The organism is Pseudomonas sp. HTZ2 (assembly GCF_033173945.1).
GTDB classification, from domain to species: domain Bacteria; phylum Pseudomonadota; class Gammaproteobacteria; order Pseudomonadales; family Pseudomonadaceae; genus Aquipseudomonas; species Aquipseudomonas guariconensis.
Map to the genome: position 1 here is coordinate 451385 of NZ_CP137332.1, position 112238 is coordinate 563622.

Annotated in this window: 112 protein-coding genes (2 of these 112 running past the window's edge); 56 read left to right on the forward strand and 56 right to left on the reverse strand. The window is 62.1% G+C overall.

Annotated elements, in window-relative coordinates:
- The 15 genes from atpA to rpmH form a co-directional block, all read right to left on the reverse strand.
- A protein-coding gene (gene atpA / locus R6G97_RS02090) for a F0F1 ATP synthase subunit alpha (RefSeq protein ID WP_043214188.1) crosses the window boundary here: on the reverse strand, positions 1–1446 show its 5' portion. It extends 99 nt beyond the left edge of the window; 1446 of the gene's 1545 nt are visible here — the first part of the coding sequence; its start codon is at positions 1444–1446; the stop codon falls past the left edge of the window.
- A 21-nt stretch (positions 1447–1467) separates the two neighbouring features.
- The gene (locus R6G97_RS02095) at positions 1468–2004 is read right to left on the reverse strand and encodes a F0F1 ATP synthase subunit delta (protein WP_043214190.1); all 537 of its coding nucleotides are present in this window, start codon (positions 2002–2004) and stop codon (positions 1468–1470) included.
- A gap of 12 nt (positions 2005–2016) precedes the next feature.
- Positions 2017–2487, reverse strand: coding sequence for a F0F1 ATP synthase subunit B (locus R6G97_RS02100; protein ID WP_023383136.1), 471 nt, complete (start codon positions 2485–2487; stop codon positions 2017–2019).
- A gap of 57 nt (positions 2488–2544) precedes the next feature.
- Positions 2545–2802: a F0F1 ATP synthase subunit C gene (gene atpE, locus R6G97_RS02105; protein WP_003097235.1), complete on the reverse strand. Its 258-nt coding sequence runs from the start codon at positions 2800–2802 to the stop codon at positions 2545–2547.
- A gap of 145 nt (positions 2803–2947) precedes the next feature.
- A complete protein-coding gene (gene atpB / locus R6G97_RS02110; RefSeq protein WP_023383137.1) occupies positions 2948–3817 on the reverse strand; it encodes a F0F1 ATP synthase subunit A in 870 nt (289 codons plus the stop codon).
- 16 nt (positions 3818–3833) lie between these two features.
- Positions 3834–4241 carry a F0F1 ATP synthase subunit I gene (locus R6G97_RS02115; RefSeq protein ID WP_043214193.1) on the reverse strand — a complete coding sequence of 136 codons (408 nt, stop codon included), beginning with the start codon at positions 4239–4241 and terminating at the stop codon, positions 3834–3836.
- Between the two features lie 149 nt (positions 4242–4390).
- Complete coding sequence (locus R6G97_RS02120; protein ID WP_043214196.1) at positions 4391–5263, reverse strand: ParB/RepB/Spo0J family partition protein; 873 nt, start codon at positions 5261–5263, stop codon at positions 4391–4393.
- A gap of 9 nt (positions 5264–5272) precedes the next feature.
- A complete protein-coding gene (locus tag R6G97_RS02125) occupies positions 5273–6064 on the reverse strand; it encodes a ParA family protein (RefSeq protein ID WP_043214197.1) in 792 nt (263 codons plus the stop codon).
- Between the two features lie 18 nt (positions 6065–6082).
- Positions 6083–6733: a 16S rRNA (guanine(527)-N(7))-methyltransferase RsmG gene (gene rsmG, locus R6G97_RS02130; RefSeq protein ID WP_043214199.1), complete on the reverse strand. Its 651-nt coding sequence runs from the start codon at positions 6731–6733 to the stop codon at positions 6083–6085.
- Entirely contained in the window at positions 6730–8622 is a 1893-nt protein-coding gene (gene mnmG, locus R6G97_RS02135) for a tRNA uridine-5-carboxymethylaminomethyl(34) synthesis enzyme MnmG (RefSeq protein WP_043214202.1), read from the reverse strand. The genes rsmG and mnmG overlap by 4 nt, the downstream gene beginning before the upstream one ends.
- A 504-nt stretch (positions 8623–9126) precedes the next feature.
- The gene (mnmE, locus tag R6G97_RS02140) at positions 9127–10497 is read right to left on the reverse strand and encodes a tRNA uridine-5-carboxymethylaminomethyl(34) synthesis GTPase MnmE (protein ID WP_070574402.1); all 1371 of its coding nucleotides are present in this window, start codon (positions 10495–10497) and stop codon (positions 9127–9129) included.
- A gap of 83 nt (positions 10498–10580) precedes the next feature.
- On the reverse strand, positions 10581–12263 hold the full coding sequence (gene yidC, locus R6G97_RS02145) for a membrane protein insertase YidC (protein ID WP_102081171.1): 1683 nt from the start codon (positions 12261–12263) through the stop codon (positions 10581–10583).
- Positions 12264–12265: 2 nt separating this feature from the next.
- Positions 12266–12511, reverse strand: coding sequence for a membrane protein insertion efficiency factor YidD (gene yidD / locus R6G97_RS02150; protein WP_011536514.1), 246 nt, complete (start codon positions 12509–12511; stop codon positions 12266–12268).
- Positions 12504–12908, reverse strand: coding sequence for a ribonuclease P protein component (rnpA, locus tag R6G97_RS02155; protein ID WP_070574400.1), 405 nt, complete (start codon positions 12906–12908; stop codon positions 12504–12506). Before rnpA ends, yidD begins: the two co-directional genes overlap by 8 nt.
- Before the next feature lie 13 nt (positions 12909–12921).
- A complete protein-coding gene (gene rpmH, locus R6G97_RS02160; RefSeq protein ID WP_003253163.1) occupies positions 12922–13056 on the reverse strand; it encodes a 50S ribosomal protein L34 in 135 nt (44 codons plus the stop codon).
- Positions 13057–13639: 583 nt separating this feature from the next.
- Between rpmH and dnaA the strand changes: the two genes are divergently transcribed.
- Genes dnaA through gyrB form a run of 4 tightly spaced genes read left to right on the forward strand, consistent with a single transcriptional unit; the run spans position 13640 to position 19863 of the window.
- Positions 13640–15175, forward strand: coding sequence for a chromosomal replication initiator protein DnaA (dnaA, locus tag R6G97_RS02165; RefSeq protein WP_043214207.1), 1536 nt, complete (start codon positions 13640–13642; stop codon positions 15173–15175).
- Between the two features lie 40 nt (positions 15176–15215).
- The gene (dnaN, locus tag R6G97_RS02170) at positions 15216–16319 is read left to right on the forward strand and encodes a DNA polymerase III subunit beta (protein ID WP_317847741.1); all 1104 of its coding nucleotides are present in this window, start codon (positions 15216–15218) and stop codon (positions 16317–16319) included.
- A gap of 15 nt (positions 16320–16334) precedes the next feature.
- Positions 16335–17438 carry a DNA replication/repair protein RecF gene (recF, locus tag R6G97_RS02175; RefSeq protein ID WP_043214211.1) on the forward strand — a complete coding sequence of 368 codons (1104 nt, stop codon included), beginning with the start codon at positions 16335–16337 and terminating at the stop codon, positions 17436–17438.
- Between the two features lie 4 nt (positions 17439–17442).
- Positions 17443–19863 (forward strand): DNA topoisomerase (ATP-hydrolyzing) subunit B, encoded by a 2421-nt coding sequence (gene gyrB, locus R6G97_RS02180; RefSeq protein WP_043214213.1) that lies wholly within the window; start codon positions 17443–17445, stop codon positions 19861–19863.
- 67 nt (positions 19864–19930) lie between these two features.
- On the opposite strand, the gene R6G97_RS02185 is transcribed toward gyrB, so the two are convergent.
- The gene (locus tag R6G97_RS02185) at positions 19931–21235 is read right to left on the reverse strand and encodes a sigma-54 interaction domain-containing protein (RefSeq protein WP_232092061.1); all 1305 of its coding nucleotides are present in this window, start codon (positions 21233–21235) and stop codon (positions 19931–19933) included.
- A 317-nt stretch (positions 21236–21552) separates the two neighbouring features.
- Here R6G97_RS02185 and R6G97_RS02190 point away from each other — a divergent pair, with 317 nt between their 5' ends.
- Genes R6G97_RS02190 through R6G97_RS02200 form a run of 3 tightly spaced genes read left to right on the forward strand, consistent with a single transcriptional unit; the run spans position 21553 to position 24565 of the window.
- Positions 21553–22437, forward strand: a complete 885-nt coding sequence (locus R6G97_RS02190; protein ID WP_090344134.1) for an MBL fold metallo-hydrolase — start codon at positions 21553–21555, stop codon at positions 22435–22437.
- A gap of 32 nt (positions 22438–22469) precedes the next feature.
- Positions 22470–23750: an NAD(P)/FAD-dependent oxidoreductase gene (locus R6G97_RS02195; protein ID WP_317847742.1), complete on the forward strand. Its 1281-nt coding sequence runs from the start codon at positions 22470–22472 to the stop codon at positions 23748–23750.
- Positions 23747–24565: a sulfite exporter TauE/SafE family protein gene (locus R6G97_RS02200; protein WP_102082094.1), complete on the forward strand. Its 819-nt coding sequence runs from the start codon at positions 23747–23749 to the stop codon at positions 24563–24565. Before R6G97_RS02195 ends, R6G97_RS02200 begins: the two co-directional genes overlap by 4 nt.
- On the opposite strand, the gene R6G97_RS02205 is transcribed toward R6G97_RS02200, so the two are convergent.
- Positions 24554–25441, reverse strand: a complete 888-nt coding sequence (locus R6G97_RS02205; protein WP_070575617.1) for a LysR family transcriptional regulator — start codon at positions 25439–25441, stop codon at positions 24554–24556. The two genes, R6G97_RS02200 and R6G97_RS02205, sit on opposite strands and share 12 nt — an antisense overlap.
- A 238-nt stretch (positions 25442–25679) precedes the next feature.
- On the opposite strand from R6G97_RS02205, the gene R6G97_RS02210 reads away from it, so the two are divergent.
- Positions 25680–27326, forward strand: a complete 1647-nt coding sequence (locus R6G97_RS02210; RefSeq protein ID WP_317847743.1) for a GMC family oxidoreductase — start codon at positions 25680–25682, stop codon at positions 27324–27326.
- 96 nt (positions 27327–27422) lie between these two features.
- The gene (locus R6G97_RS02215) at positions 27423–29045 is read left to right on the forward strand and encodes an MFS transporter (RefSeq protein WP_043207576.1); all 1623 of its coding nucleotides are present in this window, start codon (positions 27423–27425) and stop codon (positions 29043–29045) included.
- A gap of 249 nt (positions 29046–29294) precedes the next feature.
- Here R6G97_RS02215 and R6G97_RS02220 read toward each other — a convergent pair whose 3' ends face one another.
- The 4 genes from R6G97_RS02220 to glyQ all read right to left on the reverse strand — a co-directional run bounded on the left by R6G97_RS02220 (position 29295) and on the right by glyQ (position 33659).
- Complete coding sequence (locus tag R6G97_RS02220; protein WP_317847744.1) at positions 29295–30065, reverse strand: lysophospholipid acyltransferase family protein; 771 nt, start codon at positions 30063–30065, stop codon at positions 29295–29297.
- Positions 30066–30129: 64 nt separating this feature from the next.
- Complete coding sequence (gene gmhB / locus R6G97_RS02225; protein ID WP_043207580.1) at positions 30130–30657, reverse strand: D-glycero-beta-D-manno-heptose 1,7-bisphosphate 7-phosphatase; 528 nt, start codon at positions 30655–30657, stop codon at positions 30130–30132.
- A 3-nt stretch (positions 30658–30660) separates the two neighbouring features.
- Positions 30661–32715 (reverse strand): glycine--tRNA ligase subunit beta, encoded by a 2055-nt coding sequence (glyS, locus tag R6G97_RS02230; protein ID WP_043207582.1) that lies wholly within the window; start codon positions 32713–32715, stop codon positions 30661–30663.
- Positions 32712–33659, reverse strand: a complete 948-nt coding sequence (gene glyQ / locus R6G97_RS02235; RefSeq protein ID WP_043207584.1) for a glycine--tRNA ligase subunit alpha — start codon at positions 33657–33659, stop codon at positions 32712–32714. The genes glyS and glyQ overlap by 4 nt, the downstream gene beginning before the upstream one ends.
- Positions 33660–33746: 87 nt before the next feature.
- On the opposite strand from glyQ, the gene R6G97_RS02240 reads away from it, so the two are divergent.
- Complete coding sequence (locus R6G97_RS02240) at positions 33747–34298, forward strand: DNA-3-methyladenine glycosylase I (protein WP_043207586.1); 552 nt, start codon at positions 33747–33749, stop codon at positions 34296–34298.
- A 41-nt stretch (positions 34299–34339) separates the two neighbouring features.
- Positions 34340–35227 (forward strand): lysophospholipid acyltransferase, encoded by an 888-nt coding sequence (locus R6G97_RS02245; RefSeq protein WP_043207587.1) that lies wholly within the window; start codon positions 34340–34342, stop codon positions 35225–35227.
- Between the two features lie 95 nt (positions 35228–35322).
- Here the strand turns inward: R6G97_RS02245 and R6G97_RS02250 are convergent, their stop codons facing one another.
- Genes R6G97_RS02250 through def form a run of 5 tightly spaced genes read right to left on the reverse strand, consistent with a single transcriptional unit; the run spans position 35323 to position 39852 of the window.
- Positions 35323–35637: a tetratricopeptide repeat protein gene (locus R6G97_RS02250; RefSeq protein WP_043207591.1), complete on the reverse strand. Its 315-nt coding sequence runs from the start codon at positions 35635–35637 to the stop codon at positions 35323–35325.
- A 12-nt stretch (positions 35638–35649) separates the two neighbouring features.
- The gene (gene trkA / locus R6G97_RS02255; protein WP_043207594.1) at positions 35650–37023 is read right to left on the reverse strand and encodes a Trk system potassium transporter TrkA; all 1374 of its coding nucleotides are present in this window, start codon (positions 37021–37023) and stop codon (positions 35650–35652) included.
- Positions 37024–37045: 22 nt separating this feature from the next.
- Complete coding sequence (gene rsmB, locus R6G97_RS02260) at positions 37046–38356, reverse strand: 16S rRNA (cytosine(967)-C(5))-methyltransferase RsmB (protein WP_317847745.1); 1311 nt, start codon at positions 38354–38356, stop codon at positions 37046–37048.
- The gene (fmt, locus tag R6G97_RS02265; protein WP_317847746.1) at positions 38353–39285 is read right to left on the reverse strand and encodes a methionyl-tRNA formyltransferase; all 933 of its coding nucleotides are present in this window, start codon (positions 39283–39285) and stop codon (positions 38353–38355) included. Before fmt ends, rsmB begins: the two co-directional genes overlap by 4 nt.
- 60 nt (positions 39286–39345) lie before the next feature.
- A complete protein-coding gene (gene def, locus R6G97_RS02270; protein WP_016394290.1) occupies positions 39346–39852 on the reverse strand; it encodes a peptide deformylase in 507 nt (168 codons plus the stop codon).
- Positions 39853–40060: 208 nt separating this feature from the next.
- On the opposite strand from def, the gene dprA reads away from it, so the two are divergent.
- From dprA to R6G97_RS02285, 3 genes are all read left to right on the forward strand, one after another.
- Positions 40061–41158 carry a DNA-processing protein DprA gene (gene dprA / locus R6G97_RS02275; protein WP_435602022.1) on the forward strand — a complete coding sequence of 366 codons (1098 nt, stop codon included), beginning with the start codon at positions 40061–40063 and terminating at the stop codon, positions 41156–41158.
- A gap of 41 nt (positions 41159–41199) precedes the next feature.
- On the forward strand, positions 41200–41757 hold the full coding sequence (locus R6G97_RS02280) for an L-threonylcarbamoyladenylate synthase (RefSeq protein ID WP_043207599.1): 558 nt from the start codon (positions 41200–41202) through the stop codon (positions 41755–41757).
- Between the two features lie 356 nt (positions 41758–42113).
- Complete coding sequence (locus R6G97_RS02285) at positions 42114–42422, forward strand: hypothetical protein (RefSeq protein WP_043207602.1); 309 nt, start codon at positions 42114–42116, stop codon at positions 42420–42422.
- A gap of 80 nt (positions 42423–42502) precedes the next feature.
- On the opposite strand, the gene R6G97_RS02290 is transcribed toward R6G97_RS02285, so the two are convergent.
- Entirely contained in the window at positions 42503–43480 is a 978-nt protein-coding gene (locus R6G97_RS02290) for an NADPH:quinone reductase (protein WP_317847747.1), read from the reverse strand.
- Positions 43481–43612: 132 nt separating this feature from the next.
- Here R6G97_RS02290 and hemF point away from each other — a divergent pair, with 132 nt between their 5' ends.
- Positions 43613–44524, forward strand: a complete 912-nt coding sequence (gene hemF, locus R6G97_RS02295) for an oxygen-dependent coproporphyrinogen oxidase (RefSeq protein WP_043207607.1) — start codon at positions 43613–43615, stop codon at positions 44522–44524.
- Between the two features lie 24 nt (positions 44525–44548).
- Entirely contained in the window at positions 44549–45373 is an 825-nt protein-coding gene (aroE, locus tag R6G97_RS02300) for a shikimate dehydrogenase (RefSeq protein WP_070575653.1), read from the forward strand.
- 27 nt (positions 45374–45400) lie between these two features.
- Here aroE and R6G97_RS02305 read toward each other — a convergent pair whose 3' ends face one another.
- The 3 genes from R6G97_RS02305 to betC form a co-directional block, all read right to left on the reverse strand.
- Positions 45401–46966, reverse strand: a complete 1566-nt coding sequence (locus R6G97_RS02305) for a SulP family inorganic anion transporter (RefSeq protein ID WP_317847748.1) — start codon at positions 46964–46966, stop codon at positions 45401–45403.
- A gap of 87 nt (positions 46967–47053) precedes the next feature.
- Complete coding sequence (gene choX / locus R6G97_RS02310) at positions 47054–47980, reverse strand: choline ABC transporter substrate-binding protein (RefSeq protein WP_090344101.1); 927 nt, start codon at positions 47978–47980, stop codon at positions 47054–47056.
- Between the two features lie 14 nt (positions 47981–47994).
- Positions 47995–49512 (reverse strand): choline-sulfatase, encoded by a 1518-nt coding sequence (gene betC, locus R6G97_RS02315; RefSeq protein ID WP_090344099.1) that lies wholly within the window; start codon positions 49510–49512, stop codon positions 47995–47997.
- Between the two features lie 109 nt (positions 49513–49621).
- Between betC and R6G97_RS02320 the strand changes: the two genes are divergently transcribed.
- Positions 49622–50521, forward strand: a complete 900-nt coding sequence (locus tag R6G97_RS02320; RefSeq protein WP_090344097.1) for a choline sulfate utilization transcriptional regulator — start codon at positions 49622–49624, stop codon at positions 50519–50521.
- A gap of 45 nt (positions 50522–50566) precedes the next feature.
- On the opposite strand, the gene R6G97_RS02325 is transcribed toward R6G97_RS02320, so the two are convergent.
- Positions 50567–51184 carry an NAD(P)-dependent oxidoreductase gene (locus R6G97_RS02325; protein WP_090344094.1) on the reverse strand — a complete coding sequence of 206 codons (618 nt, stop codon included), beginning with the start codon at positions 51182–51184 and terminating at the stop codon, positions 50567–50569.
- A gap of 54 nt (positions 51185–51238) precedes the next feature.
- Between R6G97_RS02325 and R6G97_RS02330 the strand changes: the two genes are divergently transcribed.
- Positions 51239–51568, forward strand: a complete 330-nt coding sequence (locus R6G97_RS02330) for a DOPA 4,5-dioxygenase family protein (RefSeq protein WP_043207625.1) — start codon at positions 51239–51241, stop codon at positions 51566–51568.
- An 84-nt stretch (positions 51569–51652) separates the two neighbouring features.
- Here R6G97_RS02330 and trpA read toward each other — a convergent pair whose 3' ends face one another.
- Together trpA and trpB are read right to left on the reverse strand one after the other, a co-directional pair.
- Positions 51653–52462 carry a tryptophan synthase subunit alpha gene (trpA, locus tag R6G97_RS02335; RefSeq protein WP_043207627.1) on the reverse strand — a complete coding sequence of 270 codons (810 nt, stop codon included), beginning with the start codon at positions 52460–52462 and terminating at the stop codon, positions 51653–51655.
- Positions 52459–53676, reverse strand: coding sequence for a tryptophan synthase subunit beta (gene trpB / locus R6G97_RS02340; protein ID WP_317847749.1), 1218 nt, complete (start codon positions 53674–53676; stop codon positions 52459–52461). Before trpB ends, trpA begins: the two co-directional genes overlap by 4 nt.
- 161 nt (positions 53677–53837) lie before the next feature.
- Between trpB and R6G97_RS02345 the strand changes: the two genes are divergently transcribed.
- Complete coding sequence (locus tag R6G97_RS02345; RefSeq protein WP_317847750.1) at positions 53838–54734, forward strand: LysR family transcriptional regulator; 897 nt, start codon at positions 53838–53840, stop codon at positions 54732–54734.
- Here the strand turns inward: R6G97_RS02345 and R6G97_RS02350 are convergent.
- The gene (locus R6G97_RS02350) at positions 54731–55054 is read right to left on the reverse strand and encodes a DUF883 family protein (RefSeq protein ID WP_043207633.1); all 324 of its coding nucleotides are present in this window, start codon (positions 55052–55054) and stop codon (positions 54731–54733) included. The two genes, R6G97_RS02345 and R6G97_RS02350, sit on opposite strands and share 4 nt — an antisense overlap.
- 153 nt (positions 55055–55207) lie before the next feature.
- Between R6G97_RS02350 and R6G97_RS02355 the strand changes: the two genes are divergently transcribed.
- The gene (locus R6G97_RS02355) at positions 55208–55423 is read left to right on the forward strand and encodes a dodecin (protein ID WP_043207635.1); all 216 of its coding nucleotides are present in this window, start codon (positions 55208–55210) and stop codon (positions 55421–55423) included.
- A 106-nt stretch (positions 55424–55529) separates the two neighbouring features.
- Complete coding sequence (locus R6G97_RS02360; RefSeq protein WP_043207638.1) at positions 55530–55751, forward strand: DUF1161 domain-containing protein; 222 nt, start codon at positions 55530–55532, stop codon at positions 55749–55751.
- A gap of 82 nt (positions 55752–55833) precedes the next feature.
- On the opposite strand, the gene R6G97_RS02365 is transcribed toward R6G97_RS02360, so the two are convergent.
- Positions 55834–56838 (reverse strand): LLM class flavin-dependent oxidoreductase, encoded by a 1005-nt coding sequence (locus R6G97_RS02365; protein WP_070575681.1) that lies wholly within the window; start codon positions 56836–56838, stop codon positions 55834–55836.
- Between the two features lie 151 nt (positions 56839–56989).
- On the opposite strand from R6G97_RS02365, the gene R6G97_RS02370 reads away from it, so the two are divergent.
- Positions 56990–57415, forward strand: a complete 426-nt coding sequence (locus R6G97_RS02370; RefSeq protein WP_043207643.1) for an OsmC family protein — start codon at positions 56990–56992, stop codon at positions 57413–57415.
- 70 nt (positions 57416–57485) lie between these two features.
- Positions 57486–57719: a DUF1161 domain-containing protein gene (locus R6G97_RS02375; RefSeq protein ID WP_043207645.1), complete on the forward strand. Its 234-nt coding sequence runs from the start codon at positions 57486–57488 to the stop codon at positions 57717–57719.
- A 20-nt stretch (positions 57720–57739) separates the two neighbouring features.
- On the opposite strand, the gene R6G97_RS02380 is transcribed toward R6G97_RS02375, so the two are convergent.
- Positions 57740–58153, reverse strand: a complete 414-nt coding sequence (locus R6G97_RS02380) for a PA0061/PA0062 family lipoprotein (RefSeq protein WP_043207647.1) — start codon at positions 58151–58153, stop codon at positions 57740–57742.
- Positions 58154–58231: 78 nt separating this feature from the next.
- Positions 58232–58648 (reverse strand): PA0061/PA0062 family lipoprotein, encoded by a 417-nt coding sequence (locus R6G97_RS02385; RefSeq protein WP_043207649.1) that lies wholly within the window; start codon positions 58646–58648, stop codon positions 58232–58234.
- 66 nt (positions 58649–58714) lie between these two features.
- Here R6G97_RS02385 and R6G97_RS02390 point away from each other — a divergent pair, with 66 nt between their 5' ends.
- Positions 58715–59806: an aminopeptidase gene (locus R6G97_RS02390; RefSeq protein ID WP_102082102.1), complete on the forward strand. Its 1092-nt coding sequence runs from the start codon at positions 58715–58717 to the stop codon at positions 59804–59806.
- A 96-nt stretch (positions 59807–59902) separates the two neighbouring features.
- On the opposite strand, the gene R6G97_RS02395 is transcribed toward R6G97_RS02390, so the two are convergent.
- A complete protein-coding gene (locus R6G97_RS02395; protein WP_317847751.1) occupies positions 59903–60553 on the reverse strand; it encodes an HAD family hydrolase in 651 nt (216 codons plus the stop codon).
- A gap of 103 nt (positions 60554–60656) precedes the next feature.
- Positions 60657–61205, reverse strand: coding sequence for a gamma carbonic anhydrase family protein (locus R6G97_RS02400; RefSeq protein WP_043207659.1), 549 nt, complete (start codon positions 61203–61205; stop codon positions 60657–60659).
- Between the two features lie 103 nt (positions 61206–61308).
- Between R6G97_RS02400 and prlC the strand changes: the two genes are divergently transcribed.
- From prlC to R6G97_RS02430, 6 genes are all read left to right on the forward strand, one after another.
- The gene (gene prlC, locus R6G97_RS02405) at positions 61309–63360 is read left to right on the forward strand and encodes an oligopeptidase A (protein ID WP_043207661.1); all 2052 of its coding nucleotides are present in this window, start codon (positions 61309–61311) and stop codon (positions 63358–63360) included.
- Positions 63357–63638, forward strand: a complete 282-nt coding sequence (locus tag R6G97_RS02410) for a YheV family putative zinc ribbon protein (protein WP_043207663.1) — start codon at positions 63357–63359, stop codon at positions 63636–63638. Before prlC ends, R6G97_RS02410 begins: the two co-directional genes overlap by 4 nt.
- 128 nt (positions 63639–63766) lie before the next feature.
- Positions 63767–65767, forward strand: a complete 2001-nt coding sequence (locus R6G97_RS02415; protein WP_317847752.1) for a M3 family metallopeptidase — start codon at positions 63767–63769, stop codon at positions 65765–65767.
- A gap of 81 nt (positions 65768–65848) precedes the next feature.
- Positions 65849–66907, forward strand: coding sequence for a PA0069 family radical SAM protein (locus tag R6G97_RS02420; protein ID WP_043207668.1), 1059 nt, complete (start codon positions 65849–65851; stop codon positions 66905–66907).
- Positions 66908–67190: 283 nt separating this feature from the next.
- Complete coding sequence (locus R6G97_RS02425; RefSeq protein ID WP_043207671.1) at positions 67191–67910, forward strand: carbonic anhydrase; 720 nt, start codon at positions 67191–67193, stop codon at positions 67908–67910.
- Between the two features lie 186 nt (positions 67911–68096).
- On the forward strand, positions 68097–69632 hold the full coding sequence (locus tag R6G97_RS02430; RefSeq protein WP_178113798.1) for a SulP family inorganic anion transporter: 1536 nt from the start codon (positions 68097–68099) through the stop codon (positions 69630–69632).
- Between the two features lie 59 nt (positions 69633–69691).
- Here R6G97_RS02430 and R6G97_RS02435 read toward each other — a convergent pair whose 3' ends face one another.
- Complete coding sequence (locus tag R6G97_RS02435; protein ID WP_043207674.1) at positions 69692–70333, reverse strand: hypothetical protein; 642 nt, start codon at positions 70331–70333, stop codon at positions 69692–69694.
- Positions 70334–70709: 376 nt separating this feature from the next.
- On the opposite strand from R6G97_RS02435, the gene coxB reads away from it, so the two are divergent.
- From coxB to R6G97_RS02455, 4 genes are read left to right on the forward strand one after another with little or no spacing between them, the layout of a single operon-like run.
- On the forward strand, positions 70710–71837 hold the full coding sequence (coxB, locus tag R6G97_RS02440; RefSeq protein ID WP_043207676.1) for a cytochrome c oxidase subunit II: 1128 nt from the start codon (positions 70710–70712) through the stop codon (positions 71835–71837).
- A gap of 43 nt (positions 71838–71880) precedes the next feature.
- Entirely contained in the window at positions 71881–73470 is a 1590-nt protein-coding gene (gene ctaD, locus R6G97_RS02445) for a cytochrome c oxidase subunit I (RefSeq protein WP_043207679.1), read from the forward strand.
- A gap of 10 nt (positions 73471–73480) precedes the next feature.
- The gene (locus R6G97_RS02450) at positions 73481–74047 is read left to right on the forward strand and encodes a cytochrome c oxidase assembly protein (RefSeq protein WP_070575720.1); all 567 of its coding nucleotides are present in this window, start codon (positions 73481–73483) and stop codon (positions 74045–74047) included.
- Between the two features lie 16 nt (positions 74048–74063).
- A complete protein-coding gene (locus R6G97_RS02455) occupies positions 74064–74951 on the forward strand; it encodes a cytochrome c oxidase subunit 3 (RefSeq protein ID WP_043207681.1) in 888 nt (295 codons plus the stop codon).
- A gap of 57 nt (positions 74952–75008) precedes the next feature.
- On the opposite strand, the gene R6G97_RS02460 is transcribed toward R6G97_RS02455, so the two are convergent.
- On the reverse strand, positions 75009–75212 hold the full coding sequence (locus R6G97_RS02460) for a twin transmembrane helix small protein (protein WP_043207682.1): 204 nt from the start codon (positions 75210–75212) through the stop codon (positions 75009–75011).
- Between the two features lie 63 nt (positions 75213–75275).
- Between R6G97_RS02460 and R6G97_RS02465 the strand changes: the two genes are divergently transcribed.
- From R6G97_RS02465 to R6G97_RS02485, 5 genes are read left to right on the forward strand one after another with little or no spacing between them, the layout of a single operon-like run.
- Positions 75276–76016, forward strand: a complete 741-nt coding sequence (locus R6G97_RS02465; RefSeq protein WP_043207683.1) for an SURF1 family protein — start codon at positions 75276–75278, stop codon at positions 76014–76016.
- On the forward strand, positions 75982–76566 hold the full coding sequence (locus R6G97_RS02470) for a hypothetical protein (protein ID WP_102082105.1): 585 nt from the start codon (positions 75982–75984) through the stop codon (positions 76564–76566). The genes R6G97_RS02465 and R6G97_RS02470 overlap by 35 nt, the downstream gene beginning before the upstream one ends.
- Before the next feature lie 9 nt (positions 76567–76575).
- The gene (locus R6G97_RS02475) at positions 76576–77649 is read left to right on the forward strand and encodes a COX15/CtaA family protein (RefSeq protein ID WP_090344084.1); all 1074 of its coding nucleotides are present in this window, start codon (positions 76576–76578) and stop codon (positions 77647–77649) included.
- Positions 77634–78533: a heme o synthase gene (gene cyoE / locus R6G97_RS02480; RefSeq protein ID WP_317847753.1), complete on the forward strand. Its 900-nt coding sequence runs from the start codon at positions 77634–77636 to the stop codon at positions 78531–78533. Before R6G97_RS02475 ends, cyoE begins: the two co-directional genes overlap by 16 nt.
- On the forward strand, positions 78530–79162 hold the full coding sequence (locus R6G97_RS02485) for an SCO family protein (protein ID WP_070575736.1): 633 nt from the start codon (positions 78530–78532) through the stop codon (positions 79160–79162). Before cyoE ends, R6G97_RS02485 begins: the two co-directional genes overlap by 4 nt.
- Before the next feature lie 118 nt (positions 79163–79280).
- Here R6G97_RS02485 and R6G97_RS02490 read toward each other — a convergent pair whose 3' ends face one another.
- The 3 genes from R6G97_RS02490 to R6G97_RS02500 form a co-directional block, all read right to left on the reverse strand.
- The gene (locus R6G97_RS02490) at positions 79281–80051 is read right to left on the reverse strand and encodes a MetQ/NlpA family ABC transporter substrate-binding protein (RefSeq protein ID WP_043207694.1); all 771 of its coding nucleotides are present in this window, start codon (positions 80049–80051) and stop codon (positions 79281–79283) included.
- 64 nt (positions 80052–80115) lie between these two features.
- Positions 80116–80787 carry a methionine ABC transporter permease gene (locus tag R6G97_RS02495; protein WP_043207697.1) on the reverse strand — a complete coding sequence of 224 codons (672 nt, stop codon included), beginning with the start codon at positions 80785–80787 and terminating at the stop codon, positions 80116–80118.
- Complete coding sequence (locus R6G97_RS02500; protein ID WP_043207700.1) at positions 80787–81794, reverse strand: methionine ABC transporter ATP-binding protein; 1008 nt, start codon at positions 81792–81794, stop codon at positions 80787–80789. Before R6G97_RS02500 ends, R6G97_RS02495 begins: the two co-directional genes overlap by 1 nt.
- A 206-nt stretch (positions 81795–82000) precedes the next feature.
- Here R6G97_RS02500 and katE point away from each other — a divergent pair, with 206 nt between their 5' ends.
- Complete coding sequence (gene katE / locus R6G97_RS02505; protein WP_090344080.1) at positions 82001–84160, forward strand: catalase HPII; 2160 nt, start codon at positions 82001–82003, stop codon at positions 84158–84160.
- 81 nt (positions 84161–84241) lie between these two features.
- On the opposite strand, the gene R6G97_RS02510 is transcribed toward katE, so the two are convergent.
- The 4 genes from R6G97_RS02510 to zur all read right to left on the reverse strand — a co-directional run bounded on the left by R6G97_RS02510 (position 84242) and on the right by zur (position 87109).
- Positions 84242–84949 (reverse strand): PA5502 family lipoprotein, encoded by a 708-nt coding sequence (locus tag R6G97_RS02510; protein ID WP_043207705.1) that lies wholly within the window; start codon positions 84947–84949, stop codon positions 84242–84244.
- Positions 84950–85078: 129 nt separating this feature from the next.
- Positions 85079–85861: a zinc ABC transporter permease subunit ZnuB gene (znuB, locus tag R6G97_RS02515; RefSeq protein WP_317847754.1), complete on the reverse strand. Its 783-nt coding sequence runs from the start codon at positions 85859–85861 to the stop codon at positions 85079–85081.
- Positions 85854–86627, reverse strand: a complete 774-nt coding sequence (gene znuC, locus R6G97_RS02520) for a zinc ABC transporter ATP-binding protein ZnuC (RefSeq protein ID WP_043207710.1) — start codon at positions 86625–86627, stop codon at positions 85854–85856. The genes znuB and znuC overlap by 8 nt, the downstream gene beginning before the upstream one ends.
- Positions 86624–87109: a zinc uptake transcriptional repressor Zur gene (gene zur / locus R6G97_RS02525; RefSeq protein WP_043207713.1), complete on the reverse strand. Its 486-nt coding sequence runs from the start codon at positions 87107–87109 to the stop codon at positions 86624–86626. Before zur ends, znuC begins: the two co-directional genes overlap by 4 nt.
- A 66-nt stretch (positions 87110–87175) precedes the next feature.
- Here zur and R6G97_RS02530 point away from each other — a divergent pair, with 66 nt between their 5' ends.
- Positions 87176–88081 (forward strand): zinc ABC transporter substrate-binding protein, encoded by a 906-nt coding sequence (locus tag R6G97_RS02530; protein WP_317847755.1) that lies wholly within the window; start codon positions 87176–87178, stop codon positions 88079–88081.
- A gap of 113 nt (positions 88082–88194) precedes the next feature.
- Here the strand turns inward: R6G97_RS02530 and R6G97_RS02535 are convergent, their stop codons facing one another.
- Both R6G97_RS02535 and R6G97_RS02540 read right to left on the reverse strand, forming a co-directional pair.
- On the reverse strand, positions 88195–89145 hold the full coding sequence (locus tag R6G97_RS02535) for a homoserine kinase (RefSeq protein ID WP_043207718.1): 951 nt from the start codon (positions 89143–89145) through the stop codon (positions 88195–88197).
- Between the two features lie 69 nt (positions 89146–89214).
- Positions 89215–89502 carry a DUF2782 domain-containing protein gene (locus R6G97_RS02540; RefSeq protein ID WP_043207720.1) on the reverse strand — a complete coding sequence of 96 codons (288 nt, stop codon included), beginning with the start codon at positions 89500–89502 and terminating at the stop codon, positions 89215–89217.
- Between the two features lie 75 nt (positions 89503–89577).
- Between R6G97_RS02540 and polA the strand changes: the two genes are divergently transcribed.
- Positions 89578–92343: a DNA polymerase I gene (gene polA, locus R6G97_RS02545; protein WP_043207722.1), complete on the forward strand. Its 2766-nt coding sequence runs from the start codon at positions 89578–89580 to the stop codon at positions 92341–92343.
- Positions 92344–92721: 378 nt separating this feature from the next.
- On the opposite strand, the gene yihA is transcribed toward polA, so the two are convergent.
- Complete coding sequence (gene yihA / locus R6G97_RS02550; RefSeq protein WP_070575832.1) at positions 92722–93351, reverse strand: ribosome biogenesis GTP-binding protein YihA/YsxC; 630 nt, start codon at positions 93349–93351, stop codon at positions 92722–92724.
- Between the two features lie 208 nt (positions 93352–93559).
- Here yihA and R6G97_RS02555 point away from each other — a divergent pair, with 208 nt between their 5' ends.
- The 8 genes from R6G97_RS02555 (at position 93560) to R6G97_RS02590 (ending at position 101249) form a co-directional block, all read left to right on the forward strand.
- On the forward strand, positions 93560–93862 hold the full coding sequence (locus R6G97_RS02555; RefSeq protein WP_043207724.1) for a c-type cytochrome: 303 nt from the start codon (positions 93560–93562) through the stop codon (positions 93860–93862).
- A 31-nt stretch (positions 93863–93893) separates the two neighbouring features.
- On the forward strand, positions 93894–94511 hold the full coding sequence (locus tag R6G97_RS02560) for a c-type cytochrome (protein ID WP_043207726.1): 618 nt from the start codon (positions 93894–93896) through the stop codon (positions 94509–94511).
- Positions 94512–94697: 186 nt separating this feature from the next.
- Positions 94698–95330: a thiol:disulfide interchange protein DsbA gene (gene dsbA, locus R6G97_RS02565; RefSeq protein ID WP_043207728.1), complete on the forward strand. Its 633-nt coding sequence runs from the start codon at positions 94698–94700 to the stop codon at positions 95328–95330.
- A 12-nt stretch (positions 95331–95342) separates the two neighbouring features.
- The gene (locus R6G97_RS02570) at positions 95343–96197 is read left to right on the forward strand and encodes an endonuclease/exonuclease/phosphatase family protein (protein ID WP_043207730.1); all 855 of its coding nucleotides are present in this window, start codon (positions 95343–95345) and stop codon (positions 96195–96197) included.
- 28 nt (positions 96198–96225) lie between these two features.
- The gene (locus tag R6G97_RS02575) at positions 96226–98196 is read left to right on the forward strand and encodes a GGDEF domain-containing protein (RefSeq protein ID WP_317847756.1); all 1971 of its coding nucleotides are present in this window, start codon (positions 96226–96228) and stop codon (positions 98194–98196) included.
- Positions 98197–98292: 96 nt separating this feature from the next.
- Positions 98293–98688, forward strand: a complete 396-nt coding sequence (locus R6G97_RS02580; RefSeq protein WP_052352394.1) for a hypothetical protein — start codon at positions 98293–98295, stop codon at positions 98686–98688.
- An 81-nt stretch (positions 98689–98769) separates the two neighbouring features.
- Complete coding sequence (locus R6G97_RS02585; protein WP_102082110.1) at positions 98770–99546, forward strand: N-acetylmuramoyl-L-alanine amidase; 777 nt, start codon at positions 98770–98772, stop codon at positions 99544–99546.
- Positions 99547–99647: 101 nt separating this feature from the next.
- On the forward strand, positions 99648–101249 hold the full coding sequence (locus R6G97_RS02590; RefSeq protein ID WP_043207735.1) for an EAL domain-containing protein: 1602 nt from the start codon (positions 99648–99650) through the stop codon (positions 101247–101249).
- 116 nt (positions 101250–101365) lie between these two features.
- Here the strand turns inward: R6G97_RS02590 and R6G97_RS02595 are convergent, their stop codons facing one another.
- Both R6G97_RS02595 and algB read right to left on the reverse strand, forming a co-directional pair.
- On the reverse strand, positions 101366–103144 hold the full coding sequence (locus tag R6G97_RS02595; RefSeq protein WP_182942108.1) for a KinB sensor domain-containing domain: 1779 nt from the start codon (positions 103142–103144) through the stop codon (positions 101366–101368).
- Entirely contained in the window at positions 103141–104487 is a 1347-nt protein-coding gene (gene algB / locus R6G97_RS02600; protein WP_043207739.1) for a sigma-54-dependent response regulator transcription factor AlgB, read from the reverse strand. The genes R6G97_RS02595 and algB overlap by 4 nt, the downstream gene beginning before the upstream one ends.
- Before the next feature lie 213 nt (positions 104488–104700).
- On the opposite strand from algB, the gene R6G97_RS02605 reads away from it, so the two are divergent.
- The 6 genes from R6G97_RS02605 (at position 104701) to R6G97_RS02630 (ending at position 110143) form a co-directional block, all read left to right on the forward strand.
- Positions 104701–105522 carry a BON domain-containing protein gene (locus R6G97_RS02605; protein ID WP_043207740.1) on the forward strand — a complete coding sequence of 274 codons (822 nt, stop codon included), beginning with the start codon at positions 104701–104703 and terminating at the stop codon, positions 105520–105522.
- A gap of 173 nt (positions 105523–105695) precedes the next feature.
- The gene (locus R6G97_RS02610; RefSeq protein WP_317847757.1) at positions 105696–105980 is read left to right on the forward strand and encodes a hypothetical protein; all 285 of its coding nucleotides are present in this window, start codon (positions 105696–105698) and stop codon (positions 105978–105980) included.
- Positions 105981–106021: 41 nt separating this feature from the next.
- On the forward strand, positions 106022–106183 hold the full coding sequence (locus tag R6G97_RS02615) for a DUF1328 domain-containing protein (protein ID WP_003252966.1): 162 nt from the start codon (positions 106022–106024) through the stop codon (positions 106181–106183).
- A gap of 2 nt (positions 106184–106185) precedes the next feature.
- Positions 106186–106656 carry an inhibitor of vertebrate lysozyme family protein gene (locus R6G97_RS02620; RefSeq protein WP_043207743.1) on the forward strand — a complete coding sequence of 157 codons (471 nt, stop codon included), beginning with the start codon at positions 106186–106188 and terminating at the stop codon, positions 106654–106656.
- Between the two features lie 731 nt (positions 106657–107387).
- Complete coding sequence (gene gltP, locus R6G97_RS02625) at positions 107388–108740, forward strand: glutamate/aspartate:proton symporter GltP (RefSeq protein ID WP_043207745.1); 1353 nt, start codon at positions 107388–107390, stop codon at positions 108738–108740.
- 173 nt (positions 108741–108913) lie between these two features.
- The gene (locus R6G97_RS02630; RefSeq protein ID WP_043207747.1) at positions 108914–110143 is read left to right on the forward strand and encodes a nucleoside recognition domain-containing protein; all 1230 of its coding nucleotides are present in this window, start codon (positions 108914–108916) and stop codon (positions 110141–110143) included.
- Here the strand turns inward: R6G97_RS02630 and R6G97_RS02635 are convergent.
- The 3 genes in view from R6G97_RS02635 to R6G97_RS02645 are tightly spaced (at most 3 nt apart) and all read right to left on the reverse strand, a layout consistent with a single transcriptional unit that may run on beyond the window.
- Positions 110125–110748 carry an ABC-type transport auxiliary lipoprotein family protein gene (locus tag R6G97_RS02635; protein ID WP_043207750.1) on the reverse strand — a complete coding sequence of 208 codons (624 nt, stop codon included), beginning with the start codon at positions 110746–110748 and terminating at the stop codon, positions 110125–110127. The genes R6G97_RS02630 and R6G97_RS02635 overlap by 19 nt on opposite strands.
- Complete coding sequence (locus R6G97_RS02640) at positions 110745–111683, reverse strand: MlaD family protein (RefSeq protein ID WP_182942110.1); 939 nt, start codon at positions 111681–111683, stop codon at positions 110745–110747. The genes R6G97_RS02635 and R6G97_RS02640 overlap by 4 nt, the downstream gene beginning before the upstream one ends.
- Positions 111684–111686: 3 nt before the next feature.
- Positions 111687–112238, reverse strand: partial view of an ABC transporter ATP-binding protein gene (locus R6G97_RS02645; protein ID WP_043207753.1) — the 3' portion only. The gene runs 243 nt beyond the window's last position; 552 of the gene's 795 nt are visible here — the last part of the coding sequence; its start codon lies off the right edge, out of view; it ends in the stop codon at positions 111687–111689.

Here is a 112238-nt window from a genome sequence, read left to right on the forward strand (position 1 = left end):
TTCGGCGTGATCACGGTTGAAGTAGGCGATCAGTGCTTGCTCGAAGCTACCGACCTTGGAGACTTCTACGTCGGTCAGGAAGCCACGCTCAGCGGCGTACAGCGACAGCGCCATGTCCGCGATGGACATCGGAGCGTACTGCTTCTGCTTCATCAGCTCGGTAACGCGCTGACCATGCTCCAGCTGCTTGCGGGTAGCCTCGTCCAGGTCAGAAGCGAACTGGGCGAATGCAGCCAGTTCACGGTACTGAGCCAGAGCGGTACGGATACCACCGGACAGCTTCTTGATGATCTTGGTCTGGGCGGCACCACCAACACGGGATACCGAAACACCGGCGTTAACTGCAGGGCGGATGCCCGAGTTGAACATGGCCGATTCCAGGAAGATCTGACCGTCGGTGATCGAGATCACGTTGGTCGGAACGAACGCGGAAACGTCGCCAGCCTGGGTTTCGATGATCGGCAGAGCGGTCAGGGAACCGGTCTTGCCAGTCACGGCACCGTTGGTGAACTTCTCGACGTACTCTTCGGAAACGCGAGATGCACGCTCCAGCAGACGGGAGTGGAGATAGAACACGTCGCCTGGGTACGCTTCACGTCCTGGCGGACGGCGCAGCAGCAGGGAGATCTGACGGTAGGCAACGGCCTGCTTGGACAGGTCATCGTAAACGATCAGTGCGTCTTCACCGCGGTCACGGAAGTATTCGCCCATGGTGCAGCCGGCGTACGGGGCCAGGAACTGCAGTGCGGCGGATTCCGAGGCGCTGGCGGCAACAACGATGGTGTTGGCCAGGGCGCCGGCTTCTTCCAGCTTGCGAACGACGTTGGCGATGGTCGACTGCTTCTGGCCGACGGCCACGTAAACGCAGAAGATACCGCTGTTTTTCTGGTTGATGATCGCATCGACCGCCATAGCGGTCTTACCGATCTGACGGTCACCAATGATCAGCTCGCGCTGGCCACGGCCAACCGGGATCATGGCGTCGACCGATTTGTAGCCAGTCTGTACAGGCTGGTCTACCGATTTACGCCAGATAACGCCCGGAGCGACCTTCTCGACCGCGTCGGTTTCGGTGGTGGTCAGAGGACCTTTACCATCGATAGGGTTGCCCAGCGCGTCAACGACGCGGCCCAGCAGGCCCTTGCCGACCGGCACTTCGAGGATGCGACCGGTGCACTTGGCGCTCATGCCCTCGGCGAGGGAGGTGTACGCACCCAGTACCACCGCACCTACGGAGTCTTGCTCCAGGTTCAGTGCCATACCGTATACGCCGCCCGGGAACTCGATCATTTCGCCGTACATAACGTCGGCCAGACCGTGGATCCGCACGATACCGTCGGAAACGCTTACGACGGTACCTTCGTTACGGGCTTGGGAGCCGACATCGAGCTTCTCGATGCGACCCTTGATGATTTCACTAATTTCGGAAGGATTGAGTTGCTGCATTGCTCTGCTGCCCCTTCAAACTCAAGATTTCAATGCTTCGGCCAGTTTCGCGATCTTGCCGCGAACCGAGCCATCGATTACCAGGTCGCCGGCGCGGATGACGACGCCGCCGATCAGGCTGGCATCCTCCGACGCGTGCAGGCGCACTTCCCGGCTGAGCCGTGCACTGAGAACCTTGGCGAGTTTGTCTTGCTGTTCTTGGTTCAACGCAAAAGCACTGGTGACTTCCACGTCCACGGATTTCTCTTGCTCGGCCTTGTACAGGTCGAAAAGAGCGGCAATCTCCGGCAGGAGCAGGAGACGGTCGTTTTCCGCGGCAACATGAATGAAATTCTGTGCCTGTGCATCGAACTTGTCACCGCACACTTCAATGAATGCGGCGGCCTTTTCTGCGCTTGTCAGTCGCGGGGCCTTGAGCAGGCGCTGCATGGTGTCGTCTTCCGACACCGCAGCAGCCAGGCCGAGCATGGCTGACCAATTGGCCAGTTGCTGATGGGCCTGGGCGTGCTCAAAGGCAGCCTTAGCGTAAGGTCGGGCCAACGTGGTCAGTTCTGCCATGATCGCCCTCGCTTAAATTTCAGCGGCCAGTTTGTTAACCAGCTCCGCATGCGCGTTTTGATCGATTGTGGCGCCAAGGATCTTTTCAGCACCGCCAACGGCCAGGGCACCCACTTGGGCACGCAGGGCGTCTTTGACGCTGTTGAGTTCCTGTTCGATCTCGGCTTGAGCCTGAGCCTTCACACGGTCAGCTTCGACGCGAGCCTGTTCACGGGCTTCCTCGACAAGCTGAGCAGCGCGTTTCTTGCTTTGCTCAATGATTTCGGCTGCCTGTGCCTTTGCTTCACGCAGTTGCTGACCCGCTTTCTCTTGGGCCAGCTCCAGGTCGCGAGCTGCGCGGTTGGCAGCGTCCAAGCCGTCGGCAATCTTCTTCTGGCGCTCTTGCAGAGCAGTGATGACCGGAGGCCATACGTACTTCATGCAGAAGAGCACAAAAATCAGGAAAGCAACGGATTGGCCAATCAGGGTTGCATTAATGTTCACGCCAACACCTCGCTCGGTCTTTGTCCATCACACCAATCAACTCGTAGAAACGAGTGATTAGCCGGCGATCTGACCAACGAAGGGGTTCGCGAAGGTGAAGAACAGAGCGATACCAACACCGATCATGGTTACGGCGTCGAGCAGACCGGCAACGATGAACATTTTGACCTGCAGCATCGGAACCATCTCAGGCTGACGAGCAGCGCCTTCCAGGAATTTGCCGCCCAGCAGGCCGAAACCAATGGCGGTACCCAGAGCACCCAGGCCGATCAGCAGAGCAACAGCGATAGCGGTCAGACCAACTACAGTTTCCATCTTTCCTCCCGACTTTTACGTCGTATTGGTTAGGTTTTTAGTTTGAAGCGGTAAAACAAATCGTTTGGTACAGCGGTGCCCTTGCGGACGTTTTCAGCCTTCCCCCCAAACAGGCAGGGAAGGCTATCAGACACGCCAGGCGGTCTTAATGGTTATCTTCGTGAGCCATCGACAGGTAGACGATGGTGAGCATCATGAAGATGAAGGCTTGCAGGGTGATGATCAGGATGTGGAACACAGCCCACGCCCACTGCAGCACCACACCCAGGCCGCTGAGCCAGAGGATGCCGGCGCCGAACATCACGGCGATCAGGATGAACACCAGTTCGCCGGCGTACATGTTGCCGAACAGACGCAGTGCCAGCGAGATCGGTTTGGCGATCAAGGTGACGAATTCCAGCAGGAAGTTCACAGGGATCAGCAGGATCTGAACGAAGATGTTCTTGCTGCCGAACGGGTGCAGGGTCAGCTCACCGATGAAGCCGCCCAGGCCCTTGACCTTGATGCTGTAGAAAATGATGAGGGCGAACACGCAGAAGGCCATGGCCAGGGTCGCGTTCGGGTCGGTGGTCGACACGGCACGGAACGGAATGTGCGGGTCGCCAGAGATCAGGATGGCCAGCTGCGGAATCCAGTCGACCGGTACCAGGTCGATGGCGTTCATCAGGAACACCCAGACGAAGATGGTCAGCGCCAGTGGGGCGATCACCGGGCTACGGCCATGGAAGGAATCCTTCACGCTGCCGTTGACGAAGTCCACCAGCACTTCGACGAAGTTCTGCAGACCGCCAGGCTGGCCGGAAGTCGCCTTCTTGGCTGCCATGCGGAAGATGAACAGGAAGATCAGACCCAGCGCGACGGACCAACCCAGGGTGTCCAGGTGGAACGCCCAGAAGCCCATTGCCTTGGCTTCTGCAGCCGAATGGGCGAAGCCCCAGCTGCCGTCTGGTAGTTGACCGTAGGTCAGGTTCTGCAAGTGGTGCTGGATATAGCCCGAAGCGGTTTCTGCTGCCATGGTTGCCTCAAACGCCCTAAGGTCTCGAAAGTCTTTTATTCATCAGCAGGGGCGCGAACCAGCTGACCAGTAGGGTCAGCAGGAAGACGCCGAATACTGCTAACGGCGCCAATGGCTTCACTCCTGCGAAGGTCAGTGCAAAAAGCACTGCCGTCAAAATCAATTTGCCTGCCTCGCCTGCGTAAAACGACTTGACGATGGCCTGCGCTGCCCTGGCCCCGCTATAGCGAAAAGCCTTCCAGGCGAAATACACATTGGGCAGCCAGCCAATCAGCCCTCCGCAGAGACCTGAATAACCGCTGACCGCTCCTTGCCACTGCCACAACACCAGAGTTGCCAGCAGAAACACGATACATTGAGCCAGCAGTACCGGAAAAACCGCCCAGCGATGGAAAGGCAAGCGGTTTGGCGTGCGGATTTCCATCACAACTGCTCCTCGAAAGTCGACCGTCAAGTCAGCAATGACTTGGCATAATTTGTGCCGACAAAATGCGCGCAGAGTATAGGGGTGGTTTAACCCCTATTCAACTATTCGGTAGTGATTTCCGACTGCGCGCTACAACAGGAAGTGTTTCAGCGAATGTGAGCCAGTACGCCTTGCAACTCATCAAGAGAGTTGTAACGAATTACAAGTTGGCCTTTGCCCTTGTTGCCATGACGTATCTGAACCGCCGAGCCCAGGCGCTCTGCCAGACGCTGTTCAAGGCGCGCGATATCCGGATCAGGTTTGCTCGGCTCGACCGGATCAGATTTGCCATTGAGCCATTGACGCACCAATGCCTCGGTCTGGCGCACGGTAAGGCCACGTGCGACAACATGCCGCGCCCCCTCTTCCTGGCGATTTTCTTCCAGCCCAAGCAATGCACGGGCATGGCCCATCTCCAAGTCGCCGTGGGCCAGCATGGTCTTGATCGCTTCGGGCAGTGAGATCAGGCGCAGCAGGTTGGCCACGGTAACCCGTGACTTGCCCACGGCATCAGCGACCTGTTGCTGGGTCAGCTCAAATTCCTGCTGCAGACGCTGAAGCGCCAGGGCTTCTTCCAGCGGATTGAGATCCTCACGCTGGATGTTCTCGATCAGGGCCATCGCGATGGCGGCGTCGTCCGGCACTTCGCGGACCATGGCCGGAATGGTGTCCAGGCCAGCCTGCTGGGTGGCGCGCCAGCGGCGCTCACCGGCGATGATTTCGTAGCGGTTCTCACCGATCGGGCGGACCACGATCGGTTGCATCACGCCCTGGTTGCGAATCGAGTGCGCCAGTTCTTCGAGCGCTTCGGGGTCCATGTCGCGGCGTGGCTGATACTTGCCACGCTGGATCAGTTCGACCGGCAGGTGTTGCAGTTCCTTCTGGTCCACCTTCACAGCCTGCTCTTCGAGCGCGCCGACGGAAGGACCACTGAGCAGTGCATCCAACCCACGTCCGAGACCCCGTTTCTTAACGGCCATGCGGATTCCTTAAGTTGTCTGTGCAGTGCGTGATTGACGGCGTTGACGGCGCACCAGTTCCCCGGCCAGTGCCAGGTAGGCCAGTGCGCCACGCGATTGCTTGTCGTAGGCCAGGGCCGGCATGCCGAAACTCGGCGCCTCGGCCAGGCGAATGTTGCGAGGAATGACCGTGTCGTACAACTGGTCTCCGAAGTGCTCCTTGAGCTGGGCCGACACATCGTTGTTCAGGCTCAGGCGCGGGTCATACATGGTCCGCAGCAGACCTTCGATCTTCAGCTCCGGGTTCAGGCGGGCGGCGATGCGCTTGATGTTATCCACAAGGTCGCTGAGACCTTCGAGCGCGTAGTACTCGCACTGCATCGGAATGATCACGCCATCGGAGGCGACTAGGGCATTGAGGGTCAGCATCGACAGTGAGGGTGGGCAGTCGATGAGGATGAAATCGTAATTCTCGCGGATCGGCGCCAACGCGTTGCGCAGGCGGCTCTCCTTCATCTGCATTTCCAGCAGCACCACTTCAGCGGCCGTGAGGTCGCGGTTGGCCGGCAGCAGCTGGAAGCCGCCATGCTCGGAGTAGTGCATGGCCTGGGCCAAGTCGCATTCCCCGATCAGCAGGTCATAGACCGAATGCTCCAGGACGTGCTTGTCCACACCACTACCCATGGTGGCGTTGCCCTGTGGATCGAGGTCGATCAGCAGCACGCGACGTTTGGTCGCGGCCAGCGATGCGGCGAGATTGATACAGGTGGTGGTCTTGCCCACACCACCTTTCTGGTTCGCGATTGCGAATACCTTAGCCATTGTTGCGTGTGTTCCCAGTCATGCCTTGCGGCGCAGTATCAGCAGATGGCGCTGGCCCTGGCAACCCGGAACGGTCAGGGCCTGCTCGCTTTCCACTGTGAAGTCTGCGGGCAATGCTACCAGTTCATCGGCCGGATGCAGCCCCTTCATTGCAAGCCATTGCGTCCGGGCGTCGCCCAAGTGGCGTGTCCAGTTGGTGAAGTTCTCCATGCTGCTGAACGCACGAGAGATGATCCCGCAGAACGGCTGCGCCGGTTGGAACTCTTCCACACGGCTGTGGATAACCTGCAGGTTGTCCAGCTTGAGCTCCATCTTCACTTGGGTAAGGAAGCGTGTCTTCTTGCCATTGCTGTCGAGAAGCGTCACTTGCTTGTGCGGATGCAGAATGGCCAACGGAATCCCCGGCATACCGCCGCCACTGCCGACATCCAGCCAACGCTGGGTGTCTTTGTGGATAAACGACATGACGCTCAGGCTGTCGAGCAAATGGCGCGACACCATCTCGTCTGGGTCGCGCACTGCGGTCAGGTTGTACGCTTTGTTCCACTTGATCAACAGGGCCAGGTAACCCAGCAGTTTTTCCTGCTGTTGCGGGCTCAGCTCGACACCGAGCTGGCGCGCGCCTGTGGACAACTCTTCTGCATGTTGCGGGGTGACCAGGGAACTCAAGCGCTTTGCTCCAATTCGCGGCCTGCGCCGCGTTTTTTCAGATGAATCAGCAACAGGGAAATTGCGGCGGGCGTCACGCCCGGAATACGCGAAGCCTGCCCGAGGGTCTCTGGACGCGTCTGGCCGAGCTTGCTCTGGATTTCCTTAGACAGCCCGGAAATCGTGGTGTAGTCGATATCCACAGGCAGACGGGTATCTTCGCTGGCACGCAGGCGGGCGATTTCTTCCTGCTGACGGTCGATATAGCCGGCGTATTTCGTCTTGATCTCGACCTGTTCGGCCACCTGTGGATCGATTTGTTCCCCACCGGTCGCTTCGATCAATCCGGCATAGTCGATTTCAGGACGCGCCAGCAAGTTCAGCAAGTTGTACTCATGGCTCAGCGGTGTGCCGAACTTATCCACAACCGCCTGGCCTTCGGGCGTTCCCGGACGGATCCATGTGGATTTCAGCCGCTGTTCCTCCCGCTCGATGCCTTCACGCTTGGCGCAGAACGCCGCCCAGCGGGCGTCGTCGATCAGCCCGAGCTCGCGGCCCTTCTCTGTCAAGCGCAGATCGGCATTGTCCTCGCGCAGGATCAGCCGGTATTCGGCACGCGAAGTGAACATGCGGTATGGCTCTTGGGTACCGAGGGTAATCAGGTCGTCGACCAGTACACCGATGTAGGCCTCGTCGCGGCGCGGACACCAGCTGTCACGGCCCTGGGCGCGAAGCGCGGCGTTGGTGCCGGCCAGCAGACCTTGGGCCCCGGCCTCTTCGTAGCCGGTGGTGCCATTGATCTGCCCGGCGAAGAACAGCCCGCCAATGACCTTGGTCTCCAGGCTGTACTTGAGGTCGCGCGGGTCGAAATAGTCGTACTCGATGGCGTAGCCCGGGCGAACGATGTGGGCATTTTCCATGCCACGGATCGAGCGGACGATGTCCAGTTGCACATCGAACGGCAGCGAAGTGGAGATGCCGTTGGGGTATAGCTCGTGGGTGGTCAGGCCTTCCGGCTCGATGAACACCTGGTGGCTTTCCTTGTCGGCGAAGCGATGGATCTTGTCTTCGATCGATGGGCAGTACCGCGGTCCTACGCCTTCGATGACGCCCGAGTACATCGGTGAACGGTCGAGGTTCGAGGCGATGATCTCGTGGGTACGGGCATTGGTATGGGTGATCCAGCAACTCACCTGGCGTGGGTGCATGTCGGCATTGCCCATGAACGACATGACTGGAATCGGTGTGTCACCGGGTTGCTCGGTCATCACCGAGAAGTCAACCGAACGCCCGTCGATACGAGGTGGGGTACCGGTTTTCAGACGACCGACGCGCAGCGGCAGTTCACGCAGGCGGTGGGCCAAGGCGATCGCGGGCGGATCGCCTGCACGACCGCCGGAATAGTTCTGCAGACCGATGTGGATAAGTCCACCGAGGAAGGTACCAGTAGTCAGAACCACCGAGTCGGCGAAAAAGCGCAGACCCATCTGGGTAATGACGCCTTTGACCTGGTCCTGCTCGACGATCAGGTCATCACAGGACTGCTGGAATATCCACAGGTTCGGCTGGTTTTCCAGGATCTCGCGGACCACGGCCTTGTAGATAGCGCGGTCAGCCTGGGCACGGGTCGCACGGACGGCGGGGCCTTTGCGGTTGTTCAGGATACGAAACTGGATGCCGCTTTTGTCGGTGGCCAGCGCCATGGCGCCGCCGAGCGCATCGATTTCCTTGACCAGGTGACTCTTGCCAATGCCACCGATAGCCGGGTTGCAGCTCATGTGACCGAGGGTTTCCACGTTATGGGTCAGCAGCAGGGTTTTCACACCCATGCGTGCGGACGCAAGCGCAGCCTCGGTACCGGCATGGCCGCCGCCGATGACGATCACTTCAAAACGGGAAGGGAAATCCACCACGCACCTCGTGCCTGTTTTTGCGAATAGAGAAGGTAAGCGGACAAGTATAGGGACTTCACCCCCTTCAAAGGAACCTTCTGAGCAAAATTTGACCAGGCTGTGGATGAATGGCAGGTAAAAGAAAACAAAGAGGAAAAATTTAAAAAAGCTTTGTTTTTATGTTTATTCTTATGCACCCAGCCCCCTGTGGATAAACTTATGCAGCCCAGTATCCATGCACTCTTGGTGGATTCAAAACCCTGTGTTTGAAGAGGCATGAGGGTTCTGGATAACAGCGTTTAACCTGTGGATTAAAGTGCCAATTACCCACAGGGCGGTTTGTCCTCAACAAAAATAGCTGGTTATCAATGGTGCTGAAGGCGACTTTTCCACAGAGCTTATCCGCTCTGCTTCGCATCTGTTGATGATTTTTTCCGCGATCGGGCTGCCCGCCGGGTCTTTCCACAGGCAAAAAAAAGCCGCTCCCGGTGGAGCGGCTCTGTGTAAAACCTCGGCCCGACGCTATTTGCCGATACAGAAGCTCGAGAAGATACGTCCCAGCAGGTCGTCGGAACTGAAGGCCCCGGTGATCTCGCCCAGTGCTTGCTGTGCCTGTCGCAGGTCTTCGGCCAGTAATTCTCCGGCGCCGGCCAAGGTCAGTTGAGCGCGACCATGCTCCAGATGCGACTCGGCTTGGCGCAGGGCTTCCAGATGACGCCGTCGGGCGCTGAAACTGCTTTCGGCAGTCTGCTCGTAGCCCATGCAAGCCTTGAGATGATCGCGTAACAACTCCAGCCCACCGTCTTCACCCTTGGCGCTGAGGGTGATGGTCACGTGGCCATCTTCACACTGCTCCATGCCGACTGACTCACCACTGAGGTCGGCCTTGTTTCGTATCAGTGTGACCTTGGCTGGGTCTGGCCGCTTGTCGAGAAATTCTGGCCACAGGGCGAACGGATCGCTTGCTTCCGGCGCTGTGGAATCCACTACCAAGAGCACCCGATCCGCTTCATTGATGGCCTTCAGGGCACGTTCGACGCCGATCTTTTCCACATGATCGTCGGTGTCGCGCAGGCCAGCGGTGTCCACTACGTGCAGCGGCATGCCATCGATGTGGATATGTTCACGCAGGATATCCCGCGTGGTCCCGGCGATGTCCGTGACGATAGCGGCTTCCCGACCAGCCAGGCGATTGAGCAGGCTGGACTTTCCGGCATTCGGACGACCAGCGATGACGACGGTCATGCCGTCGCGCAGCAAAGCGCCCTGCCCGGCTTCACGCTGGACTGTGGACAACTCGCTGCGCACGTTATCGAGCATCGACAGTACATGGCCATCGGCTAGAAAATCGATCTCCTCTTCAGGGAAGTCGATCGCCGCCTCGACGTAGATGCGCAATGCGATCAACGCTTCGGTCAGATCGTGCACCCGCTTGGAGAAAGCGCCCTGCAGTGAGCGAAGGGCGTTTCGCGCTGCCTGGGTGGAGCTCGCCTCGATCAGGTCGGCGATCGCTTCAGCCTGGGCGAGGTCGAGTTTGTCGTTGAGAAACGCCCGTTCGCTGAATTCACCTGGGCGTGCAAGGCGGCAGCCCAACTGCAGACAACGCTGCAGGAGCATGTCCATCACCACCGGACCACCATGACCTTGCAGCTCCAGGACATCTTCGCCGGTAAATGAGTTCGGCCCCGGGAAGAACAAGGCGATGCCTTCATCCAACACCAGGCCATCGTTGTCACGGAACGGGCCATAGTGGGCATGGCGTGGCGTCAGGATTCGGCCGGTGATGGCCTGCCCTGCCTGGCTGGCCAGTGGACCGGACAACCTGACGATGCCAACGCCTCCGCGCCCCTGGGCGGTTGCAATGGCGGCGATGGTTTCACGCACAGTGTTCATGCTCGAAAACCTCTACGGAAAATACACAGATAGCAAAAACGCCCCACGAGGGGGCGTTTTTATTCACAGCCGTCAGCCGTTGGTCAAGCAGCAGCTTTTTTGGTTGCGGCTTCGATGCTACGGGTGATGTACCACTGCTGTGCGATGGACAGGCAGTTGTTCACAACCCAGTACAGCACCAGACCGGCTGGGAACCACAGGAAGAAGAAGGTGAAGATGATCGGCATCAGCTTCATGACCTTCGCTTGCATCGGATCCGGCGGAGTCGGGTTCAGACGCTGCTGGATGAACATGGTGGCGCCCATGATGATCGGCAGGATGAAGAACGGATCCTTGATCGACAGGTCGGTAATCCACAGCATCCATGGGGCCTGGCGCATCTCGACACTTTCCAGCAGTACCCAATACAGCGCCAGGAACACCGGCATCTGGACCAGGATCGGCAAGCAGCCACCCAGTGGGTTGATCTTCTCTTTCTTGTACAGCTCCATCATCGCCTGGGACATCTTCTGGCGATCATCACCGAAGCGTTCCTTGAGCTGGGCCAGTTTCGGCGCAACGGCGCGCATACGCGCCATCGAGCGATAGCTGGCGGCGGAAAGTGGGAAGAACAGACCTTTGATGAGCATGGTCAGGACGATGATCGACCAGCCCCAGTTACCCAGCAGGCTGTGGATATGTTGCAGCAGCCAGAAGATCGGCTGGGCAATGAACCACAGGAAGCCATAGTCGACCGTCAGTTCCAGCCCTGGGGACAGTTCCTTGAGCTTGGACTGGATCTTGGGACCGGCATACAGCATGGCGCTGGTTTCAGCCTTGGCGCCAGCTGGGATGTTCAGAGCGGGACCGGTGTAACCGATGATGTAGTTGCCCTGGCTGTCCTTGCGGGTCTGGACGACGTTGTTGTCCGATTTATTCGGGATCCAGGCGGTCACGAAGTAGTGCTGCAGCCAGGCAACCCAGCCACCGGACACATTTTCTTTCAAACTGCCCTTGTCGATGTCCTTCATCGACACTTTCTTGTACGGCTCCGAAGCTGTCCACAGGGCTGCGCCCAGATAGGTGGCGGTGCCGGTAGCAGTGCTCGACGACGGATCGGAACTGGCGTCACGCTTGAGTTGGGCAAACAGGTTGCCGTTCCAGGCTTGGCCGCTCTGGTTATCGATCAGGTAGCTGACGGTCAGGTCGTACTCACCGCGCTTGAAGCTGAAGCGCTTGATGTAGTTGACGCCGTTTTCGCTGAACTTCAGGTCCACCACCAGTTGGTCCTGGCCATCAGCCAGCTGGTAGCTCTTGCTGTCGGAAGCGTACAGCGGGCGGCCGGTGGAACGGGCGTCCGGACCGTTGCTGCCCGTCAGGCCACTCTGGGCCAGGTAGACGCGCTCGCCACCGTTGTCGAACAGCTGGAACGGAATGTCCGGATGATCCTGGCGACGCGGGTACTTCGGCAGAGTCAACTGGACGATATCACCGCCGACCGGGTCGATAGCCAGGTCCAGGACATCAGTCTTGATCCGGATCAGGTCCTTGCTGACAGCGACAGGTGCCAGCTCCGCTGGGGTCGCTTCAGCATTGGTGCTCGGCACATCGGCGCTGGCGCCGTTATTGCCGGCCGGAACGGTGTCCGGCAGCGCCGGGGCAACATTGCTGGCAGCAGTATTCTGAGTCGGCAAGGCAGCCTGACCGTAGTCTTGGTTCCATTTCAGGACCATGACGTAGGACACGATTGCCAGGGCGACGATCAGGATCGTGCGTTTAATATCCATGATTACTCGGCTATCGAAGAAGTTCGGGAGGAAGGAGCGGGCGGAACGGGATCGAAACCACCGTCGTTCCACGGATGACAACGCCCCAGGCGACGAACGGCCAGCCACCCACCACGCAAGAGGCCATGGTTTTCAATGGCTTCATAAGCGTAACAGGAGCAACTGGGGTAGAAACGACAGTGACTGGCCATCAGTGGACTAATGGCATAACGGTAAAACTGGATCGGAACGAGTGCCAGTTTACGCATCGTGACTGTCTACCCCTGCGGAATCGGCATTAGCCGCTGGAGAGGGCCGACTGCGAACCAGTCGCTTCCAGAGCTTGCCAAAGTGTTGGTGCAATTCTGGGTTTTCAATCTCGCCCAATCCCTTGCGCGCGACGATCACGATGTCCAACCCGGCGAGCAGCTGCTGGTTCAGACGGAACGAATCGCGCATCAAGCGCTTGAGACGATTGCGTTGAACGGCGAGCTTGACGCTCTTCTTGCCGATCACCAAGCCGAGGCGTGGATGATCGAGGCCGTTCTCGCGAGCAAGGATCAGCAGGTTTTTCCCTGGAACCTTGCCGGTTGGGGAGTCGAAGACCGCTTTGAAGTGCCGGGGTGTAAGCAGTCGCTTATCCCGACTGAAGTCCTGACTCACCACCTGTGCCGAAAAATCAAATTGCCAGACGCTTACGGCCTTTGGCACGACGACGCGACAGAACAGCGCGGCCGTTCTTGGTAGCCATACGGGCACGGAAGCCGTGGGTGCGCGCGCGCTTGATGGTGCTTGGTTGGAAAGTACGTTTCATGGCGTGTTACCTGGGTTTGTCGACAACGGGCCGGAATGGCCCCCTTTTTAAGAGACCGGCGATTCTAGAGAAAGCAAGCCCATAGGTCAATTTCCAACCAGCTTTTGCCTATAGAAGGTACGGAGGGGTCGAAGGCCGTCAGGTGGCTTGATCCGGACGTGGGCGAGAGGACAACATGAAAAAAAAGAAGGACATATAAAAAGCTTTTCTGAAGAACTTATAGATCTTTAGTGGATAACGATCTGTGGATAACCTACCCCAGGCCTTTATCCGCGTGCGTTTCAGGAAATCATAACCTTGTCGGTAAGCGGTGCCTTCGCTGTGCTGATGACACGCACAACCTGTGGAGCGAACAGCTTGTTATCCACAGCTGAGTTATCAACAGGTCTGAGGGTGGGGTTGTGCATAGTGCTCAGGGCTGGTTATCCACAGAGCTTATTCACAGCGCAGGTAAGGCGTTTAGGAAGTTTTTTGGCCGATTTGTCCCTGTGCAAGTCGGTGTCACATGTGGATAACTGGTCTACCTCCCGGTACAATGGCGGTTTGTTTTTGCCTCATCCGGCTTTCAACTCAGGGGATATCCGTGTCAGTGGAACTTTGGCAGCAGTGCGTGGAGCTTCTGCGCGATGAACTGCCTGCCCAGCAATTCAACACCTGGATCCGTCCGCTACAGGTCGAAGCCGAAGGCGACGAGTTGCGCGTCTATGCGCCCAACCGTTTCGTTCTCGATTGGGTCAACGAAAAGTACCTGGGCCGTCTGCTCGAGCTGTTGGGCGAGCGTGGCAATGGCATTGCGCCTGCCCTTTCCTTATTAATAGGTAGCCGTCGCAGTTCCGCTCCGCGTGCTGCACCCAATGCGCCTGTCAGTGCCGCGGTCGCTGCGTCAATGGCCCAGCAGACCCAAGTCCAGCAAGCCGCACAGGTCGTGCAGCCGAGCGAGCCGGTCGTTGAACCTGCACTTGAGCTGGCACCTGCGCTCGAGATCGAAGAGCCGTCTTCGCGCGACAGTTTCGACGTGATGGGCGAGCCTGCTTCTGCGCCGGCCACCAGCACACGCACCGAGCAACGCACGGTCCAGGTCGAAGGCGCGCTCAAGCACACCAGCTACCTCAACCGTACCTTCACCTTCGAAACCTTCGTCGAGGGTAAGTCCAACCAATTGGCTCGCGCTGCGGCCTGGCAGGTGGCCGACAACCCTAAGCATGGTTACAACCCGCTGTTCCTTTATGGTGGTGTGGGCCTGGGTAAAACCCACCTCATGCACGCTGTGGGTAACCATCTGCTGAAAAAGAACCCGAATGCCAAGGTGGTGTACCTGCATTCCGAGCGTTTCGTCGCCGACATGGTCAAGGCGCTGCAGCTCAATGCGATCAACGAGTTCAAGCGCTTCTATCGCTCAGTCGACGCATTGCTGATCGACGATATCCAGTTCTTCGCCCGTAAGGAGCGTTCCCAGGAAGAGTTTTTCCACACCTTCAACGCCTTGCTCGAGGGCGGTCAGCAGGTGATTCTCACCAGTGACCGTTACCCGAAGGAAATCGAAGGCCTGGAGGAGCGCCTCAAATCGCGGTTCGGTTGGGGCCTGACGGTCGCCGTGGAGCCGCCGGAGCTCGAAACCCGCGTGGCGATTCTTATGAAGAAGGCCGACCAGGCGAAGGTCGAGCTGCCCCACGATGCAGCGTTCTTCATCGCCCAGCGCATACGCTCCAACGTGCGTGAGCTGGAAGGTGCTTTGAAACGGGTGATCGCCCACTCCCACTTCATGGGCCGGGATATCACCATCGAGCTGATTCGCGAGTCGCTCAAGGATCTGCTGGCTCTGCAAGACAAGCTTGTGAGTGTGGATAACATCCAGCGCACCGTGGCCGAGTACTACAAGATCAAGATCGCCGATCTGTTGTCCAAACGACGTTCGCGTTCGGTTGCACGCCCGCGTCAGGTTGCCATGGCGTTGTCCAAAGAACTGACCAACCACAGTTTGCCGGAGATCGGCGACATGTTTGGCGGTCGGGACCACACCACCGTGCTGCACGCCTGCCGCAAGATCAACGAACTGAAAGAATCCGATGCGGATATCCGCGAGGACTACAAGAACCTGCTGCGTACGCTGACGACCTGATGAACGTCGGTGCAGCTAATTGAAGGCAAGGGACTAGACCATGCATTTCACCATTCAACGCGAAGCCCTGTTGAAACCCCTGCAACTGGTCGCAGGCGTCGTCGAGCGCCGCCAGACCTTGCCGGTCCTGTCCAATGTGCTGTTGGTCGTGCAAGGCCAGCAACTGTCGTTGACCGGTACCGACCTGGAAGTCGAGCTGGTTGGCCGTGTGCAACTGGAAGAGCCGGCCGAGCCGGGCGAGATCACTGTCCCAGCGCGCAAGCTGATGGATATCTGCAAGAGCTTGCCGAGCGACGCTCTGATCGATATCAAGGTCGACGAGCAGAAGTTGCTGGTCAAGGCCGGGCGCAGCCGTTTTACCCTCTCGACGCTGCCGGCCAATGACTTCCCGACCGTCGAGGAAGGTCCTGGCTCGCTGACTTGCAACCTGGAACAGAGCAAGCTGCGTCGCTTGATCGAGCGCACCAGCTTCGCCATGGCTCAGCAGGACGTGCGTTACTACCTCAACGGCATGCTGTTGGAAGTGTCGACCGATACCCTCCGAGCGGTTGCCACTGACGGTCACCGTCTGGCGCTGTGCTCCATGCAAGCCGCCATTGGCCAGGCCGAACGCCACCAAGTCATCGTGCCACGCAAGGGTATTCTCGAGCTGTCGCGTCTGCTCACCGATCCGGAAGGCATGGTCAGCATCGTTCTAGGTCAGCACCATATTCGTGCGACCACCGGTGAGTTCACCTTTACTTCCAAGCTGGTAGACGGCAAGTTCCCGGACTATGAGCGTGTGCTGCCAAAAGGTGGTGACAAGCTGGTGATCGGCGATCGCCAGGCCCTGCGAGAAGCCTTCAGCCGTACTGCCATCCTTTCCAACGAGAAATACCGTGGCATTCGTCTGCAACTGGCTTCGGGCCAATTGAAGATCCAGGCGAATAACCCGGAGCAGGAAGAGGCTGAGGAAGAAATCAGCGTCGATTACAACGGCAGCTCGCTTGAGATCGGGTTCAACGTCAGCTATCTGCTCGACGTGTTGGGCGTGATGACCACGGAGCAGGTTCGCCTGATTCTGTCCGACTCCAATAGCAGCGCCCTGCTTCAGGAAGCCGGCAACGATGACTCTTCTTACGTCGTCATGCCGATGCGTCTGTAACCTGTAGCAGGCCAAATGTCACTTCGACGTATCATGGTCACCGCGGTGCGCAACTTGCACCCGGTGACCCTCTCTCCCTCCCCCCGCATCAACATCCTTTACGGCGCCAACGGCAGCGGCAAGACCAGCGTGCTCGAAGCTGTGCATCTGTTGGGGCTCGCCCGTTCCTTTCGCAGTACACGTCTGAACCCGGTCATTCAATACGAGCAGCCTACCTGCACCGTATTTGGAGAGGTTCAGCTTGTCGAAGGCGGAACGAGCAATCTGGGAATATCGCGGGATCGTCAGGGCGATTTCACTATCCGTATCGATGGGCAGAATGCGCGTAGTACAGCTCAACTCGCTGAACTACTGCCGTTGCAGCTCATCAACCCGGACAGCTTCCGCCTGCTCGAGGGTGCCCCGAAAGTGCGTCGGCAGTTTCTGGATTGGGGAGTGTTCCACGTGGAACCTCGATTCATGACTGCCTGGCAGCGCCTGCAGAAGGCGCTGCGGCAGCGGAACTCATGGTTGCGTCATGGTACACTTGACGCTGCTTCGCAAGCCGCCTGGGACCGGGAGTTATGCCTGGCCAGTGCGGAGATAGATGAATACCGTCGCAATTACATCAAGGCCTTGAAGCCTGTCTTCGAGCGAACCCTGAGTGAACTGGTTGAGCTGGACGGGTTAACCCTGAGCTACTACCGAGGCTGGGACAAGGACCGGGAACTCAACGAAGTACTCGCCTCCTCTCTTCTTCGCGATCAGCAAATCGGGCACACCCAGGCGGGGCCGCAGCGTGCTGATTTGCGTCTGCGATTGGGCGCAAACAATGCCGCCGACATTTTGTCCCGAGGTCAGCAGAAACTGGTGGTCTGCGCCTTGCGGATTGCCCAGGGCCACCTCGTCAGCCAAGCACGCCGCGGTCATTGTATTTATCTCGTGGATGACTTGCCGTCCGAACTGGATGAGCAGCATCGTCTCGCGCTATGTCGCTTGCTTGAAGAATTACACTGCCAGGTTTTTATCACCTGTGTAGATCACGAATTACTGAGGGAAGGCTGGCAGACGGAAACGCCAGTTGCTTTGTTCCACGTGGAACAAGGCCGTATCACCCAGACCCACGACCATCGGGAGTGAAGGCATGAGCGAAAATCAAACGTACGACTCCTCCAGCATCAAGGTGCTGAAAGGACTGGATGCCGTGCGCAAACGCCCCGGCATGTACATTGGCGACACCGATGATGGCAGCGGCCTGCACCACATGGTCTTCGAGGTGGTCGACAACTCGATCGACGAAGCCCTCGCGGGTCATTGCGACGACATCACTGTCATCATTCACCCGGACGAATCCATTAGTGTTCGCGACAACGGTCGCGGCATTCCTGTCGACGTGCACAAAGAAGAAGGTGTCTCGGCAGCTGAGGTCATCATGACCGTCCTCCATGCGGGCGGTAAGTTCGACGACAACTCCTATAAGGTTTCGGGCGGCCTGCACGGTGTAGGTGTTTCCGTTGTGAACGCCCTGTCCGAGAAGCTGGTACTGACCGTTCGCCGTAGTGGCAAGATCTGGGAACAGACGTACGTTCACGGTGTTCCACAGGCCCCGATGGCAGTGGTCGGTGAGAGTGAAACTACCGGTACACATATTCACTTCAAGCCTTCGGCCGAAACCTTCAAGAACATCCACTTCAGCTGGGACATCCTTGCCAAGCGTATTCGCGAACTGTCGTTCCTGAACTCGGGCGTCGGCATCCTGCTCAAGGATGAACGTACCGGCAAGGAAGAGTTCTTCAAGTATGAAGGTGGCCTGCGCGCGTTCGTCGAATACCTGAACACCAACAAGACCCCGGTCAACTCCCAGGTGTTCCACTTCAATGTTCAACGTGACGACGGTGTGGGTGTCGAAGTCGCCCTTCAGTGGAACGACAGCTTCAACGAAAACCTGCTGTGCTTCACCAACAACATTCCGCAGCGCGACGGTGGTACCCACCTGGTCGGTTTCCGCTCCTCGCTCACCCGTAGCTTGAACAACTACATCGAACAGGAAGGTCTGGCCAAGAAGAACAAGGTCGCGACTACTGGCGACGATGCCCGTGAAGGTCTGACCGCGATCATCTCGGTCAAGGTGCCGGATCCGAAGTTCAGCTCGCAGACCAAGGACAAGCTGGTTTCCTCGGAGGTGAAGACCGCCGTGGAACAGGAGATGAACAAGTACTTTGCCGATTTCCTGTTGGAAAACCCCAACGAAGCCAAGGCGGTGGTCGGCAAGATGATCGATGCTGCCCGCGCCCGTGAAGCAGCGCGCAAGGCACGTGAGATGACCCGCCGCAAAGGTGCATTGGACATCGCAGGCCTGCCAGGCAAACTCGCTGATTGCCAGGAAAAGGACCCTGCCCTTTCCGAACTGTACCTGGTGGAGGGTGACTCCGCGGGTGGCTCGGCCAAGCAAGGTCGTAACCGTCGCACCCAGGCGATCCTGCCGCTCAAGGGTAAGATCCTCAACGTCGAGAAAGCGCGTTTCGACAAGATGATCTCCTCCCAGGAAGTGGGCACCTTGATCACTGCCCTGGGCTGCGGTATTGGCCGTGAAGAGTACAACATCGACAAGCTGCGTTATCACAACATCATCATCATGACCGATGCTGACGTGGACGGTTCGCACATCCGTACCCTGCTGCTGACCTTCTTCTTCCGCCAACTGCCAGAGCTGGTCGAGCGCGGCTACATCTATATCGCCCAGCCACCGCTGTACAAGGTGAAGAAAGGCAAGCAAGAGCAGTACATCAAGGACGACGACGCCATGGAGGAGTACATGACGCAGTCGGCCCTGGAAGATGCCAGCCTGCACCTGGACGAATCGGCGCCAGCGGTTTCCGGCGTTCAGCTTGAAAGCCTGGTGAACGAATTCCGTTCCGTGATGAAAACGCTCAAGCGTCTTTCGCGTCTGTATCCTGAAGAGCTTACCGAGCACTTCATCTACCTGCCGGAAGTCACCCTGGAGCAACTGGCCAACCAAGCTGTTATGCAGACCTGGCTGGCGCAGTTCCAGGAGCGTCTGAGCAACAGCCAGAAGTCCGGCCTCACCTACCAGGCCAGCCTGCGCGAAGACAAGGAACGCAACCTCTGGCTGCCGGAAGTGGAAATCACCTCCCACGGGTTGGCCAGCTACGTCACCTTCAATCGTGACTTCTTCGGCAGCAACGACTACCGGACTGTAGTCGCCATTGGCGCCAAGCTCAGCACCCTCCTCGGCGAAGGTGCCTACGTGCAGCGGGGCGAGCGTCGCAAGGCGGTCACTGAGTTCAAGGAAGCCCTGGATTGGCTGATGAACGAAACCGCCAAGCGTCACACCATCCAGCGATACAAAGGTCTGGGTGAGATGAACCCGGATCAGCTGTGGGAGACCACTATGGACCCAACCGTACGCCGGATGCTGAAGGTAACCATCGAAGACGCGATCGCTGCCGACCAGCTGTTCAACACCTTGATGGGTGATGCAGTCGAGCCGCGCCGTGACTTCATCGAAAGCAACGCCTTGTCGGTATCGAACCTGGACTTCTGATCAGGTCCACCGCATAAACAAAAAGCCCCGGCATTGCCGGGGCTTTTTGTTTATGGGCTCGTAGAACCTACAGCCCCAATTCACGCAAGCGTCGATACAACGTCCGCTCACTCATGCCCAAATGACGGGCCAGTTCACTGCGTGACCCGCGAAAGTTTTCCAAGGCCTGGGCCAAGTCGCCCAGCTCATTGCGACTGCGACGACGTAAACCCTGAGCTGCCGTCGGGCCGATGTCCTCCGGTAGGTGCTCAGGTCGAATCAGGCCTTCATCGGCAAACAGGCGTGCCCGCTCGAGGATGTTGCGTAATTCGCGGATGTTCCCCGGGAATGGGTGCATGCTCAGCCGTTGGAGGGCTTCGGGTAGCAACTTCGGTGATTGCTTACCCATGCGCTGCAGCAGGCTCTCGGCCAGTAATGGCAGGTCTTCCACGCGCTCTCTCAGGGCGGGCAAACGGATGGGGAAGCCGCTGATGCGATAGTAAAGGTCTTCGCGGAAGGTACCGGCGGCGGCCATTTCCTTTAGAGGCTTGTGGGTCGCCGAGACCAGGCGAAAATCGGAGTGGACCGTACGGGTGCTGCCCACGGGCCGGAAGCTGCCGGACTCGATCAGGCGCAGCAGCTTCACCTGCATTGCCAGGGGGACTTCGCCAATCTCATCGAGAAACAGGGTGCCACCATGGGCTGCTTCGGCCAGGCCGATCTTGCGTTGGGTGGCACCGGTGAAGGCGCCCTTCTCGTACCCGAACAACTCGCTTTCGAACAGCGATTCGGTGAGGCCCGTACAATCGACCACTACCAAGGGGCCATTGGCCCGAGGGCTGCCCAGATGCAAGGCACGGGCGAACAGCTCCTTGCCAGTACCGGACTCGCCTTGCAGCAACACCGGGATCTGCGCTGGCGCTGCCCGCTGCAGGCTCGCCAGGGCTGTCTTGAATGCTGCTGATCGACCTACCAGCCCTTGCTCCTGAGGTTGCGCCGAGGCAAGCGTCACGCTGGTGAGCCGTTCGACGAAGGCCACCACCCCGCCCTGTTCATCCAGGATCGGTCGAAGTTCTACGTCCACATGCTCAGGCCCGCGAGGCGTGTGATGGATGTGCAAAACCCGCTCCGGCACCTTGCTGTCCCACGCCTTGCGCAAGGGGCAATGCTCGCCCGCCTGGTCACATGGCACCGCATAGTGGTGGGAAACCCGGTGGCATTTCTCTCCCACGGGGGCGTGATCATCCTTGCCGAACTGACGGCGATAGGCCGCATTGGCCGCGAGGATGTTGTAGTCGGTGTCCAGAATGATGCTGGGCAGCACATCGTGTTCCAGGTAAGACACCAGGGCGAGGATGGCGGGATGCTGGGCTGACACACTAAACGCGGACATGACGGTGACCGGTGGCAAGTACCCGGCGAGGTTAACAGGGACTGCCAAACACTGCCATTGGCTGACAGTCGACTGCCAAGGGGGCTGACAGGCATGGCAGATCCTGGTGGTTCAGAGGGAACCCTGGCTCGCGTCATCCGTGCTCCGGATGCAATGGGTTCACCGTGAATTCCCTGTTTTTACTGGCCTTCCCGACACCACCGCGTCTGCGTAACAGCCAGCGCTGCCCACTGCGCCTGACTGGCATGCATCTTGATAAACCTCCAAATACTGCCTACGCCTCTAGAAGGCGCGGTGGATAAATCTGGAGACGTGCAATGATCATCGGTAGCAACCTTCATGTGGAAGCCTTGTACGACAAGGTGACCTCTACCATCAGTTACCTCGTTCTGGACCGAAGCTCCGGCCAGTGCGCGCTGATCGACAGCGTATTGGATTACGATCCCAAATCGGGCCGTACCAGCACCGAATCGGCCGATGCCTTGATCGCCCGGGTACAGGCGTTGGGTGCCCAGGTCCAATGGATCTTGGAAACCCATGTCCACGCCGACCACCTCTCCGCAGCGGCCTATCTGAAGGAAAAGCTGGGCGGACATGTAGCGATCGGCGCCCTCATCACCCAAGTGCAAAAGACCTTCGGCGAACTGTTCAATGAAGCGCCAGGCTTTGCCCGGGATGGCAGCCAGTTCGATGTACTGCTCGAAGACGAGGAGATCTTCCTGATCGGCAACCTGCGTGCCCGTGCCCTGCATACGCCAGGGCATACACCGGCGTGCATGAGCTACGTGGTGGAGGACAGTGGCGAGATGGCGGTGTTTGTAGGGGACACGCTGTTCATGCCGGACTACGGCACCGCGCGCTGTGATTTCCCCGGCGCCGATGCGCGCACGCTGTATCGCTCGATCCGCCGCCTGCTGGCCTTCCCTGACACGACTCAGCTGTTCATGTGCCACGACTACCTGCCAGGTGGTCGGGAGATGCGCTTCGTCACGACCGTTGCCGAACAGCGCGCCAGCAACATCCACATCCACCAAGGTATCAGCGAGGACGACTTCGTGGCCATGCGCGAAGCCCGTGACGCCACCCTCGAGATGCCCGTGCTGATCCTGCCCTCGGTGCAGGTCAACATGCGCAGCGGCCAGTTCCCCGAGCCTGAGGACAATGGCGTGAGCTATCTGAAGATTCCGCTGAACGTGCTCTGAACACATAACGACTATTCCAAGGAAACACCGCCATGCCTGCCTTGCAGTCCCCTGCCGACTCTTCATGCGCTGACCATCACAAGGTGGTCATTGTCGGAGCCGGCGCCGCCGGTATCGCTACCGCCTCCAGCCTGATCAGCCGCGACCCATCCCTGGACATCGCCGTGATCGATCCGGCCGATGTGCATTACTACCAGCCTGGCTGGACCATGGTCGGCGCGGGCGTGTTCGATGCCCCGAGCACAGCCCGGACCATGGCCTCGACCATTCCGCGTGGCGTACGCTGGATCAAGGCGCGGGTCGAGCGCTTCGATCCCCAGGCGCAACTGGTCATGCTCGAGGACGGTCGCGCCGTCAGCTACGAGCAATTGGTGGTTTGCCCGGGCCTCAAGCTCGACTGGAACGCCATCGAAGGTCTAAGCGACACCTTGGGCCGCAACGGCGTCACCTCCAACTACCGCTATGACCTGGCACCCTACACCTGGCAGTTGGTGCAGAACCTGAAAAAAGGCAGTGCCCTCTTCACCCAGCCGCCAATGCCAATCAAGTGCGCCGGTGCGCCCCAGAAAGCGTTGTACCTGTCCTGTGACCATTGGTTGCGCCAAGGCCACCTGGGCGCGATCAAGGTCCGTTTCTTCAATGCCGGCGCGGTGCTGTTCGGCGTGCCTGACTATGTTCCGGCCCTGATGGCTTACATCGACAAGTACGCTGTGGACCTCAACTACAGCCATCGCCTGGTGGCGGTGGATGGCCCGAACAAGCGTGCGACTTTCGTGCGCACATTGCCCGATGGCAGCAGCGAGACCCGCGTCGAGGGCTTCGAGATGCTGCATGTAGTGCCTCCACAAGTTGCGCCGGACTTCATTCGCCAGAGCCCGCTGGTCGATGCTGCCGGCTGGGTCGATGTGGACCCTGCCACGCTGCGTCACCGCCAGTTCGCCAACATCCATGCGCTGGGAGATGTCACCAACACCAGCAATGCCAAGACCGCCGCTGCGGCGCGCAAGCAAGCGCCGGTGGTGGCTAACAATGTGCTAGTTGCGCTGGGGCGCCTGCCCACCCTCGCCCAATACGATGGGTATGGTTCTTGCCCGCTTACCGTCGAGCGCGGGAAGATCGTGCTTGCCGAGTTCACCTACGGCGGCAAGGTGGCGCCGAGCTTTCCGCGTTGGTTGCTCGATGGTCGCCAGCCCACTCGCCTGGCCTGGCTGCTCAAGGCGCAGATACTCCCGCCGTTGTACTGGAAAGGCATGCTCAAAGGTCGTGAATGGTTGGCGCGACCTCAACCGCTGGTGGCTGAGGTCGGGCAGTGATCGAACATCAACTGATCGGAGCTGGGCTCGGCGCGATCATTGGGGCCGTGCTGGCACTCACTGGTGCCGGTGGGGGCATCCTTGCCGTACCCCTGTTGGTGTTCGGTCTCGGTTTGTCGATGGTCGAAGCGGCGCCCATCGGCTTGCTCGCCGTGGGGTTGGCAGCCGGGGTCGGCGCCGTGCTGGGTTTGCGCAAGGGGGTGGTGCGCTACCGTGCGGCGTTGTTCATCGCGGCCCTCGGGGTCATCGCGGCACCGCTCGGCCTGATGCTGGCGCACCGTCTGCCCAATACGCCATTGGCGTTGGTGTTCGCTGGCGTGTTGGTCTATGCCTGCCAGCGCATTTGGCGCAAAGCCGGCCGTGAACTGCGCGGCGAACCGGCCTGCGGTGAGCGCCAGATCATGCCTTGCGTGCTCAACCCGTTGCAGGGGCGCTTACGCTGGACCCTGCCTTGTGCTCGCGCGCTGGCGTTTACCGGTGTGCTGTCTGGGCTGCTGTCCGGCCTGCTGGGCGTCGGTGGCGGCTTCGTCATCATTCCGGCCCTGAACCGCTACACCAACCTGGACATGAAGAGCATCGTAGCCACTTCCCTGGCGGTGATCGCCCTGGTATCCACAGGCAGCGTGGTCAGCGCCAGCCTGGCCGGTGTCATGCACTGGGCAGTGGGCGCGCCGTTTGCTGTCGGGGCTGTGTTGGGTCTGCTGCTGGCCCGGCCCCTGGCGAGTAAGCTGGCCGGGCCACGCCTGCAGCAGTTATTTGCCGTGACGGGGATCGGCGCTGCATTGCTGTTGGCGGGCAAGGCGCTACTCGGCTAGCAGTTCGTCCTGCTCCGCGTTGCACAAGGCCAGCAGGTAGTCCCAGACCACCCGCAGGCGCACCGACTTGTGTAGCTCCCGTCGGGTGCAGATCCAGTAGCTGCGCTGGATGGTTTCACTGGGCAGCACCCGCACCAGCGAGGGGTCATGGCGGGCCATGTAATTGGGCAGCACGGCAATGCCCAGCCCGGCGCGTGCGGCATGCTGCTGGGCGATCACGCTGGTGCTTCGGAACACCACGTTGGGCGCCCGGCAGAAACTGTTGAGAAACAGCAGCTCTTGGCTGAACAGCAGATCGTCGACATAGCCGATCCAGCTATGCCGGGCCAGGTCCTCACGGTTGCGCAGCGGCGGCGCCCGATCCAGGTACGCCTGGCTGGCGTACAGCGCCAGGCGGTAGTCGGTGAGTTTGCGAGTGATCAGCAGGTCTGCGCTGGGTCGCTCCAGGTGGATGCTGATCTCTGCTTCCCGGTTGAGGATGCTGACGAACCGCGGCACCGCCACCAGTTCCACTTCCAGCCCCGGGTAGCGCTCGAACAGGGCGTTCATACGTGGGGTGAAGAACATGATGCCGATGCCCTCGGTGACCCCCAGTCGGATCTTGCCCAATGGCGTGATGGCCTGGGTGATCTCTTCCTGAGCGAGCAAGGCCACATTCTCCATGGCTTCGGCATGCTTGAGCAGAGCCTGTCCGGACGGCGTGAGTTCATAACCCTGAGCGTGCTGGACGAACAGCGCAGTACCCAGGCTCTGCTCGATGCTCTCGATATGCCGAGCCACGGTGCTGTGGGTGGTGTTGAGGCGTTTGGCGGCGCTGAGCAAACGGCCGCTGCGCTGCAACTCGAGGAAAAACCGCAGATCGTTCCAGTCGAACATGCTGATCCTTTTGGCTGTTCGCGCTGGCCCTTTCGCGGGTAAACCCGCTCCGACAGGTTCTCCGCCGATCCTGAGTTCGGCGATAACCTATGGGAGCGGGTTTACCCGCGAAGGGGCCGGCTCAGGTATAGCGCTGTGCTAAAACGCACAGCGGCTGCGCGAAATCTCGTGTTTCGTCCTCGAAATTAATCAATAAGATGGTCAGGGACAAGAATAAAAATCAGGCGCGAGGTTTCACATGCCATCAGCCGATTCAGTCTTCGACTATGTGGTCGTCGGTGCCGGTCCAGCCGGTTGCTTGCTGGCCAACCGCTTGTCCGCCGACCCGTCCTGCCGCGTGCTGCTGCTCGAAGCGGGTGGCCGCGACAACTACCCCTGGATTCACATTCCCGTCGGTTACCTCTACTGCATCGGCAACCCACGCACCGACTGGTGCTTCAAGACCGAGGCGCAGCCAGGCTTGGGTGGACGCAGCCTGGGGTATCCCCGGGGCAAGGTGTTGGGTGGGTGCTCCTCGATCAACGGCATGATCTACATGCGCGGCCAGGCAGCCGACTACGACCGCTGGGCCGAACAAGGCAATGACGGCTGGGCGTGGAAGGATGTGTTGCCGTTGTTCAAGGCCAGCGAGTGTCACTTCGCCGGTGCCAGCGACAGCCATGGCGCCGAGGGCGAATGGCGTGTCGAACAGCAGCGCTACAGCTGGCCGATCCTCGATGCCTTCCGCGATGCGGCCGAGCAGAGCGGCATCGCCAAGGTGGCGGATTTCAATACCGGCGACAACGCAGGTTGTGGATACTTTCAGGTCAATCAACGCAGCGGTGTGCGTTGGAACGCCTCCAAGGCCTTCCTCCGGCCGGTGCAAGGGCGTCCGAACCTCACGGTGCTCACCGGTGTTCAGGTCGACCAGATCATCCTCGAAAATGCTCGGGCCTCAGCGGTCAAGGCCCGCTGGCAAGGGACCTGGCAGGCATTCAAGGCGCGCCGGGAGATCATTCTGTGCGCCGGTTCGGTCGGCTCGCCTGGCATCCTGCAGCGCTCTGGCATCGGGCCGCGCAAGTTGCTCGAGGGGTTGGGCATCGGGGTTCGTCATGAGCTGCCGGGTGTGGGCGGCAACCTGCAGGACCACCTGCAACTGCGCCTGATCTACCAGATCCGCAACACCCGCACGCTCAATCAGATGGCCAACAGTCTATGGGGCAAGATGGGCATGGGCCTGCGCTACCTCTATGACCGCAGTGGCCCGTTGGCCATGGCGCCAAGCCAGCTGGGTGCCTTCGTGCGTTCGGGCCCTGAGCAGGCCACCGCCAACCTGCAATACCACGTACAACCCTTGTCGCTGGAGCGCTTCGGCGAGCCGCTGCACCGCTTCCCGGCGTTCACCGCCTCGGTGTGCAACCTGCGCCCGGTCAGCCGTGGGCGCATCGATATCCGCAGCGCGGACATGCTTGCTGCGCCATTGATCGATCCCAATTACCTGAGTGATCCGCAAGACCTCAAAGTCGCCGCCGATGCCATTCGCATCACTCGGCGCATCGTTCAGGCCCCTGCCCTGGCAGCATTCGATCCGCGTGAGTACCTGCCAGGCCCGGCACTGCAGACTGAACAACAATTGCACGAGGCTGCCGGCAAGATCGGCACCACTATCTTCCATCCCGTGGGCACCTGCCGCATGGGCAGCGGCCCACTGGACGTTGTGGATAACCAGCTGCGCGTTCATGGCGTGCCGGGCCTTCGGGTAGCCGATGCCTCGATCATGCCGCAGATCGTTTCGGGCAATACCTGCTCACCCACGTTGATGATCGCCGAGAAGGCGGCGCAACTGATCCTCAAGGGGGCTCTCACTCAGACCAACCTCAGCGACACCGCGATACCGACGCCCTGACCCGGGTGCGTGCAACACCGGCGGCTTGCGGTCAGAGGCCGCCGACAGTGGAAAACAACAATAATCACTGTGGCCTGCGGGCCGAGGACAGCAACGATGTCGGATTACATCCAAGAGCAAGGTACGGCTGCCAGCACGGTCAGCCGACGTGAGGAACGTAAGATCATTTTCGCGTCATCCCTCGGGACGGTGTTCGAGTGGTATGACTTTTTTCTCTATGGCGCATTGGCGGCGGTGATCAGCAAGCAGTTTTTTGCAGGGGTCAACGACACCACGGCGTTCATCTTCGCGCTTATGGCCTTTGCAGCCGGCTTTCTGGTCCGCCCGTTCGGCGCGCTGGTCTTCGGCCGCCTGGGTGACATGATCGGGCGCAAGTACACCTTCCTGGTGACCATCGTGCTGATGGGCCTGTCGACCTTCGCCGTTGGTCTATTGCCCACCTATGCCAGCATCGGCATCGCCGCACCCATCATCTTGGTGGTGCTGCGCATGCTTCAGGGCCTGGCTCTGGGCGGTGAGTATGGCGGCGCAGCAACCTACGTCGCCGAGCACGCACCGCCTGGCAAGCGTGGTTTTCATACCGGGTTCATCCAGTCCACCGCAACGCTTGGTTTGCTGCTTTCGCTGGTCGTCGTGCTGGGCAGCCGCTACATCAGTGGTGACCAATTCGAGGCTTGGGGCTGGCGGTTGCCATTCCTGTTGTCGATCTTCCTGCTGGCGATCTCCACGTGGATCCGCATGAGCATGGAAGAGTCGCCCGCCTTCGTGAAGATGAAGGCCCAAGGCAAGGTCAGCAAATCGCCGATCCGCGAATCTTTCACCTCCTGGCCGAACCTCAAGGTCGTGTTGACCGCTCTGTTCAGTATCAACGCCGGCCAGGCCGTGACCTTCTACACGGCGCAGTTCTATGTGCTGTTCTTCCTGACCCAGATGCTCAAGATGGACCCGGCCCAGGCCAATACCCTGCTGATCATCAGCGTGGTGATTGGTGCGCCGTTCTTCGTGTTCTTCGGCTGGTTGTCCGACCGAGTGGGGCGTAAGCCGATCCTGATGATCGGCCTGCTACTGGCCACGGTGCTGTACTTCCCGATGTTCAAGGCCCTGAGCCACTACGCCAACCCACAGATCGACGCGGCCAGCCGGCAGGCGCCGATCGTCGTCACGGCCGATCCACAAGGCTGCACATTCCAGTTCGACCCGGTGGGCAAGGCTCGTTTCGACAGCCCTTGCGACAAGGTCAAGACGTTCCTGGTCAAGCAAGGCCTGCCGTACAGCTCGGTGGATGCGCCAGCGGGATCTGCGGTGCAGGTCTCCATCGGCGAGCAGCGCATCGATGGGTTTGACGAGGCGGCCATGCGCTCGGCCATCGAGCAGGCTGGCTACCCGGCCAAGGCGGATCCCGCGAGCGTCAACCAGGTGATGGTGGTGGTGCTGATCGTCGCCATGATCCTGATTGCCACCATGACCTATGGGCCTCTGGCGGCAGTAATGGTCGAGCTGTTCCCGACCCGCATCCGCTACACCTCCATGTCCCTGCCGTATCACATTGGCAATGGCTGGTTCGGTGGCTTCCTGCCGACCGTGTCGTTCGCCTTGGTGGTGTACACCGGGGATATCTTCTATGGGCTGTGGTACCCGGTGCTGATTACCGGGGTGAGTCTGGTGGTGGGGTTGTTCTGCCTGAAAGAGACCAAGGATGTGGATATCGACAAGGTCTAGTGCCTGGCCTTGGTCGCGCGCAGGGTAGTTTGTGGGAGCGGGTTTATCCGCTCCCGCAAGTCTTCACGCTATCAGCGGTGCTGCGGACACAAAAAAACCGGCGTAAAAGCCGGTTTTTTTATGCTGCGAAAAAACTTATGCACGATTTCCAAGAAAAGGTCATACAAAGAAATAAGCTTTTAAATCAATCACTTAAGTAGTATTTCGAGGTAATGATCCAAAACTTGCTCACAAGTTATCCACAGATCGTCAAACATTGTGTTCCGCCTGGCTTTCCGCCACCGGCGGCAGCGATCCCATGGCCCGCTGTGCCGCCTCGTTCCAGGCCTGGGCGCGGTCGTTGAGCTCTGCGATCGCCCGCGGGCCAGTGCCCACCGGGTACATCGGCTCGCCGATCACCACTTCGATGGTCCCCGGGCGCTTGCTCCAACCTTCACGTGGCCAGAACTTGCCTGCATTGTGCGCGATCGGCAGCACCGGCAGCCCGGCATTCACCGCCAGGGCGGTGCCGCCTCGGGAAAACTTTCCGATCTGTCCGTGGGGGACCCGGGTGCCCTCGGGGAAGATCAGTACCCACACGCCCTGCTTGAGCAGCTCGTCGCCCTTGCTGGCGACTTGGCGCAGGGCCTCCTTTGGGTTTTTCCGGTCGATGGCGATCGGGCGAAGCATCGCCATTGCCCACCCAAAGAACGGCACGTACAGCAGCTCACGCTTGAGCACCTGGCTCAGCGGCGAAAAATAGGCGGACAGGAAGAACGTCTCCCAGGTGCTCTGGTGGTTGGACAGAATCACGCAGGGCTCCTTGGGCACATTCTCGGCGCCGGTGACCTTGTAGCGAATGCCCAAGATCACCCGTGCCAGGAATACGGCGCAGCGGCACCAGTAAACATTGATGAACCGGTAGCGCTTGTGGAACGGCAGAAACGGTGCGACGAAGAAACTCAGCGAGCACCACAGCAGCGAACTGGTGCCCAACAGCAGGTAAAAAAGAAAGATTCTGATCGCCTGCAGGATCGACATAGTGGCATGTACCGTTGCGGGGCCTGCCCGCCTAAGGAAAAGTGCGCCACAGCGGGCGCACTACTTAAATTAGTTCTCTGGCGATGGCTGCCAGATCGTCGAAAATCAAAGTGTTTTGCGGAACGCCTTTTTCCAGCGTCCTTTGTCCTTTGCCGGTCTTCACCAGCACAGGTTGTGCATCGACGGCCAGGGCGGCCTCCAGGTCACCTTTGCTGTCGCCGACAAACCAGACGCCAGCCAGATCGACCTGATAATGCTCGGCAATCGCCCGCAGCATGCCAGGCTTGGGTTTGCGGCAATCGCAACCGTCGTCCGGGCCGTGCGGGCAATGCACGATGTAACCCACCTCTCCCCCTTGTTCGGCCACTAGCGCGCGCAGGCGTGCATGCATGGCCTCCAGGGTCGCCAGCGGATAATAGCCGCGGGCGATGCCGGACTGGTTGGTGGCCACGGCCACCGTCCAGCCCGCCTTGCTCAACTGCGCGATGGCCTCGATCGAGCCCGGAATGGGAATCCATTCATCCAGCGACTTGATGTAGGCGTCGGAGTCGTGGTTGATCACTCCGTCTCGATCAAGAATCAGCAGTTTCAAGGCTTACCCCAGCAGCGAGATGTCGGCCACGCCCAGGAACAGGCCGCGCAGGCGGCTGAGCAGGGCATAACGGTTGGCGCGGACCTTGGCATCTTCGGCGTTGACCATCACCGCCTCGAAGAAGGCGTCGACCGGATCACGCAGGGCGGCCAGGCGGGCCAGCGACTCGCTGTACTGACGCGCGGCAGCCATCGGTTGCACGGCTTGGTCGGCCTGCTGGATGGCCGAATACAGGGAGAACTCGTTGGCATTGTCGAAGTACTTGGGCTCGACGTGCTCGGCGATGGCGCCTTCGGCTTTGCTCAGCAGGTTCGACACGCGCTTGTTCACCGCGGCCAGGGCTTCGGCTTCAGGCAGCTTGCGGAAGGCCTGCACGGCCTGCACGCGCTGATCGAAGTCCAGGGCAGAGCCCGGCTTGAGGGCTCGCACCGAGAGGTAGGTGGCGACGTCGATGCCTTCGTCTTCGTAGCGCGCGCGCAGGCGGTCGAAGATGAACTCCAGCACCTGCTCGGACAGGCCGGCGGCCTTGACCTTGGCACCGTACTGCTTGACGGCGAACTCGACCGCGGTGGTCAAATCCAGGTCCAGCTGCTTCTCGATCAGGATGCGCAGCACGCCCAGGGCGGCACGGCGCAGCGCGTAGGGGTCCTTGCTGCCGGTCGGCAGCATGCCGATGCCGAAGATGCCGACCAAGGTGTCGAGCTTGTCGGCGATGGCCACGGCGGCACCGGTCAGGGTCTGCGGCAGCTCGGCGCCAGCACCGCGCGGCATGTACTGCTCGTTCAGCGCCAGGGCCACGTCTTCCGGCTCGCCATCGTTCTGGGCGTAGTAGTAGCCGGCAACGCCTTGCATCTCAGGGAATTCGCCGACCATCTCGGTGGCCAGGTCGCACTTGGACAGCAGGCCTGCGCGGCCTGCGCGCTGGGCATTGCCGCCAATCAGCGGAGCGATGAACGCAGCTAGCTTGGAAACGCGCTCGGCCTTGTCGTAGACAGTGCCCAGCTGAGCCTGGAAGACCACGTTCTTCAGGCGCTCGTTGAAGGTTTCCAGCGGCTGTTTCTTGTCCTGCTTGAAGAAGAACTCGGCGTCGGTCAGGCGCGGACGCACGACCTTCTCGTTGCCCAGCACGATCTGCTTCGGATCACGGCTCTCGACGTTGGCCACGGTGATGAAGCGCGGCAGCAGCTTGCCTTCGCTGTCCAACAGGCAGAAGTACTTCTGGTTGTCCTGCATGGTGGTGATCAAGGCTTCCTGCGGCACCTCCAGGAAACGCTCCTCGAAGGAGCACACCAGCGGCACAGGCCATTCGACCAGAGCGGTCACTTCGTCCAGCAGCGCCGGCGGCACGACAGCGGTGCCTTCCTGCTGCATCGCCAGCTCCGCGGTGCGCTTGGCGATGAGCTCGCGACGCTCGGCGAAGTCGGCCAGCACGTAGGCCTTGCGCAGGTCTTCGACGTAGTTGGCCGGGGTGGTGATGACCACGTTTTCCGGGTGGTGGAAGCGGTGGCCACGGGATTCGCGACCGGCTTTCTGGGCCAGGAGGGTGCATTCGACGACCTGGTCACCGAGCAGCATTACCAACCACTGGGTCGGACGCACGAACTCTTCACGGCTGGCGCCCCAGTGCATGCGCTTGGGGATCGGCAGATCGTTGAGCGAGTCTTCGACAATGGTTGGCAGCAGGCTGGCGGTGGCCTTGCCTGGAATGTGCTGCGAGAAGCGCAGCTTGGCACCGCTCTGGTCGATCTCAGCCAGGTCGACGCCGCATTTCTTGGCGAAGCCCAGGGCGGCCTGGGTCGGGTTGCCCTCGGCGTCGAAGGCGGCCTGGCGGGGCGGGCCGTCGATGTTGATGCTGCGGTCAGGCTGCTGCACGTCCAGCTGGCGGATCAGCACGGCCAGACGGCGCGGGGCAGCATAGACCTGCTTGCCGGTGTAGTTCAGGCCGGCGGCCTGCAGGCCTTTCTCGATGCCGGCCAGGAAGGCGTCGCCGAGGCTGGCGAGGGCCTTCGGTGGCAGCTCTTCGGTGCCCAGTTCGACCAGAAAATCTTGAGCACTCATTGTGCAGCCTCCAGCTTAGCCAACACTTCGTCACGCAGTTCAGGGGTCGCCATCGGGAAGCCCAGGCGTGCGCGGGCTTGCAGATAGCTTTGCGCCACGTCCCGGGCCAGGGTACGCACGCGCAGGATGTAGCGCTGACGCTCGGTCACCGAGATGGCGCGGCGGGCGTCGAGCAGGTTGAAGGTGTGGGACGCCTTCAGGACCATTTCGTAGGTCGGCAGCGGCAGGTCCAGCTTGATCAGGCGGTTGGCTTCGCTTTCGTAGAAGTCGAACAGCTCGAACAGTTTCTCGACGTTGGCGTGCTCGAAGTTGTAAGTCGACTGCTCCACTTCGTTCTGGTGGAACACGTCGCCATAGGTGACCTTGCCGAACGGGCCGTCGGCCCAGACCAGGTCATAGACCGAGTCCACGCCCTGGATGTACATGGCCAGACGCTCCAGGCCATAGGTGATTTCACCGGTAACGGGGAAGCACTCGATGCCACCGACCTGCTGGAAGTAGGTGAACTGGGTCACTTCCATGCCGTTGAGCCAGATTTCCCAACCCAGGCCCCAGGCGCCGAGGGTCGGCGATTCCCAGTTGTCTTCGACGAAACGGATGTCGTGGACCAGCGGGTCCAGGCCGATCGCCTTCAGCGAGCCGAGGTACAGCTCCTGGAAGTTGGCCGGGTTCGGCTTGAGCACCACCTGGAACTGGTAGTAATGCTGCAGGCGGTTGGGGTTTTCGCCATACCGTCCGTCGGTTGGGCGACGGCTAGGCTGCACATAGGCGGCGTTCCAGGTTTCCGGGCCGACGGCGCGCAGGAAAGTGGCGGTATGGAAAGTGCCGGCGCCTACTTCCATATCGTAGGGCTGAAGCACCACACAACCTTGCTCCGCCCAGTATTGCTGCAGGGCGAGGATGAGGTCTTGGAAGGTACGCACGGCTGGCGTAGGCTGGCTCACGAAATTCACCTGTATCTGGGGATGCGGATGTAAAGAGCGGGAGTATAACCCGATTCGCCTCGCCCTCTACCCATGGAATGGAGCCTTATGCCACGCTGCTTCTGGTGTACCGACGATCCGTTGTACCAGGCCTATCACGACCAGGAGTGGGGAACGCCTCAGCGTGACCCGGCGTTGCTCTTCGAGATGCTTTTACTCGAAGGGTTCCAGGCCGGGCTTTCGTGGATCACGGTATTGAAGAAACGCGAGCGCTACCGCGAGGTACTGCATGGCTTCGACCCGGTGAAGCTGTCACAGATGAGCGACGAGCGGATCGAAGAGCTGATGCTCGACGCGGGGATCATCCGCAATCGCCTCAAGCTCAAGGCCGCGCGGCGCAATGCCCAGGCCTGGCTGGCTGTGGATAACCCGGCCGAGTGGTTGTGGTCGTTCGTCGGTGGCGCGCCCAGGATCAACCACTTCAAGACGCGCGGCGAGGTGCCAGCGGTTACCGACGAGGCCCGGGCCATGAGCAAGGCCCTGCAGAAGGCCGGCTTCACGTTCGTCGGGCCGACCATCTGCTACGCCTTCATGCAGGCCACCGGCATGGTCATGGACCACACCACCGACTGTGATCGCTACGCCGCGTTGCTGCGCTGAAGCGTTACAATGCCCGCCTTGCAGAAATAAGGAATCCGGCTGTGGAAAAATTCAAAGGCGCCCTGATGGTCGGGGTGCTGCGACTGTTCGCCAAGCTGCCCTGGGGCGCAGTGCAGCGGGTCGGCGCGGGTATCGGCTGGCTCATGTGGAAGATCCCCAACGGTTCGCGCAATGTGGTGCGCATCAACCTGGCCAAGTGCTTCCCGGAAATGAACCCGGCCGAGCGCGAGCAACTCGTGGGCCGTGCACTGAAGGACATCGGCAAGTCCTTCGTCGAAAGCGCCTGCGCCTGGATCTGGCCTCCCCAGCGCTCGCTGGAGCTGATCAAGGAAGTCCATGGCCTGGAGGTGCTGGAGCAGGCCCTGGCCTCGGGCAAGGGCGTTGTGGGCATCACCAGTCACTTGGGCAATTGGGAGGTGTTGAACCACTTCTATTGCAGCCAGTGCAAACCGATCATCTTCTACCGCCCACCCAAGCTCAAAGCTGTGGATGATCTGCTGCGCGAGCAGCGGGTGCAGATGGGTAACCGCGTGGCGCCTTCGACCAAGGAAGGCATCCTCAGCGTGATCAAGGAAGTGCGTCGGGGCGGTCAGGTGGGAATTCCGGCCGACCCGGAGCCGGCCGAGTCCGCTGGAGTGTTCGTGCCATTTCTCGGCACCCAGGCGTTGACCAGCAAGTTCGTGCCCAACATGCTGGCGGGCGGCAAGGCGGTAGGCGTGTTCCTGCATGCGCTGCGTCTGCCGGATGGCTCTGGCTTCAAGGTGTTCCTGGAAGCTGCGCCCGAGGAGATGTACAGCGAGGATGTGACCGTGGCGGCCGCCGCCATGAGCAAGGTCGTCGAGCGTTACGTACGCGAGTATCCAAGCCAGTACATGTGGAGCATGAAGCGCTTCAAGAAGCGTCCGGCGGGCGAAGCGCGCTGGTATTGAGTTATCCACCGCCGCTGGAACAGGCTCCATACAACTCTGCCTGTTTCAGCAGGGCCCCTGTGGGAGCGGGTTTACCCGCCCCCATAGGGACCGCGTCAACCTGCTGCCTTGTCGAGTTTCTTCAGGAACACCGCCATCTCCTTCTCGGCCTGCTTGTCCCCGTGGGCCTGCGCCGCCGCGATCCCCTCTTCCCAGGCCTTGCGCGCCGCCGCCAGGTCGCCCTGTAGCTGGTAGGCCTTGCCCAGCAGCTTCCAGGCCGCCGAGTACTTCGGATCGTGCTCCACGCAGCGCGCCAAGTGCACCGCCGCCTCGGCACCGTTGCCTTCATCGAGCCACGCCTTGCCCAGGCCAAAGCGTAGCAGGGCGTTATCCACACCCTTGGCCAACATCTTTTCCAGCGATTCGCGCATGCCGTTTTCTCCCTAGAAGAAACTCAGGCCGACGTGGAACAGCTTTTCCACGTCACGGATGTGCTTTTTATCCACAACGAACAGGATCACATGATCACCCGCTTCGATCACTGTGTCGTCGTGGGCGATCAGCACTTGCTCGTCGCGGATGATCGCGCCGATGGTCGTGCCTGGCGGTAGGGCGATGTCTTCGATGGCCTTGCCGATCACTTTGCTCGACTTGGCATCGCCATGCGCGACCGCCTCGATGGCCTCCGCCGCGCCCCTGCGCAGCGAGTGCACGCTGACGATGTCGCCGCGGCGCACGTGGGCCAACAGCGTACCGATGGTAGCCAGCTGCGGGCTGATGGCGATGTCGATATCGCCGCCCTGGACCAGGTCGACATAGGCCGGGTTGTTGATGATGGTCATCACCTTGCGTGCACCCAGGCGCTTGGCCAGCAACGAGGACATGATATTGGCCTCATCGTCGTTGGTCAGGGCCAGGAAGATGTCGGCGTCGGCGATGTTCTCCTCGAGCATCAGGTCCTTGTCCGAGGCGCTGCCTTGCAGCACCACGGTGCTTTCCAGGGTGTCGGAGAGATGGCGGCAGCGGGTCGGGCTCATCTCGATGATCTTCACCTGGTAACGGCTCTCGATGGCCTCGGCCAAGCGTTCGCCGATCTGCCCGCCCCCGGCGATGACCACGCGCTTGTTGCTTTCATCGATGCGGCGCAGCTCGCCCATCACCGCGCGGATGTCCTTGCGCGCGGCAATGAAGAAGACTTCGTCATCGGCTTCGATCACCGTATCGCCTCGCGGCGTGATGGGGCGGTCGCGACGGAAGATGGCCGCCACACGGGTATCGACGTTGGGCATGTGGGCGCGGATCTGGCGCAGCTGCTGGCCCACCAGTGGGCCGCCGTAGTAGGCCTTGACCGCCACCAGTTGCGCCTTGCCGTCGGCGAAGTCGATCACCTGCAGGGAGCCGGGGTGCTCGATCAGGCGTTTGATGTAGTTGGTCACCACCTGTTCCGGGCTGATCAGCACATCCACCGGGATGTGGTCGTTGTCGAACAGCTCTTCACGAGTCAGGTAGGCCGACTCGCGCACCCGGGCGATCTTGGTCGGGGTGTGGAACAGCGAATAGGCCACCTGGCAGGCGACCATGTTGGTCTCGTCGCTGTTGGTTACCGCCACCAGCATGTCGGCGTCGTCGGCACCGGCCTGGCGCAGCACCGTAGGCAGCGAGCCGCGGCCTTGCACGGTGCGGATGTCCAGGCGGTCGCCCAGGTCGCGCAGGCGGTCGCCGTCGGTGTCGACCACGGTGATGTCGTTGGCTTCGCTGGCCAGGTGCTCTGCCAGCGTGCCGCCCACCTGCCCTGCGCCGAGGATGATGATCTTCATCCGCTACTCCTAGTCCTTGTGCTTATCCGCGCGAGGCGGCGATCTTGATCAGCTTGGCATAGTAGAAGCCGTCGTGGCCGCCCTCCTGGGCCAGCAGCTGGCGGCCGTGGGGCTGGCGCAGGCCGGCCTCGAGTGCCAGGTCCAGCTCGCGGGCACCGGGGGTGCGGGCGAGGAAGGCCTCGATCACTTCGGTGTTTTCGGTCGGCAGGCTCGAACAGGTGGCGTAGACCAGCATGCCGCCGACTTCGAGGGTCGGCCACAGGGCATCGAGCAGCTCGCCTTGCAGCGCGGCCAGGGCCGGGATGTCGTCAGCCTGGCGGGTCAGCTTGATGTCCGGGTGGCGACGGATGACGCCGGTGGCCGAGCAGGGCGCGTCGAGCAGGATGCGCTGGAACGGCTTGCCGTCCCACCAACTGGCGGTGTCGCGGGCATCGCAGGCGATCAGCTGGGCGTCCAGCTGCAGGCGGTCGAGGTTCTCGCGCACCCGCGCCAGGCGCTTGGCTTCCAGGTCGATGGCGACCACTTCGGCCAACCCGGCTTCGGCTTCGAGCAGGTGGCAGGTCTTGCCGCCCGGGGCGCAGCAGGCGTCCAGCACACGCTGGCCGGGCGCCAGTTCCATGAGGTCGGCGGCCAGTTGCGCGGCCTCGTCCTGCACGCTGACCCAGCCCTCGGCAAAGCCTGGCAGGCCGCGCACGTCACAGGCTTCGGCCAGCAGGATGCCATCGCGACTGTATTGGCAAGGGCTGGCGCTGATGCCGGCCTCGGTCAATAGCGCCAGGTAGGCGTCACGGCTGTGGTGGCGGCGGTTGACCCGCAGGATCATCGGCGGATGGGCGTTGTTGGCAGCGCAAATCGCTTCCCACTGCTGCGGCCAGAATGCCTTGAGCGCCTTTTGCAGCCATCGTGGGTGAGCGGTGCGCACCACCGGGTCGCGCTCCATGTCGGCGAGCAGTGCCTCGCCTTCACGCTGGGCGCGGCGCAGCACGGCATTGAGCAAGCCTTTGGCCCACGGCTTCTTGAGCTTGTCGGCGCAACCGACGGTTTCGCCAATGGCGGCGTGGGCCGGAATGCGGGTGTAGAACAGCTGGTACAGGCCGACCAGCAGCAAGGCCTGAACATCGGCATCGGCGGCCTTGAAGGGCTTTTGCAGCAGCTGGGCGGCCAACAGATCCAGGCGCGGCTGCCAGCGGGCGGTACCGAAGGCCAGGTCCTGGACCAGGCCGCGATCACGCTCCTCGACCTTGTCCAGTTGCGCGGGCAACGAGCTGTTGAGCGAGGCCTTGCCGCTGAGCACGGCGGCCAAGGCACGGGCGGCGGCCAGGCGAGGATTCATTGGCCGAATACCTTACCGCTAGCGAACTTCTCGCGGCGGCTGTTGAACAGGTCGCTGAAGGCCAGCGGCTTGCCGCCCGGCAGTTGCAGGCGGGTCAGGCTCAGGGCGCCTTCGCCGCAGGCGACCACCAGGCCATCCTTGCTGGCGGAAAGGATCTCGCCAGGGTTGCCCTTGCCTGTGGACAACTGCGCAGCCAGGACCTTGACGCTCTCGCCGTCCAGGGTGCTGTGGCACACCGGCCACGGGTTGAAAGCGCGGATCAGACGCTCCAGCTCGATGGCTGGGCGTTTCCAGTCGATGCGTGCTTCGTCTTTGTTCAGCTTGTGGGCGTAGGTGGCCAGAGCGTCATCCTGAACCTCACCTTGCAAGCTGCCGTCTGCCAGGCCTGCAATGGCCTGCACCACGGCGCCTGGGCCCATCTGGGCGAGGCGGTCGTGCAGGGTGCCGCCGGTGTCCTCGGCGCTGATCGGGGTCACGACCTTGAGCAGCATGGGGCCGGTGTCCAGGCCGGCCTCCATGCGCATCACGGTCACGCCGCTTTCGGCATCGCCGGCTTCGACTGCCCGCTGGATAGGCGCGGCGCCGCGCCAGCGCGGCAGCAGAGAGGCGTGGCTGTTGATGCAGCCCAGGCGCGGGATATCCAGCACCACCTGAGGCAGGATCAAGCCGTAGGCGACTACCACCATCAGGTCTGGCTTGAGCGCGGCAAGCTCCGCCTGGGCCTCGGCGTTGCGCAGGCTCTGCGGTTGGTACACCGGGATGGCGTTTTCAACGGCCAGCTGCTTGACCGCCGAGGGCATGAGTTTCTGGCCACGGCCAGCCGGACGGTCGGGCTGGGTGTAGACGGCCACCACTTCGTAGGGGCTGTCGAGCAGGGCTTTGAGGTGTTCGGCGGCAAACTCTGGGGTGCCTGCGAAGACGATGCGCATGGAGTTCTCGCTTTGAAAAAGAAAAAGGCTTGCCGAAGCAAGCCTTCTGGAAGGTGGGGATCAGGCTTGCTGGCGGTGCTGCTTTTCCAGCTTCTTCTTGATCCGGTCGCGTTTGAGCTGTGACAGGTAGTCGACGAACAGCTTGCCGTTGAGGTGATCGAACTCGTGTTGCACGCACACTGCCAGCAGGCCTTCGCATTCCAGCTCGAACGGCTTGCCGTCGCGGTCCTGGGCCTTGACCCGTACACGCAGGGGACGGTCGACGTTCTCGTAGAAGCCCGGCACCGACAGGCAGCCTTCCTGGTACTGGCCCATGTCGTGGGTCAGCTCTTCGACGCTGGGGTTGATGAAGACGCGCGGCTCGCTGCGGTCTTCGCTGAGGTCCATGACCACGACCTGCTTGTGCACATTGACCTGGGTGGCGGCCAGGCCGATGCCAGGGGCTTCGTACATGGTTTCAAACATGTCGTCGATCAGCTGACGCAGGGCGTCGTCGAACTCCGTCACCGGTTTGGCGATGGTGCGCAGGCGCGGGTCCGGGAATTCGAGAATGTTCAAGATGGCCATAAGGTCAGGCAGTCACTGTGCGTTCGGTTGAAAACTGAGCACACATAATAAAGGGAATCGGGGCATTCGGCACCTGGCAAAGCTCGGCTAGGGTGTGAAAGGACTGCATCAGGTCCATTCCATGGACAGCTTGTCAAAGTATTATCAACAAAGTTATCCACAGGTTGTGCCACGTGGATGACCCCTTGCCGATCAAGGATGATCCGCCATGAACATGCCTGTTGTGCCCGCCTGTCCACCTGCCGAACTCGAGGCGCGTCTGCGTTTGCATCAGCTGCCCGAGGTGGGCCCGCGACGTTTCCACGCCCTGATCGATGCCTTCGGCGATGCCGCTTCGGCCCTCACAGCTCCCGCCAGCGCTTGGCGTGCGCTGGGCTTGCCGGCGGCCTGTGCCGAGGCCCGTCGCAGCGCCGAAGTTCGTGACGGCGCTGCCGCCGCAATGGCCTGGCTAGAGCGTCCGGGCCAGCATTTGCTGATGTGGGACGCCCCTTCGTATCCCGCGCTGCTTGCTGAGACGGACACAGCCCCGCCGCTGCTCTTCGTGGCCGGCGACCCTACATTGCTCGAGCGGCCGCAGCTGGCCGTCGTCGGCAGTCGCCGCGCAACGCCGCCTGCGCTGGACACCGCCAAGGCATTTTCCCGGTGTCTTGCCCAGGCCGGTTTCACCATCACCAGCGGGTTGGCTCTGGGGGTCGATGGTGCCGCTCATCGGGCGGCATTGCAGGCCGGTGGGCACACCATCGGCGTGCTCGGCACGGGTCTGCAAAAACTTTATCCACAGCGCCATCGCGAGCTGGCCCGGGACATGATCGAAGCTGGCAGTGCGCTGGTGTCGGAGTTTCCCTTGGATGCCAATCCGCATGCCGCGAATTTTCCCCGACGCAACCGGATCATCAGCGGTCTGTCGCTAGGAGTGCTAGTGGTCGAGGCGAGTCTGGCCAGTGGTTCGCTGATCACCGCGCGACTGGCGGCCGAGCAAGGCCGGGAGGTGTACGCCATTCCCGGTTCGATCCACCACCCCGGCTCCAAGGGCTGCCATCAGCTGATCCGCGACGGTGCGTTGCTGGTTGAAAGCGTTGAGCAGATCCTCGACAGCCTCAAAGGCTGGCAAAACCTGCCTCCAGCACCTGTGGAACACTCGGACCACCCATTGCTCGCCCTGCTGCATGCCGCGCCCCAGACCAGCGAAGCCCTGGCCCACAGCAGCGGGCAGCCCCTGGCCCAGGTGCTGGCCAGCCTCACGGAACTGGAGCTGGGTGGGCGGGTGAGCAACGAAGCTGGGCGTTGGTTTGCCCGAAACAGCTAACTAAGTACACTGCGCATCAGGCTTAAATGCGGAGAGACAAAATGGTGAGCAGTTGGCGTGTGCAACAAGCCGCACGTGAGATTCGGGCAGGTGCGGTCATCGCCTATCCGACAGAAGCGGTCTGGGGCTTGGGCTGCGACCCATGGAACGAGGACGCGGTGTATCGCCTGCTGGCGCTCAAGTCGCGGCCTGTGGATAAAGGGCTGATTCTGGTCGCTGACAACATTCGACAGTTCGATTTCCTGTTCGAGGATTTTCCACAGGACTGGATCGACCGCATGGGCAGTACTTGGCCTGGGCCGAACACCTGGCTGGTACCGCACCAGGACCTGTTGCCTGAATGGGTGACCGGGATGCACGACACCGTAGCCCTGCGGGTCAGCGATCACCCCTTGGTGCGCGAGCTGTGCGCGCTGGTCGGGCCGCTGATTTCCACCTCGTGCAACCCAGGCGGGCGCCCGGCGGCCAAGAGCCGGTTGCGGGTGGAGCAGTATTTCCATGGCCAATTGGACCTGGTGCTCGGCGGAGCGCTGGGTGGGCGAAAGAATCCGAGCGTGATTCGCGACCTGGTGACAGGCGAGGTCGTTCGGGCCGGCTGACCCAGGGAGGGCCCGGCGATGGATCGCCACGCGGCCCTTAGGTATTGCAGGACTTTTCTGATTTCCTCCGCCCGGCTGTCCAGCTGGAATTTAGGGAAATACCCTACCTATCCGTCAGCTGCCGTCACCTTCCGGCAGGGAACCCATGCCTCTAGGCTCCAGACCGTCGCCAAATAACTTGGTGATCGGGTGTGGTAACCCGGCAGTCTAGGTTCTCCGTGGCAGTCCATGGCGGCTGTGCGCGGGAGGCTTTCGAGCCTGCCGGATTGGGAACCGCCGGTTTACCACCCTGCGTACAGCTGCCACCTAATTCGTGTGGTAACGGATTGAGTGCTGGCGCCAACAGGTAGGTTCCCATGAAAAAGCTTGTCCCTGATCCACCTCTACCCAACACCACATCTCGCCCTTTCGGCCGCTGCGACGCCGGTCATCCTCCCCTCTTCTCCACAAACCGTGACATCTCTGCCCACGACGCCCTCGTCCACGTAGCGCTTTACCTGCGCTGCGCCTACGAGACTGGCCTGCAGGCACTCGAACACCTGCACGAGTCAGGCCGCGGCATGTACTGGTCGAACCTGCACGCGATTGAAATGGCAGAGGGCTTGGTGGAGGCGATGCTCGATGGCATCGAGTCGGCGCCGGCAACCATCAGGACCGCCGGCTAAGCGGTGGGCGCTGTGGGAGCGGGTAAAACCGCTCCCCACCGGTGGCGTTCTGAATCAACCCACCGCGTAACGGCCTCGGATCAGGGCAGCAGCACAGTCGAGCCAACGGTTCTGCGTGCCGACAGCTCCGTCTGGGCCTTGGCCGCTTCGCTCAGCGGATACCGCTGCTGGATATCCACAACCAACTTGCCGCTGCTGATCATGCCGAACAAGTCGTCGGCCATGGCCTGGGTGTTCTCGGCATTGTTGGCGTAGCTACCCAAGGTCGGGCGGGTCACGTACAGCGAGCCCTTCTGCGAGAGGATCCCAAGGTTCACCCCGGTCACTGCGCCCGACGCGTTGCCGAAACTCACCATCAAGCCGCGTGGACGCAGGCAGTCCAGCGAAGTGAGCCAGGTGTCGGCGCCCACACCGTCATAGACCACCGCGCACTTCTGGCCGTCGGTCAGCTCCAGCACGTGCTTGGCCACGTCCTCATGGCTGTAATCGATGGTCGCCCAGGCGCCCAGAGCCTTGGCGCGTTCGGCTTTTTCGGCGGAACTGACCGTGCCGATCAGCTTGGCACCCAGGGCTTTCGCCCACTGGCAGGCCAATGAGCCCACGCCACCGGCAGCAGCATGGAACAGGATGAAATCGCCCGGTTGCACGGCGTAGGTCTGCTTGAGCAGGTATTGGGTGGTCAGGCCCTTGAGCATCACTGCGGCGGCTTGTTCGAAGCTGATGGCCTCCGGCAACATGACCACGTTGGCCTCTGGCAGGGTGTGCACCTCGCTATAGGCGCCCAGCGGCCCGCCGGCATAAGCCACGCGATCGCCCACTTTCAGCCGGCTGACGCCTTCGCCGACCGCGTCGATCACGCCGGCAGCTTCGGTGCCCAGGCCTGAGGGCAGCGCGGGCGGCGCGTACAGGCCGCTGCGAAAATAGGTGTCGATGAAGTTCAGCCCGATCGCGTGGTTGCGCACGCGGACCTGTTGCGGGCCCGGAGGAGCGGGTTCGAACTCGACCAGCTGCAGGACTTCCGGGCCGCCGTGCTGGTTGAACTGGATACGCTTGGCCATCTCACACTCCGTTGTCTGGGAATCGGGAAGACCTTCTATCGGACGCCTTTGCTTGATCGCCGTCAACTGCGGCGTAGCTTGCGCCGATGGTATGCTAGCCGGCACATTTTTCCGCTCCTTCCAGGTGACCCGATGACCAGCCGCACCGAGGCCGTGAAAGCCTACCTGCTCGACCTGCAAGACCGCATCTGCTCTGCCCTCGAAAACGAAGACGGCGGCGCCCGCTTCGTCGAGGATGCCTGGGTGCGCGAAGCCGGGGGCGGTGGCCGCACGCGGGTGATCGGTGAAGGCAAGGTGATCGAAAAGGGTGGTGTTAACTTCTCCCACGTGTTCGGTGCCGGCCTGCCGCCATCGGCCAGTGCGCATCGCCCGGAACTGGCGGGCCGTGGCTTCGAGGCGTTGGGCGTGTCGCTGGTGATCCACCCGCACAACCCACATGTGCCTACCTCCCACGCCAACGTTCGGTTCTTCATCGCCGAGAAGGAAGGCGAGGAGCCGGTGTGGTGGTTCGGCGGTGGTTTCGACCTGACGCCTTACTACGGCAACGAAGAAGACTGCATCCACTGGCACCGGGTCGCCGAGCAGGCCTGCGCGCCGTTCGGCGCCGATGTGTACCCGCGCTACAAGGCCTGGTGCGACCGGTACTTCCACCTCAAGCACCGGGGCGAGCCACGGGGCATTGGCGGGCTGTTCTTCGATGACCTGAACGAGTGGGACTTCGACACCTGCTTCGCCTTCCTGCGCGCCATCGGCGATGCCTACATCGAGGCCTACCTGCCGATCGTCCAGCGCCGCAAGGCCACGCCGTACACCCCCGCACAGCGCGAGTTCCAAGAGTTCCGCCGGGGGCGTTATGTGGAATTCAACCTGGTCTACGACCGCGGCACCTTGTTCGGCCTGCAATCGGGCGGTCGCACCGAGTCGATTCTCATGTCGCTGCCGCCGCAGGTCCGCTGGGGCTATGACTGGAAACCCGAGCCGGGCAGCGAGGAAGCGCGCCTGACCGAGTACTTCCTGCAGGACCGTGACTGGCTCAATCAGTAAGCCTGTGGATAACGAGGAGTTCCCATGGACCAATACGTCGTTTTCGGTAACCCCATCGGCCACAGCAAGTCGCCGTTGATCCACCGCCTGTTCGCCGACCAGACCGGCCAGGACTTGGAATACAGCACACTGCTGGCCCCGCTGGATGATTTCAGCGATTGCGCCCGCGGCTTCTTCAAGCAAGGCGCGGGGGCCAACGTCACCGTGCCGTTCAAGGAAGAAGCCTTCCGCCTGTGCGACAGCCTCACGCCAAGGGCCCAGCGTGCAGGTGCCGTGAACACCTTGAGCAAACTGGCCGACGGCACGCTGCAGGGCGACAACACCGATGGCGCCGGCCTGGTGCGGGACCTGACGGTCAATGCCGGCGTGGAGCTTGCCGGCAAGCGCATCCTGATTCTTGGTGCCGGTGGTGCGGTGCGCGGCGTGTTGCAGCCAATTTTGGCGCATCACCCGCAGTCGCTGGTGATCGCCAACCGCACGGTGGAAAAAGCCGAGCAACTGGCCCGGGAGTTCGATGACCTGGGGCCGGTGGTGGCCAGTGGTTTTGCCTGGTTGCAGGAGCCGGTGGACCTGATCATCAATGCCACCTCGGCGAGCCTGGCGGGTGAGTTGCCGCCGATTGCCGACAGCTTGGTCGAGCCGGGGCGCACGGTCTGCTACGACATGATGTATGGCAAGGAGCCGACGCCGTTCTGCCAGTGGGCCACCCGGTTGGGCGCGGCCAAGGTGCTCGATGGGCTGGGGATGCTGGCCGAGCAGGCGGCCGAGGCGTTCTTCACCTGGCGTGGGGTGCGGCCGGATACGGCACCTGTGCTGGATGAGCTCCGGCGGCAGTTGGCGCGAGGCTGACAGAGTTGGGCCGCACAGCGGCCCTCATCACTCTTCGAAGCGGATCGGGCACAGCGCGGCGCCTTCAAGCTTTTGCAATTCTTCGATCACCTGCGGCCTGGCACGATGCAAGGTGAGGCTCCCGCCATTACGCTTCAGTCGCCGTGCTTCGCGGTGCAGCATGTCCACCCCTGAGTAGTCGATGAAATTGATCTGCCGAGCGTCGATCACGACCTGCGGCCCTTGGCAGCGTTGCAGGCGTACCTGAAGATAATGAGCGGCGCCGAAGAAGATCGACCCCCCTACCCGCAGCACATCGATCCCCCCTTCCCGGCTCTGTTGCACCCGTGGCCGCGAGGTGCGCTTGAGATAGAAGAACAGCGATGCCAGCACGCCCGCATAGATCGCGGTCTGCAATTCCAGCAGCAAAGTGGCGGCGGCAGTCAACGCCATGACGAGAAACTCCGAGCGGCTGACCCGAAACAGCGAGCGGATGGCCCGGTGATCCACCAACCCCCAACAGATCAGCAGAATGCTGCCGGCCATGGCTGGAATCGGCAGGTGTGCGATCAGCCCGGCGCCGGTGACGGCGAACAGGGCCACCCACAATGCCGAGAACACCCCGGCCAATGGCGAACGGGCGCCTGCGTCGTAGCTCAAGCCTGAGCGGGTGAACGAGCCCGATGACAGATAACCGGAAAACAGCGCGCCGACCATGTTCGACAGGCCCTGGGCACGGATCTCCTGATTGGCGTCGATCAACTGCTCGGAGCGCGCCGACAACGACCGGGCAATCGACAGGCTGGTCACCAGCCCGAGCATGCCCACCGCCACGGCGCTGGGCAGCAGGCGCAGGATCAGTTCCAAATCCAGCCGCGGCAACGGGCTCAAGGGCGGCAACTGGCCAACGAAGGCAGGCACCCTGGGCACGTGACCAAAGACGCTCGGCAGCAGCCAGGCAATGACGCTGACCACCACCAGGCTGATCAACAGGCTGGGCCAGCGTGGGCGCCAGAGCTTGAGCACTACACCGATCAGCAGGGTCGCCAGGCCCAGGGCCAGCGACGGCAGGTCGACCTCGCCGGCATGGTTGAGCAAGTCCTGCAATGTGCGCAGCGCCGTGGCCTGGCTGGGTAGGTCCATGCCCATGAGGTTGGGCAACTGACCGAGGGCGATCACCACCGCAGCGCCCAAGGTGAACCCGAGCACCACGGAGTGGGAGACGAAATTGACCAGCGCGCCGAAACGCAGCATCCCCAGCAATAGCTGGAACACGCCGCCTAGGAAGGTCAGCAGCAGCACCAAGGTGATGTAATCGTCGCTACCAGCCACGGCAAGCGGGCTGATGCTGGCGTAAAGCACGATGGAGATGGCTGCGGTCGGGCCGCAGATCAGGTGCCAGGACGAGCCCCACAGGCAGGCCACCAGCACCGGCACGATGGCGGCGTACAGGCCATATTCGGCGGGCAGGCCGGCGATCAGGGCGTAGGCGATCGATTGCGGCAGCGCGAGGATCGCGCCGCTGAGGCCCACCAGCAGGTCCTGGCGCAGGCTGCGGCCCGATTGACGGGGGAGCCAAGTGAGGAAGGGCAGCAGGTGGCTCAGGTGGGGCATGGGGAGTACAGATTCCTGGAGATTTTTCACCAGCCCTGTGGGCGCGGGTATACCCGTGTCCACAGGGGTTATGTGTCGCTCAGCGGATCAAAGTCTAGCTTTTACAGCCTCTTGGGCATCCCCACCTTCTTTGGTGGTCACCCCGGCCAGCCAAGTGTTCAACGATTCTGGATGCGCCTTCACCCAGGCCTTGGCCGCTTCATCGAAACTCACCTTCTTGTCCACAACCTCGGCCATGATGCTGTTTTCCATCTCCAGACTGAAGCGCAGGTTGCCCAGCAGTTTCGCTGCATTTGGGCAGGCCTGTGGATAACCCTTGCGCACCAGGGTGTACACCTCCCCCTTATCGCCGAACCACTGCTCGCCGCCGGTCAAATAATGCATCTTGAGCTTCACGTTCATCGGGTGCGGTGTCCAGCCGAGGAAGGTGATGAACTGTTTTTTCTGCACCGCACGCTGGACCTGAGCCAGCATCGCCTGTTCGCTGGATTCGACGAGCTTCCACTGCCCCAGGCCGAAGGCGTTCTTGCCGATGATTTCTTTGAGCGACAGGTTGGCCGGTGCCCCGGAGCCGATGCCGTAGAGCTTGTTGCCGAACGCGTCGGCATGTTTTTGCAGGTCAGCGAAGTCTTTCACGCCGGCCTCCCAGACGTAATCCGGCACCGCGAGGGTGAATTGCGTACCTTCAAGGTTGCGCGCCAGACGCTGCACGTCGCCGTTGGCGACGAACTTGTCGTGAAAGCCCTGCTGCGCGGGCATCCAGTTGCCTAGGAAGGCATCCACCTGGCCGTCCTTGAGGCCGCCGAAGATGATCGGTACGGCCAGGTTGTCGATCTTCACCTGGTAGCCGAGGCTCTCCAGGAGCAGGCGGGCCACGGCATTGGTGGAGGCGATGTCGCTCCAGCCGGGGTCGGCCATTTTGACGGTGGTGCATTGGCTATCGCTGTCGGCGTGGGCGGGGATGGCGGTCAGGCCCAGGGCCAGGGCGATCAGGGCGGTGGAGAACTTCTTCATGGCGGTCTCTCTGCTCAATCCAGGGGTGCGGGCTGTGGATAACGTGCCTTGCGCTCGAGGTCGTCGAGATCGATGTGGTTGCGCATGTACTGTTGGCTGGCGTCCACCCAGGGTTGGTGGTCCCAGCTTTTGAGCTTGCCGATGGAAAGCGCCTCTGCCACCAGACGACGACGGCGCTGGCTGGCCAGCACTTGCTGGCGCAGGACGGGAATGTCCCAGCGTTGGCGGGCTTGATCGACAAATGCCTGCAGCAGCGCCTGATGATCCGGGCTGCCGGTGAGGTTCTCCCGCTCGTGCGGGTCGCGGCTCAGGTCATAGAGTAGACATGGGTCGTCCTCGCTGTACACGAACTTGTATGGGCCTCGGCGGATCATCATCAGCGGGCCGACGGTGCCCTCGGCCATGTATTCGCCGATCACCTCGTCATGCCCACCCTGCCCTTGCAGGTGCCCGACCAGGGAGCGGCCATCCAAGTGCAGGGCTGGTTCGACTGCGCCACCAGCCAGCTCCACCAGGGTTGGTAACAGGTCACAGGTGGAGACGTTGGCGCTGATCCGCGCCGGGGCGAAGCGTTTGGGCGCGTGCACCAGAAGTGGCACCCGGGCCGACATCTCGAACCAGTGCATCTTGTACCAGAGCCCGCGCTCGCCAAGCATGTCGCCGTGGTCACCGGAAAACACGATCAGGGTGTCCTCGGCCAGGTCGCATTCCTCCAGGGTCTGCAGGAGCTTGCCGATGTTGTCGTCGATATAGCTGCAGGCGCCGAAATAGGCGCGGCGGGCATCGCGGACCTTGTGCGGCGGCAGGGGTTTGTCCCACAGGTCATAGACCTTGAGCAGGCGTTGGGAGTGCGGGTCCTGCTCGTCTTGGGCAATGGTTGCAAGCGGCATGGGGATATCCACACCGTCGTACAGATCCCAGTAGTGCTTGGGAATCGTGTAGGGATCATGGGGGTGCGTCATGGAGACGGTCAGGCAGAACGGCCGGCCGTCGCCCTCGCGAACATGGTCGTAGAGATACTGGCGGGCCTTGAACACCACCTCTTCATCGAAATCCAGTTGGTTGGTGCGCACGCAGGGCCCGGCCTGCAGTACCGAGGACATGTTGTGGTACCAGCTCGGGCGCAGGTCGGGTGCGTCCCAGTTCACGGCCCAACCGTAGTCGGCCGGGTAGATGTCGCTGGTCAGTCGTTCTTCGTAGCCGTGCAGTTGGTCTGGCCCACAGAAATGCATCTTGCCAGAGAGCGCGGTGCGATAGCCCAGGCGACGCAGGTAATGAGCATAAGTGGGCACGTCGGCTGGGAAATCCGCAGCGTTGTCGTAGGCACCAATGCGGCTGGGCAGTTGCCCGCTGACCAGGGTGAAGCGCGAGGGTGCGCACAGCGGGCTGTTGCAGTACGCAGCGTCGAACACTACCGCCTGTTCGGCCAGGCGGCTCAAGTGCGGCATCTTGATGGGGGATGAGCTGTAGATGGGCAGCAAGGGCGCGGCCATCTGGTCGGCCATGATGAACAGGATGTTGGGTCGCTTCATGGGGGCCTTCCATCGTTGGAGGTTATGGGAACCGCTTGAGATCGAGGATGCGACTGTGGATAACATGGGTAAAGCCCATGCCGGGCAATGAGTGGGATTAGCTACGCTTATGTTTGAGCACCTCGCTGACGTTTCTCTGGATACCTTGCGGGTCTTCGAGGCTGCCGCCCGGTTGCGAGGCTTTACCGCTGCGGCATTGGAGTTGGGCACTACGCAGCCGGCGGTGAGCCAGCAGGTCAAGCGCCTTGAGGCCCAGTTGGGCACGCGCCTGTTCGACCGGATCTACCGGGGAATTGAGTTGACCGAGACCGGCCAGGCGCTGTTCGAGCAGATTCACCAAGCGTTGCTGGCGATGGACGACGGCATCGCCCAGGCCAGTGGGCGCGGCCAGCGCGAAGTGTTGCAGGTGGCCACCGACTTCGCCTTTGCGGCCTTTTGGCTGATGCCACGGTTGCCGCGCTTCCATGAGGCTTATCCACAGGTGGACGTCAGCCTGGTGACCGGTGAGCGTAGTCAGGCCATGCTGCGTCCGGACATCGACGTGGCGGTGCTGTTTGGCGATGGCCGTTTTCACCAGGGCGAGAGCCGCTGGCTGTTCGACGAAGAGGTCTTCCCTGTCTGCAGCCCCAACCTGATGCGTGGCAAACCCGCGTCAGCCGAGGCTTTGCAACGATTACCCCTGCTTCATCTGCGCGGTGAACAGGCCAGTCGCTGGTTCGATTGGACGGGGGTCTTTCGAGGGTTCGGTCTGCACAGTCCACCCCCGCCTGGGCAGATGCGTTTCGACAATTACACGCTGTTGATCCAGGCGGCGATTGCCGGCCAAGGTGTGGCGATCGGTTGGCGACATTTGGTGGATGGGCTGGTGGACCAAGGGCTATTGTGCCGGCCGCTCGAAGGCAGTTTGCGCTCGACGCGCGGGTATTACGTGGTATTGCCGCCGCGCAAGCGGCGTGGGGCGTTGATCCAGCGGTTCGTGGATTGGCTGGAGCAGGAGCGAGGGCTGTGATGCCACGGGCGCTGCTTTGCGGCCCAGCGCAGGCAGCCCCGCGTTCTAGAGCACGAAGTTCACGTGCTCGCCCTGATGCAGATTCAACTCGAGGGCATCGACCATCCCTGCCGCAATCCGCGCCAATCGCTGCAAAGGCCCGGCCAGTCCGGGCTCCAGGGTTCCATCGAGGTTGCGGAAATGCTCGATGCCCAGGCCTGGCATCTCTTCAGGGGCGTTGATCAGCGTCCAGCGCAGCGCGCTGCGTTGTAGTTGATCGACGATCTGGTCTGCGCACGCCCGTTGCGCTTCGCTGTGCCCGGCCGGCTTGTCCAGCACATCGAAATCGCCCACCAGCAACAGCCGGCGTATAGTCGTACGCGAAAGGCCTGCCACCAGGGCTTCGGCCATTTGCCGTTGCGCAGGCAGATCGTCTGGCGCCAGCGCTGAAAGCAAGGCGATCACCGCCGAGCCTCCGGCCACGCTCTGTTCGGCCTGGTGCTTGTCACCTAGCGCGCCTCGCTTGAAGTGCAGCCCAGGACGCGGTGCGTGACGGTTAAGGTCATCGACCACCGCGGTGACCTCGTGCTGGCGCGACAGCAGCTCGACGATCAATGCACTGCCCAGGCTGCTTTCGGCACCGAACAGAACCAGTTTGAACACTGGAGTCTCGGCATTTTTCACAGGATCGCTCCCCTTCGCTGGCCAGTGATCCTTTGACCTCATTTGGGAGTAATCGTGCAAAGGATCAAGGGTTATCACGCCCACGTGTATTACGACGCAGCGACGATGGAGCAGGCCCGGGCGCTGTGCGAGGAAGCGGCGCGGCTGTTTCCCGTGACTATGGGGCGCATGCACCAGAAGCCGGTCGGGCCGCATCCGGACTGGAGCTGCCAGCTGGCCTTCGGGCCGGAAGTGGTGGGCGTGGTGTTGCCGTGGTTGGCGCTGTATCGCAAGGGGTTGGTGGTGTTCCTGCATCCGCTGACGGGGGATGAGCTGGCGGATCACCGGGATCATGCGATCTGGATGGGGGCCGTGCGGCCACTGGACTTGTCGATATTCGAATGAAAGGGCCGCTTTGCGGCCCATCGCAGGCTATCGCCAGCCCCCGCGAGCGGTGACTCCCGCGGGGCTGGCGCTGCGCTCGCTAGGTTACAGGCGGGCGCCGCGTACGCCTTCAGCCAGTGCCGAGCACAGGCTCAGCACATCAGCCACTGCCTGGTCGGCACTCTTGGCTTGGGCGATCTTGTCGACCAGCGCCGAACCGACCACCACGCCTTCGGACAGCTTGGCGATCGCCGCTGCCTGCTCCGGTGTGCGGATGCCGAAACCCACGCTGATGGGCAGGTCGGTGTGGCGGCGCAGGCGAGCGATGGCCTGCTGCACGTGCTCGGTGGTGGCCGAGCCCGCACCGGTCACGCCGGCCACCGAGACGTAGTAGACGAACCCGGAGCTGCGCTCCAGCACCCGCGGCAGGCGGGCGTCATCGGTGGTCGGGGTGGTCAGGCGGATGAAGTCGATGCCTGCGGCCTGGGCCGGGGTGGCCAGCTCGGCGTCGTGCTCAGGCGGCAGGTCGACGATGATCAGGCCATCGACGCCGGCGTCCTTGGCCTCTGCCACGAAGCGCTCCACGCCAAAGCGATGGATCGGGTTGTAGTAGCCCATCAGCACGATTGGCGTGGTCTGGTTGCCGACGCGGAACTCGCGGACCATCTGCAAGGTTTTCGCCAGGGTCTGACCGGCATCCAGGGCGCGCAAGGTCGCCAGCTGGATGGCCACGCCATCGGCCATCGGGTCGGTGAACGGCATGCCCAGCTCGATCACGTCGGCGCCTGCTTCGGGCAGGCCCTTGAGGATGGCCAGGGAAGCGTCATAGCCAGGGTCGCCGGCAGTGATGAAGGTGACCAGCGCAGAGCGGCCTTGGGCCTTCAGCTCGGCGAAGCGGTGTTCAAGACGGCTCATGGCTGTTTCTCCTGGGCGGCCATATGGTTCATCACGGTTTGCATGTCCTTGTCGCCACGTCCGGACAGGCACACGACCATCAGGTGGTCCTTGGGCAGGTTCGGTGCGCGCTTGATCGCTTCGGCCAGAGCATGGGAGCTCTCCAGGGCCGGAATGATGCCTTCCAGGCGGCAGCAGGTGTGGAAGGCGTCGAGGGCTTCATCGTCGGTGATGCTGACGTACTCGACACGTTTCACTTCGTGCAGGTAGGCGTGTTCAGGGCCGATCCCCGGGTAGTCCAGGCCGGCGGAGATCGAGTGGGCATCGGTGATCTGGCCATCCGCGTCCTGCAGCAGGTACGTGCGGTTGCCATGCAGCACGCCCGGGACGCCGCCGTTGAGGCTGGCGGCGTGCTTGTCGGTGTTCACGCCGTGGCCACCGGCTTCGACGCCGATGATTTGCACGCTGGCATCATCGAGGAAGTCGTGGAACAGGCCCATGGCGTTGGAGCCACCGCCGACGCACGCAATCAGGCTATCAGGCAGGCGGCCTTCCTTCTCATGCAACTGGGCGCGGGTTTCCTTGCCGATGATCGATTGGAAATCGCGGACCATCGCCGGGTACGGGTGAGGACCTGCCACGGTGCCGATCAGGTAGAAGGTGTCGTCGACGTTGGTGACCCAGTCGCGCAGGGCCTCGTTCATGGCGTCCTTGAGGGTGCCGGTGCCGGCGGTGACCGGGACGATCTCGGCGCCCAGCAGCTTCATGCGGAACACGTTGGCTTGCTGGCGCTCGATGTCGGTGGCGCCCATGTAGATCACGCAGGGCAGGCCGAAGCGTGCGGCCACGGTGGCGGTGGCGACGCCGTGCATGCCGGCGCCGGTCTCGGCGATCAGGCGTTTCTTGCCCATGCGTTTGGCCAGCAGCACTTGGCCAATGCAGTTGTTCACCTTGTGCGCGCCGGTGTGGTTGAGTTCTTCACGCTTGAAGAAGATTTTCGCGCCGCCGCAGTGTTCGGTCAGGCGCTCAGCGAAGTACAGCGGGTTGGGACGGCCGATGTAGTCGCGCTGGAAGTAGGCCAGTTCCTCGAGGAACTTCGGATCGGCCTTGGCCGCTTCGTATTCGCGGGCCAGGTCCAGGACCAGCGGCACCAGGGTTTCGGCCACGTAGCGGCCGCCGAACGAGCCGAACAGGCCGTTGGCGTCGGGGCCGGCGCGGTATTGGGTCTGGGTCATGGGGCGCTCCATAGGCGATGTGATCAGTGAAATCGTGTGGGCCTGTGCGCAGCTGAACCCGCGAACAGGCCTTTCTCGTCGATGGGCCTACTCTAACCACGACATGGCTGGCTGAAAACCGATAAGATTGCGATAACTTGTCAGAAAATCTCACATATAAAATGCGCCAGGATCTCCCCCCTCTCAATGCCTTGCGGGCCTTCGAGGCCACTGCCCGGCTCAACAGCGTCAGCCAGGCTGCCGAGCAGCTACACGTGACCCACGGCGCCGTCAGCCGACAGATAAAGGTACTCGAGGAGCATCTGGGTGTGGCCTTGTTCGTCAAGGATGGGCGCGGCATCAAACTCACAGATTCCGGGTCACGCCTGCGCGATGCGAGCTTCGATGCCTTCGATCGGCTGCGCACGGTCTGCGCGGAGCTCAGCCGTGATGTCAGCGAGGCGCCGTTCGTGCTGGGGTGTTCTGGCAGTCTGCTGGCGCGCTGGTTCATCCCGCGTTTGGGACGGCTTAAGGCTGACTTGCCGGAGCTGCGGCTGCATTTGTCCGCCGGTGAAGGCGACCTGGACCCCCGGCGCCCCGGACTGGATGCCTTGCTGGTGTATGCCGAGCCGCCGTGGCCTGCGGACATGCAGGTTCATGTGTTGGCCCAGGAGCGCATCGGGCCGGTGGTGAGCCCGCATTTCGCGGGTTTCGAGCGCTTGCGCAGCGCGCCGGCCAAGGCGTTGCTCGAAGAAGCCCTACTGGATACCACCTCGCGCCCACAGGCCTGGCCGACCTGGGCCGAGCAGCAAGGGCTTGACCCGGCCGCGTTGAGGTTCGGCCAAGCCTTCGAGCATTTGTATTACCTGCTGGAGGCCGCAGTGGCCGGTCTGGGGGTGGCCATCGCTCCGCAACCGCTGGTGGCGGATGACCTACGGGCCGGGCGGCTGAGCGCACCTTGGGGCTTCTCGCCTACCCGCGCAGCCTTGGCGCTATGGGTGCCGCGACGCGCCGCGGACGGGCGCGCCGAGCAGTTGGCGCAGTGGCTGCGCAACGAGCTGGACCTTCAAACGACTTAGTTGCGCTTGCACATCAGCCAGGCGGCCAGCAGGCCGAGGGCACCGATGGCGACGCCTGCGGTGGTCCAGGGATGTTCCTGGGCGTAATCGCGGGTGGCGATGCCGGTCTGGCGGGTGCGGGCTTTGACTTCTTCGTAGGCTTCGCCCATCAGTGTTCGCGACTGCCTGAGCGCGTTCTCGGCGTTGCTGCGGATCGCTTTCATGGATTTCTGCGACTCTTCCGAGGCGTCGTGCTTGAGGTGTTCGAGGGTCTTGAGCAGGCTTTCGATCTCCGCCTCCATGCTTTCCAGCGACGCTTTACGCAGCGAGTTGTAGGCCATGATGACTCTCCTTCGCGTGGGTTGGGTTGTAAGGGTTGCGACTGTGCAGCGAAGCGAAAGTGCGATCGAACTTTCGTTTGCCATGCAAGTTCGCAGGTAAAGCGGGCCTGCGCTGCTAGGCTCAAATCTCACACGCCAACAAGGAGAGCGCTCATGTCCGATCATCGCACCTACAAGAAGATCGAGCTGGTCGGGTCCTCGCCCACCAGCATCGAGGACGCGATCAACAATGCCCTGGCTGAAGCCGGCAAGAGCATCAAGCATTTGGAGTGGTTCGAAGTCGTCGATACCCGTGGCCATATCCGCGATAACCAGGTCGCGCACTTCCAGGTCACGCTGAAGGTCGGTTTCCGCATCGCCAACAGCTGAAACAGGCCCAGGCTGGCTTCGCCCGGCCAGATGGGGTAAAGGTTGCAGGGTGCCATTTCGATAATGGCACCCTGTCCTTTTTTGATCTGAACAAGGAAAGCGATCGATGAAGAAACTGATTCTGGCGGTGGGTTTGATGGCGCTGGCAGGCGGGGCATTTGCGGCTGGGAAGCCGTGCGAAGAGCTCAAGGCCGAGATTGCGGCGAAGCTGGATGCCAAGGGCGTGAAAGACTACACGCTGGAGATCGTGAACAAGGGCGAGCCGGCGGGCAAAGTGGTCGGTACCTGCGAAGGCGGTACCAAGGAAATCGTCTATCGACGGGGTTGAGTGAATGAACGCTTCGCGGGTGAACCCGCTACCACGTGCTCTGCGTTGAGGCCTGTGGAAGCGGGTTCACCCGCGAAAAGCACTACTCGGTCTTGAGCGCCTGGGCCAGCAGCTCGTAAGAGCGCAACCGATCCGCATGCTCATACAGGTCGCAGGTGAAGATCAGCTCATCGGCACCGGTCTGCTCCAACAGCACTTCCACCTTGGCCCGCACCTTCTGCGGGCTGCCGATCATCGCCAAGCCCAGGAAACTGCCCACCGCATCGCGTTCGTGGGGCAGCCACAAGCCGTCCATGCTCGGCACCGGTGGTCGCTGCATCAGGCTTTGGCCACGGATCAGCGCGAGGATGCGCTGGTACACGGAGGTGGCCAGATACTCGGCCTGTTCATCGGTGTCGGCCACGACCATCGGCACGCCCAGCATCACGTAGGGCTTGTCGAGCACGGTCGAGGGCTTGAAGTGGTCGCGGTAGATGCGGATCGCCTCATGCATGTAGCGTGGGGCGAAGTGCGAGGCGAAGGCGTAGGGCAGCCCGCGCATGCCGGCCAGCTGGGCGCTGAACAGACTGGAGCCCAACAGCCAGATCGGCACGTCGGTGTCATGGCCGGGCACGGCGATGACCTTCTGGTCCGGCGTGCGAGGGCCCAGATAGCGCGATAGCTCTTCGACATCATCCGGGAAATCATCGGCGCTGCCGGAGCGTTCGCGGCGCAGTGCGCGGGCGGTCATCTGGTCGGAGCCTGGCGCACGGCCAAGGCCCAGGTCGATACGGCCGGGATACAGGCTGGCCAAGGTGCCGAACTGCTCGGCGATGACCAGTGGCGCGTGGTTGGGCAGCATCACGCCGCCAGAGCCGATGCGGATGCTCGAGGTACCGCCGGCCAAGTAGCCGATCAGCACCGCCGTGGCGGAGCTTGCGATGCCATCCATGTTGTGGTGTTCGGCCACCCAGAAGCGGTTGTAGCCCCAGCGTTCGACGTGCTGCGCCAGATCCAGCGAGTTGCGCAGGGACTGGGCCGGGCCGCCGTCGGCGCGCACCGGTACCAGGTCGAGGGTAGAAATCTTCAGGTCACGCAGGTGCGTCATTGGAGCCTCCGCTGAAATTTGGCCAAGGGGCCTTGAAGACTCTGTATGGGCAGTTTCCGGGGTTTCAATGTTGAGCGTCGGATTGTTCTGAACTTGCATAGGGTGCCGTCCTCAGAACCCATAGGTACTCATCCTATGACCAGGAGGCAGCATGAAAAAGACAGCATCGGCGATCTGGCAAGGCGGGCTCAAGGACGGCAAGGGCTCGCTGTCCACCGAGAGTGGGGCGCTCAAGCAGAATCCCTATGGCTTCAACACCCGCTTCGAAGGCTCGCCCGGGACCAACCCGGAGGAGCTGATTGGTGCGGCGCATGCGGGGTGTTTCTCGATGGCCCTGTCGATGATGCTGGGCGAGGCCGGCTTGACCGCAGAACGCATCGACACCATTGCCGAAGTGAGCCTGGACAAGCAGCCGGACGGTTTCGCCATCACCGCCGTGCACCTGATCCTCAAGGCCAAGGTTCCTGGCGCCAGCGAGGCGCAGTTTCAGGAAATCGCCAACAAGGCCAAGGCCGGCTGTCCGGTATCGAAGGTACTGAACGCCACGATCAGCCTGGACGCGAGGTTGGTTGCCTAGGCGCAACAGGGGCGGTTTCCTGTAGTCTAACCAGCGTTGGCAGCTGGTCTGCCTCTTCAGGAGCCGTCCCATGATCCGCGTTGCAACCGCCGTGCTGGTTTCCCTGCTGGCCACGACCGCCCTGGCCGCGCCCAAGCCGTGCGAAGAACTCAAGGCCGAAATCGAAGCGAAGATCCAGGCCGCGGGCGTGACGTCCTACACTTTGGAAATCGTGCCCAATAGCGAGGTCCGCGACCAGAACATGATCGTCGGCAGCTGTGATGGCGGGACCAAGAAAATCATCTACCAGAAAAACGATCGGTAGAAAGGGCCCGCGCTTGCGGGTCACGGAATGCAGAAAACGTTGCTGGGCTCGTCCACCACCACCGTGCGTTTGGCATCGTACAGCAGCACCTGCGGCTGCATTACCGGCGCTCGGGCTTCCAGACGATAGCGTTCACCGGCCTTGAAGTCGTCGTAGCGCACGGTCAGGTAGCAGGTGCGTTCGGTTGGATCGGTCGAGAAGCCGCCTGCGTACACCTCGTAGTCGAAGCGCACCACCAACTCGTGCCTGCCAGGTGTGACCTGGAAGTAGCGGCCATCATCGAGCCGTTTGCCGTCCAGGCGGTCGGCCATGATGGTCCTGCCGGGGGTGATGGTGTAGAGATCGACCCAGGCCTGCTTGGGGTCGACGGGCGGCAAGGGGCTGGCGCAGGCCCCCAGCGCACTGAGGGCGATCAGCATCATGGGCTGGCGCATGGCGAAACTCCCGCTTGCGATTCACAAGCTATAAGCATAGCGCCGACAGGCCCGCACTGTCGCGAAAGTCGTGGTCTTTCAGGTGCGCTGGCAGCCTGCTGGCAAGCCTTGGCTGACGAGTTTTCGCTGCTGGTCGTACAGCTTGATCCAGGGGCGGAAACCGATGCTGCCGGCTTGCAGTTGGTAACGCTGGCCGGCACTGAAATCCTTGAAGGTCAGATTGAGCTGACAGTCACGCCACAAGGGTTCGTCGACCGGGCCGATGTTGCTCGGCTCCACGGCGAACTGGTAGCGCACAGTGAGCTCATGGTTGCCAGGCTGGACTTCGAAATAACGGGTGTCGGCCCAGTCGCGTTCGTCCACCTGCACTGCGTGCAGTGACGTGTTGTCGAAAGGCGCGAGATCGACCCAGGCCTGATTAGGGTCTGGCGCCGGCAACGTGGAGCATCCGGACAGCAGCACGAGCGTGCCGGCGATGACAATCATTGAACGCATGGCGAAACGCCCCCCTGGCGAGATAGTCTTGGACCGCACTGGCCGTGAGCGAGATAGACAGCCTTGATGTTCCGACTTTTTCTTTTACAGCGCTCAAGCCCTGGGCCTCTCGACCGCGTTTTCACCCGTTTGGTTCCCGTCCTTGCAGCCCTCCTGCTGAACGGTTGCAGCAGCCTTGGCTATTACGGACAACTGGCCGAAGGGCAATGGCAGTTGCTGCGCGCACGCCAGCCGGTGCAGCGCCTGCTTGATGACCCCACCACTCCTGCTCCCTTGCGCCAGCGACTGGCGCAGGCCGAGCTGGCCCGGTCGTTCGCCAGCGAGCACCTGAAACTGCCGGACAACCGCAGTTACCGCGTCTACGCCGATCTGGGCCGACCCTATGTGGTCTGGAACGTGTTCGCCACGCCGGAGCTTTCGTTGCAGCCGGTGACCCATTGCTTCCCGATCGCCGGTTGTGTCGCCTACCGCGGCTACTACCGACAAGGCGCGGCCCGGGGGGCGGCGGCACTGATGCGCCAGCAAGGACTGGACACCTATGTGGGGGGCGTCGAAGCGTATTCGACCCTGGGCTGGTTCGACGATCCGATTCTCTCCTCGATGGTCGGCTGGGGCGACGAGCGTCTGGCCGCGGTGATCTTCCACGAGCTGGCGCACCAGCGTTTCTATGTGCAGGACGACACAGAGTTCAACGAGTCTTTTGCCTCGTTCGTCGAGCAGGAAGGATCGCGGCAATGGCGCGCAGCCCGTGGGCTTGCAGCGATTCGGGAGGATTCGCTGCGCCAGCGCGAGCAGTTCATCCAACTGGTGCTGGACAGTCGAGCGCGGCTCGAGGCGATCTACGCAAGCCCACGCAACGAGCCAGCCAAGCGGGCGGCCAAGCAGGCGGAGTTCGCACGGCTGCGCCAGGCCTATCGGCAGGTGCGCGATGAGCAGTGGCAAGGGGACAAACGCTATGACGCCTGGATGTATGGGCCGATGAACAACGCCAAGCTGTTGCCGTTCGGGCTGTATGACCAGTGGGTGCCGGCGTTTGCGGCGTTGTTTAGGCAAGCGGGCGGAGACTGGAGCCGGTTCTACCGGCAGGTCGAGGCGCTGGGGCGGTTGCCGCTCGAAGAGCGCAAGACGCGGTTGGCGCGATTGGCTGCAAGCCGGTGAGTGGGGCCGGCTTGCGCCCTTTGCAGGCTTCTACAAGGGTCACCGCTGCCCTGTAGGAGCCTGCGAACGGGCTGCAACAGCAGCCGCCCCCTGCACTTAATGACCGACGAATGCCTGGTGCATCTGCGCCAGTGTCTCGAAATGAAATGCCGGCGCTTCGGCTGTGAGCTCTTCACGGCTGCCGAAGCCATACCCCACCGCCACCGCCTGCAAGCCGTTGCTGCGCGCACCGATCAGGTCGTGCTTGCGGTCCCCGATCATCAGCGTCTGGGCCGGGTCCAGCCCTTCTTCGTCCAGCAGGTGGCGAATCAGCTCGACCTTGTTGGTGCGGGTGCCATCCAGTTCGCTGCCGTAGATCACCTTGAAGTGGTGGTCGAAGGCAAAGTGCCGGGCGATCTCCCGGGCGAACTCCCAGGGCTTGGAGGTGGCGATGTAAAGCGTGCGGCCTTGGCTGTTGAGGGTTTCGAGCAGTTCTGGCACGCCGTCGAACACCAGGTTCTCGTACAGGCCCGTGACACGGAAGCGCTCACGATAGAAGTTCACCGCCTCCCAGGCTTTGGCTTCGTCGAAGCCATAGAACTGCATGAAGGCTTGCAGTAAAGGTGGGCCGATGAAGTGTTCGAGGCGGGTCCGGTCCGGCTCGTCGATGCCCAGCTTGGCCAGGGCGTACTGGATCGAACGGGTGATGCCCAGGCGTGGGTCGGTCAGGGTGCCGTCGAGGTCGAAGAGAATGTTCTGCTGGTGCATGTACAAAGGGTTCCACTTGAATGCTGCGTGGCGTTGTTCGCGGGTAGACCCGCTCCCACAAGGTCAGTCGTAGGGCTTGTGGCGCGGTTAGTCGCGAAGACGGTCATTCGGGCCGGTCGTAGCCTTCGGCCAGGTGCTGGTCCTTGAGCTTGACGTAATTGGCGGCGCTGTAGGTAAAGAACGCCCGTTCCTTGTCGGTCAGCGGGCGGGCTTGCTTGGCCGGGCTGCCGACGTACAGGTAGCCGCTCTCCAGGCGTTTGCCGGGGGGGACCAGGCTGCCAGCACCGATGATCACTTCGTCCTCTACCACCGCGCCATCCATGATCGTGCAGCCCATGCCGACCAGGATGCGGTTGCCAAGGGTACAGCCATGCAGCATCACTTTGTGACCGATCGTCACATCGTCGCCGATCAGCAGTGGAAAACCGTCAGGGTTGAAGGGGCCGGCGTGGGTAATGTGCAGCACGCTGGCGTCCTGCACGCTGGTGCGTGCGCCGATGCGGATGCGGTGCATGTCGCCGCGAATGACGGTCAGCGGCCAGACCGAGCTGTCCTCGCCGATCTCCACGTCGCCCAGCACCACCGCCGAACGATCGATGAAAACCCTGGGTCCAACTTTCGGAGTGTGTTGTGCAAAGCGTCGGATGGCCATGATAGCGCCCCTCTTGAATGCCGATAGGCGGGCTGCCTGCTGCGGTCGGCGTCGATTGTAATTAAGATGGTCCCGTGTTTCCTCCTGCCAAGGTATCTAAACCGTGAGTGCGAACAACCCGCTTCTGCAGTCCTACGATCTGCCGCCCTTCTCGGCGATCCGTGCCGAACACGTGCTGCCGGCGATCGAGCAGATCCTGGCCGATAACCGAAAAGCCATTGCCCAGATCCTTGAACAGCAAGGCCAGAACCCGACCTGGGCCGGCCTGGTGCTGGCGATGGACGAGCTTAACGACCGCCTGGGCGCCGCCTGGAGCCCGGTCAGCCACCTCAATGCGGTGTGCAACAGCAAGGAACTGCGTGAGGCCTACGAGTCCTGCTTGCCTGCGCTGAGCGCCTATTCCACCGAGCTGGGGCAGAACCGCGCCCTGTTCGAAGCCTATGAAGCCCTGGCCAAGAGCCCCGAAGCCGCGGGCTTTGATGTGGCGCAGAAGACCATCATCGACCACGCCCTGCGGGACTTCCGTCTGTCGGGTATCGACCTGCCGGCCGACAAGCAGCAGCGCTACGCCGAGGTGCAAAGCCGCCTGAGCGAGCTGGGCAGCCGCTTCTCCAACCAATTGCTGGACGCCACCCAGGCCTGGACCAAACACGTCACCGACGAAGCGCAGCTCGCCGGCCTGACCGACTCGGCCAAGGCGCAGATGGCCGCCGCTGCCCAGGCCAAGGGCCTGGACGGTTGGTTGATCACCCTGGAGTTCCCCAGCTACTACGCGGTGATGACCTACGCCAATGACCGCGCCTTGCGCGAAGAACTCTACGCCGCCTACTGCACCCGCGCCTCCGATCAAGGCCCGAACGCCGGCCAGTTCGACAATGGCCCGGTGATGAGCGAAATCCTCGACCTGCGCCAGGAGCTCGCTGAGCTTCTGGGCTACAAGAACTATGCCGAGCTGAGCCTGGCCACCAAGATGGCCGAGTCCAGCGACCAGGTGCTGAGCTTCCTGCGCGATCTGGCCAAACGCAGCAAACCGTTCGCCGCTCAGGATCTGGAGCAGCTCAAGGCCTACGCCGCCGAGCAGGGCTGCCCGGAGCTTTCGAGCTGGGACGCCGGCTATTACGGCGAGAAGCTGCGCGAGCAGCGCTACAGCGTCTCCCAGGAGGCCCTGCGCGCCTACTTCCCGATCGACAGGGTGCTTTCGGGCCTGTTCACCATCGTGCAGCGCCTGTACGGCATCGAGATTGCCGAGCTCAAGGGCTTCGACACCTGGCATCCGGACGTACGCCTGTTCGAGATCAAGGAAAACGGCCAGCACGTGGGCCGCTTCTTCTTCGACCTGTACGCCCGCGCCAACAAGCGTGGCGGTGCCTGGATGGACGGCGCTCGCGACCGTCGCCGTACTGCCGCCGGCAGCCTGCAGAGCCCGGTGGCGAACCTGGTGTGCAACTTTACCCCGGCCGCGCCTGGCAAGCCGGCGCTGTTGACCCACGACGAAGTCACCACCCTGTTCCATGAGTTCGGCCATGGCCTGCACCACCTGCTCACCCGCATCGAGCATGCGGGCGTCTCCGGCATCAATGGTGTGGCCTGGGATGCCGTGGAGCTGCCGAGCCAGTTCATGGAGAACTGGTGCTGGGAGCCTGAAGGCCTGGCGCTGATCTCCGGCCACTACGAGACCGGCGAGCCTCTGCCTCAGGACCTGCTGGACAAGATGCTGGCGGCCAAGAACTTCCAGTCGGGCATGATGATGGTGCGTCAGCTGGAGTTTTCGCTGTTCGACTTCGAACTGCACGCCAACCATGGCGATGGGCGCAGCGTGCTGCAGGTGCTCGAAGGTGTGCGCGACGAGGTGTCGGTGATGCGCCCGCCGGCGTACAACCGCTTCCCGAACAGCTTCGCCCACATCTTCGCGGGTGGTTACGCGGCCGGTTATTACAGCTACAAGTGGGCAGAAGTGCTTTCGGCGGATGCCTTCTCGCGCTTCGAGGAAGAAGGCGTGTTCAATGCCGAGACCGGCCGTGCCTTCCGCGAAGCAATCCTGGCCCGTGGCGGCTCCCGCGAGCCGATGGTGCTGTTCGTCGACTTCCGTGGCCGCGAGCCCTCCATCGATGCGCTGCTGCGCCATAGTGGCCTGACCGAGGATGCGGCGGCATGAGCGAGGTTCCTGTGAGCAAAACCAAGAAGCGCTTCATCGCCGGGGCGGTCTGCCCGGCGTGCAGCGAGCCCGACAAGCTGATGATGTGGAATGAAGACGGTGTGCCGCACCGCGAGTGCGTAGCCTGCGGTTTCACCGACACCCTGAACGAGCAGGGCCTGTCGGTGCCGACCGAGCTGGGCACCCGGGTCAACCACTTGGCGCCCAAGGCCGCGCCGGCCAAGGTGCAGACCGTGCAGTTCTTCCCCAATCCTAAGCTGAAGAAACCGGCCGAATGAGGCCGTCGCACCGCTGGGCCAAGGCCCGGTGGTGCGTGCCTGCCCAGGCAGGTGGTAGTTATGCAGCCACCTGCGCAGGGCCTTGCGTTCCATGCTCGCGTTGATCATCAACCGAGCAGGAACCTCCCATGCAAGCCCGCAATCCCCTACTGAACGACAATCGTGCGCCCATCGATTACGACAGCGTGACGCTCGAGCATGTTAAGTCGGCCCTCGACACCGTGGCCGGAGCCTATGAAACCGGTCTGTCGCAAGTGCTGGAAGGTCAGCAAAAACAGCCCAGCTGGGATGGGTTGGTGTTGGCGATGGACAACGTCATAGCCGATCTGCAGGCGACCGTCTTTGCGACCCTGCCCCTGGCCAACAAAGGTGAGGCCTGGCATACCGCGTTTGGCGAAGGCTATCGTCGAGCGCAGCGCCTGTTCATGGAAAACCGCAGAAACAAGCCCCTGCACGCCCTCTATCAACGCCTGGCCACGGATGAGTCCAGCCTGGATGTCTATGAAAAGGCCACGCTGCGCAGGATCCTTCTGGAGTACCGCTTGGCCGGTGTACATCTGGATGCGCAGCAAAACGCCACGTTGGCGCAGCTGGAAGATGACATTAACGAACAGATCGGGGGCTTCTATCAGACGCCCGATGAAACGAGTGAACGATCGAGTATTCAGATCGAGGATGAGGCGCGCCTGCAAGGGGTGCCCCAGCGCTTGCGCGACCTGATGGCCCGGCAAGCCAAGGATGCCGGCCTGGAGGGCTGGCAGATTCTCTGCAATGAACGCAACGCCAAGGCCATTCTCGAATTCGCCGATGATCGGCGTCTGCGCGAGGCTGTCTATACGGCCTACCACTCCCGGGGTGTTCATTCGGATGAACAGCAAGACAATGGCAACCGCCTGCAGCAGCTGGCGCTTCTGCGGGAGCAGAAAGGGCAACTGATCGGAAACACCAGCTACGCGCAGCTGATCTTGCAGGGCAAGGCCGCAGGCAGCGTCGAGCCTGTTCATCAGTTGCTCCAGACGCTGGCGCAGAAGCTGCGGCCCGCCATGCTCAAAGCGCGCACCGCGCTTCAGGGCCTGGCTGCGCAGCATGATTTGGATGCAGTCCAACCATGGGACGTCCGGTACCTGCGAGCCCGCAAGCAGGCCATGAGCAATGAAGCGCTGCGCGGCTACTTCACGCTGGACAAGGTGGTGCACGCCTTGGTCGATCTGGCCGAGCGGGTCTTCGACCTGACGCTTGCGCCCTGCTCTGTCTCGGCGTGGCATCCCAGCGTGCGCAGCTTCACCGTGCACCAGGAAGGCGTGGAAGTCGGCATGCTGTATCTGGATGTCCTGATGCACCCAGGCAAGCAAGACGGAGCTCACACTATTGCCGTGCGCCATCGGCGTCGGGACGAACAGGGCCGGACGCATGGCGCTTCGGTAATGGTGGTCAGCGACGGCGAGCCAGGCTTGGGGGGCGAGCCAGCCCTGCTCGATCATCTGGCCCTGCGCAAACTGTTCCACGAGTTCGGCCACGGGCTGCACATCCTGCTGATGCCCGCCACCAACCATTTGCTGTCCGATCCAAACCGGGCAGGCTCGGATAGCCAGGAGTTCTTCGGCAAATTTCTTGAGCGTTGGCTGTGGAACGCGCAGTACCTGGCGGACATCTCCAGCCATTACCTGACCGGTGAGCCGCTCACGCTGGCGCAGGCTCAGGCGGCCCTGGCCAACCTGCGCGAGGCGCAGTTGGAGAAGTGCGCCTTCGACGTGAGCATGGCGCTGTTCGATCTGGAGCTGCACAGCTCGCCCGGCGACGGCAAGTCCATCCAGCAGCGCCTGTCTGAATGCCGCGAACGTTGCGGCTGCTGGCCTCTGGCGAGCTTCGAGAAGCCGGCGCACGCGTTCGACTATCTGGTGGCCGGTTACGAGGCGGGTTATTACAGCTACGTCTGGGGCGAAGCACATGCCATCGACGTATTCACCCACTTCGAAAAATGGGGGTTGTTCGACAACAGGGCGGGTAAGCGCTTCCGGGCGGCATTCGCCAACTGGGCCAATGCCAAGCCGATGCCCGAAGGATGCGAGGAGTTTCTGGGACGACCTATGCAGATCGAGGCACTGTTGGACTGGTACGGTCTCGAATGAGGCGCACTGGCTGACGTAAGGCGCTAGAACGGATGATCATCCAGATGTACTGTACATGGATACAGTGATTTGGAGCCTGCGATGTATTCCCCAGCGCCGCAAAAAGGTCGAGGCACGACCCACAATCCACTCAATCGTTTTTCTCCCAGCCATTCGACTGTGGAAGACGATGGCTGGTACCAGGACGTGCCGGCGACCCAAGGCACCGAGATCCGCATCGAGACCGCCAAGACCATCATCACCCGCAACACCTCGCCCGATCTGCCCTTCGACCGCTCGATCAACCCCTACCGGGGTTGCGAGCATGGCTGCATTTACTGCTACGCCCGACCCAGCCATGCCTACTGGGACCTCTCCCCTGGCCTGGATTTCGAGACCAAGCTGATCGCCAAGACCAACGCCGCCGAGGTGCTCGAGCAACAGCTGAGCAAGCCAGGCTATGTCTGCGCCCCCATCAACCTGGGTTCGAACACCGACCCCTATCAACCCATCGAACGGGAGCAGCAATTGACCCGGCGGCTGCTTCAGGTGCTGCTGCGCTATCGCCATCCGGTGACCATCGTCACCAAGGGAGCATTGGTGCTGCGTGACCTTGACCTGCTGGCCGAGCTGGCCAGCCAGCGCCTGGCGCGGGTGATGATCAGCCTTACCACGCTCGACGACACGCTCAAGCGCATCCTCGAGCCGAGAGCGGCGGCGCCCAAGGCACGTCTGCGGGCGATCCGCGTCCTGCGTGAGGCCGGGGTGCCGGTGGGGGTGCTGTGCTCGCCGATGATTCCCATGGTCAACGACAGCGAGCTGGAACATCTGCTGGAGGCGGCGAAGGATGCCGGCGCCCAGAGCGCGGCCTACATGATGTTGCGCCTGCCGTTGGAGGTGGCGCCGTTGTTCGAGCAGTGGCTGCAGGATCACTACCCGCAACGTGCCGCCCACGTATTGAGCCTGATTCGCCAGAGCCGCGGGGGCGAGCTGTACGACAGCCGGTTCGGGACGCGCATGCGTGGCGAGGGGGTGTTCGCTGAATTACTGGCGCAGCGGTTTCGCAAGGCGGCAAAGCGGCTGGGGTTCGAGGGGCGCGAGGCGCAGGCGCTCGATTGCACGGCCTTTTGCCCACCGGGTGGGCAGATGGCGTTGTTTTGAGGTGCGGTCCCATGGCCATCCTCAGCCTGGCTCATGCAAGCTGAGATTTTTATTCAGGAGTAGTGGCGATTGATATTTTTTTGCTACTATCGACGTCCCGCCTCATGAAGCTAGAACGCCCGTTCTAGAGCCTCCGAATTCAGTTTCGGTTAAGTTTTCTCCCGTAGCGTAAGTCGACAAGAGATTGTGATTTATCGCCTGTGCGTGTCATCTAACGCCCTGCATAGCCAGAATCTTTCCCCGGTAAAATGGACCTTACCTACAACCGCCAAGAGGATGAATCATGCCCGTCAAGGACCCAAACAAGGTCGTCCCGGCTGCACCTGCCGAAAGCGCCGATGCTGCCCTGAAGCATATCGTCGACGGCTTCCTGCGTTTTCACCATGATGTCTTCCCCGAGCAGCAAGAGCTGTTCAAGAAGCTCGCCACCGCGCAGAAGCCACGCGCGATGTTCATCACTTGTGCCGACTCACGCATCGTTCCGGAGCTGATCACTCAAAGCTCGCCGGGCGATCTGTTCGTGACCCGTAACGTCGGCAACGTCGTTCCGCCTTATGGTCAAATGAACGGTGGTGTTTCCACCGCCATCGAATACGCCGTGATGGCCCTGGGCGTGCACCACATCATTGTCTGTGGTCATTCCGACTGCGGCGCCATGCGTGCGGTGCTCAACCCCAACTCGCTGGAGAAGATGCCCACGGTCAAGGCCTGGCTGCGGCATGCCGAAGTGGCCCGTACCGTGGTCGAGGACAACTGCTCCTGCGGCAGCGAGCACGAAAGCATGCAGGTGCTGACCAAGGAAAACGTCATCGCCCAGTTGCATCACCTGCGCACCCATCCTTCGGTCGCCTCGCGCCTGGCAGCCGGCCAGCTGTTCATCCATGGCTGGGTCTACGACATCGAGACCAGCCAGATCGAAGCCTACGACGCCGCTTCCGACAGCTTCCTGCCGCTCACTGCCGGTGAGCCAATCCCCTGCGCTACACCGAGAGGCCGCTACTAAGCGACCCGAACACCTGCGTTGTTCTTGATAGCCGGTCGCACCCCTGCGGGGTGTGGCCTGGCTGTCGGCTGCCTTGAATTTCCCTGACTGACCTGCCGGCTTGCTGGCGGCCCGCGCCTGCGCGCGTGTCAGGGTTCCCCGTGCCTGCGGCCTTGGAGTGGCCGCCAAACTTGAGAAAGGAGCTTCATGGTGAACAAGACACAGATCAAAGCGGCATTGCCGCGAGAGTTGTTGGCCTCTGTGGTGGTCTTCCTGGTGGCGCTGCCCCTGTGCATGGGCATCGCGATCGCTTCTGGCATGCCGCCTGCCAAGGGCCTGATCACCGGCATCATCGGCGGCATCGTAGTGGGCTTTTTGGCCGGCTCGCCCCTGCAGGTCAGTGGGCCGGCGGCAGGCCTGGCGGTGCTGGTGTTCGAGCTGGTGCGCCAGCATGGCATGGCCATGCTGGGGCCTATCCTGTTGCTGGCGGGGCTGTTGCAGTTGGTGGCAGGACGCCTGCGCCTGGGCTGCTGGTTCCGGGTCACGGCGCCTGCGGTGGTGTATGGGATGCTCGCGGGTATCGGTGTGCTGATCGTGCTGTCCCAAGTGCACGTGATGTTCGACAGCGCGCCACAGCCCTCGGGTGTGGAAAACCTGCTGGGCTTCCCGGCAACACTGGCCTCGGCGCTGCCCTTGGAGCGCGCGGGCAATGGCTGGCAGGCCGGTGCCCTAGGCCTGGGCACCATTGCTTTGATGTGGGCATGGGAACGGTGGCGGCCGCAGCGCCTGCGCTTTGTACCTGGCGCGCTGTTGGGCGTCGCGGCGATGACCGCTGTCAGCCTGTGGCTGGCCCTGCCGGTGAACCGGGTGCAGGTGCCGGCGGATTTGTCCGAAGCCATCGACTGGCTGCGCCCGGATGATCTGCTCAAGCTGGCCGACCCTTCCCTGCTGGTCGCGGCCTTCGCACTGGCCTTCATCGCCAGTGCCGAAACCCTGCTGTCCGCCGCTGCGGTGGACCGCATGCACAGCGGCCAGCGCTCGGACTTCGATCGGGAACTGTCGGCGCAGGGGCTGGGCAACATGTTGTGCGGCGTGCTCGGTGCGCTGCCGATGACCGGGGTCATCGTGCGCAGCTCGGCCAATGTCCAGGCCGGTGCGCAGACCCGCTGGTCGGCGATTTTCCATGGCCTGTGGCTGCTGGCCTTCGTGGTGGCGCTTAGCAGTGTGCTGCAGCAGATCCCGGTGGCCAGCCTGGCGGGTGTGCTGGTGTACACCGGTATCAAACTGGTGGACTTCAAGGCATTCCGGGGGCTGGGCCGCTATGGCCGCATGCCGATGTTCACCTATGCCGCGACGGCGCTGGCGATCATCTTCACTGACTTGCTGACTGGCGTGCTGCTGGGCTTTGCCCTGACCCTGCTCAAGCTGGCGCTCAAGGCGGCGCGGCTGAAGATCGGCCTGGTCACCCTGGCGCAACCCGGGCACATGGAGCTGCGCCTGAGCGGCGCGGCGACGTTCCTCAAAGTACCGGCGCTGACCCAGGTGCTGGAGCGCGTGCCGCAAGGGACCACGCTGCACGTGCCGTTGGGCAACCTGAGCTATATCGACCACTCCTGCCTTGAACTGCTCGAAGACTGGGGGCGCAGCAATGCGGCCAAGGGGTCTCGCTTGGTGATCGAGCAGCGCAGGCTCAAGCGGCGTATCGAGGGGCGCCTGCGCACGACGGCGGGTGTTGGGGCCTGACACAAAAGGGGCCGCTTTGCGGCCCGTTCGCGGGTAAACCCGCCCATGCGTCAGGTGGATCAGACCGGCTGGCCGAGCTCCACGCCCAGCTGGCGGGACAGGCAGGGCCAGCGCTTCCAGGCCGCGCCGGTTTCGGGGCTGCAGAGTTTCTCCCGGTAAGTCTCGACCGACTCCACGGCAAAACTCTCGTCGTCGAGCATTTCGTCCACCGAGTGGTGCACCACTTCATCCAACTGGTTGGCGAAGGTTTCGCCGATCAACTGATGGGCGATCAGGTTGGCCACGGTGGTGTCCACCGGGATCAGCGGCTGCTGGAAGTGACGGATGTACAGGTCATTGACCTCTTCGACCAGGCGATGGGCCAGGTAGGCTTCGTCCAGCAGGCAATCCAGGCCGACATGGCCTTGCATGACGCTGGGCGGTTGCAGGAAGTAGGCTTCGGCGATTTTCAGCACCGGCTTGATTTGCGACTCGATCCCGGCTTCGCGGGCCACCTCATGGGCGGCCTCCAGCAGTTCCGGAACCTGATCGATGTAGGCGCTGACGAAGCGCGCCAGAGTACCCTGGGCATCCTGCTCAGGCAGTTGGATCGATGGATGCAGATGCGGCAGTTGTTGTTCCAGGCGCTGTTTCAGTTGGCCGGTCTGGCCCTCGTGTTGGTGGGCGTGGGTGATCTGCTCGCGGACAGCAGCGATGTTCATGACAACTCCAGGGACAAGGCGTTACAAACGGAAGACACTAAGTTAGCTCGCTTACCAGAATGCCTAAGACGCATTTGTTATAACCCCGAGGCACGTCTGCCTGCGTGGTTATATCAATATGCCACCATTTTGCTCTATCCCTGTAACTGCAAGCCTTTCAAGCGATTACGTCAATCGGTGAAGTTGTTTTCATGACCTTCGTTGCGTGCCATTGGTCGCTGTCTATACTCGGGTTGAACGTGATTCGTTGATGAGGCCCGACTGCCATTTGCAGGGGCTCGGTCGTCGAAGCCAGGCAGTCTTGGCCGCCATCCCCTCCTTAGCCGTACGGTCGTCCACGCCTCCGGGACAACAAGAACGATAAGGGGAACCCGCAATGATGCGACATCCACATGTCTGGATGGGCCTCCTGTTGTGGTTGGTGTTTGGCCAGGCACAAGCCGCCTGGACCGTGAACATGGCACCGGGGGCGACGGAAGTTTCCAACGCCGTGTTCGACCTGCACATGACCATTTTCTGGATCTGCGTGGTCATCGGCATCGTGGTGTTCGGCGCGATGTTCTGGTCGATGGTCATCCACCGCCGCTCCACCGGCCAGGAGCCTGCGCATTTCCACGAGCACACCTGGGTCGAGATCCTCTGGACCGTCGTTCCCTTCCTGATTCTCGTGGCCATGGCCATCCCGGCCACCAAGACCCTGATCGACATCTATGACGCCAGCGAGTCGGACCTCGACATCCAGGTCACCGGCTACCAATGGAAGTGGCACTACAAGTACCTAGGCCAGGACGTAGAGTTCTTCAGCAACTTGGCCACGCCCACTGACCAGATCCACAACAAGGCGCCCAAGGACGAGCATTACCTGCTGGAAGTCGACCAGCCGCTGGTGCTGCCGGTCGGGGCCAAGGTGCGGTTCCTGGTGACTGCCGCCGACGTCATCCACTCCTGGTGGGTGCCGGCCTTCGCGGTCAAGCGTGACGCCATTCCGGGCTTCGTCAACGAGGCCTGGACGCGCATCGAGAAACCCGGCATCTACCGCGGCCAGTGCACCGAACTGTGCGGCAAGGACCATGGCTTCATGCCGGTGGTGGTCGAGGTCAAGTCCAAGGCCGACTACGACGCCTGGCTGGGCGAGCGAAAAGCCGAGGCTGCCAAGCTCAAGGAGCTGACCAGCAAGGAGTGGACGCTTGAGGAATTGGTCGAGCGCGGCGACAAGGTCTACCACACCACCTGCGTGTCCTGTCACCAGGCCGAGGGCCAAGGCCTGCCGCCGATGTTCCCAGCGCTCAAGGGCTCGAAGGTCGCCACAGGGCCTAAGGAAGAACACCTGAACATTGTGTTCCACGGCCGTCCCGGTACCGCCATGGCTGCGTTCGGCAAGCAACTTTCGGAAGTCGACATCGCCGCCGTGGTGACCTACGAGCGCAACGCCTGGGGCAACAACAAAGGTGACATGGTCACGCCGAAAGACGTGCTGGCGCTCAAGCAGGCAGACGCGCAATGAACCGGGTAACTCGCGGCAATCAATGGATTGCAGGAGACAGGACATGAGTGCAGTGATCGACGACCACGCCCACGGCCATGACCACGCCCACGGCCCGGCCAAGGGCCTGATGCGCTGGGTGCTGACCACCAACCACAAGGACATCGGCACGATGTACCTGTGGTTCGCCTTTACCATGTTCCTGCTCGGTGGCTCCTTTGCCATGGTGATCCGCGCGGAGCTGTTCCAGCCGGGGCTGCAGATCGTGGAACCGGCGTTCTTCAACCAGATGACCACCATGCACGGCCTGATCATGGTGTTCGGCGCGGTGATGCCGGCCTTCGTCGGCCTGGCCAACTGGATGATTCCGCTGATGATCGGCGCGCCGGACATGGCCTTGCCGCGGATGAACAACTTCAGCTTCTGGCTGTTGCCAGCGGCCTTCCTGCTGCTGGTCTCGACCCTGTTCAGCCCAGGCGGAGGCCCCAACTTCGGCTGGACTTTCTATGCCCCGCTGTCCACCACCTACGCGCCGGCCAGCGTGACGTTCTTCATCTTCGCCATCCACCTGATGGGGATCAGCTCGATCATGGGCGCGATCAACGTGATCGCCACCATCCTCAACTTGCGTGCCCCGGGCATGACGCTCATGAAGATGCCGCTGTTCGTCTGGACCTGGCTGATCACCGCTTTCCTGCTGATAGCGGTGATGCCGGTGCTGGCTGGCGTGGTAACCATGATGCTGATGGACATCCACTTCGGCACAAGCTTCTTCAGCGCTGCCGGCGGGGGCGACCCGGTGTTGTTCCAGCACGTGTTCTGGTTCTTCGGGCATCCTGAGGTGTACATCATGATCCTGCCGGCCTTCGGTGCGGTCAGCTCGATCATTCCGGCCTTTTCGCGCAAGCCGCTGTTCGGCTACACCTCGATGGTCTATGCCACTGGCGCGATCGCCTTCCTGTCGTTCATTGTTTGGGCCCACCACATGTTTGTGGTCGGAATTCCGGTGGTTGGCGAGCTGTTCTTCATGTACGCCACCATGCTCATCGCCGTGCCCACGGGGGTGAAGGTGTTCAACTGGGTCAGCACCATGTGGCAGGGTGCACTGACCTTCGAGGCGCCGATGCTGTTCGCCATCGCGTTCGTCATCCTGTTCACCATCGGTGGGTTCTCCGGGCTGATGCTGGCCATCGCCCCGGCGGACTTCCAGTATCACGACACCTACTTCGTCGTGGCCCACTTCCACTACGTGCTGGTGCCGGGGGCGATCTTCGGCATCTTCGCCTCGGCCTACTACTGGCTGCCGAAATGGACCGGACACATGTACGACGAAACCCTGGCCAAGCTGCATTTCTGGCTTTCGTTCGTGGGCATGAACCTGGCCTTCTTCCCGATGCACTTCGTGGGGCTGGCCGGCATGCCTCGGCGTATTCCGGATTACAACCTGCAGTTCGCCGACTTCAACATGGTGTCGTCGATCGGGGCCTTCACCTTCGGTGCCACGCAGATCCTGTTCCTGTTCATCGTCATCAAGTGCATCCGCGGCGGCGCGCCGGCACCGGCCAAGCCTTGGGATGGCGCCGATGGCCTGGAGTGGACGGTGCCTTCGCCGGCGCCTTACCACACCTTCCAGACACCACCGGATGTGAAGTGAGGCGCCGGGCATGAACGGCCTTTCGCTCAGACGCCTGGTCACGCGCCTCTTGATGCTGGCGGTGCTGATGTTCGCCTTTGGTTTTGCCCTGGTGCCCATCTACGACGTGATGTGCAAGGCCTTCGGCATCAATGGCAAGACCGGCGGGCAATACGAGGGCAGCCAGGTGAGTGACCCGTCGCGCACGGTGCGGGTGCAGTTCATGTCCACCAACGCCAGCGACATGGTCTGGGACTTCTATTCCACCGCCGATCAGCTGGAGGTCAATCCGGGCGCGGTCAACCAGATGATTTTCATCGCCCGCAACCCCACCGACCGGCCCATGAGTGCCCAAGCCATACCCAGCATCACCCCGGCCGAGGCCGCGGCGTATTTCCACAAGACCGAGTGCTTCTGCTTCACCCAGCAGGTGCTGCAACCCGGTGAGCGCATCGAGATGCCCGTGCGGTTCATCGTCGATCGCGACCTGCCGGCCAATGTGAAGCACCTGACACTGGCCTACACCTTGTTCGACATCACCGCTCGCCACCCACCGGTCGCTCATGTCGCGGCCCAGGACGTCCAGGGCGCCCGCTAAGGGAAGGAGAACAGCAATGGCAAGTCATGAGCACTATTACGTCCCGGCGCAGAGCAAGTGGCCGATCATCGCGACCATCGGGATGTTCATCACGGTGTTCGGCCTGGGGACCTGGTTCAACGATCTCAAGGCCGGTCACCCCGAGTCCCATGGGCCACTGATCTTCTTCGTCGGCGCGCTGTTTCTGGCCTACATGCTGTTCGGCTGGTTCGGTGCGGTGGTCAAGGAAAGCCACGCCGGGCTCTATAGCGCGCAGATGGACCGCTCGTTCCGCTGGGGCATGAGCTGGTTCATCTTCTCGGAGGTGATGTTCTTCCTGGCGTTCTTCGGCGCGCTGTTCTACGTGCGAGTTCTGGCCGGCCCCTGGCTCGGCGGCGAGGGACACAAGGGCATCGCCCATATGCTGTGGCCAACGTTCGAGTTCGCCTGGCCGTTGTTGCATACACCGGATCCGAAGCTGTTTCCGCCACCGAAGGAAATCATCGATCCGTGGCACCTGCCGCTGATCAACACCATCTTGCTGGTGAGCTCCAGCGTGACCATCACCATCGCCCACCATGCCCTGCGCAAGAACCATCGTGGGCCGCTCAAGCTGTGGCTGGGGCTGACCATCCTGCTGGGCTTGTCGTTCCTGGCGTTGCAGGCCTTCGAGTACCACGAGGCCTATACCGAACTGGGCTTGACGCTGGGTTCAGGGATCTACGGCGCGACCTTCTTCATGCTCACCGGCTTCCACGGTGCCCACGTGACCTTGGGCACGCTGATCCTGATCGTGATGTTCTGCCGCGTGCTACGCGGGCATTTCGATCCGGACAAGCACTTTGGTTTCGAGGCGGCGAGCTGGTACTGGCACTTTGTCGATGTGGTGTGGGTCGGGTTGTTCATCTTCGTGTACGTGCTCTGAACTGAGGGCAACTGCCTTTAGAGAACTCCGACGGACCAGATGGGAGCGGGTGAAAACTTAGAAGGGGGCGTGGGAGACCAGTTGGCCGCTGATCAGGCCCCAGGCCACCAGGGCGATTGTCAAGGTGGCCAGGGTGACTCGCACGGTCAGGGCTTTGAGCAAGCGGGTCGAGTGTTCGTCGTCCTTGACCAGGAACACCAGCCCGCTGAACAGGCTGGCAATGGTGGCCAACAGCATCAGGACAATCGCGGCCTTGAGCATGGCGAAACTCCGGGGGGATGCGGTGATGAAATCAAGTATAGCGATCGACCTGGCGAGGACACGGTGAAGCCGTTTCGCCCAGGCCTGGTACCAACCTTGGTGGTGCTCGCGCTGCTGCCGGGCCTGATCGCGCTCGGCTGTTGGCAACTGGGCCGTGCCGATGAAAAACGTGCACTGCTGGCAACCTTCGCCGAACGCAGGATCGAGGCGCCCCTGGCCGGCGGCCAACTGCCACAGGTGGCCAACCCGGCCTATCGTCGCGTGCACCTGTATGGCCGCTTCGATGGTGAACACAGCCTACTGCTGGACAACAGCATTCGCGACGGCCGGGCGGGTGTGGAGGTGCTGCAACCGTTTCATGACCAGGCCAGCGGCCTGTGGCTGCTGGTCAACCGGGGCTGGCTGCCCTGGCCGGATCGTCGCGAGCCGGTCCGTTTCGAGACACCTGCCCAAGCCTTGGCGCTCGAGGCCTGGGTCTATGTCGCGCCGGGCGCCACCTTCCAGCTGCACCCAGACCCGGTCGGCGGCCAGTGGCCACATCTACTGACCGCCGTCGACCCTGCCCAACTGTGGCAACAGCTCGGCCGTGAGGGTTTTGCCCATGAACTGCGTCTGGAACACGGCCCGGCCAGCTACCGGCTGGACTGGCCGGTGGTCGCCTTGGGTCCGGAAAAACACCTGGGCTACGCCGTGCAGTGGTTCGCCCTGGCCACGGCGCTGGTGCTGCTTTACCTCTACTTCGGCTGGCATGACAAAAAGGAGAACCCCCATGGGCGGCGTAACGAGTCCACTGGACGTGCCTGAACGTGGCAAACCCAGAAGCCGCGGGCGTTTGCAGCTGATCCTGATCCTGTTGGTGGTGTTGGGCCCAATGATCCTGGCCACCAGCATGTACAAGCTGCAGTTCTGGGTGCCAGAGGGGCGCAGCTACCACGGCGAGATGATCGGCAACGGCCAAAGCCGCGCGGATATCGGCATCGATGCCCAAGAGGCACGCTGGCAATTGCTGGTCAGCGCCCCGGCTACCTGCATCGAGGATTGCCAGCGACTGGTCTATCTGGCCCGGCAGATCCAGATTGGCCTGGGCCGCGATGCAAGCCGCGCCAGCCATGCCCTGGCCGCCGCCCAGCCATTGCCCGGCGAATTCCAGGGCACGCTCGAGCGTGAATACCCGCAATTGCAACGTTACCCGCTGGATACCCAGCGTTATGGCCAGAAGGTCGATGTACCCGGTCCGCAGCTGTGGATTGTCGATCCCCACGGCAACCTGGTGCTGCGCTACGACGCCAAGGTCAACGGTAAACAGGTGCTCGACGACCTGCGCCATCTGCTCAAGCTGTCCAACATCGGCTAGGAGGCCGCCATGGCCAGACCCGGATACCGCCTTGCTGTGTTTGCCACCGTGCTGGCGCTGCTGGTCGTGCTGCTCGGTGCTTATACTCGCCTGACCCACGCTGGCCTGGGTTGTCCCGACTGGCCTGGCTGCTACGGCTTCATTGGCGTGCCCAAGACCGAAGCCCAACTGGCACACGCCGAGCTGCGCTTCCCGGACCATCCGGTGGAGGAGGCCAAGGGCTGGGCCGAGATGGTCCACCGCTACTTTGCCGGCACACTGGCGACGGTGATCGCGCTGCTGGCCTTCCAGGCGGTGCGCCGTCATGCCCGGGACGGCCAGCCGTACCGCCTGCCGGTGCTGTTGCTAGGGGTGGTGCTCGCCCAGGCGGCGTTCGGCATGTGGACGGTCACGCTCAAGCTATGGCCGCAGGTGGTCACTGCCCATTTGCTGGGCGGCTTCACCACGCTCAGTCTGCTGTTCCTGCTATCGCTGCGTCTATCTCGCGCGTTTGCGCCGTTGCCCAAGCTGCCTTTGAGTCTGCGTCGGGTGGCGGCGCTGGCGCTGCTGGTGGTGATCGGGCAGATCGCCTTGGGGGGCTGGGTCAGTGCCAACTATGCCGCGGTGGCCTGCATCGATCTGCCCACCTGCCACGGTCAATGGTGGCCGGCGGCGGACTTCAGCAACGGCTTTCACCTGACCCAGCACGTGGGGCCCAACTACCTCGGTGGACAACTGGACAGTGATGCCCGCACCGCCATTCACATCAGTCACCGGCTCGGCGCGCTGATGGTCGTTGCGGTGTTGCTGATGTTGAGCTGGAAGCTGCACCGCAACGGTCTCACCGGGCTGGCTCGTCTGGTGCTGCTGGTGCTGGGCGTGCAGGTCAGCCTGGGTATCAGCAACGTACTGTTCCATCTGCCGTTGGGGGTGGCCGTTGCGCACAACGCGGGCGGTGCTCTTTTGCTGCTGAGCATGGTGCTGGTGAATTACCGGATTCGCGTGGTGGACAAGGTCCGTGTTGGCCATGGCTGGCGACTCACACCGGTCACCAGTGCAGGTGGCACCGTGCACACGAGGGCTGACGCGTGGCGACGCTTCTGAGTGAACGCCCGGCGCGAGCCGGGTGGCGCGACTACCTGGAGCTGACCAAGCCCAAGGTGGTGCTCCTGATGCTGATCACCTCGCTGGCGGGAATGTTCTTGGCCACCCGGGCCGGGGTGCCTTGGCCCATCCTGTTGTTCGGCAACCTAGGCATAGCCCTCTGCGCCGCGGGCGCGGCGGTGGTCAACCATGTGGTGGACCGGCGCATCGATGCACTGATGGCCCGTACCCACAAGCGACCGCTGGCTGACGGCCGGGTCGCGCCCTTGCCGGCGCTGGGCTTCGCACTGGCCTTGTCGCTGGCGGGTATGGCCGTGCTGCTGGTCTTCACCAACGCCCTCACCGCCTGGCTCACCCTCGCCTCGTTGCTGGGCTATGCGGTGATCTACACCGGGTTTCTCAAGCGCGCCACGCCGCAGAATATCGTCATCGGTGGCCTGGCGGGTGCAACGCCGCCGTTGCTGGGCTGGGTGGCGGTCAGTGGACATGTGAGCGCCGAGCCGTTGCTGCTGGTGCTGATCATTTTCGCCTGGACCCCGCCGCACTTCTGGGCCCTGGCCATCCACCGCAAGCAGGAGTACACCAAGGCGGACATCCCCATGCTGCCGGTGACCCACGGCGAGCGCTACACCAAGCTGCACATTCTGCTCTATACCCTGGTGCTGCTGGCGGTGAGCCTGCTGCCATACGTCATCCACATGAGCGGCCCGCTCTACTTGATCTGTGCCTTGGCCCTGGGCCTGCGCTTTCTCCACTGGGCCTGGGTGTTGTACCGTGGCACCAGGCCGCACGCTGCGATCAAGACCTTCAAGTACTCTATCGGGTACTTGTTCCTGCTGTTCATCGCACTGCTTTTGGACCACTACCTGTTGCCGAACCTATGACCCGAACCCAGAAAACCGTCTTCATCCTCGTCGCCGTCGTCGCCTTGATCCTCGGCCTGACCGTCAACAAGGTGCTCAATGGTCGCAGCGAGGCGAACCCGGCCGAGCTGATCGACGCCGGCATCATTCTGCTACCCCAGAGCCGCACCGTGCCGGACGTGACCATGACCGACCAGGACGGCCGGCCCGTGGCGCTGGATCAGCTCAAGGGCAAGTGGTCGCTGCTGTTCTTCGGCTACACCTACTGCCCCGACATTTGCCCGACTACCCTGGCCCAGTTGCGTCAGGTCAAGAGCGAGCTGCCCAAGGAGGCGCTGGAGCGCTTGCAAGTGGTGTTGGTGAGCGTGGACCCGAACCGGGACACACCGAACCAGCTCAAGCAGTACCTGGGCTATTTCGACAAGGACTTCGTGGGGTTGACGGGGTCGATCGAAGATACCCAGGCGCTGGCCAATGGGCTAAGCATTCCGTTCATTCCGGCTGATACCAGCAAGCCTGGATATACGGTCGATCACAGCGGCAACCTGGCGGTGGTCGGCCCGGATGGTCGCCAGCGTGGTTTCATCCGTGCGCCGATGAACAACCAGAAGCTGGTGGCGCAGCTGCCAGGGTTGGTCAAGCGGGACTGAACCCGCGGCTGAAAAGCTTCGCGGGTAAACCCGCTCCCCCAGGTTCACCACGGCGCTTTGGCCTGTGGCGTCTCTGTGGGAGCGGGTTTACCCGCGAAACATTCAGCGCGCAGACGGCTTAGAACGCCGGAATCACCGCACCTTTGTACTTCTCGGTGATGAACTGCTTCACCTCGGGCGAATGCAGGGCGGCAGCCAGTTTCTTGATGGCGTCGGCATCCTTGTTGTCCGGACGGGCAACCAGGATGTTCACGTAGGGCGAATCGCTGCCTTCGATGACCAGGGCGTCCTTCTCAGGGTTGAGTTTGGCCTCCAGCGCGTAGTTGGTGTTGATCAGCGCCAGGTCGACCTGGGTCAGCACGCGTGGGATGGTGGCCGCCTCCAGCTCGCGGAACTTCAGGCCCTTGTCGTTGCCGGTGATGTCCTTGACGGTCGAGAGGATGTTCTTGTTGTCCTTGAGCTTGATCACACCGGCCTTGTCCAGCAGCAACAGGGCGCGGCCACCGTTGGTGGCATCGTTGGGGATGACCACAGTGGCGCCGGACGGCAGTTCGTCGAGCTTCTTGAGCTTGCTCGAGTAGGCGCCCAGCGGCTCCAGGTGTACGCCGGCGACGCTGACCAGATTCGTGCCCTTGGCCTTGTTGAACTCATCCAGGTACGGCTGGTGCTGGAAGAAGTTGGCGTCCAGGCGCTTTTCGGCCACTTGCACGTTCGGCTGGATGTAGTCGGTGAATTCCTTCACCTTCAGCTCCACCCCTTCCTTGGCCAGTTGCGGCTTCACGAAGTTGAGGATCTCGGCATGCGGAACCGGGGTGGCCGCGACGGTGAGGGACTCGGCGTTGGCCGAGAAGGCCGCGACAGCGGCGACGACAGCAAGCAGCTTCTTCATTGATCACTCCTTGTGAGGGCCGCGACGGCCCCCGAACGGGTCGGCCAGGCCGACCCCATTGGGGTTACTTACGGGAAAAATGCACGACCAGTTTGTCGCCGACACTTTGCAGAACTTGAACCAGGATCAGCAGCAGGATCACGGTGACCACCATCACATCGGTCTGGAAACGCTGGTAGCCGAAGCGGATGGCCAGGTCGCCCAGACCGCCGGCACCGACCACGCCGGCCATGGCGGTATAGGACACCAGGGTGATGGCAGTGACGGTGATGGCGGCGAAGATGCCTGGCCGGGCTTCGGGCAGCAGGGCATTGGTGATGATCTGGCGGGTGGTGGCGCCCATCGACTGGGTGGCCTCGATGATGCCGCGGTCTACTTCACGCAGGGCGGTTTCCACCAAGCGTGCGAAGAATGGCGTCGCACCCACCACCAGCGGCGGGATTGCACCGGCGACACCCAGCGAAGTGCCGGTGATCAGCACGGTGATCGGGATCATGACGATGAGCAGGATGATGAACGGCAGCGAGCGCAACACGTTGACCACCAGCGATAGCAGCGCATAAACGCCTTTTTGTTCGAACATCTGCCGCGGTCCGCAGAGGAACAGCAGCACGCCCAGGGGCAAGCCCAGCAGCACGGTGAAGAACAGCGAGCCGAACAACATGATCATGGTGTCGATGCTGGCCAGCCAGATTTCGGCCCAGTCGACGTTGGCGAAGAAATTAAGAGCGTCCATCAACGCAGTACCTCCATATGAACATCAGCAGCCTTGAAGCGGGCGAACGCCGCTTCCATGTCGCCGCCAGTGACGGCGAGCGTGAGCTGTCCATAGGGGACGTCCTTGATACGGTCGATACGTCCGGCCAGGATGCTGTAGTCAACGCCAGTCTCACGGGCCACGGTGCCCAGAAGCGGTGCGTAGGTGGCATCGCCCTGGAAGGTCAGGCGCACGATACGCCCTGGTACGTGGGCGAAGTCATCGCGCTGCTCGCTTTCGTCCACCTGCTCATCTTCCTGGACGAAGCGCTTGGTGGTCGGGTGCTGCGGATGCAGGAACACATCGGCCACCGCGCCTTGCTCGACGATCTGCCCGGCATCCATCACTGCCACGCGGTCGCAGACCCGGCGGATCACGTCCATTTCGTGGGTGATCAGCACGATGGTCAGCTTCAGCTCACGGTTGATCTCGGCCAGCAACTGCAGCACCTGGGCCGTGGTTTGCGGATCCAGAGCGCTGGTGGCCTCGTCGCACAGGAGGATCTTGGGGTTGGTGGACAAGGCACGGGCGATACCCACGCGCTGCTTCTGGCCACCGGAAAGCTGGGCGGGGTACTTCTTGGCGTGGTCCGACAGCCCGACGCGAGCCAGCAGTTCGGTCACACGCTTGTCGATCTCGCTACGCGACAGCTCGCCAGCCAAGGTCAATGGCAGCGCGACGTTGTCGGCGACGGTCTTGGATGCCAGCAGGTTGAAGTGCTGGAAGATCATCCCGACCTGCTGGCGGAAGCGGCGCAGCTGGTTGGCGTCGAAGGCGGTGACATCTTCGCCGTCGACGATGATCTTGCCGCCGCTTGGGGCCTCCAGGCGGTTGATCAGGCGCAGCAAGGTGCTCTTGCCGGCGCCGGAATGCCCGATCAGGCCGAACACCTGGCCATTTTCAATGGTCAGGCTGGTCGGGTTCAGGGCGGGGATATCCCTACCGGCGACGCGGTAGGTCTTGTGGACATGTTGAAACTCGATCACTGAGCGAACCTTGTGGGGCGCATGGAATTTGGGTCAGCGGTTAGCCGGGGTCGCGCATTTTAGCCTTTTCCCATAGTTGTTCTTAGCATTTATTTCGTCATCAACCAATCCGCTGGGCATAACGCGACAACCGGTAATCCGATTGAACGCTCACGGGGCGCCTCCAGTCACTACAGGAACGAGCCCGAACGGGGCGCCTGAAAGCCATGACGAGGAGAACCGACATGCCAAAGACTCCGGATTCGCCCAGGGACAGCCAGCTGGCCGGAACCCACACGCCTGACCGGGCCAACACCAACGCCAAGGTGCAAAGCCTGGAAAGCGTGCGCAGCGATGCCACCGGCCAGGCCCTGCGCACCAATCAAGGTGTGAAGATTGCCGACAACCAGAACACCCTCAAGGCCGGCGTGCGTGGGCCTTCGCTGCTCGAAGACTTCATCATGCGCGAGAAGATCACTCACTTCGACCATGAGCGGATCCCCGAGCGCATCGTCCATGCCCGTGGCACCGGCGCTCATGGCTACTTCCAGAGCTATGGCTGCCACGAGCAGTTGACCAAGGCAGGCTTCCTGCAGGATCCGCAGAAAATCACGCCTGTGTTCGTGCGGTTTTCCACTGTGCAGGGCCCGCGCGGCTCGGGTGACACCGTGCGCGACGTGCGCGGCTTTGCCGTCAAGTTCTACACCGACGAGGGCAACTTCGACCTGGTGGGGAACAACATGCCGGTGTTCTTCATCCAGGATGCGATCAAGTTCCCGGATTTCGTCCATGCGGTGAAACCCGAACCGCACAACGAAGTTCCCACCGGGGCGTCGGCCCACGACACCTTCTGGGATTTCGTCTCACTGGTACCGGAATCGGCGCACATGGTCATGTGGGCGATGTCCGATCGGGCCATTCCGCGCAGCCTGCGCATGATGGAAGGCTTTGGCGTACACACCTTCCGCCTGATCAATGCCCAGGGCGAGGCCACATTCGTGAAGTTCCACTGGAAGCCGCGCCAGGGCGTGCACTCGGTGCTCTGGGACGAGGCGCAGAAACTTGGCGGCAAGGACCCGGACTTCCATCGCCGCGACCTGTGGGAGGCGATCGAGACCGGTGATTATCCTGAGTGGGAGCTGGGCGTGCAGATCGTGCCGGAGGCAGACGAGCACAATTTTGACTTCGACCTGCTCGACCCGACCAAGATCATTCCCGAAGAACTGGTGCCCGTGACGCCGCTGGGCAAGATGGTGCTCAACCGCAATCCGGACAACTTCTTCGCTGAAGTCGAGCAGATCGCCTTCTGTCCCGGGCATATCGTGCCGGGAATCGACTTCACCAACGACCCGTTGCTGCAGGGGCGTCTGTTCTCCTACACCGATACCCAGCTCAGCCGCCTGGGCGGGCCGAACTTCCATGAAATTCCGATCAACCGGCCGATCGTACCCAACCACAGCAGCCAGCGTGATGCCATGCACCGCATGACCATCGACAAGGGGCGTGCCTCCTATGAGCCCAATTCCATCGATGGCGGTTGGCCCAAGGAAACGCCGCCAGCACCCCATGGCGGTGGCTTCGAGAGTTATCAGGAGCGCATCGACGGGCACAAGATCCGTCAGCGTAGCGACTCTTTCAGCGACCATTTCTCCCAGGCGCGGTTGTTCTTCCAGAGCATGAGCCCGACCGAGCAGCAGCACATCATCAAGGCCTACAGCTTCGAGCTGGGCAAGGTCGAGCGCGAGGCGATCCGGGTGCGGGAGGTGAACGAGATCCTGGCCAACATCGACTTGGACCTCGCCGCAGCCGTGGCGACCAACCTCGGCTTGCCGGCGCCCAAGGCCGCAACGGTGCAGGTCAAGGGATCGACGCCAGCGCAATCACCGGCGCTGAGCCAGATGAACCACCCCGGCAGTGTGGGCATCAAGGGACGCAAGATTGCCTTGTTGGTGGCCGATGGGGTGGAAGGCGCCAGTGTCGATCGGCTGGTGAAGGCTTTCGAAGCCCAAAGCGCACGCGTGCTTGTTCTGGGGCCGACGTCGGCGCCGGTGACGACTGCCGAGGGCAAGGCGTTGGCGGTGGATGCCTCCATGGAGGGGATGCCATCGGTAATGATCGATGGATTATGGGTGCCGGCCGGCAAGGCGGCGCTGGAGGCGCTGGGGAAAAGTGGTTTGGCCAAGCATTATCTGCTTGAGGCCTACAAGCACCTCAAGCCCATGGGAATGGCCAGCGAGGGCAAGGCATTGCTCAATGCCTTGGGCTTGAACGAGGATGCAGGCTTGCTGCTGGGGGATGATCAGCAGGCGGTAGATGCCTTCGTGAAAGCGCTGGAGCAACATCGGGTGTGGGCGCGGGAGGCGGTGGCCGAGGCAATTCCGGCGTAGGCCAGGCTGTGTTTAGCCAGTTCCCGCGCTGTGCGGGAGCTGGCCATGCCTGCGATTGGGGCGCAGCGCGCCCCGCAATGCTCAGGGCTGACGTGGGACCAGCACTACCTGCGCAGGCAGCGAGCGCTGGATTTCATGGCGCTGGTTCAGCTCGAAACCGCTATCGAGCTTGCGCACGCGCTTGTCGAGCAAGGTCTTGAGCCAGGGTGCATCGTCGGTGCGCGGCACCTGAAACACCACATCGCACTGGTAGTTCACCACATCGGCGGCGATGTCATCGAGCTGGCGGCGCATGGCGCGGATGTCGGTGGTCTTGAGCGCCACCACGGTGCTCGGCGCACTGGGGTCGATGACGCGGGCCTTGGGCTTGGCCTCGGCGGCCTTGAGCGCGGCCTCAGCCTTTTCAAGTTCGGCCTTGCGCGCCTGGGCCACGGCGTCGCCCCCCGTGACTGCCGGGGCCTGGGGCATCAGCGCGCGGGCACGGGCCAGCGCGGTCGCGGCAGCATTGACGTCGCCCTTCTGCAGCACGATCTGGCTGCGCTGCAGGTAGGCTTCGGCCAGTTGGCGTTGGTACTGCTCAAGGCGTGCGTCGTCTGGCGATTGTGCCTGCAACGCGGCCAACTGGTCTTCAGCGGTGGCCAGCTCATTGCTGGCAATGCTTTGTTGCAGCGCTTGCCAGGCATCGGTCTGGGCAGGCGCGTTCGACTGTTCAGACGGAGTGCTGGAGCAGGCCGCCAAGAACAGGGAAAAAACGGCAACAAGCAGAAAACGGGAGGCGAACGGCTTCATTCCTGCGACTCTCTATTTGCGCAAAAAGCGAGCAAGTCTACACCCTGGTGCGCACGCTCGAAAATAAGTCTTACAGACCCTTTACCTGACAAAAGGTTGCAGGATGCACCTGCGCGCATCCTTAAATTTTCAGCGCTTGGGCAACGCCAGGCTCAGCAAGAATAGCACCGCGGCGCACACCACGATCGACGGGCCGGCCGGGGTGTCCTTGAACCATGACATCGCCAGCCCGCCACAGACGGCGACCACGCCTAACAGGCTGGCGCCCAGGGCCATCTGCTCCGGTGAGCGGGCGTGACGCTGTGCCGCAGCGGCGGGAATGATCAGCAGCGAGGTGATCAGCAGTACACCGACGATCTTCATGGCCACGGCGATGACCACGGCAATCAACAGCATCAAGGCCAGGCGCAGGCTCGCCACCGGCAAGCCTTCGACCATCGCCAGTTCCTCATGTACGGTCACGGCCAGCAGCGGACGCCACAAGGTCGCGAGCAACAGCAGGACCACGACGCTGCCGCCCAGGATCCAGGCCAAGTCGGTGGGGCTGATGGCCAACAGATCGCCAAACAGGTAGGCCATCAGGTCTATGCGCACGTCGTGCATGAAACTCAGTGCCACCAGCCCCAGGGACAACGTACTCGGTGCCAGGATGCCAAGCAGGGTGTCGGAGGCCAGCGGCTGGCGTTGTTGCAGGGTGACCAGCAGGATCGCCAGCAATAGGCAGCCGACGGTCACCGCCAGGGCGGGGCTGACATCCAGCGCCAGGCCCAGGGCGACTCCAAGCAATGCCGCGTGGGACAGGGTATCGCCGAAATAAGCCATGCGCCGCCAGACGACGAACGATCCCAAGGGGCCGGCCACCAGGGCCAGGGACAAGCCTGCGAGCAGGGCGTAGAGAAGAAAATCAGCCATGCTTGCAGTGCTCTCCATGAACGTGGGCGCCAGGGGCGATCACCGAGCCGTGCAGGTCGTGGCGGTGATCGTGATGGTGATGGTAGATGGCCAGGCTCGGGGCGTTCTGGCCGAACAGTTCGACGAACGCCGGATCGCCGCTGACCTGCTCCGGATGCCCGGAACAACACACGTGGCGGTTCAGGCACACCACCTGGTCGGTGGTGCTCATGACCAGGTGCAGGTCGTGGGAGACCATCAGCACGCCGCAACCGTGGCGGTCGCGCAGGCGGGTTATCAAGCTGTACAGCTCGGCCTGGCCGGCCACATCCACGCCTTGCACGGGTTCATCGAGCACCAGCAACTCCGGTTCGCGTAGCAGCGCACGAGCCAGCAGCACACGCTGCATCTCGCCGCCGGAGATGGTCTGGATCGGGCTGTCGATCACCTGTTCGGCACCGACTTCCTGCAAGGCCGCCAGCGCCGCGGCGCGGTCCACTCCCGGTACCAGGCGCAGGAAGCGCAGCACCGACAGCGGCAGGGTGGGGTCGACCTGGATCTTTTGCGGCATGTAGCCGATACGCAGCCGAGGCTTGCGCCAGACCTTGCCACGGTGCGGTTTGAGCAGGCCGAGCACGGCGCGCACCAGCGTGGTCTTGCCGGCGCCGTTGGGGCCGATGAGGGTGACAATCTGGCGAGGTGCCACCGACAGGTCGATGCTGTCGAGCACCGATTCGCCGGCAAAGGTGACGCCGACCTGTTCGAGGCGGATCAACGCGTCGCTCATGCCTGCCCCCGGCAGCTGCCGCACAGGCCAACCACTTCGACGGTCTGCGTTTCGACGGTGAAGCCTACGCCCTTGGCGCTGGTGATGATGGCCTCGCTGATGCTTTGCTGTTCGAGCTCGATGGCCACATGGCAGGCGCGGCAGATCAGGAACTGGCCCTGATGCACGTGCTCGGGGTGGCTGCAGCCGATGAAGGCATTGAGCGAGGCGATGCGGTGGACCAGGCCGTTTTCCAAAAGAAAATCCAAGGCGCGGTACACGGTCGGCGGCGCAGCGCGGCGGCCGTCCTGTTCGCTCAGCACGGCCAGGATGTCGTAGGCACCCAGCGGCTTGTGGCTCTGCCAGACCAGCTCCAGCACCCGGCGGCGCAAGGCGGTCAGGCGCAGGCCCTGGCGTGTGCACAGGGCGTCGGCCTCGGCCAGTGCACTGTGCACGCAGTGGGAATGATCATGAGGACGGTTGGCCAGCGGCGTGATGGACATGGGCGGCGACGGTTCTGGACAGAGACGTTATTATGTTACCTCTTTCTGGCCCGCCGAGTACTCACCGTGTCCCGATTGCTTGCCCTTTTTGTCGCTTTCATCGCCTTCTCGGCCCACGCCGAGGTGCGCGTGTTGACCAGTATCAAACCATTGCAGCAGATCGCCGCGGCGGTCCAGGACGGCGTTGGCAGCCCGGATGTGTTGTTGCCGCCGGGCGCTTCGCCGCATAACTATGCCTTGCGCCCTTCCGACGTGCGGCGCGTGGCCAATGCTGACCTTTTGTATTGGATCGGCCCGGACATGGAAAGCTTCCTGCCCCGGGTGATCAACGGCCGTACCAAGCCTAGCGTTGCGGTGCAGTCGCTCCAAGGCATGCACCTGCGCCATTTTGGCGAGGACAGCCATGCCCATGAGGATGACGGCGATGACCATGATCATGATCACCGCCCGGGCAGCCTGGATGCGCACTTGTGGCTGTCGTCGGCCAACGCGCGGGTGATCGCGGCGAAGATGGCCAGCGACCTGGCCGCCACCGATCCGACGAATGCCGCTCGTTACCAGGCCAACCTCAAGGCCTTCATCGACCGTCTGGATGCCTTGGACCTGCGCATCAAGGCCCGGGTAGCAGGTGTCGAAGGCAAGCCGTACTTCGTGTTCCATGAGGCTTTCGATTACTTCGAGGCGGCATATGGCCTCAAGCACACCGGTGTGTTCAATGTGGCCGCCGAGGTACAGCCTGGCGCGCAGCATGTCGCTGCCATGCGCAAACGCCTGCAGGAAGCGGGCAAGACCTGTGTGTTCAGTGAGCCGCCACTGCGCCCGCGCTTGGCCGAAACACTGACGGCTGGTCTGCCGGTGCGTCTGGCCGAGCTCGATGCCTTGGGAGGGAACGATCCTGTGGATGCCAAAGGCTATGAGCGGTTGCTGGAGAAGCTGGGCAATGAGCTGACGGGGTGCCTGGAGCAGCTGTGAATCGATGGAGGCGTTTTCGCGGGAAAACCCGCTCCTACAGGGATAGCGCCACCTTTTCAAGGCTGGCGCTGATGCTGTTGGGAGCGGGCTAACCCGCGAAGAAGCAGACGAGGTCAGAGGGCGAACGGCAGGCCCAGTGCCACTTGCTGACGGTGCGCCAGGCGCACCTCGAACTCGCTCGGGTCGTGGATCATCACGTCCATTCCGGCAAACGCCTGGGCCGCGATCAGGCGCGACAGCCAGAACCGCACGCATGCCACGCGCAGCATGACCGGCCACAACTCGGCTTCGGCAGCGGTGAACGGACGCAGTGCAGCATAGGCGGCCAGCAGCGCTTGGGCGCGTGGCACATCGATGCCTCCGGCTTCATCCAGGCACCAGTCGTTCACGGTGATGGCGATGTCATACAGCATCGGCCCCGAACAGGCGTTGTAGAAGTCGATCACGCCGGTCAGGTGCGTGCCTTCGAACATCACGTTGTCGCGGAACAGGTCGGCGTGCAGGTTGGCCCGTGGCAAGGCCAGGATCTGCGCTTTGTGCGCGTCGATCTCGTTCAGCGCAGCCTGCAGCATCTGGCCCTGCCCGGTATCCAGGCCTGGCATCAGCTCGGCCCCGGCCTCGAGCATCCAGATCAGGCCGCGGTCGGTGCGACGCTCGATGATGTGCTCGCGGGTGGCCAGGTGGATATGCGCCAGCAACTCGCCGACCTGGGCGCAGTGCTGGTTGTTCGGCGCCTTGATGTGCTTGCCCGACAGCCGTGGCTGCAGCAGCGCGGGCTTGCCGCACAGTTCGCGCAGGGCATTGCCGTCGCGGTCGCGCAGGGCGTAGGGCACTGGCATGTCGGCATCGTGCAGCACATCGAGCAATTCGATGAAGAACGGCATGTCCTCGGCTGGCCCGCGCTCGATCAGCGTCAGGACGAATTCCCCCTGCTCCAGGCTGACGAAGAAATTGCTGTTCTCGGTGCCGGCGGCGATGCCCTGGAAGTCGAGCAAGCGGCCCAGCTCATACGGCGCCAGAAAGGTTTCCAGCTCAGGCCGGGTCACAGGGGTGAAGACTGACATGATGAAAAGAAGCCCATGCGGGCACTTCCACCCGGAAGTGCCTGGTTGATGTGAACGATACGCCTCAGATTACCACTCGAAGATCTTCCAGGACGGAATCAGCATGTCCGGCTGGTCGGATCGAATGAAGTTACCTTCGGAGCCATCGGCGCGTACCAGGAAATAAGGCTTGCCGTGCTTGGGCGTCACCTTGATCGCATACAGGAAACCGTTCTGCCGGTACTCCTGGATGGTTTTGTCGCCTTCCGTGCGAATGGTTACATCGGGATCTGCCGATGGGGCGTCTTCCGCCGCCAGGGTGACGACTGGCATGGTGGCCAACAGACCGAGCAGTAACAGGCGATTGAGTGTACGCATGATAACCTTGTCCCTTTGTCGTCAATTGTTCCCGCTATTCTAGCGCCGGACCTGCCGAAAAGGTTGATTCTCCTCATGAGCCAAGCGCCCCTCGTCCTGGTGGACGGTTCCTCCTACCTCTACCGCGCCTTTCATGCGCTGCCGCCGCTGACCACCTCAAAGGGCATGCCCACGGGTGCGGTCAAGGGTGTGCTGAACATGCTCAAGAGCCTGCGCAAGCAGTATCCGGACAGCCTCTTCGCGGTGGTCTTCGACGCCAAGGGAGGCACGTTCCGCGATGCCATGTTCGCCGAATACAAGGCCAATCGCCCGAGCATGCCTGATGATCTGCGGGTGCAGATCGAGCCGCTGCATGCCAGCGTCAGGGCCTTGGGCTATCCCCTGCTGTGTGTCGAAGGTGTCGAAGCCGACGATGTCATCGGCACCCTGGCGCGCAGCAGCGCGGCCTTGAATCGGCCAGTGATCATCTCGACCGGCGACAAGGACATGGCGCAATTGGTGGACGGGCACATTACGCTGGTCAATACCATGACCGGTAGCGTGCTGGACGTCGCTGGCGTGCACGAGAAATTCGGTGTCGGTCCCGAGCACATCATCGACTTCCTCGCGCTGATGGGCGACAAGGTCGATAACATCCCCGGTGTGCCGGGGGTTGGCGAAAAGACCGCGGTCGGCTTGCTGACGGGTATCGGTGGCGGCCTGAGCGACTTGTACGCCAATCTCGACAAGGTACCGGGGCTGCCGATTCGTGGCGCCAAGGGCCTGCCGGCCAAGCTCGAGGAGCACCGCGAGGCGGCGTTCCTGTCCTACGAGTTGGCGACCATCAAGGTCGATGTGCCGCTGGACATCGAAGTCGAGGCGCTGGTGTGCGGCGAGCCGGACCGTGACGCATTGCTGGCGCTCTATACCGAGATGGAGTTCAAGAGCTGGATCGCCGAGGTTCAGCGCGATGCGGCCCAGGTCGGTGACGTGGTCGCACCGCCCCCTGCGTCGCAGGCCAAGATCGAGCCCAAGTACGAAACCATTCTCGACCAGGCGCGCTTCGACGTCTGGCTCGACAAGCTGCGCCAGGCGCCGTTGTTCGCCTTCGACACCGAGACCACCAGCCTGGACGCACAGCAGGCGAAGCTGGTCGGCCTGTCGTTCGCGGTCGAGCCGCATGAGGCTGCCTATGTGCCGCTGGCCCATGACTACGAGGGCGCTCCGACGCAACTGGACCGCGACAGCGTATTGTTGGCGCTCAAGCCGCTGCTGGAAGACCCGGCCAAGGGCAAGATCGGTCAGAACGCCAAGTACGACATCAATATCCTGGCCAACTGTGCCCTGGGTGGCGACCCGGCGCAGGGCATCCAGATGCGCGGCGTGACCTACGACACCATGCTCGAATCCTACGTGCTGGATTCGACCGCCACCCGCCACGACATGGACAGCCTGGCGCTCAAGTACCTGGATCACAGCACCATCGCGTTCGAGGACATTGCCGGTAAAGGCGCAAAGCAGCTGACCTTCAACCAGATCCCGCTGGAAAAGGCCGGCCCTTACGCGGCCGAGGACGCCGATATCACCCTGCGCCTGCACCACGCCCTGCAGGAGCGTCTGGCCAAGACCCCCAGCGTGCAGCCGGTTTTGATGGACATCGAGATGCCTCTGGTGCCGGTACTGGCCAAGATCGAACGCCAAGGGGCATTGGTCGATGCCGAGCTGCTCAAGGTGCAGAGCGGTGAGCTGGGCGTGAAGATGGCCGAGCTCGAGCGTGAAGCCTTCGCGCTTGCAGGCGAGGAATTCAACCTGGGCTCGCCCAAGCAGTTGGGTGTGATTCTCTACGACAAGCTGGGCATGCCGGTGCTGAGCAAGACCGCCAAGGGCCAGCCCTCCACGGCCGAAGCGGTGCTGGCTGAACTGGCCGAGCAGGATTACCCACTGCCTACGGTACTGATGGAATACCGTTCTCTGAGCAAGCTCAAGAGCACCTATACCGACAAGCTGCCAGAGCAGATCAACCCGCGCACCGGCCGGATCCACACCTCCTACCAGCAGGCTGTGGCCGCCACCGGGCGCCTGTCGTCCAGCGACCCGAACCTGCAGAACATTCCGGTGCGCACTGCCGAAGGCCGGCGGATTCGTCAGGCGTTCGTCGCCAGCCCCGGCTACAAGCTGCTGGCGGCCGACTATTCACAGATCGAACTGCGCATCATGGCCCATCTGGCCAAGGACGAAGGGCTGCTGCATGCCTTCCGCAACGACCTGGACGTGCACCGGGCTACCGCCGCGGAGGTTTTCGGCGTGCCGCTGGAGCAAGTCACCAACGACCAGCGCCGAAGTGCCAAGGCCATCAACTTTGGCCTGATCTACGGCATGAGCGCTTTTGGCCTGGCCAAGCAGATCGGTGTCGATCGCAAGCAGTCCCAGGACTATATCGACCGCTATTTCGCCCGCTACCCTGGCGTATTGGCCTACATGGAGCGCACTCGCGCCCAGGCCGCCGAGCAGGGCTTCGTCGAAACCTTGTTCGGTCGCCGCCTGTATTTGCCGGACATCAACGCGAAGAACCCGGCGCTGCGCAAGGGTGCCGAGCGCACCGCGATCAACGCGCCGATGCAGGGCACCGCGGCGGACATCATCAAGCGCGCCATGGTGGCTGTGGATAACTGGCTGACCGATAGCGGCCTGGATGCACGTGTGATCCTGCAAGTCCACGATGAACTGGTGCTGGAGGTGCGTGAGGACTTGGTCGAACAGGTACGGGAGCAGATCCGTCCCTACATGAGCAATGCCGCGCAGCTGGATGTGCCGCTGCTGGTGGAAGTGGGCATTGGCTCGAATTGGGACGAAGCTCACTGAATCGAGCAGGGCAAGCAGGATAGGATGTGTGGCGAGAGTCGTGGATCCACTGTCGGTTCAGCGCTGGCGGTTCTGAGGTTTCATGAAACTATCGCAAATAGTTTTCAGGGCCTTGGAACTAAACCGGTGAAGCGGGACTCAGAGTAACTGAATGGCTGGTGAAGCCTTTCGATGCTCCTATGTTGTGTTAAGTGTTGGCAGATACCCGGACCCCGCCCTAGCGGTCCGGACTTGAACCCCGAACTTCCCCCTCCCCATACGAAGTCCGGGGTTTTTTTTGCCTGGAATTTGGCGACCAACTTGCGCCTGGCGCTGTGGGAGCGGCTTTACCCGCCATCGGGTATCAAGCGTACGCTCCCACCGGACACGGCCTTGTCCTCAGGCGGGCTTGTCTTCCAGCTCCATCCACTCGGCCAACACGCCGTAGGCTTCCTCGAGCCCCAGGCGCTTGGGGGCCGAGAACAACTGGATGGTCACCCCATCGCCCCAGCCCTTGCGGATTTCCGACTGCACCTTGAGCAGCGTGTTCTTGGCCGCGCCAAAGGTGAGCTTGTCGGCCTTGGTGAGCAGGATGTGCATTGGCATGGCGCTGGCCTTGGACCAGTCGAGCATCATCTTGTCGAAATCGGTCATCGGGTGACGCACATCCATCAGCAGGATCACTCCGCGCAGGCACTCACGGCTGCCCAGGTAGGCTTCCAAGTGATGCTGCCAGTGCTGCTTGAGTGGGATCGGGACTTTTGCATATCCGTAGCCTGGCAGGTCGACCAAACGCCGTTCATCGTCCAGACTGAAGAAATTCAACAGTTGGGTGCGCCCGGGGGTCTTGGAGGTACGCGCCAGGCTGGCATGGGTCAGGGTATTGAGGGCGCTGGATTTGCCGGCGTTGGAACGACCGGCGAAAGCCACCTCGTAACCCTGGTCTTGAGGGCATTGTTCGACCTTGGCGGCGCTAAGGGCGAATTTGGCTTTCTGGCAGAGGCCGAGGATGGGGTTTTTGACTTGCATGGGATATCCGATATGGGTGTTGCCAAGGCCAGCCATTCAGGCGCCGGGCGCGGCAAGCTGTGTCGTTTCCGTTTGGATGGCGGAAGTATATAATGCCCCAGTTTTTGTGTGCGCATTATCCCGGCGTAGGATGATGTGCATGGGGTGTCGAACAATAGCTCGCGCATTAGAACGCAGCGCGGCCCCCAACCCTGAAAGGTCGTTGCGCATGGCGAAATGGCTGCTTGCTGTCGGTATGTTCCTGCCGTTTTTAAGCGCTCAGGCTACACAGGATCCCGAGGCGTTGTACAACCGCACGTGTGCGGCCTGTCATGCCGGGCAGTTGCCACAGGCCCCCCAGCGGGGTGATCGGGCAGCGTGGAATCCGAGGCTTGCGCAAGGTATGGACGTATTGGTGGCGCATGTTACCCAGGGTTTCAAGGCTATGCCGCCGCGTGGATTGTGCATGGACTGCAGTACCGAGGACTACCGGTCTGTCATCCTCTGGATGAGCGACAGTCCCGATACATAACATTTCACCCCTAGCCGTGTTGGATTAGCTGATGAACAAACTATTCGTGAGTCTGCTGTTGACCATGGGTGTCGCAGGTGCGGCCAATGCTGCGGAACCCATCAAAGGCGATGCTGCTGCCGGTCAGGCCAAGACAGCCGTCTGTGGAGCCTGCCACAACCCTGACGGCAACAGCCTGGCGCCGAACTTCCCCAAACTTGCCGGCCAAGGCCAGCGCTATCTCGAAAAACAACTGCACGATATCAAGTCCGGCAAGCGTACCGTGCTGGAGATGACCGGCATGCTGACCAACTTCAACGATCAGGACCTGGCCGATATCGCCGCCTACTTCTCAAGCCAGAAGGGCAGTGTCGGTGCGGCTGATCCCAAGCTGGTCGAGCGTGGCCGCGCGCTGTTCAACGGTGGCGACCTGGAGAAAGGCATGCCGGCCTGCACCGGTTGCCATTCGCCCAATGGCGCAGGCATCGCCCTGGCGGGCTTCCCGCACTTGGGGGGCCAGCACGCCCAGTACGTGGCCAAGCAGCTCACCGACTTCCGCGAAGGCAACCGCACCAATGACGGTGATGCCATGACCATGCGTTCGATCGCAGGCAAGCTGAGCAACAAGGACATCGAGGCCTTGGCCAGTTACATCCAGGGCTTGCACTGAACCCTGTAGGCCCTCGCAGGCCCTGCGCATTAACGTTCGGTTAATGCTGCCTGGCAAAGATGAAAGGGCGGCCTGGACCGCCCTTTTTTCTGTCCATAGCCGTTACACTACAGAACCCGAGCCCTTCCCGACCGGTCTTAGCTACCGGTCGCGTCGAGGCGACCAATGACTGCTCAGGAGTAAAGCATGCGTAAACTGATTCTCAGCGCTGCGCTGGTCGCCGCCAGCGTATTCGGAGTGACCGCCGTACAGGCCGCGGAGCCTGTCGAAGGTCAGCAGTATTTCGAGCTGAGCAACCCCGTTCCTGTTTCCGTCCCGGGCAAGATCGAAGTCGTCGAATTGTTCTGGTACGGCTGCCCGCACTGCTACCACTTCGAACCGACCATCAATCCATGGGCTGAGAAACTGCCGGCCGACGTCAACTTCAAGCGCGTGCCCGCCATGTTCGGCGGCCCCTGGGATGCCCACGGTCAGATGTTCCTGACCCTCGAGGCCATGGGCGTCGAGCACAACGTCCATGCCGCGGTCTTCGATGCCATCCAGAACAAGCGCATGCGCCTGACCAAGCCTGAAGAAATGGCCGACTTCCTCGCCACCCAGGGCGTGGATAAAGACAAGTTCCTCGCCACCTTCAACTCGTTCGCCATCAAGGGCCAGGTGCAGCAGGCCAAGGACCTGGCGAAGAAGTACGAAATCACTGGCGTGCCGAGCATGGTCGTCAACGGCAAGTACCGCTTCGACCTGGGTACCGCCGGCGGGCCGGAAGGCGTGCTGGATGTCGCCGACCAGCTGATCGCCAAGGAGCGCGCCGCTAAATAAGCGGCGTTGCCCATGAGCCGCTTTCGCTCCACACGCCTGGTTGGCCTGCGGCAACCGCAGGTCAACGAGCATCACCTGCAGGCATCAGGCTTGCCGGCGGATGGGCGACTGCGCCTGCTCAGCTTCAATATCCAGGTCGGTATCAGCACCGAGCGCTATCGGCACTACCTGACCCGCAGCTGGCAGCACCTGTTGCCGCACAATGGGCGGGCCGGCAACCTGCAGCGGATCGGCGAACTGCTCGGTGACTTCGATCTGGTGGCCTTGCAGGAAGCCGATGGCGGCAGCCTGCGCTCGGGTTACATCAATCAGGTCGAACATCTGGCCCAGCTCGGGGCATTTCCGTACTGGTACCAGCAGCTCAACCGCAACCTCGGGCGTTTCGCCCAGCACAGCAACGGCGTGCTCAGCCGCCTCAAGCCACAGCATCTCGAAGATCACCCCCTGCCTGGCCCAGCCGGTCGAGGTGCGATCCTGGTACGTTTTGGCGAAGGCGAAGACGCCCTGATCGTGGTGATGATGCACCTGGCGCTCGGCGCCAAGACACGGGCCCGGCAATTGGCGTATGTCCGCGAGTTGATCGGCGGCTACCGCCATCAGGTGCTCATGGGCGACATGAACACCCATGCCAATGACCTGCTCGAGCATTCGCCCCTTCGCGATCTGGGCCTCATCGCGCCGCAGGTCGAGGCCACCTTTCCCAGCTGGCGCCCCCAGCGCTGCCTGGATCACATCCTGCTCAGCCCGAGCCTGACCCTGGAACGGGTCGAGGTGCTGGCCCAGCCAATTTCCGACCACCTTCCGGTTGCCGTCGAGATTCGTTTGCCTGATGCACTGACTGTGGATACGCTGCCGGCTTTGGGCTGATTGCTATCACCGGTTTGCGGATCCAGGCATGACAGACGAAGGCGAGCGCTGGAAAGAGAAGTACCTCAAAAGCATCGAACAGCAAGAGAAGCTGGAGCGCCGTTGGGAAGCTCGTCTCGATCTGCTGCGTCGCGGCCTGGTGCGCAGCACCTTGGCGGCCGAGGGCAGCGACAAGACAGTCGACCAGTGCATGAAGGAAATGCGCGAGGTCATTCGCAGCGACAACATGGACGCGGGGCTTGCGGGCCTGTTGCCACGCTTGGAAAAAGCCGTGCTGGACTCCGAGCAGCGCCGCGAGACCCGCATGACGCAGGTCAGCGAAGCCCTGACCTCGCTGGTCGAGCAACTGCAGCGCTTGCCCTTGCCCGGTGATATCGCCCGGCCCCTGAAGAAACTTTCAAAGAAACTCGATGGTGGGGTTAGCCAGTCCCGAGAGCTGCCGCCGCTGCTGGGCGAGCTGAGCGGCCTGCAGGGTCGCGCCCTGAGCGTGCTGCAAAGGCCCGATGAAGAACCGCGACCAGGATTCCTCCAGCGGCTGTTCGGCGGCCGCGAGGCGGACCTGGAGCCGGCCACCCAGCTTGCTGAGGCCAGGCCTGCCGAGATCCTCGAAAAAACGCTGGCCGAACCTGCGGCGCTGGCCGATGTGGATGAACTGCATCCCTTGGCGCAACCGCAGATAGACCCTGGGCAGGCTGCTGAGCGCGATGACGATGCGCTGCCCCCTGAAACGGACGTCGAAGTAGCTGAGCTGAGCGGTACCGACGAGCCTCGCCCGCACGAAGGAGCGCTGGAAACCCTGCCGCTGCCTGAAAGCCCTGAGGCGGTTTCGTCGTCACCCATTGAAATCGAGCCTGCCGACGCGTCTGCCGTCGTCGCGGAGCAAGAGCTTGCTCATGTGCAAAGCACATTGGAAGCAGAAGGCCCGTATGCCCTCCCTGACGCTGTGGAACCCCCCTACAGCACCGTCGCGGCGCATATCGAGCAGACGCTGATCGGCCTGCTCGACGACCTGAGCCTACCGGAGCGCCATAAGGCACAGGCGTTGGCCATGCGCGAGCGGGTATCGCGTGGGTTGAACTGGTACGAGCTGATTCCGGTGCTCGATGACTTGGCCGTGCTTATGCTGGCCATCACCGACAGCGGCCAGCATGAATTCGAAGCCTACCTGCAACAGCTCAACGGGCGCCTGGAAACCTTCCAGAGCCACCTGCAAGAGGCCAGTGCCGGGCATGCCGACAACAGCTGCGCCGCGCGTGAACTGGACAACCAGTTGCGTGAGCAGGTCGATGGCCTGCAAAGCAGTGTGCAGGGCGCCGCGGACGTGGACAGCCTCAAGCTCATCCTGGAGAACCGCCTCGAAGGCTTGCTGAACACCATGGATGAGCACCAGCATGAGCGCGATCGTCGTGAGCAGGAGCTGGCGGACCGCTTGAAGGGCCTAGCCGATCGAGTGGCGAACATGGAGCAGGAAGCCCTCGGTTATCGCGAACACCTGGAGGAACAGCGCCAGAAAGCCCTGCTCGACCCTCTCACGGGGCTGCCCAATCGTGCGGCCTGGTCGGAGCGCGTCGAGCGGGAGGTCCAGCACTGGCAGGCCCACGGCGGGCATCTGCTGATGGCTATTCTCGACCTGGACCACTTCAAGCGGATCAACGACTACTATGGTCACCTGGCTGGCGACAAGGTCCTCAAGATCGTCGCCGACCAGTTGCGCAAGCGTCTGCGAGAGCAGGATTTCATCGCCCGGTTTGGCGGCGAGGAGTTTGTCGTGTTGCTGCCGCAGACCTCGCCTGCTGTCGGCCTCAAGCTGGCCGAGACCTTGCGAGCGGCCGTCGAGGCCTGCCCGTTCCACTTCAAGGGCGAGCGGGTGGTGATCACCACCTCTATCGGCCTGAGCGCTTTCCGCTCTGGCGAGCGAGGCGACCAGGTTCTCAAGCGCGCGGACGACGCGCTGTACCGAGCCAAGGATCAGGGCCGCAATCGCGTGGAGCAGGCATAATTATTTACCGCATTCACTGCGACCCTGGTGCTGACAATGGTCGACCGGAAACCTGATGGACAGGTTTCGGCCCCTTGATCGAACAGGAAATAGCAGATGAAAGCACTCAACGGATTGGCCGTGTTTGCCATGGTGCTGGCCGTGCAGACGACCGCAATGGCCAAAGAACATGTGTTTACCGCTCATGTGGCGGCGGATGGCACGCTGTTGCGGCAGTCCCCGAAATGGATCTCCGACATCACCCATCAGCCCCAGCCCAACTACTTCAGCTTGTACAAGCTGAAGTTGAACAAGCAGGTTGTGCGGCAGGACCCGGGCTTTTGCACAGTCTCTGCCATCGATGCCAGCAGTTACGATCGCCAGCTGCATGGACAAGCCAAGGTAACGGGCAAGCCTTCGGCAGAAAAGGTCGACGTGATGACTCAGCTGGTCGACAAGAAAGGACCCAGTGGCGACAACGACCTGGAGTTTCTTTTGATGTGCACGCGGTGATTGCGTTTCTCGAGCTGTAGTGAGAAGTGCACGTTATACTGTAGCGCTGTTGCCGATTACTTTACTGACGTGCCCTCTCCCATGAAAACGCTTTTTGCCGGGCTGATGTTGTTGATGGTGGCTGGCTGCTCCACCGGCCTGCGGATCGACCGTAACCATCCTTCCGTCAACCATGACAGCCGTATCCAGTTCATCGTCCTGCATTACACCAACGCATCCCTGGAGCGCTCCTTGGCCTTGCTGACCCATGGCGAGGTCAGCAGCCATTACCTGGTCGGCGATGGGCCAGCCACCGTTTATCAACTGGTTGATGAAAACCGCCGGGCCTGGCATGCCGGCGACAGCCAATGGCAAGGGCGTACTTGGCTCAACTCCAGCTCCATCGGCATCGAGATCGTCAACCCAGGCTACACCGACACACCCAACGGGCGCGTCTGGCACCCCTACAGCGAGGCTCAGATCCAGGCCTTGATCGCGTTGCTCAAGGATATCGTCAAGCGCAATCACATCGAGCCACGGCACATCATCGGCCACAGTGATATCGCGCCGCTGCGCAAGCTTGATCCAGGCCCGCTGTTCCCGTGGAAACGTCTCGCCGATGCCGGCCTTGGCGTTTGGCCAGACGCAAATGCCGTTGCACGACAACAGGCATATTTCAGCGTCAATCCTCCGACCATCAGCTGGTATCAGCAGCAATTGGCGCGATTCGGTTATGCGATCGAGCAGACCGGCGAGCTGGATGTTGTCACTCGCCATGTGATCGCGGCCTTCCAGATGCGCTTCCGTCCTCAGCGCTTCGACGGCATGCCGGATGCACAGACCGCGGCGATGCTGCAAGTCTTGAATCGCTCGCGCTGAGTAACGGTAACGAAACCTTTCTGATGGTGTCATACGCCAAACGGGCAGGCTGACTTCTCGCAGAGTTGCTATACCTCTTGGTAATCAACTGGATGCCTGTGATGTCAGCCTTCCTTGCGACACTGCGTCAAATTTTCCACCGTCCCTGGATGCTGGCTGGGCTGGCCGCATTTTCCAGCGCAATCGTGCTGCTCGCAGGAAGCTTTGGTGTCGCGCTGCAGCAGATGAAACAAAACGAAAGCGCCCAGATGAACGCCCGGGGCGAGCGTTTCCTGGAGCGCCTTGAACAGATCTTCGGCCAGTTGCGCGAAGGCGTGGACCAATTGCAGGCGCAACCTCTGCGCGGTTGTGATGCGGCGATGGTTGCGGCCTTGCAGCAGATCGGCTTGAGTTCGCGATTCATCTATGAGGCCGCCTATGTGGACGGCGCGGTAGTCTGCTCCAGCCGTGGCGCCGAGAGCACCCTCGAACCCCTTCGTGCTCCGGACATCCAGGGGCCCACCTACAGCTATTGGCTCAACACCAGCACCGAGCCGAACGAGAACCTGGCCGCCTTGATGCTGGGGCGCGGCAAGTTCCTGGTATCTACCTCGCGGGGTCATCTTTCCGATGTGGTCGACTTGCCGCCGGGTGGCAGCGTGCTGGTCGTGCTCGACCATGGTACCCGGGCGATCCCCGTGCTCGGCCCGCCCCAGCGCTGGCCTCCGCCGACAGTGGAATGGCCGCCGCCACCGAACCAGTCGTTGCTGGAGAAGAACGACTGGTTGCTCTATCACATGCCGACCAACTCGCCCGACTACCAGTTGGTGTTGATCGCGCCTCGGGCGGGCCTGCCTCTGAAGATGAACGGGATGCTCTGGCTGCTGTTTCCGGGCAGCCTGGTATTGGCCTGTTGCGTCGGCTGGCTGGTGCTGCAGTTGATTCTGCAACGGCGCTCGATGAGTTCGGAGCTGCAGAACGCCTTGCGTCGGGGCGAGCTGCAGGTGCTTTATCAGCCGATTTTCGAGCTCGACAGTCGCCGTTGCGTCGGTGCTGAGGCCTTGGTGCGCTGGCTCAGACCGGATGGCTCGCTGACCAGTCCCGATCTGTTCATCCCGTTGGCTGAAAACACTGGGCAGATCCGCCAGATCACGGACTTCGTGTTGCAACGGGTGCTGGAGCAGTTGGGCCAATTGTTGCGGGCCAATCCTTCGCTGTACATCTCAGTGAATCTGGCGGCCTGTGACGTGATGGTGCCACGCATCGGAAGGGTGGCGGCCCGATTGCTGGCGCATCACCGGGTGGCGGCCAGCCAGATCGCCTTCGAGGTGACCGAGCGGGGCCTGATCGATGTGGTGGTGGCGCGTGACAATTTACAGGCCTTGCGCGCGGTGGGGCATCAGGTCCTGATCGACGACTTTGGCACAGGCTATTGCAGCCTGGCTTACCTACAGACGCTCCCGGTCGACTGCCTGAAAATCGACAAGGCTTTCATCGATGCGCTGGGGCATGACGCTGCGAGCAGCGGCGTGGCGCCGCACATCATTCGCATGGCCCACTCCCTGCACCTGCGAGTGATTGCCGAAGGGATCGAATGCGAGGACCAGGCGGAGTTACTCAATAGCGAAGGTGTCAATTATGGGCAAGGCTGGCTGTTTGCCCATCCGCTCAGTGCCCGGCAGTTCACCGAACTGGTGACTCGTCAGCGGCGCAAAGGCAAATAGCCGGCGGCGAAGGTTGTGGGTGAACCCACTCTTACAAGTTCAATGGTGCTGTCGAGAACGGCCTGGATCCTCTGGGCGCAGGTTACTCGCGAAGCACACAGCCCACGGTGGAGGTTCTACACGGGCAAGGTCATGTAGAACTGCGTCCCCTGCCCTGGACGGGAATACACACCCATCCGCCCGCCATGCAGCTGGACGATCTCCTTGCACAACGCCAGGCCCAAACCGGCTCCGCCTTTCTTGCGCCCGACCTGGACGAAGGGCTCGAAGATCCGGGCTTGCTGGCCATAGGCGATGCCTTCGCCGTTGTCCTCCACCCCGATGATCACTCGTTCGGCATGCCGCCGCGCATGCAGCCGGATGCGCCCATCGTTGGCGGTATGACGGAGCGCGTTGTGCAACAGATTGTCCAGCACCCGGTCCAGCTGCGCGGCGTCTGCCGGGATGCGTGGTAGAGGGGGCTCGACGTCTATGAACAGCTCGATGTTCTTCTGCGCGGCCTGCTCGGCAAAGCGTGAATGGGCACGCTCGAGTAGCTCTTCGATGCTGCAGGGCGAAAGCTCCAGCTTTTGCAGGCCGCTCTGGTAGCGGGAAAAGTTGAGCAGGTCGTTGATCAGTTGGGTCAGGCGCTGCATCTCCTCGCCGATGGTGTCCAACAGGTCGTTCTCCCGCGCTTGGGGTGGAAACGTCACCCGTTCTCGCAACAGGCCAAACGCCATGTGCATGCCGGTCACCGGCGTACGCAGCTCGTGGGAGGCCCGCAGGACGAATTCACTGCGCACCCGCTCGAACGCTCGCTGCTCGGTGACGTCGTGCAGCACCATTACGGCTCCAAGGATCGGCCCTTGTGGGTGGCTGACCGGCGTCAAGCTGTAGGTGAGCAGACGGGTTTCGTCGTCCACCTCGATGCTCAGGTCGTCCGGCGGTCGGTCCAGGCTACCGCCGCGCAAGACCTGATGCAGTTGTGGCTCGAGCTCCGGGCGCTGTAATGCTTCGGCAAGGCCCGTTCCAACTCGACTGATGTCCCAACCCAACTGGCGTTGCGCCACAGGGTTCAAATGTTCAAGGCGGCCTTGGCGGTCGATGATCAGCAGACCATCGTCGATGCTGTCGAGCACGGCCTGCAGGCGCTGCTGGCCGGCCAGCAGTTCATCGATGTTGGTGGCCTGGTGTTTGCGCAGGGCATCGGCCATCAACCCGAAGCGCCGGGTGAGCTGGTTGAGCTCGGTAGCCTGGGTGACTGGCAAGGTGACGTCGAAATTGCCTTGGCCGACCTGATCGGCGGCCTTGGCCAGGGCCTCGATGGGTTGGCCGAAACGGCGAGCGATGTTGTGCGCTGTGACGAACCCGAGCACCACTACCAACAGTCCCATCAAGCCGAGCACGCCGCTGATCAGCAGGGCGCGGTCGCGCGCTTGTTCTTCGCTGCGTGTGATGCGCTCCAGGGCCTGCTTGTGGGAGTCGATCAGGTCGGTACGGACCTGATTGAAGGCGGCGCCCAAAGGTTGCTCGGTGTCCATGCTGCGCGCGGGCGCCGCGCTTTCGCGGTAGGCCTGGAGAAAGGCTTGGTAATTGCTGCTGGCCTTGCTGAAGGCGGTGCGCTCGCCGCCTTCGGCAAGGCCTTGGTTGAGCAGGGATTGGAAGTCTTCCTGCAGGGTCACCAGATTGCGTGGGTCGGTGTCCGCATCGAGGATGAGCTTCAACTGCTCTCCAAGGTTCTGTCGTAGCTTGAGGGCGATCTCCAGCGTATGGGTGGTGTCCCCCACCAATCGCTGTTGCACTGTAGCCATCTGCATCACACTGACCAGCCCGAGCAGCAGGCCGAGCAAGGCGACCGTGACCAGGGCCGAGATGCTCAGGAAAAGCCGCGTGCGCAGCTTCATGGGCCACTTCATAGGTTGTACTGCTTGCGTTTGCGGTACAGAGTCGAGGCGTCGATCCCCAGCGTCTTGGCCGCCTGGTCCAGGGTATCGCTGGCCGCCAGCACCGCGCCGATGTGGGCGCGCTCTAGCTCGTCCAGGCTCAGGGCGGCGCCGATGCGTGGTGCGTTGCTGGTGGGAGGCTCGGCCATGCCCAGATGGCTGACTTCCACGCGCTCCTGCGGACAGATGATGCTCGCCCTCTCCACTACGTTGCGCAGTTCGCGGATGTTGCCCGGCCAGCGGTAGTTGAGCAGTGCCGTGCGGGCCTCGTCGCTGAACACTCGCGCGGGCCGGGCATATTCCTTGACGAAGCGGGCCAGGAAGCGCTCGGCGAGCATGAGGATGTCTTCGCTGCGTTCACGCAGCGGGGGCAGGTGCAGGGTGATGACGTTGAGGCGGTACAGCAAGTCCTCGCGGAAGCGACTTTCACGAACCATTTCTTCGAGGTTGAGGTTGGTCGCCGCGAGGATACGTACATCGGCGCGGCGGGTGACAGGATCGCCAACCCGCTCGTACTCCTTGTCCTGGATGAACCGCAGCAGCTTGGGCTGCAGGGTCAGAGGGAAGTCGCCGATTTCATCGAGAAACAACGTCCCGCCGTCCGCCTGGCTGACGCGGCCGAGGGTGCTCTCGCTGGCCCCGGTGAAGGCGCCGCGGGTGTGGCCGAACAACTCGCTTTCCATCAATTCGGCATTGAGCGAGGGGCAATTGATGGTCACGCAGGCCTTGCGCATTCGCTTGCTCCAGCCATGGATGGCGCGGGCCAGTTCACCTTTACCGGTACCGGACTCACCCAGGATCAGAATGTTGGCATCGGTGCTTGCCACCTGCCGGGCAGTTTCCAGCACCGCCATCATGGCCGGGCTGTGGGAGTCGAGGCCGTCCTTGGGTTTGCGCACCTCGCCTTCGAGCGCTTCCAGGCGGGCGGACAACTGACGGACCTCCAGCTGCTTGGCGGTGGCCAGGCGCAGTTGGTCGGGGCTGCAGGGTTTGACCAGATAATCGGCAGCGCCGGCCTGGATTGCGTCCACCGCCGTGTCGACCGCTGAATGGGCAGTGACGATGACCACGCGCATCCACGGTGCCTGAATGCGCATCTGCGCCAGGACATCGAGGCCGTTGTCTTCGCCTAGGCGTAGATCGAGAAAGCACAAGTCGAACACCTGGCGTTGCAACAACGCTTCAGCCTGGGCGGCGCTGCTGGCCGTGGCGACGCTGTAGCCTTCATCTTCCAGGCAATAACGGAAGGTTCGCAGGATCGCGGATTCGTCATCCACCAGCAGAATGCGGCCTTGGTTGTCCTGGGCTGATTCCATTTTCCTGCGCTCCTTCGGGATTGATCTCAATTAGTGTCGGAAAAATCGGGCAAGTTGCATGGTCAATTCTGAAGGAATCCGCCCTTTGCATGCTAGCCAATAGCCTTTCCTGCCTCGTGGCCCTGCCAGGGCAGGCGCTCAGAAAGAAGACAGCGGACTGGCATGGGGGTTGCGACGGTTCTCTCTTTATATGTCACCGATGGAGGAGCTGACATGTCTTTTTCCCTGAGAATCCTGGTGCTGACGACGTGCATGCTGACCGCCGTGCCGCCGGTTTTCGCCGATCCCGTCCAGGACGCGCGCCTGCAAGGCGCCCTGCAGACAGCTCTGTCGCTGAACCGGGTGCTCAACCCCTTTCGCATCGAAGTGACAGTCAATGGCGCGAACGCCAGGTTGACCGGCGAGGTGGAAAACGATGTCGAGCGTCAGCTGGCCGAGCATGTCGCGCTTGCCACCCACGGCATCGAGCAAGTCGACAACCAACTGCAGATAAACCCGGCGCTGGTCGAGCGGCCGCTTGAACTGCGTGCCTATGCCCAGCGTCTGGAGGACGCCACCTTGGCAGCGGTGATCCGAGCCCGGCTGCTCTGGAGCCGTATTACCGAAAAGGCAGCTATCGAAGTGGAAAGCCGCGAGGGCGTGGTCACCCTGCGTGGCAAGGTCGACAGCGCCGAGGCCAAGGAGCTGGCAGGCGTGTTGGCGCGGACCACCGATGGGGTGCACTTGGTCAACAACCTGGTCAGCCTGGACAGCGCCGCCATGGCCAAGGCGCGGGAGAAGCCCGTGGATGCACCGGTCGGCCCGCAGCCCAGCGACAACTGGATCGTCGACAAGATCCAGAGCAGTTACCGCTACAGCCGCAATCTCGACGGCCTGAACCTAAAGGTGGCGAGCGAACAAGGCATGGTCCGGCTTTCCGGTGAGGTCGTCAGCAGCGAGCAGAAGACCATTGCCGTGGAGGTGGCACGGCAGATCATCGGCGTGCGAGGCGTGGATGCCGACCTGTTGAAAGTCGCGAGCAAGGTTGAGGGTTGATCGTGCAAAACGCACGACCCCAGATAGGCCATCGTGCAGGATACGTGCTTGATGGTCTTTGGTGAGTTATATAAGCGATTGATTTAAAAGGATTTTAAGAGAAGGCGAAGACTGGCATGCAGGCTGCAACTTCCTGTCTAGGTTCGAATAAAAACACAGCAGGAGGAGCCGGCATGAATCGCCCATTCGTCAACCGCCCGCAGATCGCCGATTCGCCCTGGCGTCAGTGCCTGTTTCTGGGCCTTGCGCTACTGCTGACATTGGCCGCTGGCCAGTTTTACTACAGCTGGCAGACGGCGCGGTTGGCCGAGCAGGTGGCGGCGCAAACCGCGCTGTTGACGCAGATCCAGGCGAGCCGTCCCAACACCTTGGTCAAAGCCACCGCGCCGTTGCCGGCTGCCAAGGCTTCGCCAGCCCATCTGGACACTGTCGTCCATGAAGAACGCTGGGTGTTCTGAATGCCGTACCGGATCGATTTCAAAAAGAAAGGAGAACCATCATGCTGAGTTGGGCTATCACTTTCCTGATCATCGCCATCGTTGCTGCCGTGCTGGGCTTCGGTGGTATCGCCGGCGCCGCCACGGGTATTGCGAAGATTCTGTTCATCGTCTTCCTGGTGCTGTTCGTGGCTTCTTTCTTCTTCGGACGCGGCAGAGGTTGAGCATGAGCCGGATGCTATGCAAAGCCCTGGCTACTGCCCTGTTACTGGGCGGTAGCGCAGCGGCGATGGCGGCCAATGACGGCCAGGTTCGGGTCGATCAGCTGCTCGGTTCGGACCCCGATTACCGCGAAACGTGGCAGGACACGATCAAGGGCGAGGAGCGCCTGCCCGATTGGGTCATCAATTTATCCGGCAGCTCGCAACACCAGATGTCGGCGGTTACCGAGGATGGTGACCGGTACTTGGTGGGCCCTTTATGCGAATCCCCGTCCAACTGCACGTACAAGCGCCTCGTGGTGGCGTTCAGTTGGGACAAGGATCATGCCTACGGGATGCTCGTCGAAGTCCCCGAAGGCCTGCCCGCGGACAAGTCACCCACCCGACATGCGCAGTATCGCTGGCTGGGTGATCCGGACGATGGGATGAAAGCCATGCTGCAGGAGCAGCTCAAGCGGGATCCGAAGTGGTACTGACCAAGGGTCACGCATGTGTAACGTCCTAGAAGCTGAACCTTTTTATCTTTCAGGCTTCTATGGTGCGCCACTCCGAGGAGGGGTGACGCATGACCAAGGGGCTGGGCTGTTCTGATTGTTGCAGGATCGGAGTGGCCTAGGGGTACAGGGAGTACCTCCGCAATGGGCCGGGTCAGGTAGGGCGGTATCGGAAGTTTTGACCGGCGGTGTCAGATTAGGCGCAAAGCCAGGTCAGACTTCCGAGACGCCTATATAAGAAAGACGTCAGGTTGCTTTCAGTATTTTTCCCTCAAGACACATTTTGTCTCGACCGTATATCGAAATTTTTTCGATGGGCGCATCGCGTACCTTTAGTACCTTTGACACCATTCGGATTGTCGAACAAAGGTAGAAAACCCTCGTATGGATGCCGATAAATCGGCCGAAAAATGGCGCTTTGGTCTTGTTCGGGAATCCGAACACCGGAAAACCAACCCCTTCTGATGCGCGAAATTCCTCTCAAGCCTCATGCCGATTCGGCATAGGGTAGTCATTTACGGCATTAGACTGACCCCCGTCCCGTCGCAATAGTTGCCGCCTTTTTTCGCAGGCCGGAGCGTCCGACGCTCGCTTGCGGTGACCTTCGATGGCGTCGCCGCACGGAAGTCCAACGCTACCCAATACGCTGGCAAAGGCTCTGGGATGCGTTTTTCCGCCTGGCACCCATGACCACTAGAAGAAAGGGTAAAGACATGAAGAAGGCAAAACTGAGCCTCGCCTGGCAGATCCTCATCGGACTTGTCCTGGGCGTTGCGATCGGCGCGCTGCTGAACCATTTCAGTGCAGAAAAGGCATGGTGGATCAGTAATGTCCTGCAGCCTGCCGGTGACATCTTCATTCGCCTGATCAAGATGATCGTCGTCCCGATCGTGATTTCGTCGCTGATCGTGGGCATCGCCGGAGTTGGCGACGCGAAGAAACTGGGCAGCATTGGCCTGAAGACCATCATCTACTTCGAGGTAGTGACCACCATCGCCATCGTCGTGGGCCTGGTGCTGGCCAACCTGTTCCACCCAGGTGCCGGTATCGACATGAGCACCCTGGGCACCGTCGACATCTCCAAGTACCAGGCCACTGCGGCCGAGGTGCAGCATGAGCATGCCTTCATCGAAACCCTGCTCAACCTGATCCCGTCGAACATCTTCGCGGCTGTCGCCCGCGGCGAGATGCTGCCGATCATCTTCTTCTCGGTGATGTTCGGCCTGGGCCTGTCGAGCCTGCCGGGCGATCTGCGCGACCCGCTGGTGCGCACTTTCCAGGCTGTGTCGGAGACCATGTTCAAGGTCACTCACATGATCATGAACTACGCGCCGATCGGTGTGTTCGCGCTGATCGCGGTCACTGTCGCCAACTTTGGCTTCGCCTCGTTGCTGCCTTTGGCAAAGCTGGTCCTGCTGGTGTACTTCGCCATCGCCTTCTTCGCCTTCATGGTGCTGGGCCTGGTTGCCCGCCTGTTCGGCTTCTCGGTCATCAAGATCATGCGCATCATGAAAGACGAGCTGATCCTGGCTTACTCCACTTCCAGCTCCGAGACCGTCCTGCCGCGCGTGATCGAGAAGATGGAAGCCTATGGCGCGCCGAAATCGATCTGCAGTTTCGTGGTGCCGACCGGTTACTCCTTCAACCTCGACGGCTCGACCCTGTACCAGAGCATTGCGGCGATCTTCATTGCCCAGCTGTACGGCATCGACCTGTCCTGGAGTCAGCAACTGCTGCTGGTGCTGACCCTGATGGTCACCTCCAAGGGCATCGCAGGTGTGCCGGGTGTTTCCTTCGTGGTCTTGCTGGCGACCTTGGGCAGTGTGGGCATTCCGCTGGAAGGTCTGGCATTCATCGCCGGTGTCGACCGCATCATGGACATGGCCCGCACCGCCCTGAACGTGATCGGCAATGCCTTGGCCGCCTTGGTCATCGCCCGTTGGGAAGGCATGTACGACGCCGCCAAGGGCGAGCGCTACTACAGCTCGCTGCTGGCCGGCCACAAGCATGACGCCGTGGTTGCGACTGCAAGCGAGCCTGCCAAGGCCGTGCAGCAGAACCACTAAGCACACATGCTGAAAAAAAGCCCCGACTCGATCGGGGCTTTTTGTTGCCTGGCAATCTGTCAGGGCTTTGCCGGAGCGGATTGACCCGTGGACCAGGGCAAAGCCCTGGCCCTGGCTCCAGCCCACTGGCGCGATACGCTATCATTCGGGCATTTTTCAGGGGGAACACACGGATGCTCAACGGCCTTTGGCTCGGCTTTTTCCTGGTGGCGGCGGTCAGCGCCCTGGCCCAATGGCTGGTGGGCGGCAATGCCGGCATCTTCGCGGCGATGGTCGAGAGCATCTTCGCCATGGCCAAGCTGTCGGTGGAGGTCATGGTCCTGCTGTTCGGTACCCTCACTCTCTGGCTGGGCTTCCTGAAAATCGCCGAACAGGCCGGTATCGTAGAGTGGCTGGCCAAGGTCCTGGGGCCCTTGTTCGCTCGCCTGATGCCGGAAGTGCCGCCTGGGCACCCTGCCCTAGGCCTGATCACCATGAACTTCGCCGCCAACGGCCTGGGCCTGGACAACGCGGCAACACCCATCGGCCTGAAGGCCATGCGCGCCCTGCAGGAGCTCAACCCCAGCAGCACCACCGCGAGCAATGCGCAGATCCTGTTCCTGGTGCTCAATGCCTCGTCCCTGACCTTGTTGCCGGTGACGATCTTCATGTACCGCGCCCAGCAAGGGGCCATGGACCCGACCTTGGTGTTCCTGCCGATCTTGCTGGCCACCAGTGCTTCGACCCTGGTCGGCCTGCTCTCGGTGGCAGTCATGCAGCGCCTGCGCCTGTGGGACCCGGTGGTGCTCGCCTACCTGGTGCCCGGCGCCTTGTTGCTGGGGGCGTTCATGGCTTTTCTCGGCACCCTCTCGGCAACGGCGCTGGCCAGTCTGTCGTCGATCCTGGGCAACCTGACATTGTTCGGCGTGATCATTCTGTTCCTGGTCATTGGTGCGCTGAGGCGGGTCAAGGTCTACGAGGCCTTCGTCGAGGGCGCCAAGGAAGGTTTCGATGTGGCCAAGGGCTTGCTGCCCTACTTGGTCGCCATGCTGTGCGCGGTCGGTGTGCTGCGTGCGTCCGGCGCCCTCGAGTTGGCGCTGGATGGCATTCGCCACACAGTAGAGTGGATCGGCCTGGACACCCGTTTCGTCGAGGGTCTGCCCACGGCGCTGGTCAAGCCGTTCTCTGGCAGCGCGGCACGCGCCATGCTGATCGAGACCATGCAGACCCACGGCGTCGACAGCTTCCCTGCCCTAGTGGCGGCGACGGTGCAGGGCAGCACCGAGACGACCTTCTATGTGCTGGCGGTGTACTTCGGCGCGGTGGGCATCCAGCGGGTGCGGCACGCCGTGGGGTGCGCCCTGCTCGCCGAGCTGTCCGGGGTGATCGCGGCGATTTTGGTCTGCTACTGGTTCTTCGCCTGAGCCTGGCCGGCCTGGGTGACGGTCCAGTTCACCACTTGCCCTACCAGCTGGTCGCTGGCATTGCCGAACCCCGCCACTACCGCTGACACCTGTTTGTCGGCCAGCGGCTGGCGCACTTCGAAGCGATGGCTGGCAAGGATGCGCTGGCTGCGTCCGTCCACCAGGCGCGCGTCATAGCGCACCACCACCTCCACCGTGTCCTGTGCACGGTACTCGCTCTGGAATGCCTGCAACTCGCCGGCCAGCTCGTAATCGGCCTGCAGGTTGCTGTCATCGGCGCTCAGGCGCTGCACCCGTCCGTCGCGCTGGAAACCGTCGAGCAAGCGGTTGCGTATCAGCAAGGGCGCTGGATCGCTCCAGCGTGCGCCCTTGTAGCTGCTGATCACATCGCCCTGGGGGATCACTGCGATACGGGGTGTGGCCAAGACCTCACTGGCCAGGGGCTTGTTCAGACGCAACGACCAGTCCAGCGCGCTGGCGGTTCGGCTGGGTTGGTTCACGGGCAGGCGATAGGTGTCCACTGGCTCGGTCTTGGGCAGGATCGAACAGGCGGTGGCCAGGCTCAAGGTGGCGGCCCAAGCCAGAAGGCGCAGCGTCGGTCTCATGGCTGGAACTCCTTGTTGTTGTCTCGGCCCAGCAGATAGCCGCTCGGGTCGGCCTCCAGACGCCGGGATATGCCCTTGAGCGCGTTGAGGGTTTCGCGCAGTTCTCGGATGGCCGGCGCCAGTTGATTCAGGCCCTGGGCGCCACCGTCGATGGCCTCGCGGTTGTCATTGAGCATCTGGTTGATGGTCTGGGTACTCTCGGCCAGCGACTGCATGGCCTGTTCAGCGCTGTCGATGGCCTGCTTGCCTTCGCTGCCGACCAGGCTGTTGGCGTTGCGCATCAAGGCCTGGGTCTCGGCCAAGGTGGCATTGGCCTGTTTGCCGAGCTGGGCCAATTGATCGATGGCTTGGCTGATACCGCCCTTGTGGCTGGCGAAGGTGCCGGTGGTCTGCTCCAGGTTCGCCAGGGTGTTGCTCAGGCGCTCGATATTGTCATCGGAGAACATCTGGTTGGCGTTGTGCAGCAGCAGGTTGATGTTGGTCACAAGGTCACTGCTGTCGTTGAGCAGGCGCGAGATGGGCGATGGTGAGGCGACGATCACCGGCAGTTTGCCGTCCTTGCCCTTGAGCTCAGGGCTTTTCGGCGTACCACCGCTGAGCTGGATGAACGAGTTGCCGGTGACGCCAGCCAGCGTCAGCTTGGCCTGGGTGTCTTCCTTGACCGGCGTGTCGGCGCTCAGGCGGATGCGGGCCAGAACCCGGCGCGGGTCTTTGGGGTCCAGGCGCAGGGTGCTGACGTCGCCGACCTTGATGCCGTTGTACTGCACCGGGCTGCCCCGGGACAGGCCGGACACCGCTTCGTTGAACACCACTTCGTAGTCTTTGAAGGTGTCATCGACGCTCGACTTGGTCAGCCATAGGCCGAACAGCATGGCGCCGGCCACCACCAGGACGGTGACTAGGCCGATCAAAACATGATGAGCTCGGGTTTCCATTGTTCAGCGCTCCTGCCCGGCGCCAGCGGCGGCCTGTTCCGCCGCCCGCCCGCGCGGGCCGTGAAAGTACTCGTGGATCCAGGGATCGTCGGTCTGCTCGACCTGGGCCAGGGGGCCGGCCACCAGGACCTTTTTCTGTGACAGCACCGCGACCCGGTCGGTGATGGTATAGAGCGTGTCCAGATCGTGAGTGATCAGGAACACCGAAAGGCCCAGGGCATCGCGCAGGGTCAGGATCAATTGATCGAATGCGGCGGCACCGATCGGGTCGAGGCCGGCGGTGGGCTCGTCGAGGAACAGGATGTCCGGATCGAGCGCCAGGGCGCGGGCCAGGGCGGCGCGCTTGATCATGCCGCCGGACAGCGAGGACGGATACTTGTCGGCGGCGGAGATCGGCAGGCCGGCCAGGGCCAGCTTGACCCCCGCCAGGTGCTCTGCGTCGGCGCGCGAGAGGCCGGCGTGCTCGATCAAGGGCAAGGCCACGTTCTCGGTGACCGTGAGCGAGGAAAACAGCGCGCCCTTCTGGAACAGCACGCCGAAGCGTCGTTCCACCAG

Bases quoted from the DNA above. Each gene is read 5' to 3' on its own strand.
- yidC (WP_102081171.1), bottom strand. From the start codon at position 12,263: ATGGATATTAAACGCACGATCCTGATCGTCGCCCTGGCAATCGTGTCC.
- betC (WP_090344099.1), bottom strand. From the start codon at position 49,512: ATGAAGCGACCCAACATCCTGTTCATCATGGCCGACCAGATGGCCGCG.
- R6G97_RS02210 (WP_317847743.1), top strand. From the start codon at position 25,680: ATGCCATCAGCCGATTCAGTCTTCGACTATGTGGTCGTCGGTGCCGGT.
- R6G97_RS02220 (WP_317847744.1), bottom strand. From the start codon at position 30,065: ATGTCGATCCTGCAGGCGATCAGAATCTTTCTTTTTTACCTGCTGTTG.
- R6G97_RS02630 (WP_043207747.1), top strand. From the start codon at position 108,914: ATGCTCAACGGCCTTTGGCTCGGCTTTTTCCTGGTGGCGGCGGTCAGC.
- aroE (WP_070575653.1), top strand. From the start codon at position 44,549: ATGGACCAATACGTCGTTTTCGGTAACCCCATCGGCCACAGCAAGTCG.
- znuC (WP_043207710.1), bottom strand. From the start codon at position 86,627: ATGAGCGACGCGTTGATCCGCCTCGAACAGGTCGGCGTCACCTTTGCC.
- R6G97_RS02430 (WP_178113798.1), top strand. From the start codon at position 68,097: ATGGTGAACAAGACACAGATCAAAGCGGCATTGCCGCGAGAGTTGTTG.
- glyS (WP_043207582.1), bottom strand. From the start codon at position 32,715: ATGAGTGCTCAAGATTTTCTGGTCGAACTGGGCACCGAAGAGCTGCCA.
- R6G97_RS02510 (WP_043207705.1), bottom strand. From the start codon at position 84,949: ATGAAGCCGTTCGCCTCCCGTTTTCTGCTTGTTGCCGTTTTTTCCCTG.
- R6G97_RS02495 (WP_043207697.1), bottom strand. From the start codon at position 80,787: ATGGACGCTCTTAATTTCTTCGCCAACGTCGACTGGGCCGAAATCTGG.
- rsmB (WP_317847745.1), bottom strand. From the start codon at position 38,356: ATGAATCCTCGCCTGGCCGCCGCCCGTGCCTTGGCCGCCGTGCTCAGC.
- R6G97_RS02540 (WP_043207720.1), bottom strand. From the start codon at position 89,502: ATGCGTACACTCAATCGCCTGTTACTGCTCGGTCTGTTGGCCACCATG.
- R6G97_RS02455 (WP_043207681.1), top strand. From the start codon at position 74,064: ATGGCAAGTCATGAGCACTATTACGTCCCGGCGCAGAGCAAGTGGCCG.
- mnmE (WP_070574402.1), bottom strand. From the start codon at position 10,497: ATGAACACTGTGCGTGAAACCATCGCCGCCATTGCAACCGCCCAGGGG.
- atpB (WP_023383137.1), bottom strand. From the start codon at position 3,817: ATGGCAGCAGAAACCGCTTCGGGCTATATCCAGCACCACTTGCAGAAC.
- choX (WP_090344101.1), bottom strand. From the start codon at position 47,980: ATGAAGAAGTTCTCCACCGCCCTGATCGCCCTGGCCCTGGGCCTGACC.
- fmt (WP_317847746.1), bottom strand. From the start codon at position 39,285: ATGCGCATCGTCTTCGCAGGCACCCCAGAGTTTGCCGCCGAACACCTC.
- R6G97_RS02395 (WP_317847751.1), bottom strand. From the start codon at position 60,553: ATGCACCAGCAGAACATTCTCTTCGACCTCGACGGCACCCTGACCGAC.
- R6G97_RS02290 (WP_317847747.1), bottom strand. From the start codon at position 43,480: ATGGCCAAGCGTATCCAGTTCAACCAGCACGGCGGCCCGGAAGTCCTG.
- R6G97_RS02390 (WP_102082102.1), top strand. From the start codon at position 58,715: ATGTTCCGACTTTTTCTTTTACAGCGCTCAAGCCCTGGGCCTCTCGAC.
- R6G97_RS02615 (WP_003252966.1), top strand. From the start codon at position 106,022: ATGCTGAGTTGGGCTATCACTTTCCTGATCATCGCCATCGTTGCTGCC.
- dprA (WP_435602022.1), top strand. From the start codon at position 40,061: ATGAACATGCCTGTTGTGCCCGCCTGTCCACCTGCCGAACTCGAGGCG.
- R6G97_RS02185 (WP_232092061.1), bottom strand. From the start codon at position 21,235: ATGTCCGCGTTTAGTGTGTCAGCCCAGCATCCCGCCATCCTCGCCCTG.
- R6G97_RS02125 (WP_043214197.1), bottom strand. From the start codon at position 6,064: ATGGCTAAGGTATTCGCAATCGCGAACCAGAAAGGTGGTGTGGGCAAG.
- R6G97_RS02605 (WP_043207740.1), top strand. From the start codon at position 104,701: ATGTCTTTTTCCCTGAGAATCCTGGTGCTGACGACGTGCATGCTGACC.
- dnaN (WP_317847741.1), top strand. From the start codon at position 15,216: ATGCATTTCACCATTCAACGCGAAGCCCTGTTGAAACCCCTGCAACTG.
- R6G97_RS02095 (WP_043214190.1), bottom strand. From the start codon at position 2,004: ATGGCAGAACTGACCACGTTGGCCCGACCTTACGCTAAGGCTGCCTTT.
- R6G97_RS02195 (WP_317847742.1), top strand. From the start codon at position 22,470: ATGCCTGCCTTGCAGTCCCCTGCCGACTCTTCATGCGCTGACCATCAC.
- R6G97_RS02375 (WP_043207645.1), top strand. From the start codon at position 57,486: ATGATCCGCGTTGCAACCGCCGTGCTGGTTTCCCTGCTGGCCACGACC.
- R6G97_RS02190 (WP_090344134.1), top strand. From the start codon at position 21,553: ATGATCATCGGTAGCAACCTTCATGTGGAAGCCTTGTACGACAAGGTG.
- R6G97_RS02205 (WP_070575617.1), bottom strand. From the start codon at position 25,441: ATGTTCGACTGGAACGATCTGCGGTTTTTCCTCGAGTTGCAGCGCAGC.
- R6G97_RS02400 (WP_043207659.1), bottom strand. From the start codon at position 61,205: ATGGCCATCCGACGCTTTGCACAACACACTCCGAAAGTTGGACCCAGG.
- R6G97_RS02595 (WP_182942108.1), bottom strand. From the start codon at position 103,144: ATGAAGTGGCCCATGAAGCTGCGCACGCGGCTTTTCCTGAGCATCTCG.
- rpmH (WP_003253163.1), bottom strand. From the start codon at position 13,056: ATGAAACGTACTTTCCAACCAAGCACCATCAAGCGCGCGCGCACCCAC.
- R6G97_RS02485 (WP_070575736.1), top strand. From the start codon at position 78,530: ATGACCCGAACCCAGAAAACCGTCTTCATCCTCGTCGCCGTCGTCGCC.
- R6G97_RS02580 (WP_052352394.1), top strand. From the start codon at position 98,293: ATGAAAGCACTCAACGGATTGGCCGTGTTTGCCATGGTGCTGGCCGTG.
- def (WP_016394290.1), bottom strand. From the start codon at position 39,852: ATGGCCATCTTGAACATTCTCGAATTCCCGGACCCGCGCCTGCGCACC.
- R6G97_RS02425 (WP_043207671.1), top strand. From the start codon at position 67,191: ATGCCCGTCAAGGACCCAAACAAGGTCGTCCCGGCTGCACCTGCCGAA.
- yidD (WP_011536514.1), bottom strand. From the start codon at position 12,511: ATGCGTAAACTGGCACTCGTTCCGATCCAGTTTTACCGTTATGCCATT.
- R6G97_RS02620 (WP_043207743.1), top strand. From the start codon at position 106,186: ATGAGCCGGATGCTATGCAAAGCCCTGGCTACTGCCCTGTTACTGGGC.
- R6G97_RS02350 (WP_043207633.1), bottom strand. From the start codon at position 55,054: ATGGCCTACAACTCGCTGCGTAAAGCGTCGCTGGAAAGCATGGAGGCG.
- recF (WP_043214211.1), top strand. From the start codon at position 16,335: ATGTCACTTCGACGTATCATGGTCACCGCGGTGCGCAACTTGCACCCG.
- R6G97_RS02410 (WP_043207663.1), top strand. From the start codon at position 63,357: ATGAGCGAGGTTCCTGTGAGCAAAACCAAGAAGCGCTTCATCGCCGGG.
- R6G97_RS02490 (WP_043207694.1), bottom strand. From the start codon at position 80,051: ATGAAGAAGCTGCTTGCTGTCGTCGCCGCTGTCGCGGCCTTCTCGGCC.
- R6G97_RS02560 (WP_043207726.1), top strand. From the start codon at position 93,894: ATGAACAAACTATTCGTGAGTCTGCTGTTGACCATGGGTGTCGCAGGT.
- trpB (WP_317847749.1), bottom strand. From the start codon at position 53,676: ATGACCCAGACCCAATACCGCGCCGGCCCCGACGCCAACGGCCTGTTC.
- R6G97_RS02415 (WP_317847752.1), top strand. From the start codon at position 63,767: ATGCAAGCCCGCAATCCCCTACTGAACGACAATCGTGCGCCCATCGAT.
- R6G97_RS02345 (WP_317847750.1), top strand. From the start codon at position 53,838: ATGCGCCAGGATCTCCCCCCTCTCAATGCCTTGCGGGCCTTCGAGGCC.
- katE (WP_090344080.1), top strand. From the start codon at position 82,001: ATGACGAGGAGAACCGACATGCCAAAGACTCCGGATTCGCCCAGGGAC.
- R6G97_RS02380 (WP_043207647.1), bottom strand. From the start codon at position 58,153: ATGCGCCAGCCCATGATGCTGATCGCCCTCAGTGCGCTGGGGGCCTGC.
- R6G97_RS02280 (WP_043207599.1), top strand. From the start codon at position 41,200: ATGGTGAGCAGTTGGCGTGTGCAACAAGCCGCACGTGAGATTCGGGCA.
- R6G97_RS02460 (WP_043207682.1), bottom strand. From the start codon at position 75,212: ATGCTCAAGGCCGCGATTGTCCTGATGCTGTTGGCCACCATTGCCAGC.
- gltP (WP_043207745.1), top strand. From the start codon at position 107,388: ATGAAGAAGGCAAAACTGAGCCTCGCCTGGCAGATCCTCATCGGACTT.
- ctaD (WP_043207679.1), top strand. From the start codon at position 71,881: ATGAGTGCAGTGATCGACGACCACGCCCACGGCCATGACCACGCCCAC.
- R6G97_RS02575 (WP_317847756.1), top strand. From the start codon at position 96,226: ATGACAGACGAAGGCGAGCGCTGGAAAGAGAAGTACCTCAAAAGCATC.
- R6G97_RS02470 (WP_102082105.1), top strand. From the start codon at position 75,982: ATGGGCGGCGTAACGAGTCCACTGGACGTGCCTGAACGTGGCAAACCC.
- R6G97_RS02250 (WP_043207591.1), bottom strand. From the start codon at position 35,637: ATGCGCGAATCGCTGGAAAAGATGTTGGCCAAGGGTGTGGATAACGCC.
- R6G97_RS02585 (WP_102082110.1), top strand. From the start codon at position 98,770: ATGAAAACGCTTTTTGCCGGGCTGATGTTGTTGATGGTGGCTGGCTGC.
- R6G97_RS02475 (WP_090344084.1), top strand. From the start codon at position 76,576: ATGGCCAGACCCGGATACCGCCTTGCTGTGTTTGCCACCGTGCTGGCG.
- R6G97_RS02355 (WP_043207635.1), top strand. From the start codon at position 55,208: ATGTCCGATCATCGCACCTACAAGAAGATCGAGCTGGTCGGGTCCTCG.
- R6G97_RS02365 (WP_070575681.1), bottom strand. From the start codon at position 56,838: ATGACGCACCTGCGTGACCTGAAGATTTCTACCCTCGACCTGGTACCG.
- R6G97_RS02215 (WP_043207576.1), top strand. From the start codon at position 27,423: ATGTCGGATTACATCCAAGAGCAAGGTACGGCTGCCAGCACGGTCAGC.
- R6G97_RS02590 (WP_043207735.1), top strand. From the start codon at position 99,648: ATGTCAGCCTTCCTTGCGACACTGCGTCAAATTTTCCACCGTCCCTGG.
- R6G97_RS02640 (WP_182942110.1), bottom strand. From the start codon at position 111,683: ATGGAAACCCGAGCTCATCATGTTTTGATCGGCCTAGTCACCGTCCTG.
- gyrB (WP_043214213.1), top strand. From the start codon at position 17,443: ATGAGCGAAAATCAAACGTACGACTCCTCCAGCATCAAGGTGCTGAAA.
- hemF (WP_043207607.1), top strand. From the start codon at position 43,613: ATGACCAGCCGCACCGAGGCCGTGAAAGCCTACCTGCTCGACCTGCAA.
- coxB (WP_043207676.1), top strand. From the start codon at position 70,710: ATGATGCGACATCCACATGTCTGGATGGGCCTCCTGTTGTGGTTGGTG.
- R6G97_RS02555 (WP_043207724.1), top strand. From the start codon at position 93,560: ATGGCGAAATGGCTGCTTGCTGTCGGTATGTTCCTGCCGTTTTTAAGC.
- R6G97_RS02115 (WP_043214193.1), bottom strand. From the start codon at position 4,241: ATGGAAATCCGCACGCCAAACCGCTTGCCTTTCCATCGCTGGGCGGTT.
- trkA (WP_043207594.1), bottom strand. From the start codon at position 37,023: ATGAAGATCATCATCCTCGGCGCAGGGCAGGTGGGCGGCACGCTGGCA.
- R6G97_RS02635 (WP_043207750.1), bottom strand. From the start codon at position 110,748: ATGAGACCGACGCTGCGCCTTCTGGCTTGGGCCGCCACCTTGAGCCTG.
- R6G97_RS02570 (WP_043207730.1), top strand. From the start codon at position 95,343: ATGAGCCGCTTTCGCTCCACACGCCTGGTTGGCCTGCGGCAACCGCAG.
- R6G97_RS02285 (WP_043207602.1), top strand. From the start codon at position 42,114: ATGAAAAAGCTTGTCCCTGATCCACCTCTACCCAACACCACATCTCGC.
- R6G97_RS02450 (WP_070575720.1), top strand. From the start codon at position 73,481: ATGAACGGCCTTTCGCTCAGACGCCTGGTCACGCGCCTCTTGATGCTG.
- R6G97_RS02120 (WP_043214196.1), bottom strand. From the start codon at position 5,263: ATGGCCGTTAAGAAACGGGGTCTCGGACGTGGGTTGGATGCACTGCTC.
- R6G97_RS02240 (WP_043207586.1), top strand. From the start codon at position 33,747: ATGCCACGCTGCTTCTGGTGTACCGACGATCCGTTGTACCAGGCCTAT.
- zur (WP_043207713.1), bottom strand. From the start codon at position 87,109: ATGTCCATCACGCCGCTGGCCAACCGTCCTCATGATCATTCCCACTGC.
- R6G97_RS02370 (WP_043207643.1), top strand. From the start codon at position 56,990: ATGAAAAAGACAGCATCGGCGATCTGGCAAGGCGGGCTCAAGGACGGC.
- R6G97_RS02360 (WP_043207638.1), top strand. From the start codon at position 55,530: ATGAAGAAACTGATTCTGGCGGTGGGTTTGATGGCGCTGGCAGGCGGG.
- R6G97_RS02305 (WP_317847748.1), bottom strand. From the start codon at position 46,966: ATGCCCCACCTGAGCCACCTGCTGCCCTTCCTCACTTGGCTCCCCCGT.
- R6G97_RS02435 (WP_043207674.1), bottom strand. From the start codon at position 70,333: ATGAACATCGCTGCTGTCCGCGAGCAGATCACCCACGCCCACCAACAC.
- znuB (WP_317847754.1), bottom strand. From the start codon at position 85,861: ATGGCTGATTTTCTTCTCTACGCCCTGCTCGCAGGCTTGTCCCTGGCC.
- polA (WP_043207722.1), top strand. From the start codon at position 89,578: ATGAGCCAAGCGCCCCTCGTCCTGGTGGACGGTTCCTCCTACCTCTAC.
- algB (WP_043207739.1), bottom strand. From the start codon at position 104,487: ATGGAATCAGCCCAGGACAACCAAGGCCGCATTCTGCTGGTGGATGAC.
- R6G97_RS02610 (WP_317847757.1), top strand. From the start codon at position 105,696: ATGAATCGCCCATTCGTCAACCGCCCGCAGATCGCCGATTCGCCCTGG.
- yihA (WP_070575832.1), bottom strand. From the start codon at position 93,351: ATGCAAGTCAAAAACCCCATCCTCGGCCTCTGCCAGAAAGCCAAATTC.
- R6G97_RS02385 (WP_043207649.1), bottom strand. From the start codon at position 58,648: ATGCGTTCAATGATTGTCATCGCCGGCACGCTCGTGCTGCTGTCCGGA.
- R6G97_RS02320 (WP_090344097.1), top strand. From the start codon at position 49,622: ATGTTTGAGCACCTCGCTGACGTTTCTCTGGATACCTTGCGGGTCTTC.
- trpA (WP_043207627.1), bottom strand. From the start codon at position 52,462: ATGAGCCGTCTTGAACACCGCTTCGCCGAGCTGAAGGCCCAAGGCCGC.
- R6G97_RS02535 (WP_043207718.1), bottom strand. From the start codon at position 89,145: ATGTCAGTCTTCACCCCTGTGACCCGGCCTGAGCTGGAAACCTTTCTG.
- dsbA (WP_043207728.1), top strand. From the start codon at position 94,698: ATGCGTAAACTGATTCTCAGCGCTGCGCTGGTCGCCGCCAGCGTATTC.
- atpE (WP_003097235.1), bottom strand. From the start codon at position 2,802: ATGGAAACTGTAGTTGGTCTGACCGCTATCGCTGTTGCTCTGCTGATC.
- R6G97_RS02420 (WP_043207668.1), top strand. From the start codon at position 65,849: ATGTATTCCCCAGCGCCGCAAAAAGGTCGAGGCACGACCCACAATCCA.